This window comes from Plantactinospora sp. WMMC1484, from assembly GCF_049315195.1.
Lineage (GTDB): Bacteria > Actinomycetota > Actinomycetes > Mycobacteriales > Micromonosporaceae > Plantactinospora.
The window spans coordinates 1,950,589-2,065,931 of sequence record NZ_CP186055.1; the positions used below are offsets into that span (position 1 = coordinate 1,950,589).

Below are 115,343 nucleotides of genomic sequence, written 5' to 3' on the forward strand. Positions count from 1 at the left end.
TCGTCCTCTTCGCGCACGGCAGCGGCAGTTCCCGGCACAGCCCGCGCAACCGGATGGTGGCCGAGGCGCTGAACCGGAGCGCGCTGGCCACCCTCCTGGTCGACCTGCTGACCGGGGACGAGGAGGAGATCGACGACCGGACCGGTGAACTGCGCTTCGACATCGGCCTGCTCACCGGGCGCCTCGTCGGCATCGTCGACTGGCTGGCCACCGGCGAGCCGGCCGGCCGGCTGCCGATCGGACTCTTCGGGGCCAGCACCGGCGCCGCCGCGGCGCTCTCCGCCGCCGTGCAACGCCCCGACCAGGTGTACGCGGTCGTTTCCCGGGGCGGCCGCCCGGATCTGGCCGGCGCAGACCTGCGCCGGGTACGCGCCGAGACGCTGTTGCTGGTCGGCGGGCTCGACGACGAGGTGCTGCGGCTCAACAACCGGGCACTGGCCGACCTCGACGCCGGGGCCGAGCTGCGGGTGGTGCCGGGCGCCAGCCACCTCTTCGAGGAACCGGGCACCCTGGACCGGGTAGCCCGGGAGGCGGCGGACTGGTTCGTCACCCACCTGCCCGGCTGACCGGCGCCACCGGTGGTCGGCGGCGGCCTGCCCTGACGCCGATCCGCGGTCCGCGGTGGGCGGCGAGCCGACCCGGCCAGCCTGGCGGTCAGTTCAGCCGAGGCGCAGGCTGGTCGGTGATGCCGGAGTGGGTCGGTGCCGGCGGTCCCGATGCCGGGTCGAGGGGTAGCACCGGGAAGCCGTCCGTGCGGTAGCAGAGCTCGTCGGAGGTGATGATGCCGACCTCGTGCTCCGGAAGCTCGGCCAGCCAGCGCAGCCCGGACTGCCCCATCGCCACCCCGGCCGTCGCGTACGCGTCGGTGCGGCCGAGATCCGTGCCGACCACCGTGACCGAGGTGAGCGCGGTGGCCGGTGCACCCCGGTACGGGTCGATCACGTGAAAGCCCCTCTCGTACGTGCCGGAGGTGGCGATCGCGAAGTCGTTTCCGCCGAGCGTCCAGCAGATCCTGTCGTCCTGCCAGGGGTGCCGGATGCCGATCCGCCACGGTTCACCGGGGCGGGGTCCACCCCGGGCCCGGATGTCCCCACCCGCGTTGATCCAGTGCGACCGGCAGCCGGCGGCCAGGAGCCGGTCCGAGGCCACCTGCACCGACCAGCCCTTGACATAGCCGGACGGGTCGAACCGGCCGGTGGCGTACGCGTCGAAGTAGCCGTCGGTCTCCCGCCACAGGTCGGCGCAGGCCTCGACCACCAGCCGCAGGTCGGCGGAGCAGTCCCCGATGGCGAGTTCGCCCCGGTGGAAGCGGTTGACCTCGCTGTTCTCCTTGTAGGTGCTGAACCGTTCGTCCACCTCACGGAACCAGTCGAACGTCTGCTCGGCCAGCGCCGCCAGACGCCGGGGCGGCAGCGGATCGGTGAGCTGCACGCTGATCGGCGTACCCATGATCTGTTCGACCCTGCGCAGCCCGGCGGTACCCATCGGCCTCGACCTCTCAGGCCTTCGCCTTGTCGAGCGCCGACTGCAGCGACGCCTTGTACGCCGCACTGGTCAGACTCGCCCCGGAGACCGTGTTCACCTTGCTGGCGCTCGTCGCCGCCAGCGTCTGCTGCCGCAGCTTGGGGATCGCACCCTCGTTGATCCCGGCGCTGGTCGGGTCCTCGTCGGGATAGGTGGCGTCGGCCTTCGTGATCTTGCCGCCGGAGACGGTGATGGTCACCTTGATGGCGCCGTAGTCGTAGTTGGCGGTCGCCCCGGTGAAGGTGCCGTTCTTCAACCCGCTCGCCGGTGGCTTGGCGGCGGCGTTCTTCGCCGGTGGCGCGCTGGTCTTCTTCCCGGCCGGGGCCTTGGCCTCCGGTGTCGGGCTGGCGGCGTCACCGGTCTCCTCCTCCAGTGCCACCTGGGTGCCGGGATCGGCGGTCGAGGTGCCGAGCTTGGCACCGATCAGCAGGCTGGTGCCGATGGCGGTGCCGAGGACGGCGAAGGCGGCGCGGCGCACGAGGGTACCTCCGTTGCGGGGTGGTGGCGGGGTCCGGGCTCAGAATTCGAACGGGTCGAGGTGGAGTTGCCGGCGCGGGACGCGGAGCTTGCGCATCGTCCGCATCGAGACGTCGACCAGGCCGGGCGGCCCGCAGAGGTAGACGTCCCGGCGACGTACGTCGGGCACGAGTTCCCGCATGCCCTTGGCCGTGAAGAGGTGCCGGGGGGCCGGGTCGTCGCGCGAGCCGATGACGTACCAGACCTGGGCGTTGCGGGAGCGGGCCAGGAAGTCCAGCTCGTCGCGGAAGAGCAGCTCCTCCTCGCTCCGGGAGCGGTAGATCACCACGGTCTGTTCGGGCAGGTCCTCCAGCAGTGCCCGGATCGGTGCGATGCCGCTGCCACCGGCGATGAGCAGCGCACGGGGCCGGATCGCCCGGTCGGCGGTGAAGACCCCGGACGGCCCCTCGGCGAAGATCCGGGTGCCGGGCTCCAGGTACTGCAGCGCCTCGGTGTGGTCACCGACCACCTTGACGGTCAGCCGGAGCCACTGCTCGTTCGGCGCGGCCGAGAGCGAGAAGGGATGCGCCTGCCACCAGCAGCCCTTGGTGAGGAACCGCCACCGGAAGTACTGCCCGGCCCGGGCGTCCAGCTCGTCGAGGCGGTTGCCGGAGATGTAGATCGACACCATCTCGTACGCCTCCGGCACCACGTCCTCGACGCGCAGCCGGTGCCGCAGGTTGAAGGCGATCGGCGAGATGATCCGTCCCCAGAGGACGCAGACGATGACGAAGACGTAGAGACCGGCCCAGAAGTACTGCCCGAAACCGGGCTTCGACAGCTCCCGGCCGGTGGCGAACTGGTGACCGTAGCTGAGGAGCAGCACCAGGTAGGTGCTCAGGTGCAGGTAGTACCAGAGCTCGTAGTTCATCATCCGGCGGATCGCCCGGATGGCGAGCAGCGCGATGCCGACCAGGATGCCGGTGGCCACCGTCGCGCTGATCATGTCTTCGTACGTGCTCAGCAGCGTCCAGGTGCCCTCGACGATCGGGGTGTTGGTGAGTTTGCTGTAGCCGACCGCGATCAGTCCGGCGTGCGCCAGGATGGCGAGCAGCAGGAAGGCGCCGAGCTCCCGGTGCCAGATCAGCAGCGAGTGCGCTCCGATCCAGCGTTCCAGCCAGCGTACCCGGCTCATCAGCAGCACCTGGGCGAGCAGCAGGAAGCCGCCGACCATGCCGGTCAGCCGGCCACCGGCGATCAGGATGTCGGCGGTGGTCCGAATCGAACCGTCCGGGGTGTTCAGCCACCAGAGCTCGACGCTGGTGGCCAGCGCCGACCAGAAGACGATGTGGAAGAAGAGCCGGCCGCTGCGGTCGTAGGGCTCGACCTCGGCGGTCTCCCGGTGCCGGGCCGCCTCCGCCGCCCCGCTGATCGGGTTGGGCCGGTATGCGGGAGCCTCGTCGGCGTACGACCGCGACTCGCGGTCGCGCCCCGACTGGCGGCCGCGCCTGGCCTCCCGGTCGCGTCCCGACTCGCCGTCGCGTTCCGACTGGCGGTCACGTGCCGGAGTGGACCAGGAGTCGTTCGCCGGGGCCGACCACGCGTCGTCCGTACGTGTCGGCTCGGCCGGGCGGCGGTATCGGTCGTGGTCGTCGTAGGGTTCGCGGTCCCGTCCGCGGGGCGGCCGGTCGTAGAGGTCCTCCGACGGCACCCGGGGCAGCAGGCCGGTCACCCATTCGGTGAGCGGCTCGGCCGTTTCGACATCCCGACGACGAGTCACGAAGAATATGTACCGGTCCGCCGGGCCGGAAACCAAGCCCGGGCGGCCCGCTTAGTTCAGTCTTAAGAATCGCTTGGATGAGGGCTAAGAAAGCGACCCGCGCGGCGCCCTACCCGTCTGCGCGCCCCGCCCCCGCACGGGCCGCGAGGGGGCGGAGCGCCGGTGCCGACGCGCGTCGCACCCTCGGCCGCCACGTCGGTGACGGACTCGGTGCTGGACATGCAGAGTGGACGGTGCGGTGCTCGGCGTTCGGTCGGGTGCCAGAGGAACCCCTCTGGCACCCGAAGCCCCGAACGCCGACCCCCGCGACCGGCCCGCCCCCCGCAGGCCTCTAGCAGCTTGGGGATGCCCACCACACGATCGCCACACGATTTCCACACGCTGCGTCGCCCGATGCCCGATGCGCGGCCGTACGCTGGCCGGAGAGCGTAGTACGGTTCCATGTCCGTGATTGGCCTGCGCTTCATGGGAGACGGCGAGTGAGGTTCGGGGTTCTCGGGCCGCTGCGGGTCTGCACGGACTCCGGCACCGAGGTGCTGCTGCGCAGCCGGCACCAGCGCACCGTGCTGGGTGCGTTGCTGGTGAGCGCGGGAAAGGTGGTCACGGTCGACCGGCTGGTGGAGACGCTCTGGGCCGACCGCCCGCCGGCCTCGTACGCCTCCAACCTGCAGACCTACGTCTCCCGGCTGCGCGACCGGCTGCCCGGCCCGACCATCGAGCACCGCAGCGACGGCTACCTGCTGCGGGTGGAACCAGACGACCTCGACGTGCTGGTGTTCCGGCGGGAGATCGCCACCGGCCGCGCGGCGCTGGCCGCCGGCGACCCGGTGCTGGCGGCACAGCGGTTCCGGCGCGCGCTGCGGCAGTGGCGCGGCCGTCCCCTCGCCGACCTGACGCTGCCGGCGCTGGAGCCGGAACTCGCGCAGTGGGAACTCGAACGGGTCGGCGCCCAGGAAGACTGCGTGGACGCCGACCTCGCGGCGGACGGGGACCTCGGCACCGTACTCAGCGACCTGCATCGGCTGGTCACCGAGCACCCGCTGCGGGAGCGCCCGTACGGGCAGTTGATGGTGGCGCTGCACCGCGCGGGACGCCGGGCCGACGCGCTCGCCGCCTACCAGCGAGCCCGGGAGATCCTCGTCACGGAGCTGGGCGTCGAGCCCGGGCCCGAGCTGCGCCGGCTGCACCAGGCGATCCTGCGCGGCGAGGAGCCCTCGACCGGCGGGGCGGGTGACCAAAGGGTGCTCCCGGCCCGGTCGCCGTTCCCGGTCTGCCAGTTGCCGCCGGCCCTCTCCGGCTTCGTCGGCCGGGCCGGCAGCATCGACCGGATCGAGCGGATGCTGGAGCCGGAGGCGGGCGCCGTGCCGGTGGTGGCGGTCTCCGGACAGCCGGGCGTCGGCAAGAGCGCGCTTGCGGTCACGGTGGCACACCGGATCCGGGACCGGTTTCCGGACGGTCAGCTCTTCGTGCACCTGGCCGGCGCCTCGGCCGCGCCACGGGACCCGGCCGCGGTCCTGGCCGACCTGCTCCGGGCGCTCGGCGTACCGGGCTCGGCGCTGCCCCAGAACCTCTCCGCACTGGCCGCGGCGTACCGGGCCCGGCTCGCCGACCGGCGGGTGCTGGTCGTCCTCGACGACGCCGCGACCGCCGCGCAGGTCCGGCCGCTGCTTCCGGGTACGCCCGGCAGCGCCGTACTGGCCACGAGCCGGCGCCGGCTGACCGGGCTGATCGATGCCCGGCACCTGCCGGTACACCCGCTGACCGACGAGGACGCCCAGGCCCTGCTGGCCCACGTGGTGGGTCCGGAACGGGTGGCGGAGGAGCCGGGTCAGGCGGCCAGGATCGCGGCCGCCTGCGGCAACCTGCCGCTGGCCGTCCGGATCGCCGGCACCCGGCTCGCCACCCGCGCCTGGCCACTGGCGCTCCTCGCCGACCGGCTCGACGACGAGCGGCAGCGCCTCGACGAACTCGCCGCCGGCGACCAGCAGGTCCGGGCCACCCTGGCGCTCAGCGTGCAGGCGCTGCCGGCGGCGACCCGCGAGGCGTTCGGCCTGCTCGGCTCGCTCGGTCCGGTCAGCTTCGCGGCGTGGGCGGTCGCCGAGTTGCTGGACGGCGCCGATGCCGACCGGGTGCTCGACGAACTGGTCGAGGCGAGCCTGCTGGAGGTGACCCGCCCGGCCGACGGCGGTGAACCCCGCTACCGCCTGCACGACCTGCTCCGGGTCTACGCCGAGGAACTCGCCGCCGCCGAGCCTGCAGGAGACGGCCGTGGGCCCGGCGACCGTACCTCCGGCCGGGCGGGTGCCGGGCGTGGGCGGGAGGCTGCCCAGCGGCGGCTGGTGGGGGCCGCCGCCGCGCTGGCCGGATCCGCCGCCCGCCGGCTGCCCCGGACCCTGACCTGGGCCCGCCTGGAGCAGGCGGCTCCACCGGTACGCCCGTCCCGGGCCGCCGAGCGCGCCGCCGAGCGCGCGGCCGCCGATCCGTTGAGCTGGTTCAGCGCCGAACTCGACTTTCTCAGCGGCCTGCTCGGGCTGGCCGCGGAGTGCGGCGCCGAGCGGAGCGCGATCGACCTCGCCGAACGACTCGCCCCGTTCTGCTGGGTACACGGCCACTGGACGGAGCTTCAGGCGGTGCAGCGGCTGGCCCGGCAGGCGGCCGAGCGGCTCGGTGACGACCGGGCGGTCGCCCGGGCCGACTTCGTCAGCGGCGTACTGCAGTTGGCCCGGGGCGACCTGGCCGGTGCCGCCGAGCGGCTGCGGGACGGCCGCGACCGGTACGAGCGACTCGCCGACCGGCACGGCCTGGCGTGCCTGCTCAGCGACCAGGCGGTGCTCTACGACTACCAGAACCGGGCCGAGGAGGCCGCCAGCACGGCGGAACGGGCGGTCGCGCTGTTCCGGGCCGAGGACGACCCGCTCGGCGCCCTGCTGGCCGCGCCGGTGCTCTCCGCCGCCTATCGAGGACTGGGCCGGCTCGACGAGGCGCTCGCCGTGGACGAGGCGGCTGTGGCCGGGGCCGACGAGTTGGGAGCCGCCGAGATCGTCACCGCCCGGTGCCTGAACGCGCTGGCGGTGACCCGGCTGCTCCGCGACGAGCCGGCGCTGGCGTACGCCGCCGCCGAGCGCGCCGTGGCGCTGCTGCGTACGGTGAACGACCGGTACGTGCTCCTCGCGGCGCTGCGCCATCTGGCCTCGGCGGCGGTCTGCCTGGGCCGGCGCGCCGAGGCGGTGCACCGGCTCCAGCAGAGTCACGACCTGGCGGTGCAGTTGGGTGACCGGCCCTGGGCCACCGGGCTGGCCCGGGACATCGCGGTGAGCTGGATCGGCGACGGGCGGGCCGCGGCAGCGGTCGAGGTGCTGCACCGCGCTGCCGTGGCCTTCGAGGAGATGAGCATGCCGTCGGCCCAGGCGGCGACGTTACAGATGTTGGCCCGGGCGTACGACGAGACCGGCGACCGGGGCGCGGCCCGGGACGCGCGGTTCTGGGCGGGGATGATCGGCGATCCTCGGGACACCCGGACTCCGGCGCTGGCCGGCATCGTGCTGCGGCTTGCCGACTCTCCTGGACTGGTCAGCAGCGGCTCGTGACCGGGTCGGCCCTGGCCGGATCGACCGTCGGCGCGGCGTAGCTCGGATCGGAGGTCGGCGAGGGGGCGGAGCGGCGCGGAAACGTCGTACCGAATCGGTAGTTTTGGCAGGTGAACCGTACCGATCGGCTTTATGCCCTGGTGGAAGAGTTGCGTGCGGTCGCACCCCGACCGCGCAGTGCACGCTGGCTCGCCGACCGATTCGAGGTCGACGCGCGCACGATCAGGCGGGACATCGGCGCCCTACAGGAGTCGGGCGTCCCCATCTATCCCGAGCTGGGCCGGACCGGCGGCTACGTGCTCGACCGGGCCTACACGCTACCGCCGGTCAACATCACTCCGCGGGAGGCGATCGCCGCCGCCGTCGCCCTGGAGACGATGGCCGACACCCCGTTCCTCGACGCGGCGCGGTCCGTGCTCAACAAGATTCTCGCGGTCATGCCATCCTCCGATGTGGAGGCGGCGCGCGAGGTCGCCGGCCGGATCCGGTTGACGGCCCCGGCACCCGAACCGGTGGCGGCGCCCGCCCGGCAGGTGCTCCGGGCCGCCGGTGACGCGCTGCTGAGCCGCACGGTGCTCGCGATCGAGTACGTCGACCGGCACGGCGCCATCTCGCACCGGTCGATCGAGCCGGTGGAGCTGCTCGGCGCGGGCCGACTGTGGTATCTGGTCGGCTGGTGCCGGCTCCGCCAGGAGGTGCGCGGGTTCCGGCTGGATCGGATGCGCCGGGCGGCGGCGACCGACGAGACCGCGCCGCCCCGGTCGATCGAGCCCGCCTGGCGGGCCGGCCCCGACGTGCCGGCGACCCGGCTGCAACTCCCCGGACGAGCGGATTCCTCGAAAAAAGCGGACAGGATGCTGTCCTGACCGGAGTCCAGGATGGTGTGCGACGAGGCCGGCCCGGTGCCGAGACGAACGGGGGGACCGGGCCGGATCACCGCCCACGGGAGGACTCTCGCGATGACCATCAACACCAACCACAGCTCGGCCGTGGTCCCCGTCGACTTCCGGCCGATGCTCTGGCACAACTGGATGGCGCTGCGCAACGGCGACCGCTCGCTCGTCGAGGAGATCCTCGCGCCCACGGTCCTCGCCCACCTGCCGGTGCCCGGCGGCTCACCGGAGCAGGTCCGGGGCCGGCAGGCACTCGTCGCCTGGGTGTCGGACCGGCACGCCGGCTGTCCGGACGCGCGGCTCACCGTCGAGGTCGGCCCCATCATCGGGCCCGACCTCATCGCCGGCCGCTGGACGCTCACCCGGGCCGGCGACGACCCGGCCGCCGTCTGTCCACATCGGCTTCTTGTCGCCTGTTCCGGGGTCGACATCCTGCGCATCCAGGATGAGCACATCGTCGAATACTGGAGCCACGACGACAGCGTCCAGGTGGAGCGTTGCCTGACCTACAGCGTCGCGTGACGACCCGAAGCGGGGGTGTGGACCTCTTCCCGGGCCCACCCCCGCTCCCGTCCCTTTCCGGCCGACGATCAGCTCCGGCCGACGATCAGCTCCGGCCGACGATCAGCGTCGGCTACCGGGACGGGACGTTTGACCGGTGGCGGGACGGGTAGCCCGGCGCGGGCGACGAAGGGGGAGGCCGTGCGGATCGGCATCGTCGGTAGCGGGCACGTCGGCGGGACGCTGGCCCGGTTGTTCAGCGGGGCCGGACACGAGGTGGCGGTGGCCAATTCGCGCGGTCCCGACACCCTTCGCAGGTTCGCCAAGGAGGTGGGCGGTCAGGTGCGGCCGGCCACCGTCGAGGAGGCGGCCCGGTTCGGCGAGGTCGTCGTGGTGTCGGTCCCCGTCGGCCGGTACGGCGAACTGCCCGCCGCGCCGATGGCCGGCAAGACGGTGATCGACACCGGCAATTACTACCCGGAGCGGGACGGCAACGATCCGGATCTCGACCAGGACCGGACCACCTCCAGCGAACTCCTCCAGCACCACCTGCCGGAGGCGAGCGTGGTGAAGGCGTTCAACACGATGCGCTGGGAGCACCTGGGCGAGTACGGCCGGCAGTCCTCGGCGCAACGGCGCTACGGCATCCCGGTCTCGGGAGACGACGTCGCCGCGAAACGCCGGGTCTTCGACCTGATCGAGCAGGTGGGGTTCGAGCCGGTGGATGCCGGTCGGTTGGCCGAGGGGCGCCGGCACCAGCCGGGCACCCCGGTCTACCTCGCCGACCTGAGCGGCGCCGAGCTGCACAGCCGGCTCGGCGCGCCGTAGGTAGCCAGTAGCGCCGTAGGTAGCCAGCCGGGTAGGACTCGGCGCGCCGTAGCAGGCAGCAGGCGCTCAGAACTCCGGCGCGAGGTCCTGCCCGTCGTCGCGCCGGTTACGGTCGTCCGAGCCCTCGGCGGCCCGCCGGCCTGGCCCCGTGCTGCTGCCGGTCGCAGTGCCGCCGGTCGCAGTGCCGCCCGTAGCGGTTCTGGTGCCCGTAGTGGTGGTGCCGCTGGCGCCGTCGCCATCGCCGTCGCGGTCCCCGGTGCCGTCGTGATCTTCGGTGCCGGCACCGGATCGGCTGCTGCCGGCACCGGCCGGCGCGGCGGAGCGGATGCGGTCCGCCGCCACGGTGCTGACCACGTTGTAGAGGACCGCGGCGATCGGGACGGCGACGAAGGCGCCGACTATGCCACCGAGCAGTGTGCCGGCGGCGACCACCAGTAGCACCGCCACGGGATGCAGCCGGACCTGGCGCTTCATGATCAGCGGTTCGAGGAGATTGCCCTCGGTCTGCTGCACGGCGATCACCGCGGCCAGTACCAGCAGCGCGGTCGTCGGCCCCTTGGCGGCCAGCGCGACGAGTACCGCGACGCCCCCGGCGACCGTGGCACCGATGATCGGCACGAAGCCGCCGAGAAATGTGATCACCGCCAGTGGCAGCGCCAGTGGGACGCGGAGCACGACGAGCGCGATCCCGATCCCGATGGCGTCGATCGCGGCGATCATCATCGTGCCCCGGGTGTACGCCCCAAGCGTGTGCCAGCCGGCCTGACCGGCCGCCGCGACCCGGGCCCTGGAGCGCGCGGAGACCCAGCCCAACGCCCATCGCCACATCGGGCGGCCGTCCTTCAACAGGAAGAACAGCAGCACCAGGACCAGCAGGAGGCCGCCGACCGCCTCCGCCACGGTGGCCGCGCCGCTGACCGGGTCGGGCGCCGACTTCTGCACCCCGTTGACGGCCTGCTCGGTCCACCGGTCGAGTTGCTCGCGGCTGATCGGCAGCGTGTTGGTCACGAAGTCCCGGGCGTGCACCAGCCCCTGGTCGAGCTGCTGAGCCAGGTCGGAGAACTGGTCGGCGGTGAGCCGCCAGATCAGCACCACCACACCGCCGAGCAGGCCGAGCAGCAGCAGGATCGCGGTCAGCGCGGCCAGCGCCGGAGGAAACCGGAACCGGCGCAGCAGGCTGGCCACCGGATCGAGGAGTGCGGAGAGGAAGAGGGTGGCCGCGAGCGCGATGCTCAGCGGCCCGAGCCGGATGGCGATCTGCGCGAGGACGTACGCCCCGGCGGTGACGACGAGCAGGCAGAGGCTGGCCAGTACCACCCAACGCACCAGCCAGGGGAGGCGGTCCAGAAGCTGGCCGGGGCGCTCACCGCTCGACCGGTCGGCCACGTTGCCCATGATCAGCCTCCTGTCGACCTTGGCGTCACGGGTACCCGCCCGATGCCCGGGCGACACCTGCCGCTGTGGGTCGATGTAGGCGATTGCCGTCGGCGTCGGCCGCCGCCGGTGCTGGAGCGGGGCGCCGGTGTTGGAGCGGGGCGCCGGTGTTGGAGCGGGGCGCCGGTCAGGAGGCGGAGCCCGGCCGCCGCTCCGACCAGCGGGCCGCCGGGCCGGTGGGCATTCGGCCGGGTGCCGGCGAACTCCGGCCGGAGGGCGAAACGTTCCGGCCCGGGGTCGGCATGCCGGCGCCCGCCACCGGCGCGTTTCCGGTGGGCGGCGCCGAACTCCGATTCGATGCCGGCGCGTTCCTCCGGTGCAGCGAGCGGCGGTAGTAGTCGTCCCGGTGCGCGAACTCGACCGGCAGCGCTCCGGGCAGGTCGATGCCGCGTCGGGGGTCGGCGAGGGCGTCGGCGAAGAGCGCCGGCCCGGCGCGGGTGATCAGCGCGTCCCACTCGGGCGGGGCAAGCTCCATCATGGTCGGGTTGGCGAGCCGGAACCCGGCCACCGCCCGCCGGATCACGGTGGCCAGCCGTCGTACGCTCTGCGGCGAGTCGAGGGCGACGCCGGAGAGGGCCAGCGCCGGCCGGCCCGTGGCGCGGACCGCGTCGCAGACGACGAGCAGGCGCTCGGTGGGGACGCCGGTGCCGGCGTCCGGGCCGAGGACGCGTAGGCCGGCCGGCCACTGCCAGCGGATCTGCCCGGTCACCACCCGGCTGCCGACCGGGCCGCTCCGGCGCCGGTGCCGGGGATCGGTGCGCGGCGCGGGCGCGGGCCCGATGTGGCAGTCCGCGCAGATGTAGGTCAGCCGCCGGTCGGTGACGGTCACCTCCGCCTGCCGGGGCAGCGACCAGGCCAGCTCGTCCGGGCCACCGCCCGGGGTGAGCAGGTATCCGGTGACCTCGACCCGATCGCGCCACAGCACCCGCTCGTCCGCGTCCAGGATCAGCCGGCGGTGCCAGTCCAGCTGCGGAAAATAGGTGTCGTCCTGGTCCGGGTCGTCGAAACGGTAGGGCCGGATGAAGAACGGGGACGCGTTCTCGGTCATGGGCAGGGCCTCCCGGGTACGGGACGTCGTACTCAATAGGCTGGCGGACTTCCGATCCGCTGTCACGACGGTTGTTGGGGGGTCGGACGCTTGGCCGACTTGCGGACGGCCGTTGGGTCACGGCCGTCGCCCCTACCGCCCGGTGCCTTCCGCTCTGCCTGCCGTTCCTACCGTCCCGGGCCGGTGTCGCCGATTCGGCCGGTGTCGCCGGGGCGGCCGATCTCGTCGGCCCGGACGAGGCCGTCCTCGATGGCCCGGGCCAGCAGCGCCGCCTTGGTCGGGGCGGCGCGGCCGGCCCGGGCATACTTGATCCGGGCCCGGTCGATGTACTGCTTGACGGTGTGTTCGCTGATGCTCATCCGGCGCGCCACCGACGCCTTGGACATCGACTGGAACCAGAGCAGCAGCGCCTCCCGTTCCTTGTCCGACAGGACCGGCCTCCCCGTGCGCCGGTCACCGACGATCGCCCCGGCCAGCGCCGGTGGCACGTACGGCCGGTCGCTCGCCGCCGCCAGCACGGTGTCCACGCAGTGCTCCCGCCCCTCGTGCTTGGCCAGGAAGGCGACCGCGCCCGCGTCCAGGACCGCCAGGATCGTGTCGGAGTCGCTGTGTTCGGAGTAGACCACGACCCGCCGGCCCGAGCCGCTCAACTCGGCCACCTTGTCGATCACCATCCGGCCGTGCAGCCGCAGATCGAGCAGGATCACGTCGGCCGGTGGCTGTCCGGCGGCGAGTACCTCGTCGGGGTCCTCGCCGGTCGCCACGACCGCGAGACGTGGTTCGGTGGCCAGCCAGGAACGGATTCCCTCGATCACCACCGGATGGTCGTCGACGATCGCGACGGCGATCCGCGGCTCCTCGGGAATCATGCCGCCCGCCACCGGGTCTGCACCCATACCAGTTCCTCGTCCTTCTCGTAGACGTACTCGACCTCGCCGCCGCTGTTGCCGGAGGCGCCGTCGCCGGCCCAGTCGGCCGGGGCGCCGGCGGTGGTGGTGGCCGGCTCGGTGGTGATCGCGGACGTGCCAGGGGTGGTCAGGCTCACCACGACCTCGTCGGGCTGGCCCACCACGGTGAGCCGGGCCCACCGGGTCGCGGCGGCCAGGGTCGCGGTCAGCGGTTCGGCGAGCTGGCGGCGGATCTCGACCGGCAGCGGCGGTAGGGCGCCGACGGCCACGAAGTCCACCGGCAGGCCGTTGCGTTCCACGACGTCGACGCAGGCGCGCAGCTCGTGCAGGAGCGGGTCCGGCACGTCGTCGGACTCGGCGATCAACCGCCGCAGCCGGGACGCCTCCAGGGCGCAGCGGCGCTGCACCGCCGGATCCGCCGGATCGGCCCGCCCCTGTGCGAGTTCGGTGAGGATCGCTCCGGCGGTCCGGTCCAGTGCGGCGAGCCGGTCCCGGCGGGTCTGGTGCGTCCGGCCGGCGGCCGCCCGTTCGGTCTCGATCGCGGTCCGGGCCGCGACGGTCCGGGCGGTGCTGCCGGCGAGGGTGGTGAGCAGGTTGATCGCGATCATCATCGCGATCGGCAGGGTGGCGTTGCCGTAGACGGCCATCGCGTACCGGCTCAGCTCGGCGGCATCGGCGCCGCGTACCGCGACCACTCCTACCAGGGCGATGGCCGCGCCGACCGTCAGCACCGCGACCAGCGCCGGTATCCGACGCCCCCAGAGCAGGAGTACGACGAACCAGCCGAGTGTGGCCCAGCCGAAGTTGGCCGAGTCGAAGAGGAGTGGCCCCGGAGTGCAGGCGAAGACCGCCACGTCCACCAGGAGCAGTATCCCGACGAGTGGCCAGGTGGGCGACGGCCTTCCGCGCAGCAGGTTGACGGCGGCGACCGCCCCGACCGCGCCGAATACCAGCCAGCCCGCGGCGACGACCCACGGGAGCCGGTACTGCGACCAGGCGCCGAGCACCGCCGGCAGGTTGATGGCGACATGCCAGCCGAAGGCTATGAGCACCGCCGCGATCCGGGGTCCCCGCTCGACGGTGCTGCTGACGGTGCCCGCCGCGCCGCCGGCCAGGTCAGCGGACATCCGGCCACTCCAGCCGGATCCGGGTGCCCCGGCCGGGCGCGGAGTCGACCTCGGCCCGGCCGCCGACGGTGGCCATCCGGCCGTGCACGGACTCGCGCAGCCCGTACCGGTGCCGGGGAACCGCGGCCGGGTCGAAGCCGGGGCCGTCGTCGACCACCTCGACCGCGATGGTCCCGCCGGTCAGGCGCAGCCGCACCGACACGGCGGCCCCCGGCGCATGCCGGAGCACATTGGACAGTGCCTCGCCGGTGCTGTGCGTCACCGCCTCGGCGACCGGTGGTGGCACCCCGCACCGGTCAAGCTCCGAGCTGGCCCGCAGCTCCGGTAACCGACCGAGCAGTGCCCGCAGCCGCTCGTCGAGGGCGACGATCGGCGCCTCGTCCGCCGGCCCGCTCCCGGCCGGCGCATCGGGCGCCACCCGGGTCCCGGCCAGGTCGGCCAGGGTGCGCAGATCGGCGGCGGCCCGTTCGCGCAGCAGCGGCGACTGCCCGGCGAACGCCCCGAGGCCAACCACGGTGAGGGTGGAGAGCACCGTGTCGTGCAGGTCGCGGTTCTGCCGGCGCTCTGCGGCCCGCGCCGCCCGCGCCATCAGCGCCGCCCGGGCGGTCTCCTGGTAGCCGGCGAAGGCGGCGTCGGCGAGCCGGCTGCTGTGCCGGGCCACCCCGGCGAGCGCGGCTGCGGAGCCCGTCTGCACGGCGAGAGTGACCGCGTGCCCGACCGCCTCGGCGTCGTCGCCGGCCAGATGCGCGCCGAGCCCGTACGCGGCGGCGACCAGCAGCCCGGCCGGGACCGACCGGGTCATCGGCAGGACGAACTGGGCGACGATGACCGAGGTGCTGGACTGGATCGCCACCCAGCTGACCTCGCCGGGCAGTACCTCGGCGGCGACCAGGTGCCGGATCAGCAGGCAGGTGCCGACGGTGAGCAGGATGTCCAGGAGCATCGCGGACGACCGGCGGTGCCATCGGACCATCCAGACCGCGAAGAGCACGGACCAGGCGGTCAGCAGGCTCACCACGGCGATCAGCAGCGGGGTGGAGACCGGCGGCGTACGCACCGCGAGTGCCGCCACCGCGCAGGCGATCCCGCAGGTGAGCCGCAGCAGCGCCGGGAAGACGCTGTAGACCCAGCCCAGCGCGCTGGCCGCCGGCATCTCGGCGGTGCCCGAAGCCGGGCCGGACAAGCCGAACGGGCTGGCCGGGATGGCGGTGCCGGCCAGGTTGTCCGGCCCGACCGGGCTGTCAGGATCGACCGGGCTGTCAGGATCGACCGGGCTGTCAGGATCGACCGGGTTGGCCGAGATGGCCCTGCCGGCCGGGGTGGTCGGCATGGCCCGGGTGGTCCGCATGCCCCGGGTGATGGAGCGGAAGAGAGACATCCGGGCCCGCTCCTCCCGTCGTCTCCACCACCGTGCCGGCACGTCGGAACTCCGCCGCCCTGACGGCACGCCGGAACCGGACGGTATCCCTATATATCGAAGTCGAAGAATAGCAGAGGGATAACGGCTGGTTCCTGTCGGATCGCACCCGTTCGTCACCCGCCCTCCATCCGCCTCAACGCCGACGTGGCACCCGGCCGACCTGACCTCTGGACGGGGGTCACGGTGACCGCTGAACGGGGGTCAGTATGACCCCTGCACGGGGGTCGGCGTGACCCCGGCCGGCACCGGTTTCGATGGGTGTGCGGATCCCGGCCGGCTCGGGCGGAGAGCGGCGGCGGGATCAGGTGTGGTCGTTGGCGGGCGGGACGGCGTCGACCGGCATCCGGTAGATCCACACCGGGTAGTCGACGCTGGAGCTGCCGCCGGCCAGGCCCGGGGTCCGGTTGAGCTGGGCCGCCGGGATCCAGAGCTGGCCGGTGCCGTCGAGCCACAGCGCGTCGCCCCAGGCCAGCCGGGGATCGGCGACCAGGCTCCCGATCCGGCGGTCGGGGCCGATCGTCAGGATCCGGCGCCGGTCCACGTCGCTCAGGTAGATCACCCCGGCGGCGTCGATCGCGGTGCCGCCGGTCGTCGGGGTGTCCACCCAGGGCTCGACCTGCCGGGCGACGATCTCCGGCGGGATGCCCGGGTCGTCGAGGCAGCGGGTCTCGATCCGGTGCAGCGGCCCGCAGGCCGGCTGGTAGTAGAGGTACCGGCCGTCCGGCGACACCTCGAGCTGGTCGGCGTGAATGCGCAACTCCCGGCCGTGTGCGTCGCGGAGCAACTCGCCGTCGGCCCTCAGCGGCTGGCGTGCGACAGTGCTGGCGTGCCCGTCGAGCACCCGACGGCATGCCCCGGTCGCCAGGTCCAGCACGATCAGGCCGGGGGCGCCGGCATCGGTGAGGTACCCCGTGCGACCGTTGAAGCGGACGTCGTCGACGTAGCTCCGCGGCAACAGCGCCGGGCCGAGGTCGTAGCTGCGGAGCACCGCCGCCGAGTCCGGGTCGACGACGATCAGTCGCGGACCACCCGGTACGACCGGCAGCCCGATCCCGGGACTGCCGGCGTCGACGATCCACAGGTTGCCGTCGGGCCCGATCCGCAACCCGTTGACATGCACGAAGGTGCCGTCGGGGGCGAGATCGTCGCGTACCTCGTTCCAGGCGGCGTCCGGATAGGGGACGATCCGGCCGTCCGAGACCACCTCACCGACCTGGATCCCGGGCCCGTCCGCGGAGGGGAAGCTCACGAAGACCCGGCCGTCACCGGTGGTCGTCACGCCGGTCCAGACCCGGTCCGCCGCAGCCACCGGGCGCAGCCGGGGGTTCTCCTGGATGGTGGGGCGCACGCCGTCGAGCGTATCGCCGGGCAGGACCGGTAGGTCCGGTTTTGTCACAGGCAGTGCCGATGGTGGCCTGGCTCGCCTACGGTTGCCCACATGCCGATCCCGCCGTACGTCGCCCGGCTGCGTGCCGCAGTCGGGTCCGAACTGCTCCTGCTGCCCTCGGCCTCGGTGCTCCCCTTCGACGCGGCCGGCCGGCTGCTGCTGGTGCGGCACCGGGGGCACCACGACGGGTGGGGGCTGGTGGGTGGTGCGATCGAGCCCGGCGAGTCGCCCGCGGAGGCGGCCGTACGGGAGGCGAAGGAGGAGATCGGGGTCGAGATCCGGCTGGAGGGGCTGCTGGACGTACTGGGCGGGCCGGAGTTCGAGGTGACCTATCCGCACGGTGACCGGGCCGCGTACGTCACCGCGGTCTACCGGGCCGGGATCGTCGGCGGCACGCCCCGACCCGACGGGGACGAGGTCGTTGACTTCGGGTGGTTCGACAGGGCGGAACTCGCCGGTCTTCCGGTCAGCCGGTTCGCCCGCGCGGTGCTCCGGACCACCGGCCAGTACGACGGCCCGACGGTCTAGTCCCGGCGTCCCGGCCCGGCTGGTTCCCCCGTCCCGGCTGACTGGTTCCGGCCTTCCGGTTCCGGCCAGTCCCGGCATTTCCGGCGTTTCGGATCGGCGCCTCGGGCACGATGGCCGAGTGGAGCTCGCCCCGGCCGGTACGCCCGCGCGCCGCCGGCCCGGTGCCGGCTGACCGGGACGGCCGGCATGGACACGCTCATCGACACCCTCACCGCACTCTCCGGCTGGGCGGCCCTGCTGGTGGTCGGGGCGCTGGCCTTCGGTGAATCCGCCGCGTTCGTCGGGCTGTTCCTGCCCGGCGAGACCGCGCTGCTGCTGGGCGGAGCACTCGCCGCGACGGGCCGGGTCAGCCTGCCCGCGATGGTCGTCGTCTCGACCGTCGGTGCCATCGCCGGGGACAGCGTCGGATATGAGATCGGTCGCTGGAGCGGCCCGCCGTTACGGCGTAGCCGGCCGGGGCGGTGGGTGGGGGAACGGCGCTGGACCCGGGCCGAGCAGTTCGTGGCCCGGCACGGGCCGCTGGCGGTGCTGCTGGGGCGGTGGGTCGGCGTACTTCGGACGCTGGTGCCGGCCCTGGCCGGGATGAACCGGATGCCGTACCGCCGGTTCCTGCTCTTCAACGCCGTCGGCGGTGCGGCCTGGGCGACCACCGTGGTGCTGGTCGGCTACCTGGCCGGCGCCTCCTGGCGCCGCCTGGAGAACCACCTCGGCGAGGCCGGCGCGGGGATCGCCGCGCTGGTGCTGATCGGCCTGGCGGCGGCCTGGGTGATCCGGCGACGGCGACGGCGCCGCGCGGGGGCCGGCCGTGACCGGGGGCCGCGCGGCACCCGTTCGTGAACCCCCGTGGTCAGTCCGCATGTGGCCAGGGCGAGGAAGCCACCACGACGCCGTAGAGCAGATGATCGACGAGCAGGGCCGCCCGCTGCCGGACGCCCTCCCGGTGCTTGTCGATCCCGAGGGCGGGGGCCAGCGCCGCCTCGAAGACGGTCCAGAAGGCGAACCCGTAGAGCGGGCCGATCCAGCTCCGCCGGCGCAGCGGCCGGGGCAGCAGCCCGAAGAGCAGGCCACCGCCGGCACCGTAGCTCCAGTGGAGCAACTCGATGACAGCCCGTCGGCGCTCCACCGGCACCCGTTGGAAGAGGCGGGGTGCGGTATGCGCCAGTACCGACTCGGGCGGGGTCTGCCGAACCAGCCCGAGGCCGGTGGTCGCCTGGCGGAGGCCGGACATGGCCATCGCCGCGACCCCACCCCGGGCGGCGCCGCGCAGCACCGTCTTCGCCGTCACCGGTGGTCGCCGGAATCCGGTCATCTCGGCTCCCTTCCCGCAGCGCCTCCGCCGTTACCGCTGCTACCCCGGCTCGGCGCCGGGAAACTCACCCCGGGAAAGGGCCACCCGACCGCACCACCGCTCGACGGCCAATAGCAGGCGTTGGTCGACCGGCATGCCGTGATCGTCTCATCCCGCCGGTCACGGCGCGGTGCGGAGGACCGAGCTGGTCCTCCGCACCGGTTGCCGTCGTGGATCAGCTGGCACTACAGGTTGGTGACATGCCCGATCCGCTGCCGGTGCCCTGGAAGCCGAACTCGGTCGACCCTCCGGCGGGAATCCGGCCGTTGTAGCTGACGTTGGTGAAGGTCACCGCGCCGCTGTTGCCGCTGCGGTTGGCGTTCCAGGCGTTCGTGACGCTGGCGCCGGAGGGCAGGGTCATGCTCACCGACCAGCCGTTGGTGCCGGACGAGCCGGCGGTGATCCGTACCGTGGCGACGAAGCCGCCGTTCCAGGAGTTCAGCGAGACCGTGGCGGAGCAGCCACCCGGGCCCTGCGTCGGCGGGTTGGTCGGCGGGTTGGTCGGCGGGTTCGTCGGTGGGTTGGTCGGCGGATTGGTGGGCGGGTTGGTCGGCGGGTTGGTCGGCGAGACGCCGTTGTTCAGCGCGCTCAGGGTCGCGTCGTACGCCGGCTTCTTGTTGCCGTTGCACTCGAAGAGCAGCGGGGTGCCACCACTCCGCCACGAGTCGCAGTCCCGGACGCCCCAGACGGTGATGCCGAGGCAGCGCGACACGGCCAGGCAGTCGTTGACGACGTTGCGGTAGGTGTTGGCCTGGGTGGTGCCGGAACCCTCGATGTCCAGCTCGGTGATGTGGACGTCGACGCCGAGGGCGGCGAAGCTGCTCAGCGTGGTGCGGTAGTTGCTCGGGTACGGCGACCCGCTGTTGAAGTGCGACTGGAGGCCGACGCAGTCGATCGGTACGTTGCGGGACTTGAAGTCCTGCACCATCCGGTAGACGGCCTGGGTCTTGGCCCAGTTCCAGTTGTCGGTGTTGTAGTCGTTGTAGCAGAGCTTGGCCTCCGGGTCGGCGGCCCGGGCGGCCCGGAAGGCCGCCTCGATCCAGTCGTTGCCGGTGCGCTGGAGGTTGGAGTCGCGCCGGGCGCCGCTGTCGCCGTCGGCGTACGCCTCGTTCACCACGTCCCACGAGGCGATCTTGCCCCGGTAGTAGGTGGCGACCTGGGTGACGTGGTTGAGCATGGCCTGTCGCAGCGCGGTGCCGCTCATGTTCTGCATCCAGCCGGGCTGCTGCGAGTGCCAGGCCAGGGTGTGGCCACGGACCTTCATCCCCCGGCTGATCGCGTGGTTGACGATCCGATCCGCGTTGGCAAAGTTGAACTGGTTCTGCTGCGGCTCGGTCGCGTCGATCTTCATCTCGTTCTCGGGCGTCACCGAGTTGAACTCACGATTGAGGATCGTCGAGTAGGTGCTGTCGCTCAGCTTGTTCGCGGCCACGGCCGCGCCGAAGTAGCGGCCGCCCCGCTCCGCCGCCGACGCGCCGAGCGTCGTCGCGGCGTTGGCGGAGCCGGCGAAGGTGAGGGCCGCGCCGGCGGCGAGGACGCCGGCGGCGAGGACGCCGACGGCGAGGGAGACCAGCGCGGCACGGGGGCCGCCTCTCGCCATCAGGCGTCTGGTGTGGGGGACGGTGCCGTTGCTCATTGCCATGTGCCTCTCGGATCCGGGGTAGGGACGGTAGGGATGGTGGGGTGTGGCGTCGATGCACCCGTCCGGTGCCGGCTCGGCGGGCGGCCTTCGGGGGACGAGCAGCCCCGGTCGACCGGCGTCCCGGACGTCCTCGGTGAGCTCGGTGGGCACTCGGACCAAATATCTGCATCGACAGAACTCTATTTCAGGAGGCTAACGGAAAGATTCCGAAACTTCAATCTCGCCCACTCTAGCTCCATCGGCGTGGGTAAGGATATGTAAACTTCCGAACCCTCTCATGTCGCCGTTCGCCCGAGGAAAGCCACTGGTCGGGAGCGTTGGCCGTGCTGGGGGTCCTCGCCGGGCGTCGGGTCGCCAGGCGCCGAAACTTTCGAAGACGCGCCATTCGCCGGGATCGTCCGGCTCGAGTATTGTCGACGCTCCGGAATAGACTCGGCGACGGAGGTCGCGGGCGAGCCGCGTAGACGTACGCGCTGGCCGAGCGCCCGCCGTAGAAGTCGTTCTCGATCAGGTGTGCCTCGCGGCGCATGCCGAGGCGCTCGCAGACCCGGACGGACGCGGCGTTCTCACTGTCGAGCCGGGCGAACAGGCGGTGCACCCCCGAGAGCTGCCCTTGCGCGCCCACCGGGTGGCGTCGGCGAACTGGGAGATCGTCCGCGCGCACTGCTCCCGGTCCCGGGGCGGCCGGCACCACCCGTCCCGGCGGCCTCCGCGAGTCGCCTGCTCAGGAAGGCCCGTTCCGGCTCGTTGCCGACCAGGTCGAGTGCCCGACGGTACGCCGTCGCCGCCTCCGCACGCCGGCCGAGCCGCCGCCCGGGGCGGATGGTCAGCGCGCCACCCAGGACGAGCCGGCGACCCTCCTCGATCCGGTCCCGGTCCCAGAGCGTGCGGTCCTGGTCGTCGAGAAGCACGAGCTCACCCTCGGCGGTGCACCGGGCGGCCCGGCGCGCGTCCACCAGCAGGAGCAGGGCGAGCAGCCCGGCCACCTCCGGTTCCCGGGGCAGTAGGCGGCGCAGAAGCCGGGCCAGCCGGATCGCCTCGTCGGCGAGGTCGGCCCGGACGAGCCGCGGGCCGCTGCTCGCCGCGTACCCCTCGGTGAAAATCAGATAGATCACCCGGAGTACGCCCGGGAGCCGGGCCGGCAGTTCGGCGACGTCCGGCACCCGGAAAGGAATCCGGGCCTCCCGGATCTTCTTCTTCGCTCGCCCGATCCGCTGCGCCATCGTCGGCACCGGCACCAGAAACGCCCGGGCCACCTCGGCGGTGGTGAGTCCGGCGAGGCAGCGCAGTGTCAGTGCGACCTGCGCCGGGCCCGGCAGTGCCGGATGGCAGCAGGTGAAGAAGAGCCGCAGCCGCTCGTCAGGTACGTCGCCCTCGTGGCCTGGAACGGGTGCCGCCGTGTCGTCCCGAACCGCCTCGGCGCGGAGCACGGCCAGCCGCGCCGCCAGGGCACGGTCGCGGCGGAGCCGGTCGACGGCGCGGTGCCGGGCGGTGGTCAGCAGCCAGGCCGCCGGGCGGGTCGGCACGCCCTGCACGGGCCAGTGCCGCAGCGCCGCCTCGATCGCGTCCGAGGCGACCTCCTCGGCGAGGTCCAGGTCACCGAAGTGCCGGAGCAGGGTGGCGAGGAGCCGGCCGTGCTCCTCCCGGAACACCCGCTCGACGGTGTCGACGGTCGGCTGCCCGTCACCGGACACGGCTACCCACCACCTCCGTCACCCCTGGCCCGCCGCCCGGTGGGCTCACTCCGGATCGTAGATGCCGTCGTCGGCCGGTCACGGCTGCTCGAATTCCATGATGGGGCGGATCTCGATCGTGCCGCGCAACGCGCCTGGGCAGCGGGTGGCCCAGCCGATGGCGGCGTCGAGGTCGGGGAGGTCGACCAGGTAGTAGCCACCGAGGATCTCCCGCGTCTCCGCGAACGGCCCGTCGGTGACCGTATGCCCGCCGTCCCCGCCGACCCGCACCGACGTGGCCGTCTCGGTACCCTGCAACGCCTGGCTGTCGAGCAGGGCGCCGGCGTCGGTGAGCAGCTTGTCGTACGCCCAGTAGGCATCGATCTCCGCCTGGACCGCCTCCGGGCTGGTCGGGTCTCCGGTCGGATCGCCGTAGATCAGAAACATGTACTTCACGTCGATCGTCTCCTCCTTCTGCTCATGCTCCTCGTTGCGGGCGTCCCCCGCTGAGGGCTGCCGCACAGCATGACGACGAACGGGGTGGCGCGGGAACGACAACCGGCCGGAATTTCCCGGCGGTCGTGGCATCACCGACAGCAATTCCCGGCGGTCGAGGGCCGCGACACGGGCAGTACGGTGCTGCGGCTCGTGCAGAACGGCGTGCTCGGCGACGACTGGGAGACCGAGTACGAGGCGATGCAGGCCGGCTGGGACATGTACCTGAAGACCCTCGCCGCGTACGTTGCGCACTTTCCCGGCCGGTACGGCGTGCCGGTCGGCGGGTTCCGGCCGGGGGCCGGCGCCCCGGACCAGGTGTGGGCGGCCGTGGCGCGGGAGTTCGGCATCACCGGCGAGGTCGCCGAGGGCACCGCGGTCCGGTTCACCGTCGACGGCCTGCCGCCGATCGAGGGCGTCGTCGACCTGACCGGGCTACCCACCTGTCTCGGCGTACGCACCGCGGACGCGCTCTACCGCTTCCTGCACTCCGGCACCGACCGGGGCAACGCCCTCGTCGTCACGCACCACCTCTTCGGTGCCGAGGCGGACCCGGAGGACGCCGAGCGGGCCTGGCAGGACTGGCTCACCCGGTTGCCCGTCGACCCGTCCGACTGAGGTGTGCGCAGCCGTCGCTCATCCGCCTGAGGTAGGTCGCCGGCTGGCTACGGGGTGCGGGCGGCTCGTCAGCGGTGCCCGGCCGTCAACGGGTCAACCGCCTCGTCCTGGTCGGTGCCTCCGCTCGCGACGGGCGTCGGCGTGCCCAGAGGCCGTCCGCGGTGCCCTGCCGGACGGCCTCCTCGTAGGCGCCCCGGGCTACATCCTGACCCCGCTCCAGCGCCACCTGAGCCGGGCCGAGGTGGTCGCCGCCGGGTGGGTCGACGCCGATGGCAACCTGGTGGACGACGCGTTCAAGACGCCGGAGCAGGGTCCGGCGACGCAGGTCTGGGCCGCCAGCCCACCCGCGCTCGCGGGCACGGGCGGGCTGCACTGCGAGACTGCGCCGTCGCCCTGGGATACGAGGCGAGCAAGGTGGAGGCGGCGCGGCCGTGGGCACTCTCCGCCGAGCTGACCGGGATCGACCCGCCGGTGCGTGGCGCCACCTTCCGGTGAGCGTGCCGCCATTCGACGCCGTGCGACGACCGCCGGAGTTAGCCTCTTCCGGTCGGAACGGCGGACGGTGGGGGCGCATCGGTGGTGGGTACCGCAGATCCGGCGCTGCGTCGCTCCTCCGCGCCGCCCGCGGTCGCGGTGCCGCGTGCCTGTGGCGCGCGAGCCGGGTGACGGCTGGCGATGCGGTCAGGACCGCCTGGCAAGGGGGTGACCTGGGAAGAACTCTTCTTCGACCTCGCCTTCGTCTTCGCACTCACCCAGTTCTCCCGGTTGCTGCACGAGCACCAAGGCTGGATCGGGATCGCACACACCCTGATCGTCTTCGTCCCGGTCTACTGGGCCTGGGGCGGCGTGACCCTCTACATCAACCAGCGCGACGTCAACTCCGTGCTGGACCGGGTCGGCATCCTCACCCTGGGGCTCGGCAGCCTGCTGATGGCGCTCACGATCCCCCGGCGCGTACGGCGACCGCAGTCTGCCCTTCATCGTCATCTATCTCGCCAGCCGGGTTCTGCTGGCCCTCCTCGCCCTGCGCGGACGTGCGGTCTGGCGTACGCTCTTCGTCGGTCCCTACGGGGTCTTCCTGCTCACCGGGCCGCTGCTGCTGGCCGGCGCCGTGCTGCCGGGGACGACCCGGGTCGCCCTCTGGGGTGCTGCGGCCCTGGTCGACCTGCTGAGTCCCTGGGTCGCGCGCCACCTGGTCGCCCAGAGCCGGGTGCATCCGCTGCACTACACGCACCGCTACGGGCTGCTGATCATCCTGGTGCTCGGCGAGTCCGTGATCCAGGTCGGGGCGCGGGCCGTCGAGGATCCGCTGACCCCTGCCCGGGTCACCGCCGTCGGTGCCGCGTACGCCCTGGTCGGCGCCCTCTGGTGGGCGTACTTCCGCTATGGCGTGCCGGACTTCCGGCGCGCCATGGAGCGGGCCCCGGACCAGCCGGACCTGCGCCGTGCGGTCCTGGTCTACGGCCACCTGGCCTTCAGCTTCGGGATCATCACCCTCGCCGTGGGCCTGGCGGAGCTGGTGCCCTCGCCGCTCGACGAGATGCCCGAGCGGGAGATGTTGCTCCTCTTCGGCGGCAGCGCACTTTTCCTCTTCGCCTTCGCCTACACCCATTGGCGGATCCACCACATGATTGCCTGGGCCCGGGTCGCGGCGGCCGCGGCCTGCCTCGTCCTGGTGCCGGTCGCCACACTGGTGCCGGCTCTGGTGGCGCTCGCCGCCCTGGTTCTGGTGATCGTGCTGATGATCGCGGCGGAGGAGATGACCGCACGGCGGCACGGTGGCGACGCGGCCGGCGAAGGGGCCGAGGAGGAATCGCGCGGCAACGCGGCACGGGTGGACGAGGGGCCGGTGAGCGGCGACTGACCCTCCGGCCGGGCCGGTGAGGCTCGGCCACGCGTCCCCGGTCGGCGCCCGGCCGACGGGGGACGCGGCCTCCGCTCACTGCCGCACCCCCGCGACCACCAGGGCCGGCGTGGTCATGCCCGCGAAGCTCGGGCTCATGAAGGGGAGCTCGGCGGATTCAGCCTGGTGGCGTTCATGCCGGGGATGGTGGGTACCGGGACAACCCCGCTTGGTTCGTTGGTTTCGGTACAGAGCTGTGGAGGAAGCGTGTCAGCGCATGGCCGGCCGATTCAGGGCGATCGACTTCGGGTGCTTCAGCTGAACGTGTTCGGCCGCAGTGATCCATGGCCGGAGCGACGAGAGGCGCTCCGCAATGGTCTGCGGGAGCTGAACCCCGACCTTCTGGCGCTTGAGGAGACCATCGTCACGGACGACTACGACCAGGTTGAGGATCTACTGGGCCCAGGATACTCGGTGTGTCATCAGAGCGGCCGGGCTGACGATGGCACCGGCATATCGCTGGTCAGCCGCTGGCCATTGCAGGAGGTGCGGGAAATCAGTCTCAAGGTCACCGAAAGAGCCGCTGGCTTCCCGGGTGCGGCGTTGATTGCCCGTATAGAGGCTCCGGCGCCAATTGGGTCGTTACTGTTCGTCAATCAGAAGCCGACCTGGCAGCGCGGCTACGAACATGAGCGGGAGTTGCAGGCTGTAGCTACGGCGCAAGAGATCGAGAAGCTGGCACAGGACGACAATGTGCATGTAGTGGTGGCGGGAGACTTTGACGCAGTCCCAGATGCGGCGAGCGTGCGGTTCTGGACCGGTCGGCAGTCGTTGCGGCGGTGCAGCGTCATGTACCGAGACGCTTGGGAAGCGATCCACGGTACTGAGGAGGGGCACACCTTCAGCCCGAGCAACCCGCTGGTTACCGGCGGCGACATGCCACTGGAGCTGGGCCGGCGGATCGATTATGTCCTCGTCCGCGCCGTCGACCACGGTCCCACCCTGCGGATCGCCGACTGCCGGCTCGCGTTCGCTGAGCCGGTCGGGTCGGTGTGGGCTAGCGACCACTTCGGCGTGTTGGCTGACCTCGCGCCGCACCCGTGCCGGGACCGGGGCCGACCGGATCCGACGCGAGTGCGGCGCGGGCGCGGCAGGGTCACCTGCGGCCGCGGAGGATCCACGTTTGGTCAACGGCGGAGCGTGGGGATGCTGATGCCCGATCTCGATGTACTCCCGAAGGTAATACATCCGATCGCCGTCCGGCCTGCTCTCGACCACCGGGCGCAGGACGGTCGCATCCTTCGCCGCCGGGTCACGACGGTCGAAATGGAACTCCCCTCGTAACTCGGCGACCGCCCAATCCGGTAGGAGCCGGAGTACGTCGGAGACCCTGCGCAACACCGCCCAGGCACTCGTAGCTCAGGGGATAGAGCATCGGTTTCCCAACCGGACGCTCTGTCGGTGTCCACAGGCCGACGACCTGCGGCTTTCTGCCTTCTGCCGCTGCGTGCCGGCCGCTTCGCGGGCTCGCTGCGATCGCTTGCCGAAGATCAGCTGGAACGTTGTGGGGTCCTGCGTGTACAGGCTTACCCCGCCGGGAGCCGAGTCATCCTTCCTCGTCGTCGAGCAGTTCGCGGCGCCATTCGGCGAATCGGCTGCTGAGTTGTCCAGCGCTTGGCCGGTGACGTCGTACTGGGCGAAGTCGTCGGGATCGAGCTGGGCGGCTTGTCCGAGCAACGCTCGCGGCGTGGGCGGCAGAGCGACCCCGTGTGCTTGGCCCACACCGGTCGGCGGGGATGCACGTGGACCGTGTCGGCGTTGCGCACGGGTTCTGCCGGGCTCGCGTACGTCCTTCTTCCGACGCCGCTGGGCCTTCGCGCGGCTCGGCAGGTGCTGGACGTGGCTGGCGTCGCCACGGGTACGCAGGACCACCGGCTCCTCGCAGGTGCCGTGACACGAAGATCACATGGTGGCGCAACTGTGGTCGGGCATCGACGACCGTCGCGTGACGTGACCTCGCTGCCCTGCTGCTCGTGCCGGACGACCCGGTACGAGCAGCAGGGCGAGAGCGCACATGTGGACGTCGCAAACCCGACCTCGAACAACATCTACATCAGGATCAGGGCGAGGGTGCCCACCGTGGCCATGAGGAGGCACGTACCGGGGTGCATGCCGATCGACACCCGAAGATCCTGCTTGCGCCAGACGAGCCAGACCCCCGGGAACAAAAAGATGATCTTCGACAGTACGGTCCACGGCGCCCAAAAGTGGTACACGGAGAACAGGACAGTGTTCAGCACGGGCGCCCCCCAGCGCAGGTGGGCAATGCGGGGCAACAGAAACCCGCGGAAGTAGTACTCCTCGATCAACGGCAGGGTGAACCCGGTCAGTGGAAGGCAGATCAGCATCGTGGTGACCAGCATCGGCCGGGGGTACCCGTCGATGTAGGCGGTGGCGCTGCCGCCCGCGCCCTCGAAGGGGATCCAGGTGAAGAAGTTGTCGAAGATGAGATTGTCCAACGGGGTGAGCGACAGGGACACCACCGTCATCCAGACGATCAACCCGGCGACGAGGGCAATGATCTTCCCGCGGGAGATCGGCCTGTCCAGGTAGGCCAGGACTCCGCGCAGGGTCAGGCGGCCGGTGCGCTTTCGACCCAGCCACAAGAGGCCGAACTGGATCGGCACGAGCACGACGGTCAAAGCGATCGCCCAGGCCAGAAAGATCGGGTAGCCGATCGCCTTGACGAACGGTTCGGCCAGGAGCAGGTAAGCGCCGACGACCAGTGCTCCGGGCACGAGGTGCAACGCGATGGACAGCGGAAGCGAGTGACGGTCGGCGACCAGGAGTTCGACGAAGCGGTTCGGGCGGACACGTTCCGGCGCGGCGGTGAGGGTCGACATGCTCTGCATGGGTAGAGAATTGCCACACCTCCTGTCACCGCCCTGTCCTGCCGCTGACACGGCGACGCGACAATCCTGCCGGGTCACCCGGCGCAGGTGAGAGGCCGTGGATGGCGTGGCAGGATCTGCCAGGTGCAGATCAGGATGTTGGGACCGTTCGAGGTACGCGTGAACGGTGACGTCCCGGTCATCGTGACGGGCGCGCGGTTGCGTGGATTGTTGGTCGGGCTCGCGCTCAGCCCTGGTCGCGTGGTTTCCAAGGCGGCGCTCGTCGACTGGGTCTGGGGTGAGCAGCCACCCGCTGACGCGGCGAACGCCCTGCAACGTCTGGTTTCCCGGCTGCGGAAGGTGCTGCCGGAGGGGTTGATCGAGGGGCAGCCGGACGGCTACCGGTTGGCGGTTGAGCCGGACGCTGTCGACGCCGTACGGTTCGAACGCCTCCTCGGCCGGGCCCGCGACAGCGAGGAGCCGCAGTCGGTTGGGCGGCTGCGTGAGGCGCTCGCCCTGTGGCGCGGTGCGGCCATGCAGGACGTCGGGTTGACCGACAGCGCGGCGTTCGACGCGGCGGTTACCCGGCTCGACCGGCTACGCCTGGCGGCCTTGGAGGACCGGTTCGACCTGGAGGTCGGCCTCGGCCATGGCGCGGAGGTGGTTACCGAGCTGACCGACCTGGTGGCCGCGCACCCGGTGCGGGAACGCCTGGTCGCCGCGCTGATGCGTGCCCTCGCCGGAACGGGTCGTGACACCGAGGCGCTGCTGGTCTACGAGCGCGCGAGAGAGGCATTGGCGGACGCCCTGGGCGTCGATCCCTCACCGGAGCTCTCGACACTGCACGTCGCCCTGCTCCGGGGGGAGGTGGGTCGGCGGGAGGAACGGAAGACGAACCTACGGGCCGAGCTGAGCAGCTTCATCGGCCAGGACGAAGCCGTCGCGGCGGTCGGCGCACTTGCCGGCGAGCACCGGCTTGTCACCCTGATCGGGCCGGGCGGATCGGGAAAGACCAGGCTGGCCACGGAAACCGCGCGCCGGCTGCTGGACGACCTGCCGGACGGCGCGTGGCTGGTGGACCTCGCCGCCGTCGGCGCAGACGGTGAGGTGGCCCAGGCGACCCTCGCAGCGCTCGGCCTCCGGGACGCCCTGCTCGGCGAGGCGCCGAAAACGGAACTGACCGACCGGCTCGTCACGGCGATCCGGAGCCGGGCGATGTTGCTGATCCTCGACAACTGCGAGCACATGATCGAGTTGGCGGCGACGTTCGCCCACCGGCTGCTCGGGGAGTGCCGACGGTTGCGGATCCTGGCGACGAGCAGGGAACCGCTCGGCATCATCGGCGAGGCGCTGTGGCCGGTCACGCCGCTGGCCCTGCCGGCCCGGGAGGCCAGCCTCACCGAAATCGAGTCCTCTCCCGCCGTCCGGTTGCTGCGCGACCGGGCGAACGCGGTGCGCAGGGATCTCGCGGTCGACGCCCACACGTCGTCGATGTTGGCGCGCGTCTGCCGCGCGTTGGACGGGATGCCCCTGGCGATCGAACTGGCCGCGGCCAGGTTGCGCACCATGTCCGTCGACCAGCTCGCCAGCCGGCTCGACGACCGGTTCCGGCTGCTGACCGGCGGCAGCCGTACGGCGTTGCCCCGGCACCGAACGTTGCGGGCGATGGTCGACTGGAGCTGGGAACTGCTGACCGACGCCGAACGTACCGTCCTGCGCAGGCTGTCGGTGTTCGCCGGCGGGGCGAGCCTGGAAGCCGCCGAACGGGTCTGCGTGGACGACACGATCGAACAGGAGGAGGTGCTCGAGGTACTCACGGCATTGACCGAAAAGTCACTGCTGATCGCCGACGGTGAGGGCACGTTGCGCTACCGCATGCTCGCCACAATCAAGGAGTACGCCAGGCACCGGCTTGCCGAGGCGGGGGAATCGGATCTGGCGCGTCACGCGCATCTGGCCTACTTCACCGATCTCGCCGAGACCGCCGAGCCGCAGCTTCGCCGAGCCGACCAGCTGACATGGCTCGCCACGCTCGACGCCGAGCACGACAACATCGCCGCCGCGATGCGCGGTGCGCTCGCGGCGGGTGAAGCGCATGCGGCGATGCGACTGGCCGCTGGCGCCGGCTGGTACTGGTGGCTCGGCGGCTACCGGACCGAGGGCATGGAGCTGATCACGGCGGCCACCGAGACTCCCGGCGAGGTGCCCGACGACATCCGGGCCACGGTGTACGCGCTCGTGGTGCTGTTCGTGAACTCCGGACCGGGCGACGAACACCACGCCGCCGAGTGGATCCACAAGGCATACCGGTTCAGCCGGCACAGTCGGCGCGGCCACCCGGGCCAGTCGCTCGTCGTCCCGCTGGAGCGAATGTTGCGGGCGCCGGACGCGGTCCTGGCGGCATGGGAACCGCTGCTGGACGACGAGGACCCCTGGGTGCGCGCGTTGGCCCGGCTTCAGCTGGGCAAGATGCGGACCATGCTCGGCCAGGACGGGCCGGAGGCGGTCGGGTATCTCGAGCAGGCGCTCGCCGAGTTCCGGGCCCTCGGTGAACGGTTCGGCATCTCGTTCGCACTGACCGAGCTGGCGGAGCTACTCGCCGTGCGCGGCGATATCGCCGCCGCGTGCGCGTACTACGCACAGGCAGTCGCGGTCGTCACCGAGGTCGGCACCGCCGAGGAGATCATCCGGATCCGAGCCCGACAGGCTCGGCTCTACTGGTTGCTGGGTGATGAGGACTCCAGCGCGGCCGCGATGGCCGAGTCACAACAGCTCGCCCAGCGGGTCACCTGGCCGGGCGCGCTCGCCGAACTGGCCCTGTCGAAAGCGGAGCTGGCGCGCTGGGGCGGCCACGCCGAGGAGGCATACGAACAGCTCGGAGTCATGACGGCGCTGCTTGGCGACGAGGCACAGCAGGCAGGTATCCGGGCGGGAACCCACGACCTGCTGGGCTACCTGGCCGCCGACGTCGACCAGGCCCGTACGCATCGCGCGGCGGCGTGTCAGGCGGCGCTCGAGGCTGGCTACGCACCTCTGATCGCGCAGGTGCTCGTCGGGGTCGCGGATCTGGCGCTGCGTCGTGACAAGCCCGGGCAGGCCGCGCGGCTGCTCGGGGCGAGTGCCGCCGTGCGTGGTCGGCCGGATCGTTCCCACCCCGACGCGGCCCGGATCGAGCGGACGGTGCGGAGCCTCCTCGGCGAAGCGACGTTCGCCGAGGAGGCTCGAAAGGGCGCTGAGACGGACTGGAGCCAATTGGCCGCGGTCACGCTCGCTTCGTGAACGTGGACCGCGCCCACAGGTATCCGACAAGGGCGATGCCGACACACCAGGCGATGGCGGTGAGCGCCGTACCGGTGGACGGTGCGCCGTTGAGGAGGCCGCGCAGGGTTTCGATGATCGGAGTGAAGGGCTGGTACTCCGCGAACTGCCGGAGTCCGGCTCCCATCTTCTCCGCGGGAACGATCGCGCTGCTGAAGAACGGCAGCATGATCAGGGGTACGGCGGCCAGGCCCGCCGTCTCCGGAGATTTCGCCGACAGCCCGAGTGCGACGGTGAGCCAGCTCGCCGCGAAGCTGAGCAGCAGGATGACGCCGATCGCGCCGAGCCAGTCGAGGACACCCGCCGACGGGTCGAAGCCGAGCAGGAAGGCCACCCCGAGGAGGGCCGCGATGGCGACCATGTTGGTCAGCACAGTGGCGACGACATGGCCATTCAGCACGGCATCACGAGAGACCCGCATGACCTTGAACCGGTTGATGATGCCCTTCGTCATGTCGGAGTTCACCGCGGTCGCGGTCGTTCCCAGCCCATAGCAGACGGCCAGCAGCATGAGCCCCGGTGTCGCGTAGTCGATGTAGTCGACACCGACACTGAACGCGTTCCCGAACATGTAGACGAACATCAGCATGAGCACGATCGGCATCAGGACCGCGTTGAACACCGCCGCCGGGTTCCGGGCGATGTGTAGGAAGTTGCGACGCAACATGACCATCGAGTGGGATTTGCTGCTCATTTCGCGGCCACCTCCGTGGTGCGGCCCGTCAGGGCAAGGAAGACGTCATCAAGATCGGGGGTCTGTACGGAGAACTCCTCGGCGCTGATCGCGTACTCGTCGAGCCGGTCCAGCAGCGCCCGCAGCGACTTCGTCCCGCCGTCGCCGGGAACCCGCAGGGCCAGTGCCTCGTCGTCCCGCGTGGAGTCGCCGAGGACGCGCGCGGCCGCGTCGAGTTCGGCGACGGTGGCGAACCGGAGCCGCACGTGGGTCCCGGGGATCTGGCGCTTGAGGTCGTCGGGGCTGCCCTGGGCGACCAGTCGGCCCTGATCGAGTACCGCGATCCGGTCGGCGAGTTGGTCGGCTTCCTCGAGGTACTGCGTGGTGAGGAAGATGGTCACACCGTCCGCCACCAGGTCACGGATGATCGACCACATCGTGCGACGGCTGCGCGGGTCCAGCCCCGTCGTCGGCTCGTCGAGGAAGATGATCCGCGGGTCACCGACGAGCGTCATCGCCAGGTCGAGCTTCCGGCGCATGCCTCCCGAGTAGGTCGACGCCGGCTTGTCCGCCGACCCCGCCAGTTCGAACCGCTCCAGGAGTTGACCGATGACCTGTTTGCCGTCCTTGGTGCGCAGGCCATTGAGGTCCACCATCAGCTGTAGGTTCTCCCGCCCGGTCAGCAACTCGTCCACCGCCGCGAACTGACCGGTGACCCCGATCGCCGACCGCACCGCGTTCGCCTCGGTCGTGACGTCGTGCCCGGCGACGCGCACCGAGCCGCCGTCGGCCCGTACCAACGTGGTTAACACGTTCACCGTCGTCGTCTTGCCCGCCCCGTTCGGACCCAGCAGGGAGAAGATGGTGCCCGCGCGGACGTCCAGGTCGATGCCGTCGAGCACGACCTTGTCCTTGTACGCCTTCCGCAGCCCGGAGACCGCGATCGCTGAACTTGTCATGCGACCACCATGGGCGGCTCCCCTGACACTGCCCTGACACTGCCCTGACACGGCGCTTCACCGGCTCCCTGCGGCCGACCGCCGGTCGCGCACCGGGTCCGTGCGGTGGTCCTGGGCGGGGCGAACAGGGGTACGGCCGACGTGGGTGACGGCGGGACGTAGCACGTGGCTCTGCCGTCCCTGACCAGCGGTGAGCGAACGATGCCCGACCATGATCGCCGGTGTTGGTTCGCCCCGCCCGGGGCCGATCACGTGCGGTCGGTGCGCGTCGCCGGGCGGCGGTGCCAGCGCTGACCGCCGCCAGGGCTCCCTGCGGTACGCTGACAGCCGCCGCCAGCTAGCCTGGATCATGACGCCCTCGTAGCTCAGGGGATAGAGCATCGGTTTCCTAAACCGTGTGTCGCAGGTTCGAATCCTGCCGGGGGCACCAACACAAGGCCCTGGCCCGCAGCAATCCGGCCAGGGCCTTGGTGTTTATCTATGTGATATTGAATCGCCCCCGAAAACCCCTCAATAACACGCTGGTGGGCGACGGGTTCTGACGGGTCCGTACTGCGGCATGTCGGGGACGGGCCCCCTCCCTGTGTGTCTATCCGGTCCCGCCTGGGCCATGGGAGCGACGCTCCTGCCTGGTCGTGGCCTGGCCAGCGCCGAGCTGTTCGAGGATGTCTGAGCTGTCCGGGGCTAGAGCTGGCTTGACGATGTAGTGCCTTTTGGTGACCTGCTCGGTGGCGTACCCGAGCTGGGCTGCGGCGTGCTTGGCGTCAGCCTCCTTGTCTATCGGGGTGGCGACGGTTTTGCGGAAGGTGTGTGGCGTGACCCATTCGAGGCCAGCGTCGGCGCGGGCCTGACGCCACTGGCGGCGCACGTTCTGCGGAGACAGCCAGGTGCCGCGCCGGGAGGCGAAGATCGCATCGCGGGGTTGTCGGTGGCGTTGAGCTTTCGTTCCATCAGCATTCCGACTGCGAAACGAGGTAGGACAACGGTTCGGAAGCCGCGTCGGACTTCGTCCAGTCCTGCCGGAAGAAGCCCTTGCCCTTGAGGTAGACGATCGTGCCGCAGATGGTCAGTGTCGAGCCATCGGCGGCAAGGTCGAGGTATTCCCAGCGCGTTGGCAGGATCTCGCCGATGCGGGCGCCGGTGGCGAGCATGAGGTCGACGATGTCGCCCAGATCGCCGGTGTGCCGAGGCCCGGGTTTCCGGGTGTGGCCTGCTGCCACCACTGGATGGCCGCACGGACGCCCTCCAACTGCTCCGTCTTCAGGGCGACGATTTTGCGGCGTGGGTTGCGTAGCCGGCCGGTGTCGCGGACGGGGTTGGTCGTCAGCACGCCACGGCGTACGGCCAGGGCGAGCATTGCGTGAGGACGACCTTCGCGAGCCTGGCGGCTGTCGGGCGGTCCTCGGCGACCTTGCGCAGGAACTTGTCGATGCGGCCGACGCTGGCTCCCGGATACAAAGGTTGCCCAGGGCGGGCGCGACCGAGACGCGCTGGCCCGGATGGAGATGACTGCGCTGTTCGAGCTGCTGGCGGCCCGGTTCCCGGGGCTGGAACTCGCGGTGCCGGTCGAGTGGCTCCGGTTACGGGGCGACCTGGTCACCGGTGGGCTCCGGGAACTTCCGGTGTCGTGGTAGGGCGGTGGTCCTCCACCGAGGCTCCGCTCTGCTGACCTCTCCGGCGGCGCCATGCAGCTTGCCGCGGGCAAGGTCCAGGGCGGCGATCATGTGCCGAACGCCCTGGTCGCGGGTGTGACGTCTGTCCGTGATCGGGTCGACGAGCGCCCTGGGGGGAGGGCCGCAGGGCCAGGATCCCCGTGACGCCAAGTTCCCGCCAGTACCTCGGCGCGGGTAGCTGAACCTAAGGTCTTTAGGTTTTTGTCTACTAGGTGTAGGCTAGTGGGCGTGGGACGAGCGAACCTGACCTCAGCGGTCGTCGTCGCGGCGGCGGCGGAGCTGGCGGACCGAGAGGGATTCGACGCGATCACCCTGTCGGCGCTGGCCCGCCGCTTCGGGGTGCGGACCGCGAGTCTCTACTCGCACGTCCGCGATCGGTCGTCCCTGCTCGACAGCGTGCACGAACTGGCACTCGGCGAGCTTGCCGACCGGATCGCGCTGTCCATCGGCGGCCGCTCAGGGCGGGACGCGCTCGTCGCTCTCGCCGATGCGCACCGCGACTATGCCCGCCAGTTCCCCGGTCGCTGGAGCGCTCTGCAACGCCCGGCCGCGGCATCGACCGTTCACTCGGACGCGGCCGGTCACCTTGTCGCGCTCACCCTGGCGGTGCTCCGCGGCTACCGGTTGCCCGAGACCGAGCTCGTGCATGCCACCCGGCTGCTCGGCGCAACCATCAACGGCTTCCTGGCGCTTGAGGCGAACGGCAGTCTGGGGCACCGCGAGCCCGCGCCGGAGGTCTCCTGGCGACGAGCGCTGGATGCGCTCGACACGGTTTTCCGCTCCTGGCCGACCGAAGGAAATTCCTGATGCATGTCTCCACACGTTTCCCCGAGCTTCTCCGCGGCGTCGCCGAGGTCGAGGTCACCCCGCGCGGCGTCCGGCCACACCGGCTGCCCGCCTGGGTACGGGAGCAATTCCCGGACGGCCAGCTGCTGTCGATGGAGAGCCAGCCGTCCGGCGTACGCATCGTGTTCCACACGGCGGCAACCGCGGTCGAGCTGGTGACACACCCGACCCGGATCGCCTACGCGGACACCGAGCGACCGCGCGGACGCATCGACGTCTACGCCGATGGCGAGCTCGTCATGCGCGACGTGCTGGACGGTGGCGACCGGATCGAGGTCGACCTCAGCACCGGCCAGACTGCCTTCCAGCCCGGGGAGCCGCACACGACAACGGTTTCCGGCCTGCCCGCGGGCCGTCACCGACTCGAGATCTGGCTGCCGCACAACGAGGCCGTCGAACTGATCGAGCTGCGGGCCGACGCACCGATCGAGCCGGACGACGCCAGGCTGCCGCTGTGGGTGCACCACGGCAGTTCGATCAGTCAGGGCTCGAACGCGCTGGCGCCGAGCGAGATCTGGCCGGCCGTCGCCGCCCGTCATGCCGGTGTCGAGCTACGCAACCTCGGCCTCGGTGGCAGCGCGCTGGTCGATCCGTTCCTGGCCCGCGTGATCCGCGATGCCCCGGCCGACTACATCAGCATCAAGCTCGGCATCAACGTCGTGAATCTCGACGTGATGCGGCTACGTGCCTTCGTCCCCGCGGTCCATGGCTTCCTCGACACGATCCGTGACGGGCACCCGGAGGTTCCGCTGCTCCTGATCTCGCCGTTGTTCTGCGGAATCCACGAGGAGACTCCCGGCCCGGGCGCGATCGACCCCGTCTCGATCGGCACCGGCCAGGTGCGTTTCCTTGCGACCGGAACGCCCGGGGACGTCACGCTGGGACGCCTGACGCTTCAGGTCATCCGGCGCGAGTTGCGCTCGCTGACCGACCGGCGCGCAGCCGACAAGGACCTGCACTACCTTGACGGCACCTCGTTGTACGGTGCCGCCGACGCCGCCGAGCTTCCGTTACCGGATGGCTTGCATCCGAGCCCCGAGGCGCACCAGCAGATCGGTGCCCGGTTCGCCGAGTACGCCTTCACCGGTGCCGGCCCGTTCGTCCGGTGACCCCGCCCCGGCATCTCCCGCCGGACTGGCCACTGTAGCTACTCGTCGAGCCGCTAACCTTCCGATCCTTGGCGCCGTCGCGTCCGGGTCTCCGCCGAGCGCGGCCTCCCCCGGGTGACGACGCTGGCGTGGGCGCGGGCATCGGGGTCGCGGCGAACCTTGACCAGGCTGGCAATGGTGGTGACGGTGAGCACGCCGATGATGACGGCCAGGGAGACCGGGGTGGAGATCTCCGGCACGCTGGGGTCCAGGTCGACGTGTGCCCAGTGCAGGACGAGCTTGACCCCGATGAACACGAGGATCAACGCCAGCCCGACCGAAAGGTAGACCAGCCGGTCGAGCAACCCGGTGACCAGGAAGTACAGGGCTCGCAGCCCGAGCAGGGCGAACGCGTTGGCGACGAAGACGATGTAGGGCTCGTCGGTCACGCCGAACACTGCCGGGATGGAGTCCAGGGCGAACAGGATGTCGGTACCGCCGATGGCGATCAGCACGACGAACAGTGGAGTCACCACCCGACGTCCGTCCAGGCGGGTGATCAGTCGGCCGCCGTCGTACTCGTCGGTGACCGGCAGCAGTCGTCGGGTGGCGCGGACCAGGACGTTGTTCTCGACGTCGGGGTCCTGATTACGGTGCCGGAACAGCTGGATCGCGGTCCAGATCAACAGCAGACCGAAGATCAGGAACATGAACGAGAAGAACGCCAGCAGGGTCGCGCCGAGCGCAATGAAGATCACACGCAGGATCAGCGCGGCGATGATGCCGAAGGTGAGCACCTTGTGCTGGTGCTCCTGCGGAACGGCGAACGTCGACAGGATGATCACGAAGACGAACAGGTTGTCGACGGAGAGGCTCTTCTCGACGACATAGCCGGCGAAGTACTCGGTGCCGTAGCCCCAACCGACGATGCCGGCGAGAACCAGGCCGAAGATCACTGCCACCGCGATGTAGAACACCGACCACGCGATCGCCTCCCGGAAGCCGACCGCATGTGGCCGTACGACGCCGACGAACAGGTCCAACGCCAGCAGGGCCAGAATGACCGCGACCGTCAGGGTCCAGCCCAGCGCAGTGACCCCCATTGGTTCAACCTCCACTCGTGCAGAATGCCGCCGGTGCCGGGCCGCCGCAGACCTTCTCCGCCGATATGCGGTCCCGTTCGGCGGCCAACCGGGCACGCGACTCCGGGGTGCTGACCCTCGCATCGACGCATGGCAGCAGCTCGGCGATGGTCCGGCTGGGAAGCCCGGTCGCGTAGAGCATCTGGATCAACTGCACCCGTTCGACGGCCGGCTCCGGGTAGTGTCGCTGCCCACTGTCGCTGCGTATCGGCGTCAGCAGTCCCTGTTCTTCGTAATAGCGCAGCGACCGCACGCTCACGCCGGCCTTCGTGCCAGCTCGCCGATCCGCACAGTTACCTCCATCGCAGGCCCTACCTCTGACAGGAACGTCAGGTTGTGGCCTCTGACATAAACGTCAGGGTTTCTAGCGTAGCCGAGACGCAGATCAACGGGGCATGCGTACTGGTCGTCGGCGCGAACCGCGCCGGCCGCACCGTCGCCCGCCGAGACAGACAGAAGACGACGAGGTTCCAGAGCCGTGGTGTCGGTGACCGACCGGTCGGTCGGTCGACAACCACGCCGGCAGGCGTCCCGCAATCTCCTTGACGCCGATGCCGGGCCTGCCGAGACTGGCGGGACCGGGGTCGAGAGGCGCTGCGACGGGCTCTGCCCGCCACGCTCGATGCCCGCCACCAAGGGACGAAGGGCGCCTCCACGTGGAGGAGTCCGCTGGTGTCCGACCCGATCTCGGCTCACTTCGGCAACGGTGTCGTCGGCGAGCTGACCACCTATCCGATCAAGGGATGCGCCGGCCTCTCCCTCACCAGGGCGGTGGTGGCACCGGCCGGCCTCGCCCACGACCGCAGCTTCATGGTCGTGGACCCGGCCGGCGTCTTCCGCAGCCAGCGGAGCGATCCACGGCTCGCGCTGATCCGGCCGGCCATCAGTGCGGACGGCGGGCACCTGACGCTGTCCGCGCCACAGCGCGAACCGCTGCAGCTGACGGTGGACATCGACGCGGCACGGCGGGACGTGCTGCTGTTCGGTGCACCACTGCGTGGAATCGACCAGGGTGACATCGTCGCCGGCTGGCTGTCGCAGGTGCTGGGCGCGCCGAGCAGGCTGGTGCGGGTGCCGCCGGAGCACGGCCGGCGTACCGACGGGGAGACTCCGGGAACCTCCGGCTACGCCGACAGCTCGGCGATCCACCTGCTGTCCCGAGCCTCGGTGGAGCTGCTCAACGAGCGGCTTCGCGCCCGTGGCGCCAGGGCGCTGCCGATCAGCCGGTTCCGTCCCAACATCGTGGTGGACGGGTGGCCGGGAGCGCACACCGAGGACCACCTCCGGCGCCTGTCGGTGGGCACCGCCGAGTTGGGCTTCGCCAAGCGTGCCGCGCGCTGCGCGGTCACCACCGTCGACCAGGAGCGTGGAGCGCGGACCGGGCCCGAGCCGCTGCGTACCCTGGCCGCCTACCGCCGTTCTCCGGAGGGCGTGGTGCTCGGTGTCAAGTTCGCCGTGATACGCCCCGGCGAGATCGAGGTCGGTGCCGGACTGGTTGTCGACCGCTGGGCCCCGGGGGCCGGCGTCCGGGCCGATGGCCGTCGCCTGCACCGCGAACCGGTTCGTCCCGGTGTTGAGCCGGGACAGCCCCGTGGTCAACAGCGGGTTCCCGCCGAGCCTGCGTAGCACGGCGAAGAATCCGGCGGTGCGCAGCCCGAAGGCGACGGCGGTGACCGCCCGGGAGTCGAAGGAGGTCCTGGTCGCGACCGGGACGCCGAGCGTCGCGGTCAGGGCGGACTGGTCGGAGAAGGAAAGCGGACTGGTCGGAGAAGGAAACCAGTGCCTGGTACGGCGGCCGAAATCCGGTAGCGCGGCCACTGCCCGGGACGGCGCGCCGGGTGCGGGCCGGACCGGTTCGCCGAGACGCTCGACCGTCCACCTGACCGAGTCCGGGCCATGGTCGCCGGCCGTGCCCAGCAGGATGGCGAGGTCGGCGGCGCGCGCCGGCCGGTCAGCTCGCCGCCACGGTCGACCGGTGCGGGCGCATGACGAGGACGTAGAGCACGGCACCGATGATCGCGCCGATCACCCAGGCGAACCCGCTCAGTTCGGCCAGCCACGGGACCCAGACCGCGGCCACCGAGAAGACGGCGGCGAGCAGGAAAGCGCCGACGGCCCGCAGGTTCCAGCCGGCGGTGTAGTGGTAGCGGCCGGCCGGATCCATGCTGTACAGGTCCTGGACGCGCAGCGTACCGCGCTGGACGACGTAGTAGTCGGCGACGAGGATCCCGTAGAGCGGGGCGAGCACGGCGCCGAGCGTGTCGACGAACTTCGGCAGTCCGATCTGGTCGATCACCGCCACCCAGAGGGCGCCGATGACGAAGCCGAAGACTGCCGTCAGGTAGCCACCGCGCTTGAAGCTGATCCGCTGCGGCGCCAGATTCGACAGGTCGTACGCGGGCGGGATGAAGTTGGCGACCAGGTTGATGCCGATCGTCGCGACCAGGAACGTCAGCGCTGCCACCACGGTGAGTGCGGTGTTGCCGACCTGGCCGACGATGGCGGCCGGGTTCGTCTGGGGCTCACCCTGGCCGTCCTGGTAGACGACGTACGCCCCGGCGGTGATGAAGAGCGAGAGGAGGGTGAAGAATGCGAGGCTGACCGGCAGGCCGGTGAAGTTGCCGATCTTCATGCCGCGCACGTTCCTGGAGAACCGGGAGAAGTCGCCGAAGTTGATGATGACGGCGGAGAAGTACGCCACCATCGTGCCGACCACGCCGAGGAACGCGGTGACGGCGGCCCAGCCCTGGACGTCGGCACTGCTGAAGATGGTGCCGACGGCGGGCAGCAGTTCGTCGCCGGCCTGCACCCAGATCGCCACCAGCAGCAGCGTCATCACGACGTAGACGGCGGGGCCGGCGATGTTGAGGAACCGCTCGATCCAGGCGATGCCCCGGACGAAGAGCAGGATCTGGATCGTCGCCACGATCAGGTACGAGATCCAGTCGACCCCGGTCATCCCGAGCACCTCCGGACCGCCCGGGGTGCCGAGGAGTGCGTTCAACGCCAGGGCCACGGCGGTGGAGGCGAAGTAGGTCTGGGCGCCGTACCAGAAGATCGCGACGATTCCCCGGACCAGCGCGGGAAACATCGCGCCGCGTACCCCCATCCCGCTGCGGGCCATCACCGCGTACGGGATGCCGTACCGGACGCTGGGCACGCCGGTGAGGTTGACCAGGTAGTTCACGAAGAGGCCGGCGAGGACGATCGCCGCGAAGACCCACCAGCCGTTGATCCCGGCGGTGATGAACAGGCTCGCTGCCAGGGTGTAGCCGGCGAGGCTCTGCACGTCGTTGGTCCAGACGTTGAAGATCTCGAACCAACCCCATCGGCGTCGGCCTTCGGGCAGCGGCGCCAGGTCGGCGTTGTGCAGGTCGGGATGCGGGTCGGCGCCGACGGCGAGCGGATCGTGCGGCGCGACGGTTCGGGTCTCGGCGGACACGGCTCCTCCTGGCATGTCTACCTGCCGATCGGTCGCGCCGGCGGCGGCGCGCGGGGCGCGAGGCCAGCCCGGCGGGACGGGCATCGGGCAGTCGTCCTACGGAGCAGGTCCACCCTAGAACCCGATGGGGAGGGCGCCGAGTGTGACAAATGTAAATCGTTCGTTTCGGCCGCCCCGATCGCGCGCCGTCCCGGCCGTTGGCGTAGCAGTACGGCCCGCTGCCCACGTAACCGAGGTGTGCATCGGCGATCAGCCGGGCGCGTGGCAACTGGTCGGGGCTCCCCGAACTCACCGGCCCGCAGGTACTTCCGCTGCACGCCGACAGTGTGCGGCGCACCTCCCGGGGCGAGGTCAACCTGCCGCCGCGGTCAGCGGACCCGGACCCACTCGCTGGCGCCGTTGCCGAAGAACCGCATCCGATCGCCGGTGCAGATGTATTCGCTCGGCTCCAGCAGCAGCGACAGGTCACTGCTGGCGTTGCGGCTGCTTCCCCGGTAGAGCACCATCGTCCCGTTGGCCCGCACGTCGCTGACGTACTCCAGGCCGTTGCGGTGGTAGACGTTCGCCGACACGGTGCCCCGGATCCGGTGCCGCCACCGTACGCCGTTGACCGTCGCGGTCGAGTCCTTGCTCTTGTTGAAGTCCATCGTCACGCGCCCGTTCGCGGCGTACGTCTGCAGTACGCCGGTGCCGCCGGTGAACTGCACCTCGTTGCCGTCGATCCGGTTGATCGACTGGCTGCTGATGCTCCGCCAGACCCCGACCAGGCAACTGTCCACCCCGGCCGCCGTCACGCTCGGCGTCGCGGCGGGGGTGGGCGACGGGCTCGGGCTCGGCGACGCGGAGGAGCCGGATCCGGCCGCACCGGCCCGGTCGGCGCGTTTCTGCGGGGGACCGCCGGCAGCGAGTACGGCGGCGACGGTGACCGCGCCCACGACGCCGGCGACCGCCACGCCCGCGCCGGCGACCACGGCCCGCCGCGACCGCCGCGACCGCCGTAGCCTGACCCAGCGGCCGGACCATCCGGTCGGGAGGCCCGCGGTCGCGTCCGTGCCGCCAGGGCCGCTGTCCAGCAGCACGCCGGCGGCGGGCGTCCCACCGGCGGCGGGCGGCGTAGCGGCGTCCGGCCGCGTAGCGGCGTCCGGTGGCGTACCGGCGTTCGGTGGGGCGGTGGCGTTCGGTGGGGCGCCATCGGCGGCCGGCGGTGCGTCGGCGGCGGCCGGCGATGCGGCGGTCGCCGCCGTGGCCGGTCCGGCGGAGCCGGGCGGGATGCGCAGGCTTCCCTCCGCCACGACCAGTTCGGGCTGCTCCACCACGCTTGGGGCGATCTGCAGCGCCCGGTGCAGCGCGGTGGCGACCGCCGGCATCCGGCTGGAGCCGCCGGAGAGGAAGACCGCGGCGACGGAGTCCCCGCCCTCCACCCGGCCGAGCAGCGTACGGGTGGTCGCCACGGTACGGCTGATCACCGGGGCGGCCAGCTCCTCCAGCTCCTCCCGGCCCAGCGGCATCTCCACGTCGAAGAGCGGCACGTGGATCAGCGTGCTGGTGGCGCGGGTCAGCATCTCCTTGCCGGCCCGTGCGTTGACCCACAGTTGCTGGCTCGCCCGCCGGTCCGAGGTGGTGTCCGGGCTGGTCAGCCGGGTCCAGGTGGCCGCGTCTCGGCCGCCTATGGTGGCGCCGATCCGGTCCACGACGGCGGCGTCGATGTCGAGGCCGCCGCAGTCGGTGAGCCCCTCGGTCGCCAGCACCTCGAAGCCGTCCGCGCCGCGGCGTACCACGGTCACGTCGAAGGTGCCGGCACCGAAGTCGTAGACCACGGCGCACCGCCCGACCGGCAGGTCCCGGCCGGCCACCTCGACGAAGAAGTTGGCGGCGGCGACCGGCTCGGCGACCAGCCGCACGGTCGGCAGCACCCTGCCGGCCGCGGCCAGCAGGGTGCCCCGGCGGTGCGCGCCCCAGGCGGCCGGATAGGTCAGCACCGCCTCGGTGACCGGCTCGCTGGTGATCAGGCGCGCCTCGCTGGCGACCCTGCGCAGCGGCGCGGCGAAGAGGTCCTCGACCGACATCTCCCGGCCGCCGAGCAGCACGGTGCCCTCATCGACGCAGCGTTTCGGATAGGGCTCGTAGGAGTGCGGCAGGGAGAGCGCGGTGTGCAGCGCATCCTGGCCGACCAGCAGCCGTTCACCGGTGTCGGCGCAGACGGCCGAGCGCAGCAGCGGCGATCCGTCGAAGAGCAGCGGCCGGGGGTCCCGGCCCGGCTGAGCCAGCACCGCGACCGTGTTGTAGGTGCCGAAGTCGATGCCGAGTCTCGCGCCTGCCCCACGCACAGCACACACGGTACGGGAGCGTCGCTCCACCATGGTCGCCCGTTCGGCACCATGGTCGCCCGTTCGGCGCGTCCTGGCGGGGCGTGGTGACGGCGCGGGCCCGGCCGGAATCCGGCCGGGCCCACTGGTGAGAGAGGGCTGGTCTACGGGATCAGGCCGCCGGCTGCCCGTCGCCCGACCCGAGGGCCGGGGTGGCCGGGCTGCCGGGGGTGACGGCGATAGGGCCGGGTGATTCCGATTCGGATCTTACTTGTAGAGAAACGGGTCGCGTCGGCGCCGCCGCCGGCGGAGCCGAGTCAGGCGGCGTACGGCGGATAGCACGGACCTCCACGATCGCGGCCAAACCATTTTTCCCCCGTGGGTGTGTGGCGGGGACCGGTGGTGGGACCGCTAACATCCCTCGCCAAAATATCGCCTTCGATCGGCCGTCGGCAACACCCGTCCTGGACTCTCCTGATGACTTCTCTGGTCGGGGGCGCAACGCTCCAGGCTCGGCGGGGAGCGCGTGGGAGCGCGTCCATCTGATCATGGTTGCCCTCTTGACGATTCACCCTCCATCGTATTGAGTCAATATCGATCCGAACGGGCAATGCACCCGACGACGGGAAAGGCAGGGGGTGGCATGTCCGTGTCCCGGTTTACTTTGGCGTGCCCCGGAGGATTTCTCCGGACCAATGGCGATCAAATAGTTGACGGCGACGGTCGGCCGGTTATCTGGCGGGGCATTGGCCTCGCCGGTTGGCTCAACTTCGAGAACTGGATGACCGGTTTCCCCGCGTACGAGCAGGGCATGCGGGCGGCCGTGCGGGACGTGCTCGGCCCGGAACGCGCGGCGTTCTTCTTCGACCGCTTCCTGGAGCACTTCTTCACCGCCGACGACGCCCGGTTCATCGCCGGGCTGGGCTGCAACGTGGTCCGGATCCCGGTCAACTACCGCCACCTGGAGGACGACCGCCGGCCGTTCGAGATCGTGGAGAGCGGCTTCCACCACCTCGACCGGGCGATCGAACTGCTGGCCCGGCACGGCGTACGCACCATCATCGACCTGCACGCGCTGCCGGGCTGGCAGAACCAGGACTGGCACAGCGACAACCCCACCCACGTGGCCCAGTTCTGGCAGCATCCGCACTTCCAGGATCGCGTGGTGCATCTCTGGCAGGCGATCGCCGCCCGCTACCGGGACGAGCCGTGGGTCGCCGCGTACAACCCGGTGAACGAGCCGGCCGACCCGACCGGGGAGGTGGTCGGGCCGTACTCGCGCCGCCTGGTCGAGGCGATCCGCGCCGTCGACCCGGAGCACATCGTGATCCTGGAGGGCAACCGCTACTCCAACGACTTCGACGTGTACGGCGACCCGCTGCCGAACGTCGTCTACTCGCACCACGACTACGCGCCGCCCGGCTACGTCCCGGACGGTCGCTATCCGGGGACGGCGCACCTGACCCACGTCTGGGAGTCACCGGACGGGATCGGCTACGAGCACGGCATCCTGCTACCGGAGCAGTCCCGGGACCAGTACTTCGACGCGGCCGTCCTGGAGCGGACCTATCTCAAGCGCAGCGAGTACATGCTCCGCACCGGCACGCCGGTCTACGTCGGCGAGTTCAACGTGGTCTTCACCGGTGACGCCGAACGGGACCGGATGCGGCTCGACCTGCTCACCGACCAGTTCGACATCTACACCCGGCACCGGGCCAACTGGGCGTTCTGGCCCTACAAGGACATCGGCGTCGCGGCGCCGCTCACCGTCGACCCGGAGAGCCCGTGGATGCGCCGCCTCCGCCCGGTGCTGGAGAAGAAGGCCCGGCTCGGCGTCGACCTGTGGGGCGGCCGGCACGACCACATCCAGCAGATCATGCGGCCGCTGCACGAACTCTTCGCCCGGGAGTTCCCCGACTACCTGCCGTTCCCGTTCGGCAGCGAGTTCCTGATCGGCCGGCTGGTGCCGCAGATCCTCTTCGCCGAGGCCCTGCTGCCGGAGTTCGGTGAGCTGTTCCGGGGGATGGACGAGCCGGCGATCGACGAGATGATGGCCTCGTTCCGGTTCGACCGGTGCCGGCCGCGCCAGCCCCTGGTGGACCTGCTGCGCCACGCCTGCGCCCAGCGGGCATCGGTCTGAGGCGATGTCACCGACGACGGGGGCCCCGACGACGGGAGGCCCGGCGACGGGAGGCCCGGCGACGGGAGGGCCGGCCCGGATCCGCGACCTGCCCCGGCCGGCACCGGCACCGACGCACGGGCTGAAGGACACGCTCCGGACCGAGCTGATCGACACCTTCGAGCTGCGGATGCGGCCGGAGCTGTGGCGGCCCGGCGATCCCACCCTGCTGCGGGCACTCGGCGGCGCGCGCCGGATCCTCGCCCTCTGCGACCGGCCGGAGCAGGAGCACCGGCTCGACGCCTATCTCGGGCACTGTCGGGAACGCGGCGCGCTGGACCGGTACCGCACGGTCCGCCTCCCGGACCTCCGCAACTCCCACGACCTCCGCGCGGCGGGCGACCACGCGCCGGTACGCGCGGTGGTCCGGGCCGCCGTCGAGGCCGGGCTCGGCCGGCGGGACGCCTTCGTCTGTCTCGCCGGAGCATCGGGCACCGCCGTCACCGCGCTCGCCGCCGCCATGTACCGCCGGCACGTCCGCGCGGTCCGGGTGCACGACGACCTGCCGGCGCTGCTGGCCTCCCTGCACTGGAGCGCCCGGGTGCTGGCCGGTGCGCCGGCGCTCGCCGCCGAGGCGCGGGACCCGGTGCTCCTGGTCGACGTCGACACCCTGCTCGCCGACCCCGCCCCGGTCCGCCCCGACGAGCGGTCGGCAGTACGTCACCTGGCCGGCTTCGACCCCGTACTCGCCGACCAGCTCGACCGGGGTTCCGACCCGGCGCGGATCCGAAGGGCGGCACTGGACGCGGTGGCCCGACTGCTGCACCGGTACGGCCCCGGCGACCGGCGGATCTGGCGCCCGCCCCCGCGATCCCGCTCCGGAACCCGCCCGGCGCCGTCGACACCCGCCCGGCCACCCTCCTCGGGCGTGCCACCGGCTCCGTGCGTGCCGGCGGGCTCGGCCTTCCCACCGCCGCTGAACTTCGCCGTAGGGCTCGCCGCCGCGCGCGGGGCGCCGGCCGCGCGGGAGGCGCCGCGGGTGGCCTCCGCTCCGGTGCCGGCGCCGGTCCGGGCGCACCGGATCCGCGAACTCAGCTACCGGGTCACCTTCACCACCGGCATACTCGACCCCGACAACGCGGCGCTCTCCGCGCACCTGCCGGCCGGCGCCCGGGTGCTGGCGGTGGTGGACGACTACTCCCCGGCGGTCACCGCCGCCGTCCGGGACACGCTCGCCAGCCGGTGCCGCGGGGGCCGGCTCGCCGGCTACACCGTGCTGCCGTTGCGCAGCTCGCCCCGGGGCAAGACCTTCGACGCCGCCGGGCGGCTGCTGCGCCGGGTGCACCGGCTCGGGCTGGGGCCGGCCGACCGGATCCTCGCGGTCGGCGGGGGCACCGTGCTCGACCTGGTCGGCTACGTCGCGGCCTGCCATCCCGGCGGCACACCGTACCTGCGCGTCCCGACCACGCTCGTCGGGCTGGTCGACGCCGGGGTCGGGCTGAAGGTCGGCGTCGACTCCGACGGCCGGAAGAACCTGCTCGGCGCGTACCACCCGCCGCTGGCCTGCCTCTGCGACGCCGGGTTCCTGGAGACCCTGCCCGACGCCGAGTTCCGGTGCGGCCTGGCCGAGATCGTCAAGATCGCACTGGTCCGGGACGCCCGCCTCTACGCCCTGGTCGAGGAGCATCACGCCGCGCTCCGCGACCCCGCCGCCGCACCGGTGCTCGACGAGGTGCTGCGGCGGGCGGTCGCCGCGATGCTGGTCGAGCTGGAGGAGAACCCCTGGGAGCGGCGGCTGCGCCGGCTGGCCGACTTCGGCCACGAGTTCGGGCACCTGCTGGAGGAGCGCTCCGGCCACCGGCTCCGGCACGGTGAGGCGGTGGCGGTCGGAATGGCGCTCTCCTGCCGGCTGGGCGTGGCCGCGGGGCGGCTGCCGCAGGGCCTCGCCGACCGCGCCGAGACGCTGCTGCGCCGGATCGGGCTGCCGACGTACGACGGCTGCTGCGACGCCGACGAGCTGTGGCGGGCGCTGCACACCCACGTACTGCCGCAGAAGGGCGGCGAGCTGCACCTGGCCGTACCGGTCGGGATCGGGATCGGCGGCTTCGTCGACTCGATCGACGAGATCGACGCGACACAGCTACGCCGGGCCTGGTCGGCGCTGCGCCGCCGGGCCGACCCGGCACCCCGGCGGCAGCGGCCCCACAGCACCGCGCCGTCCGCCCCCGCCGCCCACACCTGGAGCGCTCCATGACCGCCGAGGCGGTGAGAAAGGCCCCCGCCCTTCCACTCGCCGCGGTGGAAGGGCCCCCGCTCGCCCCCGCCGGCGCGACCGGGCCCGACGTCGTGGTCGACGTGGGCGGCACCTCGACCCGGCTGATCCTGGCCGAGGCGGGACGACCGATCGGCGAGCTGGTCCGGTTCACCACCCCGAACCGGCGCGACCGCCCGGGCCTGCCGCTGGCCGGCGTACGCGAGCGGCTGCTGGACCGGATCGCCGAGGAGGCCGACCGGCTGCACCGGACCGCCGAGCCCGCCGGCCGCCGGGACCTCGGGGTCGCCGTCGGCGCGGTGGTCGGCACCGACGGGGTGGTCCGGGACGCCAGCGTGCTCTGGCAGGCCCAGTCGGCCGGCTACGACATCCGGGCCGCCCTCCGGACCCGGCTGCCGTGGGCTCGGGTGACCGTGCTCAACGACGTGGCCGCCGCCGCCTGGCACTACCGGCGGCTCGGCCGGTTCGCCCTGGTCACCGTGAGTACAGGCGTCGCGGTCAAGGTCTTCGACGACCGGCTCCCCGGCGCCGCGAAGCTGCTCTCCGACCCGGCCGGGCTGGGCGGCGAGATCGGGCACGTACCGGTGGAACCGACCCGGCTCGACGCGCTGCCCGGCGGCCCGACCGGAGCCGCCCGGCTCGGCCGGGCCGCCGCCGCCGGGGAGCGGGGTGCGCGCGAGTTGCTGGACGGGCTCGACCTGCCGTGGTGCGAATGCGGTGCCGTGGCCGACCTCTGCGCGTACAGCTCGGGACCGGCGGTGGTGCGCGCGGCGATCCGGCGGGCCCGGCGCGACCGCGCCGACTTCGCCGGCTCGGTACTGCACCGCATGGTCGGCGGCGACCCCGCCCGGATCGACGCGCGGGCGCTGGCCGACGCGGCCCGCACCGGTGACGCCTTCGTCGCCGACGTGCTGCGGGCGGCGACCCGGCACCTCGCGGTGGCGCTGTTGCAGGTCTGTGCCCAGTCCGGGCTGCGCACCGTGGTCGTGGTCGGCGGCTTCGCGCACGGCGTCGGCGCGCCCTGGTTCGCCGCGCTGCGCGAGTGGTTGGCGACGCTGCTCGTCGACGCCGGCTGGTTCCAGGGCTGGACCACCGCCGACCGGGACGCCCTGCTGCACGTGCCCGGGGACGCGGAACACGCCACCCTGGCCGGGATGGCCGGCTATCTCGCGGCACGCCGTACCGAGACCCGGGAGGTGGTCAAGCCGGTCGGCGAGTCGCGGCTGCTCCTCACCACCGGCAGCTGGCCGCGCTGCGGCCGGGAGCAACTGCTGCTCCGCCCCAGGTACGCCGGACTCTGCGGCACCGACCTGCAGATCCTGCGTGGCGAGCGCGGGCTGGAGCCCGGCGTACTCGGGCACGAGTGCGTGGCCGAGGTGGTGGAGGCAGGGGCGGCGGTCACCGGATTCCGCCCGGGTGACCTGGTCACGTTCAACCCCAACCACCCGACGGACGACTACCTCAAACTCGGCCACAACGTGCCGGGAGTGTTCCGGGACGTCCTCGTCGCCGACCTGGGCGCGCTGGCCCAGGGCCAGATCCTCGGGGTGCCGCCCGGCTGCGGCCCGGAGTGGGTGCTGCTGGAGCCGCTCGCCGCGGTGTTGCACGCACACCGGGTGCTCGCCGGGGACTGGTCCGGCCGGGATGTCCTCGTCGTCGGGGCCGGAGTACTGGGCCTGCTACACGCCGCTGTCGCCCGCGCCCGCGGCGCCCGTACGGTGACCGTGGCGAGCCGGACCGACCGGCGGCTCCGGGCCGCGGTGCGGCGCGGGCTGCCGGCCCCGGACGCGGTGTTGCCGCTCGGGCCGGGACTCGCCGCCGGAGTCCGCTCCGCCACCGGCGGACGGGGCGCCGAGCTGGCCGTGGTGGCGGTGGCCGGCGACGGCGGGCCGGCGGCGACCGAACTCGTCTGGCCGGCGCTGGCCGACGGCGCCCGCCTGCACCTCTTCGGCGGTTTCGGACCAGGCCGGCCGGTCCGGGCCGGCGGCGGCACGGTGCTGGACCCGGTGCCGCTGCGGACCGGGAGCGGGCGCCGGGTCGTCGACAATCCGGCCGGTGGCCGGTGCACCGTGCTCGGCACCCGGGGCGGTCGCGGTAGCGACTTCGCGGTCGCCCGCGAGCTGCTGACCGGCGGCGGGTCCCGGCAGGAACGTCCACCCGGGCCGGGCGTGCTCGACCTGGCGCCACTGGTCAGCCATCTCGTCTCGCTTCCCGCGCTGCCTCAGGTCGCGGCGGAGCTGCTCGACCACGGGACGGTGTCGGGCAACGCGGCGCTGCGGGTCGTGGTCGACTTCCGGCTCGACGGCACGGTGCTGGCCCCGGCACCGGCCCCCGCGGGCCCACCACCCGCACCGCGGGGTACGCCGTGACCGCGCGGCACTGGCCGGAGCCGAGCGGCGCCGAACTGTGGGCGTATGTGCGGGCCGCCGCCAGCGGCGAGCGGTACGGGCCGGCCGGCACCATCGCCGCGCTCGCCAGCCTCGCCGGAGCTCCCCGGCTCGGCTGGGTGCATCCGCCCTCCTGGCCCCGGGTGGCCCGGCTCACCGCCGCGCGGGGAGACGGCACGCTGCTGCGCGGTTGCCGCCGGGCGGTCTTCGTCGGCACGGGCGGCTGGGCCTTCGGGCTGCGGGCGATCTCGGAGGCGGTGCCGGGGCAGCGCGCGATCCGGGTCCTGGACTCGCTCGACCCGCAGGCGATGCACCGGACCCTGTGGGAGCTGCGCGGGTGCCCGGGGACGGCCTGGTTCGCGGTCAGCGCCTCCGGGCGTACCCGGGAGACCCGGCTGCTGGCCGCGACCCTCGCGGCGGCCCGGCACCGGATCTGCGGGGCGGTCCCGGCCTGGCTCTGCGAACGCGCCGGCACCCTCTCCCTGGCCGGCGGCTACGACCAGGTGGCGCTCTACCACGCCCCGCTCTCCGTGCCGGCGCTGCTCGCCGCCCGGATCCTGACCCCGGAGCACTTCGAGGACGCCTACCGGGCGTTCGCCGGCGCCGCCCGGGCGATCGGGGAGTGGGCCGGCGAGGAGTCCGCGCGGCTGCCGGCCGTCGGCCGGCCACGGGTGCTGTTCCGGCTGCCGCCGGGCGCCGGTCCGGGCCTGCGGCTCTGGACCCTCCAGGCCGCCCGGCAGGGTTGGGGCGGCAAGTCCGAGCGGTTCCGGCCCTGGCCGGACGTGGTCTGGGAGCAGAGTCCGGCGGTGTCCGCGCAGGATGCGGCGGCGTCCGCGCAGGATGCGGCGGTGTCCGCGCAGGGCGGGGCGGCTCCGTGTGACGCCCCGGCCGGTCGGGTCGCGGCTCTGGCGGCGGAGCCGGCGCCCGGAGCGGTGGTCGTCGATGTCGCGGCGGGGATCGCGGCGCTGCACCGGCCCGAGGGGCCGGCCGACGCGGTCGCCGCCGCGATGGCGGCCTGCTACGCGGTCGCCGCCCTGGTCACCTGCGTCGGGGTCCGGCACGGGCTGCGGTTCGCCACGCACGACGCGGTGGACCACTACAAGCGACTGCTGCCGGTGGCACCGACCGCCGACGACCGGCCCGCCGGAAGCCGCCCGGTGGGCAGCGCCGACGAACTGGCCACCGCCCTGGCGGGCTGGCTGGCGGAGCGACCGGACCTCACCGCCGTGCACGTCGTCGGATATGGAGCCGAACCGGTCACCGCCGTCGGCCCCGAGTGGCTGGCGCGGCGGCTCGGCCGCCCGGTGGAGGTGCACGAGGGCAGCGCCTGGAACCACCACTCGTACCACCTGGCCTGGCACACCCGCTCGGTCGGGGTGGCGGTGCTGCTCACTCCGGAGCGGCCGGCTGGCGCGGGTGACCGGGCCCTGGCCGGCGCGCTCGCGGCCCAGCGGCACACCCTGGACGCCATCGCCGGAGCCACCTACCGGTCACTCGCCCCGCGTAGCCTGCTCCTGCACTGGCACGGCGGCAGCGGCACGCCGGGACGGCCCCGGTGACCTTCCGGATCGGCATCGTGGGCGCCGGCTTCCTGGCCCGCCGGTCGCTGCTGCCGGCGATCGCCGCCGCCGACGACCTGAGCCTGGTCGCCGTGCTGGACCGGGACGAGGCGGCGCTGCGGGCGGTCGCCGCCGGGCAGCCGGGAGTCTGGTACGGCACCGACGTGCGGGAGTTCCTGCGTACGCCGCTGGACGGGGTGCACGTGGCCACCCCCAACCGGCGACACGCCGAGTTCGCCTGCCGGGCCCTGGCCCGGGGCATCCCGACCCTGGTGGAGAAGCCGCTCGCCGACACCGTGGCCGGCGGGCAGTGGATCCTGCGGGCGGCGACGGCGTCCGGGGCGCCGGCGATGGTCGGCTACATGTCGCGCTACAACGCGTACAACCGGGCGGTGGTCGAGGAGGTCCGGTCCGGGCGGCTCGGCGCACCCCGGTCGATCACCGCCTGCCACCTCGGGCACCGCGACGGGGACTGGCGCAACCGGCGGGCCGACAGCGGCCTCGGCTGCCTCGGCGACCTGGCCATCTATCCGCTGCTGACCGCGGCGGACATTTTCGACGCGGCGCCGACGGCGTGCCGGGCCACCGGCTATCCGGGCGGTGATCCGGAGCTGACCGAGATCTTCGTCGAGGCGACCGTCTGGTTCGGCGAGGAGCGGCTGCTCCAGATCGAGTCGTCCTTCACCGAGCCGCCGGCGACCGGCGTCTCGCGGTACACGGTCGTCTGCGAGCGGGGCCTGCTGGTGGTCCGGAACTCGTGGGCGATGGACTCCGGCGGCTCGGTACTGGTCTGCGACGAGCGTGGCCGGTACTGGCTGCGCCCCGAGCCGGTGGACCCGTACCTCGCCCAGTACCGGGCCTTCGCCGCCTGCGCGGCCGGGGCGTCGGTGCCGGTGGAGGTGGGCGTCGCGCGCGGACTGCGGGACCTGCGGGTGCTGCACGCACTCGAACGAAGCGTCGCCAACCGCGGGATGCGGCTGGCGTTGACCGGAGGGCAGAACTGATGAAGCTCGTCCTGCACAGCTACACCTTCCGCCGGTATCCGCTGCGGCACGTCTTCGCGGTCGCGGCGCGGCACGGCTGGGACGGCATCGAGCTGGTCCACTTCCACTTCGACCCGGCCCGGCTGGAGACCGAGGTCGCCGGCGCGGTGGCGCTCGGCCGGCGGTACGGGGTCGGCGTGCACTGCCTCGGCTACACCGGTGACTTCGTCGGCACCGACCCGGCGGACCGGGCCGCGTCGCTGCACCAGGTCGAGCGGACCATCGCCGCCGCCGCCCGGCACGGGATCGGGCTGGTCAACGGCTGGTCCGGCACGCTGGAGCGGGATCCGGACGACTGGCGGCGCAACGGCAGCGCCATCGCCGGGGAGGCGCACTACGAGCGGGCGGCCGAGGGCTACCGCCGGCTCGGCGAGTACGCCCACCGGCACGGCGTACGGGTCGGGGTGGAGGTCTATCCCGGCTCCGTACACGACACGGTCGCCGGCACGGCCAGGCTGCTGGCGATGGTCGACCATCCGGCGGTGGTCGCCACGGCCGACCCGGGCAACGCCTACGTGGTGAGCCCGGCGGACCGGGATCCGGCCGTGCTCGACCAACTCGCCGGCAGGCTCGGCTACTTCCACCTGAAGAACCTCCGACCGGACGGCGGACGGGCCGACTTCAACGTGGACACCGCCGAGGGGGTGCTGGACAACTACGCCTGGATCACCCGGGCGGAATCGCTCGGCGTACCGGCGATCTGCGTCGAGTACTGCGGGGACGGCGACCCGCATCCGCCGATCGCCCGCGCCGGCGACTACGTACGCGACTGCCTCGCTCTCCGCGCGGACCTGGCCCGCCGGCACGAGCAGGCCGAGGCGGCGGGGCCCGGTGCTGGCGGGGCGGTGCTGGCCGGCGCGGCCCGGTCCGGCCGGTGAACCCGGCAGCGGCACCCGGGCGGTGGGGCGGGGTCCCGGGTGGCCTGCCGGACGGCCGCTCGGGTGGCCTGCCGGACGGCCGCTCGGGTGGCCTGCCGGACGGCCGCTCGGGTGGCCTGCCGGACGGCCGCTCGGGTGGCCTGCCGGCGGGGCGGCCGGTCCGGTGGGGTGTGCTCGGCACCGGCTGGATCGCCGGCCGGTTCGTCGAGGACCTGCGGCGGCTGCCGGACGCCGAGGTGGTGGCGGTCGGCTCGCGCACGCCGGAGGCGGCCGAGTGCTTCGCGGCCCGACACGCGATCCCGTACGCCCACGGCGGCTGGTCGCGGTTTGCCGCCGACGACCGGGTCGACGTCGTCTACGTCGCCACCCCGCACGCGAGCCACCACGCCGCGACCGCACTCTGCCTCGACGCCGGCCGTCCGGTGCTCTGCGAGAAGCCGTTCACGCTCAACACCGGCCAGGCCCTCGACCTGATCGCCCGGGCCCGATCCGCCGGCCTCTTCCTGATGGAGGCGATGTGGATGCGCTGCGTGCCGGCGATCCTCCGGTTGGCCGAACTCGTCCGGGAGGGTGTCATCGGGGCACCCCGGCTGGTGCAGGCGGACTTCGGCCTGGTGGGGCCGGACGATCCCGGCCACCGGCTGCGGGACCCGGCGCTCGGCGGCGGCGCCCTGCTGGACCTCGGGGTCTATCCGGTGACCCTGGCCCAACTCCTGCTCGGGGTGCCCGGGTCGGTCACCGGAGTCGCCACCCTCGACCCGCACGGCATCGACGAGACCACCTCGCTGGTGCTGGGCTATCCGGACGGTGCGCTGGCGGCCCTCTCCTGTTCGATCGTCGCCGACACGCCGTGGACGGCGACGGTCTGCGGCACCACCGGCCGGATCGAGCTGGGCCGGGGCTTCTTCCGGCCCGCCAGGCTGACCCTGTGCCGGGGCGACGCCGAGCCCCGGATCATCGAGGCGCCGTACCAGGGGGAGGGGTTCGTCCACGAGGCGGTCGAGGTGATGCGCTGCCTGCGGGCCGGGCTCACCGAGAGCCCGCTGGCCACCCTGGCCGACACCGTGGCGGTGCTGCGGATCCTGGACGAGGTGCGGGCGCGCGTCGGGGTCAGGTATCCGGCCGACGGGATGTGGTCGGGCCGGTCGGGGAGAGACGAGGCGGTTGTGCGGTCAGGGCGAAACGAGGCGGTTGTGCGGTCAGGGGAAGACGACGCGGTTGCGCAGGCTTCCGGCGAGCCGGCCGCAGCGCATCGCGCACCTGGTCACCCAGACGGCCCGGTGCCTGCGGGAGCGGAGCAGGTCGGGCAGGTGCCGAAGGAGCCAGCGCCACTCCCGGGCGGCAGACCGGACCGAGCAGGGTAGGCCGGCGGCGGCGAAGTCCCGGTACAGCCGGGGATGGCTGAGGCCGTACGAGTAGTACTGCCGGGCCATCGCGGGCAAGCGGCGGCGCAGCCGGTAGTGCACGACGGCGTCCGGCAGCGCCCCGATCCGGTGCCCGGCCAGTTGGGCCCGCCAGAAGAAGCTGACCTCGTCCGAGCCGTACCGGTAGGCGGGGTCGAAGCCGCCCAGCTCCTCGAAGACGGCCCGGCGTACCCCGCAGTTGGCGCCGAGCGCGTACGGGAGGAAGTCGAATCCGCCCTGGAGCGAGCCGGCCGGTTTCTCGGGCCGGGTGGCCAGTGAGACGTCGTCGTTGAGCAGCCGGCGCTCGACGTGTCCACCGACGGCGGGAAACTCGGCGAGGCCGCGTACCATCGCCGCCACCCAGCCCGGCGCGACCACGTCGTCCTGGTCGCAGAAGAGCAGCAGCTCGCCCCGGCTCACCCGGCAGCCCTCGTTCCGGGCGTAGCTGGTGCCGGGGTATGCGCCCGCCCGGTGCAGGCGGAGGTTGGGCAGCCGGCCGGCGAAACCGGCGACGAGCGCGGGCGTACCGTCGGTGGAGCCGTTGTCGACGACGATCAGCTCCCAGCGGCCGGCGTAGGTCTGCCGGGCCAGCGCCGCGAGCTGTGCGCCGATGGTCGCGGCGCCGTTGCGGGCCGGCATGATCACCGACACCAGCCCGGACCCGACCTGCCCGACCTGCCCGACCTGCCCGACCTGCCCGACCTGCCCGACCTGCCCGACCTGCCCGACCTGCCCGACCTGCCCGACCTGCCCGACCTGCCCGACCTGCCCGACCTGCCCGACCTGCCCGACCTGCCCGACCTGCCCGACCTGCCCGACCTGCCCGACCTGCCCGACCGGGCACGGTTGTACGGTCATCGGCCGCTCCGTCCGGTCACGGGGAATCGCAGCCGTTCGTCGCCGCCGAGCCAGCGCAGCATCGCCTCGGCGAACTGCTGGTGCCCCTCCCGGAGCGGATGGTCCCAGTCGCCGAAGGGCACCCGGCCGAAGACCATCTCCCGGAAGGTGTCCTCGGGCCGGGGCGGCAGCTCGCCGAAGACGAGGTCGGCGCGGAGTGCCCGCATCACCGGCACCGCCTCGGCCGGGACGGGGTCGGGCAGGATCTCCCAGGCGAACGCGAACCGACTCGGCACGCCGCAGCCGGTGAGATGGTGCTCCAGCAGCAGCCAGTCCACGAAGAAGTTGACGGTCTCGCCGGTGGTGCTGAAGAGGTGCCGCAGGTACGCCTTTGACGGCTTGTCCCCCTCGGCGGCCTTCCAGTCCGCGACCCGCTGCCAGTGCAGTTCCCCCGGCAGGTCGGGGCGCACCCCGAGGTCGGGCCGGACCGGGCCGTCCTCGATGCCGCTGTCGTGGTATTCGTTGCGACTCAGCGCGGTCCACATGCCGACGAAGAGCATCTGGTCGTAGCCTACGCCGTGTGCCGCCCGGATCGACTCCAGGTGCTGCACCGTGCTCCGGACGGCCCGCCGGTTGGAGCCGCCGTCGCAGGCCAGGTTCACCACGTCGATGCCGAGGTTCCGGCCGAGTACGGCCGGCCAGGCGTCCTTCTCCGGCTCGGCCAGCTCGGCGCCCCGGGCGAAGCTGCAGCCGTTGACCACGAGCAGCCGGATCGTGCTCATGCGGCGGTCCTCACCTCTGTCCTATTCGTCGAGCCGAGTCATCGAGGCGTCCATGGGAACGCTCCCACGATAAGGCAGGAGTAAATATATCCAGCACCGGTGGGGTGGGCAACGGGCTCGGACGTCAGGCTCCCCGACCCGGGCCGGCCAGGTCGGTCGAGGCGGCGACACGGGTCGCGGGGGCGGCGCGGGCCGACACCAGTGCCTCGATACCGTCCAGGACGCGTTGCAGCCCGAACTCGAACGCGCGGGCCGGATCCGCCGGTGCGTCGTACTCGGCGCCGGCCACCCCGCCGACCCGGGCCGCCATGGGATAACGCTCGGCGTCGAAGACCTGCGCCAGCAGGGGCTCGTAGCTCCGCCACCACTGCTCGGCGGTCATCCCGGTGCGCTGCGGCATCTGGGCGGCCTCCACCGCACCGCGCACCGCACCGTGCACGTAGTCGGCGACCAGGGTGACCACGAGGTCCATCTCGACCTCGGTCAGGCCCAGCCCGGCGACGGCGGTCAGCTCGCGGTCATACCTGGCCAGCAGGTTCGGGCCGAGCACCGGGACGCTGGTCGCCACCTGGAGCAGCCAGGGGTGCCGGCGGTAGCGGTCGTAGTTCTCCCTGGCCAGTCCTGCGAGCCGGCTCCGCCAGTCGCTCCGGTCGCCGTCCGGCTCGGCGGTCGGGGCATGCACGGTGTCGAGCATGACGTCGATCAGTTCGGCCTTGCCCGGCACGTACGTGTACAGCGACATCGCGGTGACGCCGAGCCGCTCGGCGACCCGTCGCATGGAGAGCCCCGCCAGCCCCTCGGCGTCGGCGATCTCGATCGCCGCGCGGACGATCCGGTCCACCGTGAGCCTGGGCTTCGGGCCTCGTCGCGGTCGATCCGGTACGCCCCAGAGCAGTTCCATGCTCCGTTTCGGGTCCCCGCTGCCGCTGTATTCCGTCGTCACCTCCTCATTCTCTCCAACCGGATAACCCCGTACGCCGTATGCCGTATGTCGTCGGTTGACCCGGCGGTTCCTGACTGGACTTGACCCGATTCGACGGACAGGGTCGATAAGTTGATCTCACGCTAGCTTGCCGAGTGGTCTGCTGGTATAGGCGGTGGCCTCGTAGGCGGCGGGGCTGAGGTAGCCGAGGGTGGAGTGCCGGCGGCGGGTGTTGTACCAGCCCTCGATCCAGTCGAAGATCGCCGTGCGGGCGGCGGCCCGGGTGGGCCAGGCCCGCCGGTCGAGTAGCTCGGTTTTGATGGTGGCGAAGAACGATTCGGCGACGGCGTTGTCCCAGCACTGCCCCTTGCGTCCGGCTGAGAGTTGGACGTTGTGCCGCTTCGCGAGGTGGGCGTACTGGCCGCTCGTATATTGACAGCCGCGGTCGCTGTGGAAGATCACCGGCCCGGTCGGTCGTCGTGACGTGATGGCGTTGGACAGGGCTTGGGCGGGCAGGTCGGTGCGGAGGTGGTCGGCGGTGGCCCAGCCGATGACCCGGCGGGTAGCCAGGTCGATGACGGTGGCCAGGTACAGCCAGCCCTCCCAGGTGTTGATGTACGTGATGTCGCCGCACCATCGGGTGTCGACGTCGGCGGGGCTGGTGGTGAAGTCCCGGCCGACCAGGTCCGGGCGCGGGGTTGCCGCCGGGTCGGGCACGGTGGTGGTGCGCCACCGCTTCGGTGTCCGACCGCACAGACCCGCCGTGCGCATCAGCCGGGCGATCCGTTTGCGGGAGTGCCGCCGGCCCTGGGCGCGGAGTTCGGCGTGTATCCGTGGGGAGCCGTAGGTGCCGGCCGAAGCGTCATACACCTGCGCGACCCGTTCGGCCAGCTCGGTGTCGACCCGCTGGCGGGGCGACGGGCCGGCGGCGCGGTGCTGGTAGTAGGCGGACCGGGAGACCTTCAACAGCTCACAGGCACGCTTCACGTTGCCCTGCTGCGCCTTCTCCGCCTCGATGAACGGGTACACGTTCACCGGGTCTCCTTCGCGAAGAAAGCCGTGGCCCGTTTGAGGATGTCCACATCTTCACGCAGCCGACGGTTCTCCTGCCGCAACCGCGCCAACTCCTCGCGCTCCGCGCTGGTCAGCCCGTCGGTACGGGCGCCGGCGTCGAGGTCGGCCTGTTTGACCCAGTCCCGGACCGCCGTCTCGGTCAGGTCGAAGTCCTTCGCGACCTGACCGACCGTACGGTCACCCCGCCGACACACCTCCACGATCTCCGCCTTGAACTCCGGCGTGAACGCCCTGCGCGGCCGGCGTGGCTTCTTACCCATGCCTTCCATGATGAACATCCTCCCGAGGGCCCACAGCCCCCTGATCTCGGATGTCCGTCAAACCGGGTCAGGCCCAGACCGTCTACGGAGGGTGTGCCGGACCGGGTTGGCGCCATCGGACCTGGGTATCCGCACCAGCGGCAGAGCCAGCGCCCGATCGGCGGCGTACGTCCGTGCTATGGCGGCGTACGTCCGTGCTATGGCGGCGTACGTCCGTGCTATGGCGGCGTACGTCCGTGCTACGGCGGCGCACGCCGGGAGACGGCGATGCGCGTGCGCAGAGCGGTGACCCACGCCCGGAAGAGGACATCATGCCCCTCATGCCCGCCGAACCGAGACCCGACACCGTCGTGCTGATCCACGGTCTGTGGCTGACCGCCCGAAGTTGGGAACATTGGGCCGACCGTTACCGCGCTGCCGGGTTTCAGGTGCTGACTCCGGCCTGGCCGGGCATGGACGAGGACGTCGAGGCGCTGAACCGGGATCCCAGGTCGATCGCGGAGCTGACCGCAGGCCAGATCGTCGATCACTACGAGCGGGTCGTACGCGACCTACCCAACCCGCCGATCATCATGGGCCATTCGTTCGGCGGCGCGTTCACCCAGATGCTCCTGGACCGGGGACTGGGCGCGGCGGGGGTGGCGATCGACTCGGCTGCCGTCAAGGGAGTCAGCCGGCTGCCGCTGTCGACCCTGCGGGCCAGCCTGCCGGTCCTGCGCAACCCGGCGAACCGGCACCGTGCGGTGCCGCTGAGCCTGGACGAGTTCCACTACGCCTTCACCAACACGATGTCCCGGGCCGAGGCCGAGCAGGTCTACCGGCGCTACCACGTACCGGCAGCCGGGCATGTGCTCTTCGAGGTGGCGCTGGCGAACCTGAACCCACGGGCAGCGCTGCGCGTCGACTTCGGCAACGAACGGCGGGCACCGCTGCTGCTGATCGCCGGGGGCGCGGATCACGTGGTGCCACCCTCGGTGACCCGGGCGATCGCCGGTCGTTACCGGAAGTCGACCGCGGTCACCGGATACAAGGAGTTTCCGGGCCGGCCCCACTACACCGTCGGCCAGGCCGGCTGGGAAGAGGTGGCCGACTATGCGCTCAACTGGGCCGTCCAGGCGGCACAGGCCCGCCAGCCGCAGCCCCGCCGGTAGTCGCGGCCCGCCGCCAGCGCCGTCCCGGCGCCCGCCGCCAGCGCCGTCCCGGCGGTGGTTCACGGACCGCCGACGACCGGTCTCCAGTGCCGCAGGGCGACCACGCTGACTCCGGGGGTCCGCTGGTAGTAGGGATCGGCGTCCAGCGCCTCCCGCACCGTGGCCTCGTCCGCGTCGAAGAGCAGGAGCGCGCCCGAGTCGTCCTGCCAGGGTCCGGCCGCCACCAGCCGGCCCTCGGCGTGCAGCCGGACCAGCAGTTCCCGGTGGGCCGGCCGTGCCGCCAGCCGGGCGGCGGGGTCGCCGGTGAATCGGAGTTCCACAACGATCATGCCGCGACCCTACGACCGGCAGCCGGGCAGGCGCAGTATCTGCTGATACAGCCGGTGACCGCCGGCACGGCGGCCCGCGCACCGGGCCGGCGGCGTGGGCACGAGCCGGAGGGCGATCGTGACCGGTCGGGACCAATTCAGTGATGGTGGCCGGTCGGGAACAATTCAGGGATGGAAGCGACCGAGATGCGACGCCTGGCGGCCGTACCCGTCTTCGCCGGGCTCGGAGTGGCGGAGCTGCACCGGCTGCTCGACCGCTCGGTGGTCCGGACCGCCCGGCCGGGCGAGGTGCTGGCGGTACGCGGGCAGCCAGCCGAGCACGTGATCGTGGTGGAGGCGGGCATCCTGGCCGGGGTCCACGAGACCGCCGGTGGGCGGCGCCGGCGGCTCGGCGACTTCCCGGCGCCGTGCGCGGTGGACAAGAGCGCGGTGCTGGACGGCGGCGGCTACACCGCCACCTGGCTGGCCGCCACCGTGCTGCGCTGCCGGTGGGTGCCGGCCGGCGAGCTGCTCCGGCTGATCGACGACGTGCCGGCGGTCCGTCGGCACGTGCTGCGGCACCTGGCCGGGCGCCTGCGGGACCGCCAGGTGGAGCTGGTGCGCACCTCCTTCGCCGACGCCGGGGCCCGGGTGGCGGCCTGGCTGGTCGCGGCGGCCGGCCGGACGGGGCGCCGGGTGCCGTTGCCCGGTGCGCAGCAGGGGCTGGCGGAGTCGATCGGGATGACCCGGGTGTCGGTCAACCGGGCGTTGCGGGCCCTGGCCGACGCCGGCCTGGTCCGGGTCGAGCCGGGCGTGGTGGTGGTGCTGGCACCCGAACTCCTCGCCGCCCGCGCCACCGCAGCCGACTGAGCCACGGCGGCCGCCGGGGCGCCGCACCTGCCGCTCCGGGGTGTTGCCGCACCTGCCCCTCCGGGGCGTCGCCGCACCTGCCCCCGGGGCTCAGCCGCCGATCGAGATGGCGAGCTTGCCGACGTTGCCGCTGTTGCTGAAGTCGGCGAACGCCTGCGGTACCTCGTCCAGCAGGTAGGTACGGGCGATGGACGGGCGCAGCCGGTCGGCGGCGGTCTCGGTGGCGAGGTGGTCGAGCACGATCCGGTCCGGGATCGCCTCGATCGCCGTGACGGTCAACGACCGGTCGCCGAGCTGTGCGGAGTTCACGCCGAGCGTCGAGGAGAACCGCCCGCCAGGAGTGACCAGGTCGGCGATCAGCTCCGGATCACCGGCCAGGTGGATCACACTGTCCACCCCGTCCGGGGCCAGTTGCCGGACCTGCGCGGCGAGGTCGCCGCGGTGGTCCACGGTGTGTGCGGCGCCGAGCTGATGCATCAGGTCGACCTGCGGCCCGGTCTCGGCGGTGGCGATCACCGCGGCTCCGCGTGCCGCGGCCAGCTGGACGGCGTAGTGGCCGACCCCGCCTGTGGCCCCGGAGATCAACAGCGTCTCGCCGTGCACCGGCGCGACCGCGTCCACGCAGGCCAGCGCGGCGACACCGGCCAGCCCGAGCACCCCGGCGGCCCGGTAGGGGAGCCCGGCCGGCAGCGGCGCGAGCCCGATCTCCTCCGGTACGACCACGTACTCGCCGAACGAGCCGTCGCCGAGCCCGGGCTTGGCCACCACGCCGAAGACCTTCTCGCCCGGCATGAACCCGCTGACGCCGCGCCCGACCTCGGTCACGATGCCGGCGAAGTCGCGCCCGAGAATCACCGGGAACTGGTGCTCCACGTCGCCGTCGAGAAACCCCCGGGCCAGCTTGGCGTCGAAGCCGTTCAGGGACGACGCCTGTACCTCGATCTTCACCTCGCCGTCGCCGGGCTCCGGCTCCGGTATCTCCCGGATCTCCGGCATCGCCCCATACGACTCAGACATCACGGCACGCATCAGCCGGCCTCCCCCGAATGCTCTTCCGATCCGACACCGGTCCATTCCCGCCGCTCCCCGCTACATGCCTCCGGACTCCGCCCGGCAGCCCGCAGCCCGCAGTCGGCACAGTCCGCGGCCCGGCGGCCCGGCGGCCCGGCAGCCCGCAGTCGGCACAGTCCGCGGCCCGCAGCCCGGCAGCCCGCATCGGGCCGGATCCGATCTCACTCGAAGAACCGGGCCAGGTGGCTGGGTTCCGGCCCCGGCTCGTCGGCGCCGAGCGGGGTGAGGTCCGCGAAGATCGACGCTCCGTCGCAGCCGGCGTGCAGCGGATACCAGCGTGGTGCGCCGGGATGGCGGTCACACATGTGCTTGATGGTCTGTACGTCCAGCAGCCGTACGTGGGTCGGGTCGGCCACCGCGTTGACATGCCCCCACCAGGGACTCATCACGTGTAGCACGCCACCGGGCCGGAGTACCCGGTGGCACTCGTCGACCAGGGTCAGAAAGTCGATCAGGTGCTCCAGGATGTGCACCGTGAAGATGACGTCGATCGAGTCGCCGGCCAGCGGGAGCGGGCCGGAGAGGTCGGCCCGGGCGTCCACCCCGGGAGCGACCCGCAGATCGAGTCCGAGGTTTCCGGGATATTGCTTGGTGGCGCCGCAGCCCAGGTCCATCACCACCGGCTCCCGCCCGGCCACCCGTACCCTGGACCAGACGGCCAGCACCCCGTCGAGCCGGCCGATGAGCTTCCGGACGGTGGCCAGCTCGTCCCGGTCGGCCACCTCGCCGGTCAGGTGCGCGACGCCCCGGTCGAACCGCACCTCCACCGCCGACCCGCGCAGCCGGTCGTCGTGCTTGACCAGGTCGGCATAGGCCATGGCGAGGAAGTCGTCGATCGCCCGCAACCGGTCACCGGAGGGCGCCCTGTGCAGTTGCGCGACCATTGCCCACCTCCCGGCCGTGCCTACCCGGAATCGCCCGCGCTACGCATCGGCGCGGGGCGCCGCTGCCGGTGGCCCGTCAGCAGTCGGAGGCGCGCTCAGCCGCTGGGGGCGTGCCGACTCGGTCTCAGCCGGTGGGGGCGCGCCGGCCGGTCCGGCCCAGGCTGCGGAGCCGCGGTCGGGGGTTCACCGGCCGGATCACCCTCTTCAGGTGGTAGCGGTGCAGTTCCGCGCTGCCCTGCATGTTGGGGTCCTCGCTGACCGAGACCAGCTCCCAACCCTCGGCTCCGGCCCGGTTCAGATGGGCCAACGCGGTGTCGCCGTATGGCGAGACGTCGAGCACGGCGCCGTCCGGGCCGTACCAGGTGAAGACGAGTTCCCAGCCGGTGTCGTCCAGCCGGGGCTGGCGCCGGCGCACCAACAGGGCGTACTCCCATCTGAGCATGGAGTAGCTATTGCCCAGCGGCGCGGCGGCAGAAACAGGGGTCGATGAGGGCCGCGGGCCTCCGCCCGGCGGCGGCCGGGCGCGGGGACAGCGGCCGGTCAGGCCCCGGTGACCCGGCCGCCGTCGACCCGGACGTGCCGGGTGGTCCGGACCGTCTCCAGCATCCGGCGGTCGTGGGTGACCAGCAGGAGGGTTCCCGGGTACGACTCCAGCGCCGACTCCAGCTGCTCGATCGCCGGCAGGTCGAGGTGGTTCGTCGGCTCGTCCAGGACCAGCAGGTTCACGCCCCGGGCCTGGAGCAGGGCCAGTGCCGCCCGGGTCCGCTCGCCCGGCGACAGCGTGCCGGCGGGGCGCAGCACGTGCCCCGCCCGCAGTCCGAACTTGGCCAGCAGCGTCCGCACGTCCGCCGGTGCCAGATCGGGTACGGCGGCACCGAACGCGTCAAGCAGGGGCTGGTCGCCGACGAAGTGCCCCCGGGCCTGGTCGACCTCGCCGACCACCACCCCGGGGCCGAGTGCGGCATGCCCGGCGTCCAGCGGCAGCCGGCCCAGCAGGGCCGCGAGCAGCGTCGACTTCCCCGAGCCGTTGGCGCCGGTGACCACCATCCGGTCGGCCCAGTCCACCTGGAGGTCGACCGGGCCGAGCGTGAAGTCGCCCCGGCGGACGACCGCGCCGCGCAGCGCCGCCACCACCGCCCCGGCGCGGGGCGCGGCGGCGATCTCCATCTTGAGCTGCCACTCCTTGCGCGGCTCCTCGACCACCTCCAGCCGCTCGATCAGCCGCTCGGTCTGCCGCGCCTTGGCCGCCTGCTTCTCGGTCGACTCGGCCCGGAACTTGCGGCCGACCTTGTCGTTGTCGGGCGCCTTCCGCCGGGCGTTCTTGACGCCCTTCTCCATCCAGGCCCGCTGGGTCCGGGCCCGCGCCTCCAGCCCGGCGCGGGTCTCGGCGTACTCCTCGTAGTCGGCGCGGGCGTGCCGGCGCGCCACCTCGCGCTCCTCCAGGTAGGCCGCGTACCCGCCGCCGTAGTGCCGTACCTGCTGCTGGTGCAGGTCGAGTTCGAGGACCCGGGTCACCGTCCGGGTCAGGAACTCCCGGTCGTGGCTGACCAGCACCGTGCCGGCGCGCAGTCCGGTGACGAACCCCTCCAACCGGTCCAGTCCGGCCAGGTCGAGATCGTTTGTCGGCTCGTCGAGGAGGAAGACGTCGTAGCGGCTGAGCAGCAGCGACGCCAGTCCGGCGCGGGCCGCCTGGCCGCCGGAGAGCGCCGTCATGGGCTGCTCCAGGTCGACCGTCAGCCCGAGTTCGGCGGCGATCTGGTCGGCCCGCTCCGCCAGGTCGGCGCCGCCGAGCGCGAGCCAGCGTTCGAGCGCGGCCGCGTACCGGTCGTCGGCTCCGGCGGCCCCCTCGGTCAGCGCCCCGGTGGCCGCGTCGAGTTCCGCCTGCGCGGCGGTCACCCCGGTCCGCCGGCCGAGGAACGCCCGTACGGTCTCGCCGGGCCGCCGCTCGGGCTCCTGCGGCAGGTGGCCGACGGTCGCCGACGGCGGGTTGAGGGCCAGGGTGCCCTGCTCGACCGGCTGCAGCCCGGCGAGGGTGCGCAGCAGCGTCGACTTGCCGGCGCCGTTGACCCCGACGACACCGATCACGTCGCCGGGGGCGACGACGAGTTCGAGGTCGGCGAAGAGGACCCGGTCGCCGTGGCCGGCGGCGAGGTCCTTGGCGACCAGGGTGGCGCTCATGAGACCCGAATGCTATCCGGTCGCCCGGCTGCGGAGCGGCGGTGGAGGCGCAGACTGATCCGGCGGTGGAGGCGCAGACTGATCCTGTGATGACCACGTTGGCGATCGACTGCGGCGGCGGCGGGATCAAGGCGTCCGTACTCGACGACGCCGGCACGATGCGGACCCGGCCGCTGCGGGTGCCGACCCCGTACCCGTTGCCGACCGGGCTCTTCGTCAAGACCCTGCTCGATCTCGGCGGCCGGCTGCCGGCGGCGGACCGGATCACCGTGGGGATGCCGGGGATGCTCCGGCACGGCGTGGTGGTGGCCACCCCGCACTACGTCACCCGGGCCGGGCCGCGCACCAGGCCCGTTCCCGAGCTGGTCGCCGAGTGGTCCGGTTTCGACGCGCAGAGCGCGCTCAGCGAGGCGTTCGGCCTGCCGGCGCTGGTGCTCAACGACGCCGAGGTGCACGGCGCCGGGGTGGTCGCCGGGACCGGGCTGGAGCTGGTGCTCACCCTCGGCACCGGGCTGGGCTGCGCCTTCTTCGACGGCGGGGTGCTCGCTCCGCACCTGGAACTGTCGCAGGCGCCGGTGCGGTGGGGGATGAGCTACGACACCTACATCGGTGAGCACGAGCGGCGCCGGCTCGGCGACGGGTTCTGGTCGCGCCGGGTCCGGGGGGTGGTGGAGGGGCTGCGCCCGGTCTTCCTCTGGGACCGGCTCTATCTTGGTGGCGGCAACTCCCGACTGCTCCGCCCGGAGCAGGTGGCCCGGATGGGCGACGACGTGGTGGTGGTGCCGAACAGCGCCGGCATCCTCGGCGGGGTACGCGCCTGGGAGGTGCGCCGTCGGCGTGCCTGACCTCAGGGACACCGACATGTCGTCCGTCGGAACAGTCGCGGTACCGGCGGTGTTGTGCCAGCGTCGGGGGGACGTAGTCGCGACACGAGGAGGTGGGTCTAGTGGATCTTCTGGCCGAGTACCGGCGGGCGACCATGTACTTCGAGACCGGGGACCCGTCCGGAGCCGCCCGGTTGCTGGAGCCCATCGTCGAGGCCGAGCCCGACAACGCCTCCGTGCGGCAGTTGCTCGCCCGCGCGTACTTCCAGTCGGCCCAGCTCGCCCGCGCCGAGGAGCAGTTGCGCACCCTGGTGCAGCGCGACCCCAGCGACCACTACGCGCACCACGTGCTGGGCCGGACCCTGGAGCGGGTCGGCCGCCCCGAGGAGGCGCTGCGGCACCTCCGGATCGCCGCCGCGATGTATGCCGAGAACGACGACTACCGGATCGCGCTGGAGCGCGTCGAGACCCGGGTCGGCGGTCGGCGATGAAGCTCAAGCTCGACCTGCACGACATCTTCAACCGTGGCCACGACATCGACCGGGCGCTGCGCGGGATCATGGACGAGGCGGTCGCCAAGAAGGCCACCATGGTGGAGATCATCCCGGGCAAGGGGTCCGGGCAGCTCAAGAAGCGGGTGCTGCGCTTCCTCGACCAGAAGGAGATCAAGCAGCTCTACCACCGGGTCGAGAAGGATTCGAAGAACTTCGGCCGGCTGTTCGTCCATTTCCGTTGGAAATAGTAGGCCGGCGGTGCCGTCCCATCGTCACCGGTCGACCGACATTCCCGGGTGATTCCCGGTCGGCACCGGCCCCCGGCGGATGCGGGGGAAGGGGCCGGTACCGACGTCTCAAGGGTGCCGGAATGGTGCTAGCGGCGCCGGGGGACCCAATAGAGAATCTGCCCGACAATCAGTGCGGGGTGCCGGTCGGGTAGCGCTTCCAGGGCGCGGGCGAGGTGCGCGGCGAGGTACATCATCAGCCCTACCCGATCGCCGTCGAAGCCGATCAGCAGGGACAGCCGGGCCGGCGGGCAGGGCCAGTCGTGTTCGCACTCTCGGCAGGCGTACGTCTTGGTGGGGACGTGCTGTCCGGCCGCCTGGCGCTCACGCGCCCGCCGCCGGGCGATGTGTCGCTCCCATCGCACCCACGGCCCGACCACCGTTCACACCCGCTCGGCGTGCCGGGCGCGGTGCTCCTGGGCGGGTGTCAGGTTGCCCGCGCGGCCGTTCGCCAGCCGGGGCACCACCCCGGCGGGTCGGTTCCACCCGGGACGGCGATTGGTCCACCGGGCGCGGGCCGGCCGGGACGGAGTGTCCGAGACCGGCGGGGTGTCCGGGACCGGCGGGGTGTCCGGGACCGGCGGAGTGTCCGGGACCGCTGGCGGGTCGGGCAGCGGGGGCGGGTCGGGGACAGGGACCACGGGCGCCGGAGGGCGGAGTGCGGCACGGTGGCGCCGGCCGGTCAACGGCGGCACGGGCGCCGGCTGGTAGGGCATCGGCACCAGCTCGATCGAGTCCGGGCAGCGCCAGCGGAATCCGCAGCGGCAGTATCGCCAGAGGCGCCACCACGCGCGACGGTGGTGCGGCTTGACTTTTCGGATGCGTCTCAATGGAAGCCTCCCGTAGGCGTTATGGGACGGGGACGGCACCTGGATTGCTCGCCGCGGCGCCGCCCCCGTTGGGCGCCCGCCCGGCCGCGAGGGCGTCGTGAGGAGAGCGGTCGGAAAAGCGCCTGAATTCCACCCTGGACTATCGGCCCGGATCGGCGAAAGATAACGGCGTGGACCGCTGAGCATTCAGCGGCAGACGGCTCACCGGAAAGGCCAGGAATTGTGAATAACAGCGATCTTCCGCTGATCCTGAAGTTCCTCCGCGGATCTCGGGGCATGACGCAGGAGCAGCTCGCGGGGCGCCTGAGCGTCAGTACCTCGTTGATCGCCAAATTCGAAACGGGCCGGCTGGCGCCGATGCCGGACACCGCCCCACGGCTGGACGAGGCGCTTGAGTCGGGCGACCTGATCCAGAAGCTGGCCGCCAGGGCGCGGAAGGAAGGGGCGCCGGACTGGTTCCAGCAGTGGCCGGACATCGAGCGGGAAGCCGCGTCACTGCGGTGGCATGAGCCCAACTTCGTGCCCGGCCTGCTCCAGACCGAGGCGTACGCGCGGGCCGTCCTGCGGGCCGGGCTGCTCAGCGACGACGAGGCGGAGAAACAACTGGCGCTCCGGCTGGAACGGGCGGCGGCCGTCTTCCACCGCGAGCGTCCCCCGGTCTGCACCTTCACGGTGGACGAGCTGACTCTGATGCGCGGCCCGGCCGACCTGATGAAAGACCAGTTGGAGCACCTGGCCGACCTCTCCACGCAACAACTGATCTTCGTGCATGTCGTGCCGCGATCGGCCGGGCTCTACGTCGGACAGACCGGGCCGCTGATCCTGGCGTCGCTGCCGGGCGGCGGCGACGTGGCGTTTCTCGAGGACCAGGCAGAGGGCCGCGTGATCAGCGATCCGGACCGGGTTGCCGGGTTGGTGCGGGCCTGGGACGCGATACGCTCGGTAGCACTACCCCGGGACATGTCCCGGGACCTGATAACGAGGATGGCGAACGAGCTATGAGCCCCATGTGGCGGAAGTCGACCCGCAGCAACACGAACGGCGGCGCGTGCGTGGAGGTCGCCGACAACGTCCCGGGCCGGGTGCTGGTCCGGGACACCAAGGACCGGGACGGCGGGACCCTGGCGTTCCCCCCGGCCGCGTGGCAGGCGTTCGTCAACCTGGCGAAGACGCACGGCTAGCCCCGGGGGCGGAGCACGTGATTCGAGAGATCGTTACCGACGTCCGGACCACCGCTTGCGTCCTCCTGCGCAGCGCCGCCTGAGTTCCACCTGGACAAGCACACGACCAACCGATCAGCGATCTCTCACGATCTTGGTAATTTGTGGTGCGCAGCGAGCCATAAGTTACCGAGAATCTTGCGGGTTGTTCCAGATTGTGGGCGCTGCGGAGTGGCCAGGGGCCGGCGGAGGCTTCGGTGGACGTTTCAGCGTCGGGCAGCGGCGGCATGCCCGGTCAGGTTCGACGATGCGTCCCAGGCCCGCCGGCCTCCACGCCGTCCATGGCACGCACCAGATAGCCCAAGTCGGGCTAGACTCGCCGGCCATGGGGCTCCTCACCTTCAGTATCAACGTCACTCTCGACGGTTGCGTCGACCACCAGGAGGGGATCGCCGACGACGAGACCCACGCCTTCTTCACCCGTCTCCTGGACGAGGGCGGGGCAATGCTGTGGGGGCGCGTCACCTACGAGATGATGGAGAGCTACTGGCCGGCCGTCGCCCGCGGCGACGAGGAGGCGCCGCCGGCCATCCGCGAGTGGGCGGTCAAGCTGGAGGCCAAACCCAAGTACGTGGTGTCGTCGACGCGCACGAACTTTACGTGGACCAACAGCCACCACCTCGCCGGCGATCTGCGCGAGGGCGTGCGGAAGCTCAAGGACGCCACCCCGGCCGGGGTCCTTCTCGGAAGCGGCACGCTCGCGACCGAGCTCGACCGGCTGGACCTGATCGACGAGTACAAGCTGCTCGTCCATCCCAGGATCGCCGGCCACGGCCCGACGCTGTACCAGGGCGGGCTGCCCGGCACGCGCCAGCTCGAGCTGCTCTCGACGGCGCCGCTCCGCAACGGTGCGGTGGCCATGCACTACCGCCGCGCGCGCTGAATCACCGGACGAGACACCCTGGGGGTTAACACGCCGGGGCCGGCCCTGCGAACTCCAGGGCCGGCCGGTTCGGCGGAGACGTCAGGAGGAGCAGGTGTTCAGCATCGTCTGCAGCGCGCTCTTCTCCGAGGACTGGAGGTGCAGGCCCCAGTTGTACTTGGTGCGGATCCACATCTTGGCGTAGGTGCAGTGGTAGGCGCTGCGGCTCGGCTTCCAGGTGGACGGGTCCTGGTCGCCCTTTGACTGGTTGACGTTGTCGGTGACCGCGATGAGCTGCGGCCCGTTGAGGTCGTTGGCGAAGGACTGCCGGCGACTGGTCGCCCATGAACTGGCCCCGGAACGCCACGCCTCGGCCAGCGGCACGATGTGGTCGATGTCGACGTCGGCCGGGTTGCTCCAGGTCGCGCCGTCGTACGGGCTGTACCAGCTCCCCGAGGTCGGATAGCAGGAGCCGTCCACACTCACCCCGCTGCCGTCGCGCCGCAGCACCGTCTCCCGGGTGTTGCAGGAGCCGCTGATGGTGATCCAGTGCGGGAAGAGGTCGCGGCTGTAGCCGCTCATCGAACCCTGGGCGGCGACCGTCAGCGCGTTCAGGTTCGACTGGGCGGTCGCCTTGGAGGGGATGCCGGGTGGTGCGGCGCCGGCCGGGGCGGCGACGAGCAGGGAACCGGCGATCGCCGCGGTGGCGGCGGTGGCGAGAAGCGTCAGCCGGATTCGGCGACGTCGGACGTGCAGCACGGATGCCTCCCGAGGCTCTGGGGGTGCGGGAGGCATCAACGTAGCTGTGCATCGTGGCCGGTCCGCCACGTCGACGTAACGAGCCATCGACGTGCGCCGGTCGCCGGAGTGGCCCGCAGGGTGTCTCCGCTCCGGGTGACCCGCCCCTACATTCTCCTCACTGCCGGGCGGGCTGCCTCGTGTCGGGGGTGGGTTGGCGTGGAGCCTGGTTGCCGGTGCCGTTGCTGGAGACCGCCGGAGCCGCGCCAACGCCCAGCACGGTGAGCGCGGCGAGCAGCAGCGCGATCCACTCGTTGGAGTCGAGTCCACCGAGGATCACCGTGGCCAGCACCTGGAGCACGCTCAGCACCACCGCGACAGCGGTCTTGGCCCAGCGGTACTCCGGCGTCAGCGGCACCAGATAGACGCCGACGGCGGTGGCGGCGGCGATCGCGATCTGCACCGCCTCGTCGGACTCGATGCGTTGGTCGCCGGAGAGTGCGCCGTACGCGACGGTGAGCGCCGCCCCGGCCACCGCGGCGAGGGCCTTGCCGTACTTGCGGATGAAGCTCATCTTCGTGTGCCTTCCCCGTAACCGGTCAGCCGGACATAGATACAACCGTCCGCCCGGACCCGGATACAACCGTCCGTTCTGTCGAGATGCTGCATCAACGGTTCGGCACCCGTCAGTCGGAGATCCGCCGTTCTGCGGTCGGATCTCCGGCTGGCACCGCCGGAGCCTGGCGGAGGGTCGTACCGCGCGGCGGAGGGTCGTACGCCTCGCGGAGGAGTGGTACGGGCGATCAGGTGGGCTCGCTCAACGACAGGACCTCGTCGGCACATCCCCAGGAGAGGGCGAGCCCCGACCCGCCGTGACCGTAGTTGTGGATCAGGACGTTTCCGTCCACGAGTTCGCGTTCGATGCGTACGCTCGGCCGGCTCGGCCGCAGCCCGACCAGGATCCGCCGGACCCGGGCGTGCCGCAGCGCGGGCTCGACCGCCGCGCACCGCTCGACGATCGCCGCCGCCCTGGCGGGATCCGGGGTCAGGCTCTCCGAGCCGGGTGTCGCGCTGCCGCCGAGGACGACGACGTCGCCGTGCGGCAGGATGTAGGTCATGTCCTCGTGCGCGGCCCAGTCCTGGAAGAATGTGTCTATTCCCGGATTGTCCACGACCACGAGCTGACCCCGGGTGGGATAGACCTGGTCGTCGGGGACCAGATATCGGGCGCCCAGTCCGGTGCAATTCACCAGCACCCGGGCGGCACCGGTGAGTTCCTTGAATGAGTTCACCGCGCCAATGTCGATTTCGACGCCGTTGCCGAGCAGTCGACGGGTCAGGTATTCGAGGTAGCGCGGCATGTTGACCAAGGGGCTGGTGTATCGCCAGCCGCTGACGTATCCCGGCGGAAGCTCCTCGGTGGGGCAGATCGCGAAGTCGCTGAGGTCGCGGACCCAGGCGGGCGGGTCGAGCGGGAATGGCGCCACCTCCAGGCCGCGGACGAGCCGGACGCCCGACGACCCGTCCTCGGCGATCTTCTCCAGGGTCAGCCGGGTCTGCTCGCTCCAGTGCAGGACGCGCTCGTCGGTCAACTCGTAGGGCCCCCAGCTCGCGCCGGCCGAGGCGGAGGTGGTCTCCTGCGGGGGGCGCGCCGCGCGGACCCGGACGGCGAGCCCCGCCTCGGCCAACCGGACCGCGGTGGAGAGTCCGATGACGCCCGCGCCGATCACCAGAGCGTCGGGCTGTCGGGATTGCGCCATCAGGCCATATTAACGGAGGTCTTACCCGTCCAACGGCCACGCGCTGCCGGATACCTGCTTGCGCGACCTGCGCCGAACACTTCGCCCCGTCAATATATATTCGGTGCCGATGTCGCCGGATGGAAATTGCGGGTCATGAATTACCGTGAGTGGTGGACGGCCCGATCGCCCGCCCGGCCGAATTCGTGGAGACCAGGGAATCCTTTCGGCCGGTTCTGCATTCAACTACACACGGTGAGCGAGAGGATGCGGCTGGTTGTGGCCGCGGGCGGGTGGCGCCGGAGAGAGGGCTCGGGCCTCCCGTCGGCCGAGTGCCGATGCGGGGTGGTTGACAGTTCGGAAACTCGATGTCAATCTCCCGGTATTCTCGGACTGGGAGCGCTTCCATAGATCTTGGTCCACGTCGTGCCACCCTGCCCCACGGTGCCCGGCCCTCGACCGGTCACCGCACGCTCCACCGGAAGGAATGACGTGCGCAGACCCCGCTCACCACATACCGTCCCACTCGCCGCGGCGACCGTCGTGGCACTCGCCGCCGCGACGCTGAGCGCATCGACATCTGCCGCCGCCGGGTACGCCCCGGCGGCCGCAGCCGACGCTCCGGAGCAGATCGTCAACGGCACCTTCGACGACGGCCACGCCCCCTGGTGGGGCACTGCCAACCTCACCCTCGACTCCAGCACCGGCCAGCTCTGCGCCGACGTCCCCGGCGGCACCGCCAACCCCTGGGACGTGATCATCGGCCAGAACGACATCGCGCTGGTCGCCGGCGAGTCGTACGAGTTCCGCTTCTTCGGTCAGGCCACCCCGAACAGGGTCGGCCGGGCGCTGGTGCAGTTGCCGGTCGACCCGTACACCCAGTATCTGTCGGCCAGTCCCGAGCTGAGCGTCTCCGGCAACGACTACCGCTACACCTTCACCTCACCGGTCGACCTGCCCGACGCGCAGGTCGTCTTCCAGCTCGGCGGCAGCACCGAGCCGTGGCGGATCTGCCTGGACAACATCTCGCTCACCGGCGGCGCCGAGCCGGACGTCTACGTCCCGGACACCGGCCCGAGGGTCCGGGTCAACCAGGTCGGCTACCTGCCGAAGGGGCCGAAGAACGCCACGGTGGTCACCGAGGCGACCACCGCGCTGCCCTACCAGCTGCGCGACGGCGCCGGCCGGGTCGTGAAGTACGGCCGCAGCACGCCGCGCGGGCTCGACCCCTCCTCCGGGCAGAACGTGCACACCATCGACTTCGGACACTTCACCCGACCCGGCACCGGCTACACGCTGACCGCCGACGGTGAGACCAGCCGGCCCTTCGACATCGGCACCAACTTCTACGAGCAACTCCGCATCGACGCGCTGAAGTTCTACTACACCCAGCGCAGCGGCATCGAGATCTCCGACGCGCTCCGCCCCGGCTACGGCCGCCCCGCCGGGCACGTCGGGGTGGCACCGAACCAGGGTGACACGGCGGTGCCCTGTCAGCCGGGCGTCTGCGACTACACCCTGGACGTCTCCGGCGGCTGGTACGACGCCGGTGACCACGGCAAGTACGTGGTCAACGGCGGCATCTCGGTGCACCAGCTGATGAGCGAGTACGAGCGCTCGCTGCGGGCCCGTACCGGCGAGCCGTGGCGGCTCGGTGACCGGACCCTGGCCCTGCCGGAGAGCGGCAACCGGGTGCCGGACATCCTCGACGAGGCGCGCTGGGAACAGGAGTTCCTGCTCAGCATGCAGGTGCCGGCCGGCCGGCCGCTGGCCGGAATGGCGCACCACAAGATCCACGACGACTCCTGGACCGGGCTGCCGCTGCTGCCGCACCTGGACGACAAGCGGCGCGAGCTGCACCCGCCGTCGACCGCCGCCACCCTCAACCTGGCCGCCACCGCCGCGCAGGCGGCCCGGGTCTTCCGGCCGTACGACCGGAAGTTCGCCGACCGCAACCTGGCGGCCGCGAAGACGGCCTGGGCCGCCGCGCGGGCCAACCCCGAGCGGTACGCCGACCCGGCCGACGCCAACGGCGGCGGCGCGTACAGCGACCCGGACGTCAGCGACGAGTTCTACTGGGCCGCCGCCGAGCTGTACCTGACCACCGGGGCGAAGGAGTACCGGGACTTCGTGCTCCGCTCGCCGCACCACACCGGCGACATCTGGCGGGAGCGCGGGATGGACTGGGGCAACACCGCAGCGCTCGGCCGGCTGCAACTGGCGACCATCCCAAACGGGCTGCCGGACCGGCACCGGGTACGCGCCTCGGTCGCCGAGGGCGCCGACCGCTACCTCGGCACCCTGAAGGCACACCCGTACGGGATCCCGTACAACCCGTCGGACAACGTCTTCGACTGGGGTTCCAACAACCTCATCGTCAACAACGCCATCGTGATGGCCACCGCCTTCGACCTGACCGGCAAGGACCGCTACCGGGACGGCGTACTGGAGACGATGGACTACATCTTCGGCCGTAACGCTCTCAACCAGTCGTACGTGACCGGCTACGGCGAGGTGGCCTCCCGCAACCAGCACAGCCGCTGGTACGCCCGCCAGCTCAACCCCGAGCTGCCCAACCCGCCCCGGGGCACCCTCTCCGGCGGGCCGAACTCGGCCATCCAGGACCCGGTCGCCCAGCAGAAGCTGCGGGGCTGCGCGCCGCAGTTCTGCTACATCGATGACATCGAGTCCTGGGCGACGAACGAGTTGACCATCAACTGGAACGCGCCGCTGGCCTGGATCGCCGCCTTCGTCGCCGACCAGGACAGCGGCAACGCCCGCGCCCGCTGAGCCGAGAGCCGTTAGGCGGGGGCCCTTCTACAACAGAAAACGATAAGAAGGGCCCCCGCCTTACAGCAAATAGCTGCGGGCGACCGCGACCAGTTCGGAGCTGTGCGAGCCGGCGATCCCGACGCCGGGCGGGCGCGGGCGGAAGCCGGGCAGCCCGGTGAGGCCGTCGCTGGCGTCCATGGCGCGGAGCCGGACGGGGAAGGTGCCGGTCGGCGCGGTGCCGGGTGGGGCGGTCGGGCGTAGTCGCAGCTCGATCTCGATTCCCTCGGGGGGTGGTGCGTGGAAGACCACTCCGAATGGCGGCGGCTCGGCGGCCCCGTCCGGCTCGGGGTCGCCGGTGGTCTCGACCGGGCGGTCCGCGACCCGGGCCCCGAGCACGGTGGCGGTGGCCGGGTCGACGTGCAGCGCGGCGAGGCGTACCGGGCGTTGCGGAACGAGCCGGACGCGCAGCGTACGCACGCCGGACTCGGTGACGTCGGCGAGCGGGTCGAGCCGGGGAGCGGGAAGTGCGGCCGGTTCGGCGGGTCCGGCGAGCAGTTCGTGGTCGCCCAGAAGCGGGAAGGTGTCCCCGATCCGGGTTCGGCCGTCGACGTACCGGTCGGTCCAGGGCTGTGGATCGGTCTCCTGGCTGAGCCAGCGGGCGGTGCCGGTGTCGGCGTCCAGTGCGTACATCAGGTGGGTCGGCACCGGGTGCGCGGCGTCGAACCGGTCGACCGCCAGGCCGGTGCCGGCGAAGACGACCGCGCCGAGCGCCGCCGCGAGTGCCGGCAGGGCGCCGCGCCGCCGGGCCCGCAGCGCGGCCATGCCGCGCTGCCCGCCGGCTTCCGGATGCAGCAGGTCGACGACAGGGAGCGCGGCGAGCCCGAGCAGGACGGCGAAGAGCGCCGCGACGCCGCCCATCGCCATGCCGAGCGCGGGGAAGAGCAGCACCACGGTGGGGAGCAGCACGAGTACGCCGACCGCCGCACCGGCGGACACCGCGACCACCGGCCACGGGCCGTCCCGGGGCACGGCCAGTGCCACCAGCCCGGCGAGCATGCCGGCCAGCGCCGGCAGGACCGTCAGGTACGATCCGCCGGGCGCCACCACGGCGAGCAACACCCCGAGTACGGCGAGCCAGCCCAGCCCGCCGACGGCGAGTGCCGCCGGGCCGGTGCGGCGGCGGGTCAGCGCGTACCAGCCGAGCAGCACCGCGGCGGCGAGCGCCACCACCGCCAATCGATACCACAGTGGACGGTACGGGTCGAGCAGCGTGGCGTAACCCGGCCTGATGGCGGTGACCGCCGCCCAGAGCAGTTGTGCCCCGAGCGGGGCCAGCACGACCGGCAGCAGCGCCAGGCCGAAGCCGGCGGCGAGCCGGGGCCAGGAGGCCCGCCCCCGACGCCGGACGGCCCAGGCCAGCCCGGCGACACCGGCCAGCGCCAGCAGCGCGAGCGGCAGGGTGAGCCAGCCGGGATAGCGGACCAGCCCGCCGGGGAGCGGGAAGTAGGTGGCGTCCCCGCCGGCCGGCAGCCGGGTCAGGTCGACGGTACCGAACTCCCGGGCCAGTGCGAGCGTGTTGGCGCCGTGCTGTTGCAGGCTGCCCCGGTCGACGCTCTCCGGCGTGTCCAGCGGGGTGTGGTAGATCGCGGCACCGTCGATGTAGGCGGCGTTCAGCCCGGTGAAGCCGTGGTCGAGGAAGGCGGTGAAGTCGGTGTCGTTGGGAAGCAGCCGGTAGACCTCGACCGCGAACGAGGTGCCGATCGGGTACGGCGCGGCCCGGCCGAAGACCTCCACCAGACCGGCGTTGCGCAGCGACGTCTCGAACATGATCACCGGACCGGTGCTGCCCCGCGCCTCCAGGTTGAGCACCACCCCGCCGTCGGCGGCCAGCGGATGGTCCGCGGCGAAGGCCGAGGCGCCGCAGAGGCAGGACTCCTCGGCGTCGGTGAAGACGAGCACGACGTCGTTGCGCGGGCGCGGGCCGGAGGTGAGGGCGCGGGCCACCTCCAGCAGCGCCGACGTGCCGGCCCCGTCGTCGTTGCCGCCCGGGCCGACCTGGACCGAGTCGTAGTGCGCGACCAGGAAGACCCGGCCGGTGGGATCGGTCCCGGGTATCCGGGCGACCACGTTGCGTACCCGGGCCAGCGTCGCGCCACCGGAGCCGCCGCTGAGCTGCCCGGCCTCCCCGGCGACGGTGTCCTGCAGCTCCGGGGTGAGCCCGAGATCGCTCAGCGTGTTCTCCAGGTGGCTCCTGACCCGGTCGTTGGCCGGACTGCCCGCCGGGTGGGTCTGCGCGGCGACCGTCCGCAGGTGCTGGTACGCCCGCTCGGCGCTGAACTCGTCGGCGGGCGTGTCGAGACCGGCGGGGCCCGGTGGGCGGAGGCCGAGCACGGTCGCGGTGCCGACCGCCAGCAGCGCGGCCAGGGCCGCCAGCGCGGCCAGCGACCGGCGTGCGGGTCGGGCCAGCGCCCGGTCGGCGGCGGGCATGCGCCCGGAAGCGGCGGGCATGCGCCCGGAAGGTGGCGGGCTGGACGGTGGAGGCGGTGGGTCGACGGATTCGGGACTCGCGGGGGTGGGCACGAGGGCCTCCAGGGGTCGGTAGCGACTGCCATCATCGCGGGTGGTTCCATCTTCGGCCGGCCGGGTCACCCTGCTGGCGAGCGGTCGCATAGCGTGATACGCATGTCCACGTACCGAGCGCCCGATCTCCTCGCCGTACTGCGCGATTTCGCCGCGCGGGTGGCGCCGTACGACCCCGAGCCGGAAGCCGGGGCGGCCGGCAGCCTCGATGTCCGGTTCGACGGGAAGGCGGTGACGGTCCCGCTCACCCCGTACCTGGCCGGGGCCATGGCCGAGGCGCTGGCCGGCCATCGGGACCGCTCCGATCGGGGCAGCTGCGCGGGTTGCGGGGGTCGGCGGCTGGACGAGAACCTGCACTGCCTCGACTGCGGCCGGTTGCACGGGGTGCTCGGCCAGGTGCTCGCCCACCAGGCCGAGCGGATCCGCCGGGCCGAGCGGGAGTACGAGGCCGAGCGGGAGTACGAGGCGGAGTGGGGGCACCGGGCGGAGTGGGGGCACGAGGCGGAGTGGGGGCACCGGGCAGAGTGGGGGCACCGGGCCGACTCGGGCGGCCGGGGCGGGTCGGAGGGCGCGGCCGGGTCGGAGCGTCGCCCGGCCATCGCGGACGCGTCGGCAAGCACCCCGTGACGTCGGGACGGGACACGCGCCGTGACATCGCGGCAGGGCGTCGGCGCTACCTGTGTTGTGTGGCAGCGTTGGGTGGGACAGGATCGGCGCGTCGAGCGCAGCGAGGAGGCGTGGTGACCGAGCGGAGGGGGACGACCCGGTGACCGGGTCCTCCGTCGTGCCCGCGCCGGCGTACCCGCACGGCGGGCTCGGGCGGCACGCCAAGCTGCCGCCCCGGGAGCGGCTGCGGGTACTCCTGATCGAGGACGACGACGCGGACGCCTTCCTCGTCGGCGAACTGCTCTCCGAGACCGACGCCGGTATCGACCTGCTCGTCGCGACCAGCCTGAACGCCGCCCGGCCTCAGGTCCCCGGGGTCGACTGCGTCCTGCTCGACCTGGGGCTGCCGGACGCCCAGGGCATGGACGGGCTCCGCCAGGTGCTCGCCATCTCCAGCGGTGCTGCGGTCTGCGTGCTCACCGGGCGCTCCGACGAGCACCTCGGCATCGGCGCGGTCGCCGAGGGTGCCCAGGACTACCTGGTGAAGGGGCAGGTCGACGGCGTCCTGCTGGCCCGGTCGCTGCGCTACGCGGTCGAGCGCAAGCGCGCCGACGAGAACGCCCGGCGGCTGCGCGAGGTGGAGCTGCGCCAGGCGGAGTCGGCGCGGTTGGAGCGCGGCCTGCTGCCGCAGCCGCTCATCGACACGGATCTGGTGCAGGTGCACCCCTTCTACCGCCCCGGCCGGCACGAGGCGCTGATCGGCGGCGACTTCTACGACGTGGTGCAGACCTCCCCGGACCGGATCGACCTGATCGTCGGCGACGTCTGCGGGCACGGGGTGGACGAGGCGGCCCTCGGCGTCGAGCTCCGGGTCGCCTGGCGGGCCCTGGTCCTCGCCGGGGTGCCGGACGAGCAGGTGCTGCCGGCGCTGGAACAGGTGCTGATGAGCGAGCGGTCGGCGCGGGAGATCTTCGCCACCGTCGCCGCCGTCCGGCTCGACCTGGCCGGCAACCGGGCCACGGTCCGGCTCGCCGGGCATCCGCCGCCGCTGCTGCTCGCCGGGGAGCGGGTGGTGCCGGTGCCGGCGCCGCACGGTCTGCTGCTCGGGGTACGGCCGCGGCCGCCGGTCGCGTACGAACTGCGTTTCGAGGCCGAGGACTGGTCACTGCTGATGTACACGGACGGGCTCATCGAGGGGCGGACCGGCGAGGGCGACGACCGGCTGGACGTACCCGGGCTGGGTGAACTGGTGGCCGATCACCGTACCCGCGGGGTGACGCTGCCGGACCTGCCCGGCTGGCTGGTGGAGCGGGCCGAGGAACGCAACGGCGGCCCGCTCGCCGACGACGTGGCGATGTTGCTGGTGAGCCGGGGGGTGGGTCGGTGAGTTCACGCATTCCATGGACGCTGCGTCGACGGGTCACCACGCTGTGTGTGATCGTCGGCGTGGTGCTCGGGCTCCTGGCGGTCGGCGCCGCCGTCGTCGCCACCAACAACCGGCAACACCTGGACACCCTGCTCACCAAGACCGGGCCGTTGCGCACCGACGGACTGGCGCTGCTCGGCGCCCTGGTCGACCAGCAGGCCGGGGTCCGCGGCTACGCCGTCACCGCGAACGAGGCGGACCTGGCACCGTACCGGGACGGGCAGGAACGGGAGGCGGCGCTGATCGCCTCGATGGAGACGCGGCTCGGCGACCAGCCCGAGATCCGCCGCGAACTGCACGTTGTCCGGGACCACGCCCGGCAGTGGCGGGAGACGGTGGCCGAGCCGGCGATCGAACTGACCGCCCGGAGCGGGCCGGACGCCGGGCAGGCGTTCCTGACCGCCCAGACCGGCAGCCGCTTCACGGAGCTGCGCGGCGAGGTGCAGGCCCTGCAGCAATCCATCCTCGCGCTGCGCAACACCGTCGCCGACGACGCCAGGCGTACCGGCAACACCCTGGTGCTGCTCCTGGTGCTGGCGGCGATCGTCGTGGTGCTCGCCGGCCTGGCCCTGGTCACCTCGCTGAACCGGCTGGTCATCGGGCCGGTCACCACGCTCGCCGCCCAGGTGCGCGAGGTCGCCGGCGGCCACTACCACCGCGACATCGAACAGGTCGGGCCGCCGGAGCTGGCCCGGCTGGCCGGCGACGTCGACGCGATGCGCCGGCGGATCGCGGCCGACCTCGCCGAGGTCCGGCAGGCCCGGGAGCGGATCGAGTGGGTCAACAGCCAACTGGAGAAGCAGGCCGAGGAACTGGTCCGGTCGAACCGGGACCTTGAGCAGTTCGCCTACGTCGCCTCGCACGACCTCCAGGAACCGCTGCGCAAGGTGGCCAGCTTCTGCCAGCTACTGCAACGCCGGTACGCGGGCAAGCTCGACGAGCGGGCCGACCAGTACATCTCGTTCGCGGTCGACGGTGCGCAGCGGATGCAGCGGCTCATCAACGACCTGCTGGCCTTCTCCCGGATCGGCCGGCTCACCACCGGCTTCACGGACGTGGACATGGACGCCGTGATGACCGAGGTCGCCGCGCAGACCGAGGCCACCCGGCGGTACGTCGGCGGCGAACTCACCTGGTCCGACCTGCCGGTGATCAGGGGCGAGGAGGCGCTGCTGATCAACCTGCTGGCCAACCTGGTGGGCAACTCGCTCAAGTTCCGCCGCCCGGACGTGGCGCCGAAGGTGCACGTCTCCGCCCGGCGGGTCGGTGATGAGTGGGAGATCAGCTGCCAGGACAACGGGATCGGCATCGAACCCGAGTTCGCCGACAAGATCTTCGTGATCTTCCAGCGGCTGCATGCCAAGGACGCCTACCCGGGCACCGGAATCGGCCTGGCCATCGTGAAGAAAATCGTCGAATATCACGGCGGCCGGGTCTGGGTGGAAACCGATGCCGTGCGGGATGGCACGATGATCCGGTTCACCCTTCCCGTACCGCCGGAGCTGCGCAGCTCGGCCGAGCCTGCCGAGGTGCGGCCTGCCGAGGTGCGGCCTGCCGAGGTCGAGCCCGCCGAGGTCGAGCCTTCGGAGGTCGGGCCCGCCGAGGTCGAGCCCTCGAAGGTCACCGGGCCGGCAGCGGCCCCGGCCGGGGCCGACGGTGGCGGCTCGGGGGAGTCGGCCCGCCCGGACGGCGGCATGAAGGAAACTGTGTAGCGAGGACTGGATCAACGAGGAGGGGTCGATGACGGCACCGGCGGACGGTAAGAGCCCGATCGAGGTGCTGCTGGTCGAGGACGACCCGGGCGACGTGCTGATGACGCAGGAGGCGTTCGACGAGCACAAGTTGCGCAACCGGCTGACCGTCGTCTCCGACGGTGCGGCGGCCCTGGACTACCTCCGCCAGCAGGGCGAGTACGCCGACGCGGTGCCGCCGGACCTGATCCTGCTCGACCTCAACCTGCCCCGCCGGGACGGCCGGGAGGTGCTGGCCGAGATCAAGCGGGACGAGCAGCTCTGCCGGATCCCGGTGGTGGTGTTGACCACGTCGCAGGCGGACGAGGACATCCTCCGCAGCTACCAGTTGCACGCGAACGCCTACGTCACGAAACCGGTCGACTTCGAGCGGTTCATCTCCGTGGTGCGGCAGATCGACGAGTTCTTCGTCAGCGTCGTGAAGCTCCCGCCGCGTGGCTGACCCCGAGGCGCGGCTCGTCGACGAGGTCGGCGCGCTGCTGCGCCGGGCCGCCACGGACGCCATCCTGCCGATGTTCCGGCACCTGGCCGACTCCGACGTGGTGGAGAAGGCGCCGGGCGAGGTGGTCACGGTGGCCGACCGCCGGGCCGAAGAGATCATCACTGCCGGACTGCACCGGCTCAGGCCGGATTCCGAGGTGGTCGGCGAGGAGGGGGTGGCCGCCGATCCGGCGGTGCTGGACCGGCTCGCCGGGGCGGCCGAGGTGTGGCTGGTCGACCCGCTGGACGGCACGGCGAACTTCGCGGCCGGTCGGCAGCCGTTCGCGGTGATGGCGGCGCGGCGCCGGGCCGGACGTACCGACGGCGCCTGGATTCTCGACCCGATGGCGGACCGCCTGCTGGTGGCGCGGGCCGGTGCGGGGGCGTACCGGGACGGGGATCCGGTCCGGACCACCGCCGAGGCGTTGCCGGCGCGGTCGCTGCGCGGCGTGGTGGCGACGCGGTTCCTCCCGGTCGAACTGCGGGAACGGGTGGTGGCCGGTGCCGGGCGGATCGACGCGGTGCTGCCCGGACAGCACTGCGCAGGTCAGGAATATGCTGATATTGTGGACAATAGGCAGCACTTCGCGATCTTCTGGCGCACCCTGCCCTGGGACCACGCGCCCGGAGCGCTGCTGACGGAGGCGGCCGGTGGCGTGGTCCGGCGCCTCGACGGCAGCGCCTACGACCCGACCGACGGGCGGTCCGGGCTGCTGGTCGCCGCCAACGAGTCGATCTGGGACACAGTGCACGCCACGCTCCTGGCCAGCGGCTGACAAAGCACGCCACGCTCCTGACCAAGGGCTGACAAAGGCGGCAGTTCCCTCCTCTTTGGCCCAACCTGGGGCGTTTATCCCCGTCGTACCGGGGGCCGACAGCGCGGCCGTCGTCCGGTAGGCTGGCCGGCGGTCTCCGCCAGGGGGCGCTGTGGAGGGCGCCGGCGGGGCCGCCGCCGAATGGGCACTGTGGATCCTCCGGGGTCGGCGGCCTATGGAAGGAACGGCTCTCGTGCGCAGAACGGCCAACCCCCGGCCGCGCGGCCCGCGCCGGTTCACGGCGTTGCTCCTCGCCGCCGCGGTCCTCGCCGTCATCCCCGCGGCCCTGCCGGGCGCGGCCGCCGCTCCGGCGGCCGCCGCACCCAGCTCGCCGGGTGACGAGGGCGGCACCAAGAAGCTCCGGGACGCCCTGGAGTCCGCCTCCAAGGGGCACGTCGAGGCGACCACCAAGCTCACCAACTCCAAGAAGCGGCAGCGCGAGCTCGGCACGCAGCTCAAGCAGGTCGAGTCGCGGATCGCCACCCTCACCCGGGAGGTGGGGGTGATTGCCGCCGAGTCGTACCGCCGGGGCCGGCTCACCCCGATCTCGGCGCTGCTCAACAGCGCCTCGCCGCAGTCGTTCCTGGAGCGGGCCGCCGGGCTCGAGATGATGGCCCAGCGCAACGACAAGCAGCTCCGCGAGCTCGCCGAGTCGCTGGACCAGGCGACCCGGGCGAAGAACGCGATCGACGCCGAGGTCCGCGAGCAGCAGCGGCAGGTCGAGGTGATCGCCCGCAAGAAGAGGGACGCCGAACGGGCCCTGGCCGCCGTGGGTGGCAACCCGTCGGGCGGGCTGATCAGCGCCAACTCGCCGCTGGCCAAACCGGCCCCGCGCAACTCCGACGGCTCCTGGCCCAGGGAGTCGTGCAGCATCGACGACCCGACCACCAACGGCTGCATCACCCCGCGCACCCTGCACGCGCTCAACCAGGCAAAGGCCAACGGCTTCAAGCGGCACGCCTCCTGCCACCGCAGCGGCGGCGGCGGGGAGCATCCCAAGGGACGGGCCTGCGACTTCTCCGCCGCCACCGGCGGCTTCGAGAACGTCGACGCGAGCGGCGGTGACCGCAGCTACGGCAACAGCCTCGCCGCGTTCTACGTCAAGAACGCCAGCCGGCTCGGCGTGCTCTACGTGATCTGGTACAGACAGATCTGGATGCCCGGCACCGGGTGGCGGGGCTACAACGGCAACGGCGACCCCGCCTCCGACCACACGAACCACGTTCATCTGTCGATGTTGTAGCCCGGAACGGCCGGGGACCTGCGTACCATCGCTGCGATGGACTCTTCACCACCTGAGGTGGCGGCCACCGCCACCGTCGCGGACCAGCCGGTCGCACCCGAGGTCCGGGCTCTGCCGCCGGGCCTGGCCGCCGCCTTGGTCTTCGTCTCCAGCGGGGCGGTGCTCGTGCTGGAGACCGCGTCGCTGCGGCTGGTCGGCCCGTACGTCGGCGTCACTCTCCAGGTCACCAGCTCGGTGATCGGGGTGGCGCTCGCCGCGATCGCGTACGGCGCCTGGACCGGTGGTTGGCTCGCCGACCGTCGCGACCCGCGCCGGCTGCTCGCCCCGGCCCTGGTTCTCGCCGGCATCTGCACCGCGCTGACCCTGCCGATCGTCCGGTACGCCGGCGAGGTGCTGCGCGGCGGCGCCGCCGTCGGCATCCTGCTGCTCACCGCACTGGCGATCTTCCTGCCGGCGGCCCTGCTCGCCGCGGTCACCCCGCTGGTGGTGAAGCTGCAGCTCGGTGACCTGCGCCAGACCGGGCAGGTGGTCGGGCGGCTCTCCAGCATCGGCACCCTCGGCGCGATCACCGCGACCCTGGGCACCGGTTTCGTGCTGGTCGCCGCCCTGCCGAGCACCGCCATCATCCTCGGCCTGGCCATCCTGCTCGGGGTGAGCGGGCTGGCGCTCGCCGGCTACCTGCACCGGCAGGCCGGTGGCACGCGGCCGAAGCCGTCCCGGCTCACCGCCGCCGCGGCGGTGCTCGGGCTCACCGGTGCCGCGCTCACCGCCGTTGCGCCGACCCCGTGCGACGTGGAGACGGCGTACCACTGCGCCTCGGTCGAGCAGGACCCGGACAACTCCACAGGCCGACTGCTGGTGCTCAACTCGGCCTGGCACTCGTACGTCGACCTCGCCGACCCCGGCCACCTCGAATTCGAGTACACCAAGTGGATCGGGGCGGTCGCCGACGTGATGGCACCGGCCCGGGCGCCGCTGGACGCCCTGCACCTCGGTGGCGGCGGCTTCACGATGCCCCGCTACCTGACCGAGACCCGGCCCGGCAGCCGCAACGAGGTTTACGAGATCGACGGCGAGCTGGTCGAATTGGGTCGCCGCGAGCTGGACGTCCGGACCGGGCCGGAACTCCGCGCCCGGGTCGGTGACGCGCGGATGCTGATCGGGGAGCGTCCCCGGCACAGCGCCGACCTGGTGGTCGGGGACGCCTTCGGGCACCTGGTGGTGCCCTGGCACCTGGCGACCCGGGAGATGGCCGCCGAGGTCCACCGGGTGGTCCGGCCCGGCGGGATCTACGCGCAGAACGTGATCGACTATCCGCCGCTGCGCTTCATCCGGGCGGAGGTGGCCACCGTGGCGGCCGAGTTCGCCCACGTCGCCCTGGTGGCGCCGCCGGCCGCGCTCTCCGGCGCGCAGGGCGCGAACTTCGTGATCCTCGCCTCCGACCAGCCGCTGCCGCTGGATCCGGTACGGGAACGGCTGATCGCCTCGGCGGGTGCCCCGGTCACCGTTCTCTCCGGTGCCGCGCTCGACGACTTCATCGATGACGCGATGGTGCTGACCGACGAGTACGCCCCGGTCGACCAACTGCTGGCCACCGCCTGAATCCCCGCCCCACGGGACCAATTTCGGGTTACCGGGGACCAATCGGCTCCGACAGGTGTAGCCGGACGTGATCAGGGCAAGAAAGTCTCGCATGACCGGGTGGGGCAGGTGGGGCGGAGCCGAGCGGCATGCCGCGGAACTGGTCGGTGACCGTTACCGGCTGATCGAGGAACTCGGCGAAGGCGGCATGTCGGTGGTCTGGCGGGGCCACGACGAGGTGCTCGGCCGGCCGGTGGCGGTGAAGATGCTCGCACCCAGGCTGACCGCCGACCGATCGTTCCGGCACCGGCTCCGGGCCGAAGCGCGGGCCGCCGCCCGGCTGTGCCATCCGCACATCACCGGCGTCTACGACTACGGCGAGTCGGTCCGGTACGGCCGGACCGTGCCGTACGTCGTGATGGAACTGGTCGACGGCGAGTCGCTGGCCAACCGGCTCGACCGGGACGGCCCACTGCCCTGGTGGGACGCCGTGGTGCTCGGTGCCCAGGTCGCGGCCGCGCTGGCCACCGCACACGCCCGGGGAGTGGTGCACCGCGACATCACCCCGGGCAACGTCATGCTGACCCCGATCGGCGCCAAGGTCGTCGACTTCGGCATCTCGGCACTGGTCGGCGAGCGGGACGGCGACGTCGAGGGCGGGCTCTTCGGCACGCCCGCGTACGTGGCTCCGGAGCGGCTCAACCGGGGCGAGGTCTGCCCCGCCACCGACGTGTACGCGCTCGGCCTGCTGCTCTACCGGGCGCTGAGTGGCAGGATGCCGTGGCGGGTGTCGACGCGTAGCCAGGTTCTCCGCGCGCACCTGCACGCCGAGCCGGCGCCACTCCCGCCGGTGCCGGGATTGCCGGGCGAGGTGGTCGAGGTCATCGACCGCTGTTTGGCAAAGGCGCCGCAGGACCGGCCGGAGAGCGCGGAACTGGCCCAGATGCTGGCCAGCTCGGCCGGGGTGGTGCTGCCGGTGGCGGCCGGATCGGGACCGGTTCCGCGGCCCGGACGGCCCGACCTCCACGCCGGAGGATCGGATGACACCTCGCCGGGTGGCCGCCCCGCCCCGCCGCTGCGTTCGGAGACCGCGATCCTGCCCCGGTCGATGGTGGCGACCGACCCAGCGCTGCCCGGGAGGCGTCGCTGGTCGGACAGCCGGTTGCGCAACCCGGTCCGGGTCGCGGCGGTCGGGATCGGCCTGATTGCGATGGGCGGTGCGGTCTGGGCGGGTAGCGGCGACGGTTCGCCACCGGCCGGCGGCGCCACGACGACGACCATGGCGATGGGCGGCTCCGCCCCCTGCCGGGTCGACTACGTGCTGCGCGCCGACGACGGCCGGTCCTTCCAGGCCGATCTCACGATCACCAACCTCGGCGCCCGAGCGGTGCCGGACTGGACACTGCGCTTCGAGTTCCCCGGCGAGCAGGTGCTGACCCGCGACGAGAAGGTGCTGACCCGCGACGAGAAGGTGCTGCCCCGCCAGCCGTCGCCGGAGTCCCGCCAGCCGTCGCCGGAGTCCCGCCAGCCGTCGCCGGAGTCCCGGCAGCAGGGCCGGGACGTGCTGATCCGACCCGCCGACGGCGCCGAGACGGCGCTGCCGGCCGGCAGCGCCGTTCAGCTCACGCTGATCGGCAACCATCCGGGCAGCAATCCGCTGCCCGTCGACTTCACGCTCGGCGACACCGCCTGCGCCGTCCGGGTCTCCGGGGTCCCCGGCGACAGCGGCGGGACGGCGGCCGGTGCCACGACCGGTAGCCTGCCGCCCGCGAAGAGCGGGAACCCGCCGCCGGCGAACTCGTCCGCGGATCACTCCGGGACCGCCCCCCGCCCGGGGCCGAAGGGGAAGGGCTCGCACCCGGAGAAGGAGGAGACCCAGCGGTCGGCCCCGGACAGGTCGCACCCGGAGAAGCGGAAGGGCGACGGGCGGAAGCCCGACGACCGCTGACCGCCTCTCCCAGACCTCCGCCCCGGCCCGCCCGCCCCGGCCCGGCCCGCCCGCTCACCCGTTCCTCCACCCGGCCCGCCCGGTCCCTCCCCGTGCCTCCACCCGGCCGCCGGCACGGCCCGCTCGGGCCATCGGCACGCTCCACGACCGCTGGCCGGCCGCCTGTCTGTGGCGACCATCCCCCTGCCGTTACTTGTGGGTTTCGGCCACATAGCACGTGCATGACGTCACTTCTACCGTGGGCCGACGATGCTTTCCCCAACGGCACCCCCAGGTGGAGCGATTATGACGGTCCGGACGACGCGGCGCGTAGTGGTCGCCGCAGCCACGCTGCTGGCAGGGGCGCTCGCCGCGACCGCCTGCGGCAGCCCGCAGGACACCGCCGACGGCGGCGGCGACAGCGCCGCCCCGGTCAAGGTCGGTCTGGTCTACTCGCAGTCGGGCGCGCTGGCCAGCTATGGCAAGCAGTACATCGAAGGCTTCCGGGCCGGCCTCGCGTACGCGACCGACGGCACCAACAAGATCGGTGACCGTACCGTCGAGGTGACCGAGGTCGACGACGCGGGCGATCCCGCCAAGGCGGTCTCGGCGGCAAAGGACCTGATCGGCAAGGGCCACAAGATCCTCGCCGGCTCCACGGCCTCCGGGGTCGCCCTCCAGGTCGCGCCGATCGCCGCGCAGAACAAGGTGCTCTTCATCTCCGGGCCGGCCGCGACCGACGGGGTGACCGGGGTGAACAGGTACACCTTCCGGTCCGGGCGACAGTCGTACCAGGACGTGATGACCGCGAAGTCCTTCATCGGTGACGCCGCCGGCAAGAAGGTCGTGGTCTTCGCCCAGGACAGCGCGTTCGGCAAGAGCAACGAGGCGGCGGTCAAGGCGGTCATCGGCGGTGCCGGCGCCACGGTGAGCAGCGTGCTCGCCCCGGCCAGCGCCACCGACTTCACTCCGTTCGCCAGCCAGTTGAGCGCGGCCAAGCCGGACCTGCTCTTCGTGGCCTGGGCCGGCACCACCGCTCCGGCGATGTGGCAGACCCTGGACCAGCAGGGCGTACTCGGCTCCACCACCGTGGTCACCGGGCTGGACATCCGGGCCTCCTGGCCGACCTTCGGAGCGGCCGGCACCAAGATCTCCTTCCTGTCGCACTTCTTCGACGGCGCCGCCGACAACCCGGCCGCGCAGGCGGCCAAGGCCGCCGTACCCGGTGGCGTGCTCGACCTGTTCCACCCGGACGGGTTCGCCGCCGCCCAGATGATCGTGCGCGCGGTCCAGGAGGGCGGCGACGACGTCGACAAGATGGTCGCCGGGCTGGAGGGCTGGAGCTTCGACGGGATCAAGGGCAAGATGACGGTCCGTGCCGAGGATCATGCCCTGCTCCAGCCGATGTTCCAGGCCACGCTCAGCGGCACCGGTGACGCGATGACGGCGCAGGCGCAGAAGACGCTGACCCCGGACGAGACGGCGCCGCCGGCCGCGGCGATGCAGGGCTGAGGTGTGCTCGCCACCCGCGACCTGACCTGGCGGATCGGCGAGGTTGCCATCGTCGACGGCGTCGACCTGGAGCTGGCACCGGGGGAGTTCCTCGGCGTGATCGGGCCGAACGGTGCCGGCAAGACCTCACTGTTCAACCTGGTCTCCGGGCTGCGCCGGCCGAGCGCCGGCCAGGTGCTGCTGGACGGTATTGACATCAGCGCGCTGCCGCCGCACCGCCGGGCCCGGCTCGGGTTGGGCCGGACGTTCCAGGCATCCTCGGTCTTCGGCTCGCTGAGCGTGCGGGAGAACGTCCGGCTGGCGGTGCAGGCGCACCGGGGTGGCTCGATGAAGCTGTGGCGCAGGGCGGCGGCCGACCGGGAGGTGGTCGCCGCCGCCGACGCGGCACTGGACCGGGTCGGCCTGGCGCACCGGGCCGGGGCGCTGGCCGGCACCCTCGCACACGGCGAGAAGCGGAAGCTGGAGATCGCGCTGCTGCTGGCCGGCGAGCCGAGGGTGATGCTGCTCGACGAGCCGATGGCCGGAGTGAGCGCCGAGGACGTACCGGAGCTGGTCGCGGTGATCCGGTCGTTGACCGGCGACAGCGGCCGGGCCGTACTCATGGTGGAGCACCACATGGACGTGATCCTCGGGCTGGCCGACCGGATCGCGGTGATGCACCACGGCGCGCTGCTCGCCTGCGACGTGCCGGAGACCGTGATGGCCAACCCCGTGGTGCAGGAGGCGTACCTAGGTGAGCAGCTATGACTGAGGCGCCCGTCCTCGCCGTCTCCGACCTGTCGGTGCGGATCGCCGGGCTGCACATCCTGCAGGGCGTCACCTTCACGGTCGCGCCACGCGGGGTGACCGTGCTGCTCGGCCGCAACGGCGTCGGCAAGACCACCACGCTGCGGGCGATCCTCGGCCTGACCCCGCGCGGCGGCGAGGTACGCGGCACGGTGCGCCTCGGCGACCGGTCGGTGGCCGGGGAGCGGACCCACCGGCTGGTCCGGGACGGCCTCGGCTACGTCCCCGAGGACCGGTGCGTCTTCGCCGGTCTCACCGTCGCGGAGAACCTGCGGCTCGCCGAGCGACGCGGTGGCAGCCCGGCGTACGACCGGGTCTTCGACCTCTTCCCGGAGCTGAGGCGGCGGTCCCGGCAGCGCGCCGGCTCGCTCTCCGGCGGGCAGCAGCAGATGCTGGCGATCGGCCGGGTGCTGCTCAACGACAACCGCCTGCTGCTGGTCGACGAGCCGACCAAGGGGCTGGCCCCGAAGGTGGTCACCGAGGTGACCGAGGTGCTGGAGCGGGTCGCGGGCGCCGTGCCGGTGCTGCTTGTCGAACAGAACCTCGCGGTGGTACGCCGGCTGGCCGCCGACGCGGTGGTGCTCGCCGCCGGTCGGGTCGCCTGGTCCGGCGCCGCCGACGAACTGCTGCGGGAGGCGGAGTTGACCAGATCCCTGCTCGGCGTCGGCGTGGCCGGCGAGCCGCACCCGGCGGTCGAGCCGGTCCGGGAGGTGCCGGCCGGATGAGCACCATCGTGCTGCTGACGCTGACCGGGCTGGGCCTGGCCGCGCTCTACTTCCTGGTCGCATCCGGACTCTCCCTGGTGTTCGGGCTGGCCGACGTGCTCAACTTCGCGCACGGGCTCTTCCTCTCCGTCGGCGCGTACGCCACCTGGTGGGCCGCGGGCAACCTGCCCGGCGCCGGCCCGGACGGCCTCGGCTTCGTGCTCGCGGTCGCCTTCGGGGTCGTCGCCGGTGCGGTGGTCGGGATCGCCGTCGAACTGGTGATGATCCGCCCGCTCTACTCCCGCACCATCGAGCAGGTGCTGGTCACCGTCGGGCTCTCTCTGGCCGGGGTGGCACTGCTCCAGGCGACCTGGGGCGCGGACCCACGCCCCTTCCCCCGCCCGGAATGGACCCAGCGGGTCACCTCCGTGCTCGGTGCGAAGGTGCCGAACTCCGGCCTCCTGCTGATCCTCGCCGCCGCGTTGGTGCTGGCGGCCCTGCTCGGCTTCCTCCGCTACACCCGGTACGGCCTGGTGATCCGGGCCGGGGTGGAGAACCGGGAGATGGTCACTGCGCTCGGCATCGACGTCCGGAAGGCGTTCACCCTGGTCTTCGCGATCGGCGGGGCCGCGGCGGCGCTGGCCGGGGCGCTCGGTGGCGTCTACTTCGGCTCGGTTTCGCCGAGCCAGGGCGGTTCCCTGCTGATCTTCGCCTTCATCGTGGTGGTGATCGGCGGGATGGGCTCGGTCGTCGGCTCCGCGTACGCCGCGGTCGCGGTCGGTCTGCTGCAGCAGTTCGTCAACTACTACGGCACCTCCGGGGCTGGAGACGTCTGCGTGGTCGCGCTGCTGGCGATCGTGCTGCTGCTCCGCCCCCAGGGCATCGCCGGAAGGGCGGCGACCACGTGACCGACCGCAGCGAGAGAACGGGCGAACTCGGCCGTGGCAGCGAGCTTGGCCGTGGCAGCGAGCTCGGCCGTGGCAGCGAGCTTGGCCGTGGCAGCGAGTTCGACGAGCGTGGGGAATCCGGCGTCGACGAGCGGAGCGAGGGGGCCGGCATGACGACCGGACTGAAGACGGCGGCGGCGAACCCGCCCGTCGCACCGCCGACCGCCGGTTCCGCGCCGGCACCCCGCCGGAACTGGCGGTCGGCCCTGCACACCTGGTCACCGCTGCTGGTGCTCCTGGTCTTCGCGGTGCTGCCGTACTCGACGCTGACCGTGCCCGGGGTCTTCGACGGGCCGATCAACGGGCCGGGAACCCTGCAACTGCTCGCCATCTGCCTGGTCTTCGGCGGTCTGGCCGCCGGCTACGACCTGCTCTTCGGCCGGACCGGCATGCTCTCCTTCGGGCACGCGCTCTATTTCGCCGCCGGTGTCTACGGCACCGACATCCTGGTCACCAGGGCCGGCGTGCCGCTGTGGCAGGCGGCGCTGCTGACCCTGGCCGGTGGGACCACCCTGGCCGCACTGCTCGGCGCGGTCGCGCTGCGTACCGCCGGAATCGCCTTCGCGATGGTGACCCTGGCCTTCGCCCAGGTCGGCGCGATCCTGGTTGCCCGGGACTTCGGCGGTCTCACCGGCGGCGAGGAGGGGCTCTCGCTGGACGTCTCGGGGCTGCCGGCGATGCTGGTCGGGGTGGGCAACACCGTCAACCTGTACTGGTTGGCGCTGGCCTACCTGGCCCTGGTCGTCTTCGTGGTGCACCGGGTGGCGGGTTCGCCGACCGGCCGGGTGCTCGCCGGGCTTCGCGACGACGAGCGGCGGGTCGGGGTGCTCGGGCTGGACCCGTACCGGTTCAAGCTGCTCGCGTTCACCCTGGCGGGCGGACTCGCCACCGCTGGCGGGACGGTCTACTGCCTGCTGGTCGGGGGCGCGTCGCCGCACGTGACCTCGTCGGAGCTGACCCTGTCACTGCTGGTGATGGTGGTGCTGGGTGGGCCGGGCACCCGGTGGGGTCCGGTGCTGGGCGGGATGCTCTACATGTACCTCGACCACCGGCTCACCGCTTTCGGCACCTCGTCGGCGGTCGAGTCGCTGCCCGGAGTGCTGAGCGGGCCGCTGTCACAGCCGCTCTTCGTGCTCGGCACCGTCTTCATCCTGGCGGTCTACTTCTTCCCCGGCGGCCTGGCCAGCCTCTCCACCCGGCTCGGCCCACTCCGCACCCTGCTACCCCCCACCCGCCGCCGCTCCCCCTGACCCCCTGCCCCCCTGACCCCCGCTCACTCCCCGCCTCAGAGCTTTCGTGATCGGGTAGCGTCCGGCCCATCCCAGCAGGCCGTCCGCCACCTGATCACTCGGAACTCACCGGCGCGGGAGGCGGACGGCGAGCAGGGCACCGGCGGCGACCACGGCCGCGCCGGCGAGGACAGCCGGACGGACGCCGTCCACATAGGATCCAGGATTGGAGTAGTCGCCGTTGGCGGCGAAGATCGAGGCGAGCGCAGCTACCCCGACGGCCACGCCGAGCTCCCGGACGGTGTTGTAGGTGCCGGAAGCCAGGCCGCGCGACTCCCTGGGCACGGTGGCCATGGTGGCCGTGCTCATCGGCGCGAACGTCAGGCCCATGCCGACGCCGGCCAGCGCCAGCGGGACGGCGAGCGCGGCGTAGGCGACCTCGGCGGTGCTGACCAGGGCGAGCCAGCCGAGCGCGAGGGCCAGCATCGCCTGTCCGGCGACGACCAGCGTACGGATGCCGAGCCGGCTCACCAGCAGCCCCGCGAGCGGGGCCACCACCATCGGCGCCATCGTCCACGGCATCGTCCGGATCCCGGCGTGCAGCGGGCTGTGCCCCTGTGCCACCTGGAAAAACTGGGCGAGCAGGAAGACCGAGCCGAAGACGCCGACGGAGAAGGTGAAGGCGACAGTGTTCACCACGCCGAAGCCCGGGGAGCGGAACAGCCGCAGCGGCAGCATCGGTACCGGCGTGCGGCTCTCCCAGCCGAGAAACGCGGCGAGCAGCAGGGTGCCGCCGACCAGGGCGATGAGGATTCGAGCAGAGGTCCAGCCGTGCTCCTGTCCGTGCACGACTCCCCAGACCAGGGCGAGTACGGCGGCCGTGGAGAGGACCAGCCCGACCGGATCCAGTCGGGACGCGGGCCCGGTGGACTCCCGCAGGACGGTGGCGGAAAGCCCGAGGGCGAGCAGGCCGATCGGCACGTTCAGCCAGAAGATCCAGGTCCAGTCGAGCCCTTCGACGACCGCACCGCCGACCACCGGGCCGACGGCGACACCGAGGCCGCTGATCCCACCCCAGACGCCGATGGCGGCGTTGCGGAGCCGGTCGGGGACGGCGGTGACGAGCAGGGTCAGCGACAGTGGCATCACGGCGGCGCCGGCCACGCCCTGGACCGCACGGGCGGCGGTCAGCATCCACGGCTCGGTGGCCAGTGCGCAGGCCGCCGAGGCGAGGGTGAAGAGCGCGATGCCGGCGAGGAAGAGTCGCCGCCGACCGACCCGGTCGCCGAGCGCGGCGGCGCTGAGCAGCAGGGCGGCAAAGGGCAGCGTGTAGGCGTTGACGAACCACTGCAGGTCGGTGACGGAGGCGCCGAGTTGGGTCCTGATCACCGGCAGTGCCGTGGTCACCACCAGGTTGTCGAGGGTGACCATGAACATCGGCACCCCGACCGCCGCGAGCACGGCGGCCAGGTGCCGACCCGCCCTGCCTCCGTCCGCCCCGGCCTCGTCGGCCGTGCTTCCGTCGGCGCTGGCCTCGTCGGCCGGGGCTTCGGTTGCCTTCGCCGGCGGAGTGACGCCGCCGAGAAGAGGTGGGCTGCTCATGAGGACTCCAAGTTGTTATTCGATGATAACTAAGCCTCTCCGACGGTAATTATCGACTGATAACATGTCAACGTCCAGGCGCTTGGTGACGGAGGAGGACGGCGATGACCAGGACCAGGTTGACCGCCGCCGAGCGGGGTGAGCAGCTCGCCGACGCCGCCGTCAAGGCGTTCGCCGTCTCCGGGTACGCCGGCACCTCCACCGACGACGTGGCCCGGCTGGCCGGTGTCTCGCAGCCATACGTCATCCGGCTCTTCGGCTCCAAGCAACGGCTGTTCATCGCGGCGGTCGAGCACGCCGCCATCCGGATCGAGCAGGCGTTCCGGGACGCCGCCGGGCGCTCGGCAGACCTGGAGACCCTTGCGGACGCGTACGAGGAACTGCTGGCCGAGCGGGACCTGCTCGCCGTACTCCTGCACGGCTTCGCGGCCAGTTCCGATCCGGTGATCGGTGGCGTCGTACGCAACTGCTTCGGCCGGATCTACCGCCTCGTCCAAGAGCTGACCGGGGCGGGTGCCGAGGAGACCGCGGAGTTCCTGGGCAGCGGGATGCTGCTCACCGTACTCGCCTCGATGCAGGTGCTCGGGCCCGGCGCGGTGCCGCCCGAACCCTGGATGTCGGAGATCGCCGCGGGGATCCACAAGTCGGGTGCGGCGCTGTGCAGCCCGGGTGCGGAGCCCCGGCCGGCGGGTAACGTGGCTCGCCGACCGGGGCGATCTCCGGGCGGCGCAGGCGTCCGGGCGCCGCTGGGATGAACCATGACCCGTCCCGGTGCCGGCGCGGCGGGAAACGACGGAACCAGGAAACGAGGCACGGGGAGGACGTATGCCGGATCGACGACTGGCAGTGGTCAGCGGCGGCGCGACCGGGATCGGCGCGGCCGTCGCCGAGGGCCTGGGCGAGGACGGGTACGACGTCATCGTGATCGGCCGCCGCGCCGACCTGCTGGACAAGGCCGCCGCCCGCATCGGGGCGGACCTCGGCCGACCGGGCTCGGTCGAGGCGGTGCCGGCCGATCTGACCGACCCGGCGCAGCTGGGCAGGGTCGTCGATGCGGTGGGCGGGCGCACCGTCGACATCGTGGTCAACAATGCGGGCGGCTATCTCAGCGGCGACTCGTCGAGTTTGGACGGTGTCGCCGCACTCTGGCGGGCCAGCCTCGACAGCAACGTGCTCACCGCCGTACTCCTGACGGAAGCCCTCCGGCCGGCGTTGCGCCGGCCCGGCGGGCGGGTGGTGCTGATCAGCTCGATCGCCGCGCAGCGCGGCGGCGGTGGTCCCTACTCTGCGGCGAAGGCGGCGCTGCACGGCTGGGCGTACCACCTGGCGCAGGAACTCGGGCCGGAGGAGATCACGGTCAACGTCGTGAGCCCGGGATATGTCGTTGACACCGAGTTCTTCGCGGGCCGGATGACGCCGGAGGGACACCAGCGACGGGTCGACGCGACCCTGGTGAAGCGGGCGGGCCAGCCGAGCGAGATCGCTTCGGCGATTCGCTACCTGGCCAGTCCGGCCGCCGGATACGTGACGGGTCAGGTGCTGGGCGTGAACGGCGGCTCGGTGTTCGGCCGCTGAGGGCGGGCCGCGTGGTGCTGCCCGGTGTGACGACGCGCGCCGGGCCGGGTGGCGATCCCCCGTGGCCACCACCCGGCCCCCGCCGCCCGGCAGGCTCGGCCTGCCAGCGGGCTGACGCAGATCGGCTCGTCAGCTGCTGGTGCGCACCCGCTCGGCTGTTGCGCAACCCGCTCGGCTGTTGAGCGACTCAGCTGTTGAGCGACTCAGCTGTTGAGTAACTCAGCTGTTGAGTAACTCGTACGCCTGCTCCGGTGCGTTCTGGACCTGCGCGTCCGCCGGTGCGGCGAGCTTCGGCGTACTGCCGTAGTCCCGGTAGCTGACGACGTACTGGAAGGGCTTGGCACTGCCGTTCGCCGGGACGTCGAGGGTGAGCGAGGTCAGCCGCTTCTCGGCGTCGACGACCGCCGTGAACGGCACCTGCTTCGCCGCCTCGCCGAGTCCACTCATCTGCTCCGCGTCCAGCACCTTCGCCGCCTCACCGGAGGTGAGGTCGACGGTGCCGGAGTAGGTGCCGGCGCCATCCTCGGTGACCGACGTGGCGGCCTGCACCAGCGGCCCGGCGTTGCCCGGGTCGGTTCCCTCCTCATACCTCGGCACGCTGTCGGCGTCCACCAGCTTCGTGGTGTCCAGCTTGAGCCACTTGTTCGGCAGTTTGGGCAGCCCGGTCAAGCCTTCGGTCCCGGTGAAGGAGATCTTCGTCCAGATGTCCTCACCGACGTTCCTGAACACGACGGTGGTGGTGAAGCCGTGCTCGGGATCCTTGATCGAGCTGCTCACCTCCAGACCCTTCGCCCCGGGGTCGACCGAGCCGGCGAAGGCCGTCGTACCGTCGTCGCCGCTGAACCGGAACGGTTCCCCGGTGCTGTCCGGCACGGCGTCCAGCAGCGTCTGCTTGGCCGTGACGGTCGCCACCTGCTCCTTCAGCTTTCCGCAGCCGCTCAGCATGACCGCCACGCCGACCAGCGCGGCCACCGGACCGGCTGCGTACCGGGCCCATCGTGCGGTGCGGGTGTCTCTTCTCATTGCTGTCCCTTCTCGGGGGTACCGCTGTCCGGGTACCGCTTTCCGACAGGGGGAAATGGTGCCGACGGGCACTGCCGTCGCACTGACCGTTCACTGCGTACGGGGTTCGACCACTGCCGTTATGCTGCCGTGGGACTGCCGTGAGCTGGTCCACGAGCAGTCGGGGGGTGGTGGGCGCATGGCGGAGGCGGTGCGCTTCGAGATCCTCGGGCCGCTGCGCGCCTGGGACGGCGACCGGGAGCTCGATCTCGGCCCCGGTAAACAGCGGGCGGTGCTGACCGTCCTACTGCTCCAGGCGGGCCGGCCGGTGCGGACGGGCCGGATCGTCGACGCGGTCTGGGCCGAGGAGCCCCCGGCGAACGGGCCGAATGTCGTGCAGAAGTACGTCGCCGGGCTCCGCCGGGTGCTGGAGCCGGAGCGTTCTCCGCGTACCCCGGGACACGTGTTGAGCCTGACCGACGCCGGTTACCTGTTGCGGGTCGGTCGCGACGACGTCGACGCCCTCCGGTTCGAGTGGTCGATCAGGCAGGCGTCGGCGGCCCGGGACGCCGGCCGGCGGCAGGAGGCGGTGGCCGGACTGCGCGCCGCCCTCGACCTCTGGCAGGGCGAGCCGTTTCCCGGCCTGACCGGCCCCTTCTTCGACTCGGCGCGGGACCGGCTGGTGGAGATGCGCACCGCCGCCCTCGAGGTCTGCGCCGAGCTCGAACTGCAACTCGGCCGCCACCATGAGCTGGTCGGGGAGCTGGCCCGGCTGGTCGCGGAGTTTCCGGTACGGGAGCGGCTGCGCGGCCTGCTGATGCTGGCGCTGTACCACGACGGGCGGCAGGCGGAGGCGCTCGACACGTTCCGCGAGGCACGGGTGCTGCTGCGCGAGGAGCATGGGCTGGAGCCCGGCGAGCAGCTTCAGGAGCTGCACCGCCGGATCCTGCGCTCCGATCCGACCCTGGTGTCCGTGTCCGTGACGTCCCATCCCGACGAGGCCGGTCGCCCCGAGCCACCGGGGGAGGGCGGGCCGGTCGCCGCTGTTCGGGGTGGGCCGGTAGGTGCTGTTCGAGGTGGGCCGGTAGGTGCTGTTCGGGGTGGGCCGGTAGGTGCCGCCGAGGGTGGGCCGGTCGATGCCGGCCGGAACGCGGCGTGGCTTCCGGTACCGGTGATTCCGTCGGCGCAGCTTCCACCGCCACCGCTGCCGATCCCGGCGCCCCGGCCGTTCGGTCTGTCGGGCGGCGCCGGTCCGGGCTGGATCAGCATTCTCGGCACCGTGTTCGGGGCGGTCGTGGTCCTGCTCTCGTTCGGCTTCCTCACCCCGCTGGTCGTCATCGTCTACGCCTGGCGGCGGCACAGTTGGCGACTGCTGGCTGCCGGGCTCGGCTACCTGGCGATAACGGTCGGGTTCGGCATCGGGATGGAGACCGGCGATCCGGACCCGCAGGCTCCGGTGTCCGTCGGGGAGGGGCTCGCGATACTCGGCCTCTTCGTGGTGAACTGGCTGGGCGGCATCCTGCACGTGATCGTGCTCAATCGCAGCGTGCAACGGATCCTCGCCCTCGGCCGGCGCCGGCCGACGACGCCGGCCGTTTCGCGTGCGGACGCCGAGCAGCGGGTACGCCGAGAGCATGCTCGCTACCTGCTCTACCAGAACCCGTCGGCCCGTACCGAGCTGCGGATCGGCCGGCCGGATCTGCCGCGCACATTCGACGACGGCGGCCTGATCGACATCAACGCCGTTGCCGAACATGTCGTGCTGGGGCTGCCCGGGTCGTCGCCGGAGCAGAACCGGCACATCCTGCTGGACCGGTGGCAACGCGGCCCGTACGCGTCAATGGAGGAACTGGTCGCGCGCTGCCTGCTGCCGATGGAGGTGGCCGACGCACTGCGGGAGGTGCTCCTGTTCCTGCCGCCGCCCGGCCAGCCTGTGCCGCCCGGCCAGCCTGTGCCGCCCGGCCAGCCTGCGGCGCCGGTGCGGCCACCGGCCCGGCCGGCCTGACTGTGGCCGGACCAACACCGGCCGGCGCGGGTTCAGGGCTGGCGGCAGCCCCGGTCGGCCGGTCCGTCCGCCGAGCCGCAGTGGAAGACCTCGACGGCTTCGGTGTCCACGTCGGTCACCCGGTCGACCCTGAGCAGCGAGAGCCGCTTCGCCACCGGCTCGCCCGAGTCGGGCGCGAACGTGATCAGGCCGCTCACCCCCGGATAGCCGCCCTCGGCGTTCTGCCGTAGCACCTCGGTGTGCACGCCGGCCGGGTTGACCGCCCGGGGGTTCCACGCCTCGCGCGGGCTGCCGTGCCGCAGCCGGGCGGCCAGGCTCTCCACCGCGCGTACGACCATCATGGCGGCGTCGTAGGCGAGGCTGACCCGCTCGCCGACCGGCACCCTCGGCCCCTCCTCCCGGCATCGGGGCGGATCGAGCAGGTTGTCGGCCTGGACCCAGGAGAGGAAGCTGCCGCGTACGTCGTCGCGCCGGTCCCGGGCCGCGCGCAGCGAGGCGCAGGTGGCCAGGGCGGCCTTCGAGACGTACGTGACCGGGAGGTTCCCGGGGGCGCTGGCCCGGAGCACCGGGTTGGCCATGTACCGGTTGACCGAGTCGTCCCCGACCAGGTGCCGGGGCGGGTTGGGGCCGCATTCCTTGAGGGCCCGGAGGAAACCGTCGAACTCGGACCAGCGACCGGCGAAGATCAGCATTCCCTGGTAGCCGCACTCCTGCGTCATCCGCTGACCGGTACGGAACTCCTCGACCCGGGTCAGCCGGTCCCCGAAGCGCTGGCGCAGGCCCTCCACCAGGGTGCCGACGTAGAGGTCCCGTTCCAGGGAACTGTTCTCGCCCGTGGTGTAGTAAACGTGCGCCCCGTCGACCCGCAGTACCTGGCGGGCGTACTCGTCGAGCAGCGCGACCTGGTCACGGTTGGGCGCGGAGATCTGCAGATAGAGCCGGGAGTTCTGGTACAGGCCGTCGGCCGACAGGGTGGGCGCGAGCGCCGGCAGGCCGATCCGGTTGAGTTCCCGCAGCGCGTTCGCGGTGCTCTGTCGGCTCTCCACCAGACCGACCACGCCGAGCACCGTCGGGTCGTCCCGGACCAGCCCCTCCAGCATCGCCACCGCACGGCCGGCGTACCGCATCTGGTGGCCGGCGTTGGCGACGACCACCCGGAGCAGCGCGGCGCCGTCGGCGCCGGCCGACTCCCGCAGCAGCGCGTACTGGGCGGTCGCCATGCCCTCCAGTTCCTCGCGCTCGGAGACGTAGGACTCCTCGTCGGCCCGGGTCCGGTTGCCGGTCAGGGTGCCGAGGTAGACCAGCGTGACCAGCGGCCGGCGCCGGGCGCTGCGCTGCCAGACCTGCTCGGCGTCGGCATTCTGCTGGAAGATCCGCCGCTGCACCGCCCGGAGCCGGTCCTGGCCGGGATCGCGGTTGAAGACGTGCCCGGCGGTGTCGCTGTAGCCGATGCACTCGCCGCCGACCAGTTCCACCGAGACGGTGCCGCCGAACGGCCGGGGATGGCAGTCCGGGCTCCACCGCGAGGTCACCCAGAGGCCGGCGCCGACCAGGAGCAGCAGCACCACCGCGGTGGGGAGGAGCCGCCGGCTCCACCACGGCGGGGCGGGCGGGGTGAAGTTGAGCAGGCCGCCCCTTGGCTCCGAGCCCGCGCTCGGGTCGCCGAGCAGCAGGGCGATGAGCCAGGCGGCCGGCCGGCGCAGCCGCCGGGTCTCCGGCAGGACGTCGACCCATTCGTCGTACGCCTCCTCGGCGTCGACAAGCGCGTACGGCTCGGGCAGTTCCGGTGGTGGTGCGGCGCCGGCCGCGACCACCAGGAGTGGATCGTTGCGCCCGGTCTCGTTGCGGACGTCGTTGACCAGGCGGACCAGGGTGTGCCCGGCGTCGCCGGAGGTGACGTTCCCGAGCAGCAGCACCGGATAGGCGGTGCGCCGCCAGCTCGACGGCCGCCAGAGTCGTCTTCGGTAGCCCTGCCGGAGATCCTCCAGGAAGGCGTGCACGAGCAGCTTGTTCACCTGGTCCGGTTGCTCGCCGTCCCGCCAGCCGGCGGTGAGTCGCTCGGCGAAGCCGAGGAAGGTGATCGACTGCCGGGGCGCGAGGTACTGCTGCCGCATGAACCACCGGTAGTGCGGCCCCAGCAGCGGCACCCGACCGGAGACCGCGATCCGGAAGACGGCGCTCGGGATCGCCCGCCGGACCAGCCAGAACGCGAGCTGGTAGGCGGTGGCGAAGAGGTCGTCGCCGCCGGAGGGGTCGCCGCCGGGGCGGGCGCCGCGCCGGTCCCGGAGCTGGCGGGCCAGGGCCGGCCGGCGGTCCTCGCCCGCGTCTCCCGGCACCGCGACGGGCCGGTGCAGCAGCCAGTCGGCCAGCGGGTAGTGCCGGAAGCGCAGCCGTTCGCCCCCGAACGCCTCCAGCGAGAGCTGCCGGTGTATCTCCCGTAGCTCGCCCGCGATGTCGAGGCCGGGAGCCTCGGCCAGGTCGAGGACGACATGCGGGATGCGACGCCGCTGGCCCCGCGCCAGCGCCCGGCGGAGCAGGGCGATCACGTCCGGTGCTCCCACGGAGCGGACCAGCCAGATCAGCGGGAGTCTCCGGTCTCCGCGTCGCGGCCGGCGCAGCAGCCGGGCCAGCAGGGCGAGAAACTCCGAACCTCCGGACGGGAGGCGTTCCCGTCCGGAGGTCGACTGCCCCTGGGACGCCATCGAGCGCATGCACACCTCCTCCGACCGTCGCCAGGCGTGGTCCACAGATCACCACAGTGTCGCGGATGGGGACAAGGGTGGCTGGGCACGTGTCCCGCCGGCCCGGCGGTGCCCTGGTAGAAAGGCCGGATGGACGGTGACCGGAGGACGGACGGCGATCGGCTCCCGGCACGGGAGGACCGACTGTCGGTACGCGAGCGGGCGGAGGCGGTACTGCGCCGGCTGGCGGGCGAGCACGCCCGGCTCCGGGACGACCAGTGGCGGGCGATCGAGGCGCTGGTGGTCGACCGGCGCCGGGTGCTCTGCGTGCAGCGGACCGGCTGGGGCAAGTCGGCCGTCTACTTCGTCGCGACCGCACTGCTGCGGCAGCCGGTCCACCCCGGACCAGAGGCTGCCGAGGGCGGCGCCGGGGCGGCGCCCGCCGGCCCGACCGTCATCGTCTCGCCGCTGCTGGCGCTGATGCGCAACCAGGTCGAGGCGGCGGCCCGGGCCGGCATCCGGGCCCGCACCATCAACTCCGCCAACCTCGACGAGTGGGACGAGATCGTCGCGGAGATCGGGGCCGGCACGGTCGACGTCCTGCTGATCAGCCCCGAGCGGCTGAACAACCCCGACTTCCGGGACACCGTCCTGCCCCGGCTCGCCGCCACCACCGGACTGCTGGTGGTGGACGAGGCGCACTGCGTCTCCGACTGGGGGCACGACTTCCGCCCCGACTACCGCCGGCTGCGCACCTTCCTGGCCGGGCTGCCCGCCGGGACGCCGGTGCTGGCCACCACCGCCACCGCCAACAGCCGGGTCACCGACGACGTGGCAGAGCAACTCGGCGACGCACTGGTGCTGCGCGGGCCGCTGGACCGGGAGTCGCTGCGGCTGGCCGTACTCGACCTGCCGAGCCCGGCGCACCGGCTCGGCTGGCTCGCCGACCAGCTCGACCGGCTGTCCGGCTCCGGGATCGTCTACACCCTCACGGTGGCGGCGGCCGGCGAGACCGCCGAGTTCCTCCGCGGCCGGGGGTACGCGGTCGCGGCGTACACCGGCCAGGCCGAGGACGCCGACCGGCGAGCCGCCGAGCGGGATCTCCTGGACAACAAGATCAAGGCATTGGTGGCGACCTCGGCGCTGGGCATGGGGTTCGACAAGCCGGACCTCGGCTTCGTGGTGCATCTCGGTGCACCGCCGTCGCCGATCGCGTACTACCAGCAGGTCGGCCGGGCCGGCCGGGCCGTCGGCGCGGCCGAGGTGCTGCTGCTGCCCGGCACCGAGGACCGGGCGATCTGGCGGTACTTCGCCTCGCTGGCCTTCCCGCCGGAGGAACAGGTCCGCTCGGTGCTCGCCGCCCTGCACCCCGACCGGCCCCTCTCCACGCAGGCGCTGGAGCCGATCGTCGACCTGCGCCGGACCCGGCTGGAGCTGATGCTCAAGGTCCTCGACGTCGACGGCGCGGTACGCCGGGTCCGGGGTGGCTGGCTGGCCACCGGCGAGCCGTGGCACTACGACGCGGCCCGGTTGCGCCGGGTGGCGCAGGCCCGCTCCGCCGAGCAGCAGGCCATGCTGGAGTACGCCTCCACCGGCAGCTGTCGGATGGAGTTCCTCCGCCGCTGCCTGGACGATCCGGCGGCCGCCCCCTGCGGGCGCTGCGACCGGTGCGCGGGCGCGCGGTTCGACGCGCAGGTGTCGGCGCCCGCGCTCGCCGCCGCACAGGCGTTCCTCGGCCGCCCCGGCGTGGAGATCCCGGCGAAGAAGCTCTGGCCGACCGGGCTGGAGGCGGTCGGCGTACCGTTGCGTGGCCGGATCGGGGCGGACGAGCAGGCGTATCCGGGGCGGGCCGTCGGGCGGCTCTCCGATCTCGGCTGGGGGGCCGGGCTGCGCGCACTGACCGGGCCGGACGCGCCGGACGCGGAGGTGCCGGAGGAGGTGGCGACCGCCGTGGTCGAGGTGCTGAAGGCGTGGGCGCACGGCGACGACCCCTGGCCCGCCCGGCCGGTTGCCGTGCTCGCGGTCGGCTCGCGGCGCCGACCCCGGCTGGTCCGGGGGCTGGCGGAGCGGATCGCCCGGGTCGGCCGGCTGCCGCTGCTGGGCGAGGTGCCGCCCCGGGAGGGCACCGCCGCGGATGCCCGGGGCAACAGCGCCCAGCGGGTACGTGCGCTGCACGACGCCTTCGATGTGCCCGCCCCGCTGGCCGCCGAGCTGTCCGGGCTGGCCGGTCCGGTGCTACTGGTCGACGATCTCGTCGACTCGGGCTGGACGATGACGATCGTGGCCCGCCTGCTGCGCCGGGCCGGTGCGCCCGGGGTGCTCCCGTTCGCGCTCGCCGTCGCCGGCTGAGCCCGCGCGGCCCGTCGCCCCCTGCGGGGGTCGCGCGGGCTCAGCCGGGCCGGCCGTAGCCGACGATCGGCTGGTAGTCGACCCGATCGATCCGGATGCGCGTGCCGGTGCGCGGGGCGTGGATGATTTTCCCGTCCCCGACGTAGATCGCGACGTGGTGCAGGTCGCGGTAGTAGAAGACGAGGTCACCGGCCTGCCGGGCGGCCCGGCTGATTCGGGTCACCGCCCGCCACTGCCGGGCGGCGTTGTGCGGCAGCCGTATGCCGGCAGCCGCCCAGGCGGCCGAGGTCAGCCCCGAGCAGTCGTACCCGTCGGGGCCCTCGCCGCCCCACCGGTACGGCTTGCCGAGCTGGGCGTACGCGAACCGGACGGCCCTGCCGGCAGCCCCGGCGACCGGTCCGGGTAGCCGTGGGGCGGCCTCGGCGCGCGGCTCGACGTCCCCGGGTAGCCGGGCGAGCCGGGCCAGTTCGGTCTCGATCGCCAGCTTCCGGGCGGCGAGCTGCCGCTCCTGTCCGCGCTGCCGGGCGGCGAGCGCCTCGACGCCCCGGCGGGCGGCGGCCAGCCGGTCGTATGCCTCGGTCAGCGCGGCGACCGCCCGATGCTGCTCCCGGGTCACCCGGTCGAGCAGGATCAGCGGATCCACCAGGTTCTCCGGGTCGGCGGCGCGGAGCAGGGTGCCGAGCATCCCGACGGCGTGGATGTCGCCGGTCCGGTACGCGCGGGCGGCGATCAGACTGATCTCCGTGCGGTGCGCCTCGATCTCGCGTTCGAGCGGCATCATCTCGGCGTGTAGTGCCGTGCTGCGCGCCCGGGTCTCCCGCAACTCCTCGCGCAGGTCGTTGTACTGCTCGACGACGATCTCCAGCTGCTCCGCCGCCCTGGCGACCCGCTCCTCGGGATCGCCGGCCGGTGCTGCCCGGCCGGGCGCGGGGGCGAGCGCCAACGCCACGGTCATCCCGGCGGCGAGGGCGGCGGCACGACGGGGCAATGCGGTGGTCGGCACGACCGGTCTAACGATCGATGTCCCGGTTAGGCGACGCATCGAAGCCACTCAGATGCGTACGGTGATCGGTGTCGTTGGTTCCGGGGGTCGGCGGGCGGCCCTCCGCGGGTGCCGGCGGCGGGCGTCGCGGTGCCGCCGGGCCGGGACGGTAACCTGCGGATCGTGACGCGTGAACAGCCGGAGGCGCCGCAGACCGCTGGGGACCGGGCTGCGCCGGCAACTGCTCCGGGCGGTGCGCCGGCAACTGCTCCGGGCGGTGCGCCGGCAACTGCTCCGGGCGGTGCGCCGGCAACTGCTCCGGGCGCTGCTCGGGCCACGGCGACCGCTCCCGGCGGGCGGCGCCGGCCGGCCGCCGATCCGGCCGCGTCCGCCGTCGTGGACCGGGGAACCTTGCGCCTCGCGCTCACCGTGGGCGCGCTGGTCCTCAGCCTGCTCGCCGGCTTCGCACTCGGCAGGGTGAACGCCGGTGGCGATCCGGCGCCCGGTCCCGGCGCGGCACCGACGAGCGGCGTCGGGGCCCACACCCACCCGCCGGGGACCGGGCCGCACGAGCATCCGACCGGCGCGGCGGCCGGGCCGGCCGGAGCGGAGACAGGTGGGCTGAGCGTGAGCGCCGGCGGCTACACGCTGGTGCCGGCCGCCACCACCTTCACCGCCGGGCGGGGCCGGGACTTCCGGTTCCAGGTGCGCGGGCCGGACCGCCGGGCGGTGACCGGGTACGCCGTGGTGCACGAGAAGCCGATGCACATGATCGTGGTGCGTCGCGATCTCAGCGGCTACCAGCACCTGCACCCGACGATGGCGCCCGACGGCACCTGGAGCGTGCCGCTCACCCTGCCGTCGCCGGGGGTCTGGCGGGCGTACGCCGACTTCAGCGCGGTGGACGCCACGGGCGGGCAGCACCCGTCGACCCTCGGGGTCGACCTCGTCGTCGCTGGCAGCTACCAGCCCCGACCGCTGCCCGCGCCGGCCCGGGAGGCCACGGTCGGCGGGTTCACCGTCACCTACGAGGGGACACCGCAGGTGGGGACGAGCCAGCCGATGCTGTTCCGGGTCTTCACCGGTGGCAACCCGGTCACCACCCTGGAGCCCTACCTCGGCGCGTACGGGCACCTGGTGGTGGTCCGGGAGGGTGACCTCGGCTACGTGCACGTCCATCCGGAGCCCGAGCCGGCGGGCGGGGCGGTCAAGTTCTGGCTGGCCGCACCGAGCCCGGGGAGCTACCGCATGTACTTCGACTTCCAGGTGTCCGGCGCGGTGCGGACCGCCGAGTTCACCCTGACGATGCCCTGAGCCGGACCCTCGTCACGACCTGCCGGCCCGGTCAACCTGCGCGGCGGACCTGCCGGTGGGCGAGGTAGCGGAGCATGTCCCGGATCAGCTTCTTCTCCTCCGGCGGCACGCCGGAGTCGGCCAACCGGGCCATGATCACCCGGAGGTCGGCCTCCACCGGCGACTCGATCCGGTCCCGCCGGTGCGCGCCGGGCTGCTCGCCGTCGGGCAGGCCGAGGGCCCGGAAGGCTGTGCCGACCGGCACGTCCAGGGCAGAGCAGAAGCCGCGAACCTTGGCCAGCTCCGGATAGTCCTGCCAGTCTCCGGCGAGCCAGCGGAACAGGGTGGAGCGACCCACTCCGGTGTGCGCGGCGACCTCGCTGACCGTCCAGCCGCGCTCGCTCTTGGCGTCGTCGATGGCACGCCGTACGAAGCGGGCGAATGCCGCCTGTGGCGAGTCCTGTGCGGCACCGATACTCAGCGGAAAGCCCTTTCGCCCAGCGTCCGAATGACGTTTCGAGAGTAATCCGGAAGAGCGGGCCGGAAAGCCGACTGATCGAACCCACCCGGCCCGTACCATCGGCCGACCGGCATCGCCCCCGGCCATCCGATCATCCCGACTGTTCCGCCGATACGGCCGAAAGGGTCCGGGTCAGTGCGGTGGGCCAGGATGGGGGAAGGCGGTAATCCGGGTGGGAGACGCGATGACCCGGGTGCGGATTGCGGCGGCCCGGAGTGGGATCAGGGCGAGTCGAGCAGGGTCTGCAGGCGCGGCGTGATCTGCCAGTCACCGAGCAGCGTCCGGTAGTCGTCGCGCTGCCGCCCGGTCGGTGCGGTGCCGGTGTGCCGGGCCCGGAGCAGCAGGTTGCGCGGGGTGTGCTCGGAGTCGACGAACTCCACCACCTCGACCCGGTAGCCGTGCAGCCGGAGCAGCGCCGCCCGCAGCGCGTCGGTGAGCACGTCGGCGAAGCGCTCCCGGAGGATGCCCTGCCGCACCACCATGTCGTACGGGCCGGGTGCCGGGGTGGTCCGCAGTTGTGCGGCGAGGTCGTGGTGGCAGCACGGGGCGGCCAGTACCCAGCGCGCACCCCAGCGCACCGCCCGGGCCAGCGCCTCGTCGGTCGCGGTGTCGCAGGCGTGCAGTGCCAGCACCAGGTCGGGGGCGGGCTCCACCGCCGCCTCCAGGATGGTGCCGGCGACGAACCGGACCCGGTCGGCGTAGCCGAGCCGCTCGGCGAGCGCGGTGTTACGGCGCCGCTGGTCCTCGCGTACGTCCACGCCGACCAGCTCCACGTCGACGCCTCGCCCGGTCAGGTAGCGGTAGGCGGCGAAGGTCAGGTACGCGTTCCCGCAACCGAGGTCGACCACGCGCAGCGGACCGGTCAGCTCCGCCGGCAGCGTCGCGGCGAGGGCCCGCAGGAAGGCGTCGACCTGCCGCCGCTTCGCCGCGCTGCCGCCGATCGCGGCGAAGAGCGGGTCACCGGGATCGAGCAGGTGCTCCCGGAGCCGGTCGTGCGTGCCCACGGCCGTCGCCTCCCGCTGCGCGGCGACCCGGTGCAGCTGCGCCTCGCCCCGCTTGGTCACCCGCAGTTGCAGGGTGGTGCTCGCCGTCTCGACGTGCCAGTTGCCGAACGGCTCGGCCAGCAGCGCGTCGACCGCCGCGTCCGCCTCCGGCCCCGGGGCCACGTTACGGGTGTACGGCCGGGCACCGTCGTCGGTGACGATCTGCAGCCGGGCGCCCGACCTGAGCGCGATCGGGCGCAGCTCGGCGCGTACCACGGCGGGGAGTTGTCCGCGCCGCCGCCCGGCGGCGACGGCGCGGGTCAACCCGGGATCGAGCAGCAGCGCCCGCACCTCGGCGAGCGCGGCGTCGAGCTGCTGCGGCATCAGTCGCCGGCAGCGGCATCGCCACCCGCGCCGGAACCGCGGCGGCGGCGACGGCGGCGCGGCTTGGCGGAGCTGCCGGTGTCGGTCGAGACGCCGGCACCGCTCTCGGCCGAGGCGCCGGCCGAGGCCGCGGTGCCGCCGCCCGTCTCGCCCGCCTCCGCCGTGCCCGTGACGACCTCGCCCGCACGGCGCCGCCGGCGCTGCCGGCGGCGTGGCTCGTCCTGGCTCGCCGACTCGCCCTCGGGACCGGCCTGGTCGGCGGGACCGCCACTGCGGCTGCTGCCGCCGCGCCGGTCGCGGGACCTCCGCGCGCCGTCGCCGCGCCCGGGGGCGCGCCGGCCGCCGGTGCCCCGGGAGCGCCCGCCGAGGTCCTCCTCGACCTCGGCGGAGAGTCCGGCGCGGGTCCGCTCGGCCGACGGCAGGGTGCCGGCGACGTCGGTCGGGATCTCCAGGTCGGTGTAGAGGTGGCCGGAGGTGTGGTATGTCTCCGGTGGCTCCGGCATTTCCAGCCCGAGCGTCTTGTCGATGATCCGCCACCGGGGCATGTCGTCCCAGTCGACGAAGGTCACCGCGACTCCGGTCGCGCCGGCCCGGCCGGTGCGACCGATCCGGTGCGTGTAGGTGTCCTGGTCTTCCGGACAGTCGTAGTTGATCACGTGCGTGACCCCGGTGACGTCGAGCCCTCGGGCCGCGACGTCGGTGGCGACCAGAATATCGATCTTGCCGGACCGGAACGCCCGCAACGCCCGCTCCCGGGCGCCCTGGCCCAGGTCACCGTGGACGGCCGCGACCGCGAACCCGCGGAAGTCGAGATCCTCGGCGATCCGGTCGGCGGCCCGCTTGGTCCGGGTGAAGAGCATCGTGAGACCGCGTCCGCGCGCCTGGAGGATCCGGGCGACGATCTCGATCTTGTTGAGTGAGTGGGTGCGGTAGACCAGCTGCCGGGTCAGCGGCGACGGTCCGGTCTCGGCGGTGTGCCCGGCGTGGATGGTCACCGGATGCCGCAGGAACCGGCGGGAGAGCGTGACGATCGGCTCCGGCATGGTGGCCGAGAAGAGCATGGTCTGCCGGTCCTCCGGCAGCATCGCCAGGATCTTCTCGACGTCGTCCAGGAAGCCCAGGTCGAGCATCCGGTCCGCCTCGTCCAGGACGAGCGCGTGCACCCGGTCGAGCCGGAGCTGCTTCTGCTTGGCCAGGTCGAGCAGCCGACCGGGCGTGCCGACCAGGATCTCGACGCCCTTGCGCAGCGCCTCGACCTGCGGCTCGTACGCCACGCCGCCGTAGATCGGCAGCACCCGTACGCCCCGGGTCCGGCCCGCCGCGGCGATGTCCTTGGCGACCTGGAGTCCCAACTCCCGGGTCGGCACGACGACCAGCGCCTGCGGCAGCCCGTCGCCGCCCTCGGCCGGCGAGAAGACCCGCTCCAGCAGGGGTACGCCGAAGCCGAGCGTCTTGCCGGTGCCGGTCGGCGCCTGGCCGATCAGGTCGGTGCCGCGCAATGCGATCGGCAGGGCGTACTCCTGGATGGCGAAGGCTCGGGTGATGCCCGCCTCGGCGAGCGCGGTCACGGTCTCCGCGCGGGCGCCGAGTTCGGCGAAGGTGGGTGCCTCCGGGCGGAGTGGCGCGTCGGCCACCAGTGCGTCGCCGGCAGCGATGGCTTCCTCGCCGGTCAGAACCTGACCGGCTGTGATGTCTTCGATGTGCTCGCTCATGTGGTTGTGGGGGTGCCCTCTCGTGGTGCGCCCCGTTCGTCCGTAGGGCGCGGTGTCTTCTGTGGCGCGGGCCACACGGTCGACGGCTGAACGCCGAGTGGAAGACCGGGCCGCACGCGCGCGCCGGAGGGCAGATTTTCCGGAGACGATCAAGGTCTCCCGGACCCTGCCTCCTTCGGCAACTGATCCATGCTACCTGAGCCCGGCAAACGGCGTCTCCGGTACGGGTACACCTCCGGCGACCGGGGTCCGTCGATGTGACATCCGTTACAGATCACGTTCGCCACATTACCGACGGGTACGCAGGTGACGGGAATGAGACCGCCGAGACGTGTCGCGCGGAGGGTCCTGTTCCGGACGGCACCCCGGGCCGGTCCACCGGGCGGTAACCTGCGGGCGTGTCCGCCCCCGCAGAACCCGCCCCGGTTCCCTCCGCCGCCCCCGGCTCCACCCCTGCCTCCGGCCCCGTTCCCACCTCCGCCCCCCTGGGGTGGGAACCGTCCACCGCGGTCGTGGACCTGCTCGGCCTGGTCGCGTACGGCGAACTGATGGCCTTCGACCGGATGGCCGCCGACGCGCGGCTCGCGCCCGACCTGGCGCGGCGCGCCGTGCTGAGCGAGATGGCCGCCATCGAGATCGGCAACTACCGGCGGCTCGCCGACCGGCTGACGGCACTCGGCGTCGCACCCGGCGACGCGATGGCCCCGTTCGTGCCGGCCCTGCAGTCGTACCACGACTCGACCGAGCCGAAGGACTGGCTGGAGGCGCTGACCAAGGCATACGTCGGTGACGCCATCGCCGACGACTTCTTCCGGGAGATGGCGGCGCTTCTCGCCGAGCCCGACCGGCAGCTCGTGCTGGACGTGTTGCACGACTCCCGGTACGACGAGTTCGCCGGCAGGGAGATCCGGCTGGCCATCGAGGCGGACCCGAAGGTGGCGAACCGGCTCTCGATGTGGGCCCGGAGACTGGTCGGGGAGGGGCTGTCCCAGGCGGGCCGGACGGCCGGCGAGCGGGTGGCGCTGACCGCGCTGATCGCGACCGGCTTCGACGACCGGTCCGGCGTGCAGACACTGTTCAGGCGACTGACCGCCGCGCACACCACGCGGATGGCGGCGGTCGGACTGAACAACTGATCCCGGCCGCACGACCGGTCGACAGCCGGCAGCCGCTGGTCCGGTTGGCCGGAGTCAGCGGGTTTGGCCGGAGTCAGCGGGAGATCAGCGGGCCACGAAACCGACAGCGCGGGGAGATGCCTCGGCGATCTCCACGTAGGCCACCTTGCCGACCGGCACGATCACCCGGCGGCCCTTCTCATCCGTCAGCGACAGGGTGCCTTCGCTGTTGCCGAGGGCGTCGGTCACGATCTGCTCGATCTCGGCCGGCGTCTGCGCGCTCTCCAGGACCAGCTCGCGCGGCGCGTACTGCACGCCGATCTTGACCTCCACGTGGCCTCCTTGTTCGGGGCGAAAGATCCGCCGTCGGAAAGGCTATCCGATCGGCGCGGCTTACGTTGAGGCCGACTCGCCCTGCAGGGGAAAGCTCGCGATCCCTCGCCAGGTCAGGCCGGTGAGCAGCGCCTCGGCCTCGGCCTTCGGCACCTTCCGCCCGCCGGCCAGCCAGAACTGGGCCGCGGTCTCGGCGGCGCCGACCAGCCCGGAGGCGAGCAGTTCGGCCCGGGACCGGCTCACCCCCGTGTCGGAGATGATGGTGTCGGTGATGGCGGCGATGCAGCCCTGCTCCACCCGTTCGACCCGTTCGCGTACGGCTGGCTCGTTGCGCAGGTCGGACTCGAAGACCAGGCGGAACGCGCCACTCTCGTGATCGACGAAGTCGAAGTAGGCCCGGACCGCCCCGCTGACCCGCTCCTTGTTGTCGGTGGTCGCGGCCATCGCGTCCCGGACCTTGGCCACGATCGCGTCACAGTGCGTGTCGAGCAGCGCCAGATACAGCTCCAGCTTTCCCGGGAAGTGCTGGTAGAGGACGGGCTTGGAGACGCCGGCCCGCTCGGCGATGTCGTCCATCGCGGCCGAGTGGTATCCCTGGGCGACGAACACCTCCTGGGCTGCCGCCAGCAGCTGCTTACGTCGTGCCGAGCGCGGTAGGCGCGTTGGCCGCCCAGCCGTCTGCGCGCCGTTTCCCACCTGGGTCATGGTCACCTCCGCTTCACCTCGCACGCCGTCAATCTTCTTTCCGGCAGAGCGCTGGGTAGATCACTCGACTGCCGAATTAGCCCGCCGCTGTAACTTATCGGCACTGCCACCACACGGTAGCCTCAGCGGGGGCGACCAAGGAGCGCACGGTGGACGAAACAGGGCAACCCGGAGCCCCCACACCGGGAGAGCACGGTAACGGGGCAGGTCCGCAGGGTGACCCGGCCCGTCCGGCCAATGGCTGGGCGGGCGACGTGGGCTGGTCCGGTGCGGAGAACGGCGTCGATGCGTCGGGGCGGCAGTGGCACCCGGTCGTCGAGCCGGCGGTGACCCGCGGCTGGGGCGACCGTGCCGCCTACACTCCCCGGCCGATTCCGGCCACGCCCGGCATCCCGATCCGTGAACTCCGGCAACCGGTCAACGGCGTGCACCTGGGTGAGGTGGCCGAGCCCGCCCAGGGCTGGTCCGGCGGTCGGAGGCTGCCCGGCGAGCCGGGCCATGCGTACGACGCGGAGGTCGTCGAGCCCGCCGACCGGTGGGGTGCCGGTCCGGACCTGCCCGCCGGTGCCGCCGTGGACTATCCGGGGCAGCCGTCGGGACCGGCGGGTGAGCCGGATGCCGCCGGCACGGCGCGGCACGCCTTCGGCGAGCGCGGCTACATCGAACGCGGCTATGGCGAGCCGGAACGCGTCGGCATCGGGCCGGCAGGCCAACCACCGCGTTGGCGAGAGCCTGCTCAGCCGGTGCACCCGCAGCCGACCTCGGCACCGCCCGCCGCGGTCTCGGGACCGCCCAGCGCCATGCCCAGCACGCCGGCCGTGACGTCGGGGCCGCCGGCCGCGGTCTCCGGGCCGCCGGCGATGACCTCCGGCCCGCCGGCCGGCCAGGGGGGTGCCGGTGGGGTAGCGGAGCCGGCCGGTGCGGCGGAGGCCGAACGCGCCCGGAACTTCCGGTCCCCCTCCGACCACGATCACCCGCCGGTGACCGGACTGACCGCGCTCATGCCGGCCGTTCCCCGGCAACCGGACCGCTCGTCGTCACAGGCGACCGGTCCGGAACAGACCGGACCGGCAGGAGCTGGCTGGCGCCAGGTCGAGCCCGACGAGCGGGCGCCGACGCCGGTCGCCCCGACCGACTACCCGGCCCAGGAGTCGGCGAGCTATTCAGGCCAGGAGTCGGCGAGCTACCCGGCCCAGGAGTCGGCGAGCTATTCAGGCCAGGAGTCGGCGGGCTATCCCGTCCAGGAGTCGGCGGGCTATCCGGGCCAGGAGGGGGCGAACTGGTCCTCCGGTTGGGCGCCGCCCTGGGCCACCTCCGGCGCGCAACCGGAGCAGGAGGGCGTCCGGCACGCCGAGGGTCAGCACCCCGCCGAGCCGGCCCCGCAGACCGGGCCGACCCGCGAGGCGGAGACCTCCGGCGGGCCCGAGCAGCGCTGGTCGCCGAGTTGGTCCGACCCGCAGCCGCCGAGCTGGGCCGACCCGCATCCACAGCGCGTACCCGGCTCGCAGTCGCAGCGTGTAGGCGAACCGCCGCCCGCCGGGCCGGCGCACCGGGAGGGGCACCCCGCGCCGCCGCCGGCGCCGGCCGGCTACCCGGCCGCCGCGCACAGCCAGCCGGCGGCGCCGGAGGGCGCCGGTCGGCGGGTCGCGCCGGAGACCCCTGGCGGCTATCCAGGGCCGGTCGCCCCCGAGCCCGAGCCGCCGGGCTACCTGTCGGGGCTCGGCGGGGTGGCCGCATCGGCGCCCGGTGCGGAACCGGCGGGCTATCCCTCCGGGCCCGGCACCGAGCCGTCGGGGCCGGGTGGGCACTCCCCGGGCTATTCCCCAGGTGCGGTGCCCGGTGGAGAGCGGGCCGGTTATCCGGCGGCGCAGCAGGCACCGCCGGCCGGCTATCCGCCGGCAGCGGGCGGTTCACCGCCGGGCACCGAACCGCCGGGCCAGCCGCCGACCGGGCAGGCGCCCGGTTACCCGTACCGCCGGGAGGCGCTGGCCCTGCCGACGGCGCCGAGCTATCCCGGTTCGCCGTACCACTATCCGGAGGCGGCGGCGGATCCGGAGGCGGCACCTGTGCAATCCGGTGCCGTCCGGCCCGCGGAATCCGGTGACGTGCTGCCGCAGCGCGTACCCGCCGAGCCGGACGTGCCCACCGTGCCGGAACCGCTCGCCCCGGAGCCGCACGCCGAAACGCCCGAACTGGCCCGGATCGCCACCCATCTGCGTCGGGAGGACGGAACGGCAGAGCCGCGCGAGCGACCGGACGGCTTCGACGTCAACGCGATCCTGGACGCGGTCCGGGGAGTCGCCGGGGTACGCGACGCGTCGCTGCGTACCACTCCGGCCGGCGCACACAGCCTGCGCCTCGACCTGGCCGACGGGGCCGATCCGGCGGAGGTGAGCCGGCACGTGGCGCGGCTGCTCCAGGAGCGGATGGGCCTGGCCGCCGCCCCGCAGAACCTGCCCGCCCAGCCGGGTGGCGACCCGACCTTCGCCGCCGGCCCGGCCCGGCCCGGCGCGGCCCGACCCCGGCACGCGCCGCCGGCCGAGTCCGCTCCCCGGGCCGAGTCCGCTCCCCGGGCCGAGTCCGCCCCCCGGGCCGAGCCGGCGACCGACGAGCCGCGCCGGCGGCGCCAGGCGCCGGGGCACCGGGGCCGGGCAACGGTCGGGCAGCAGCCGGGGGAGGGCGGCCGGAGCGGGTCGCCGATCAGCGGCAACGCCAGCACGGTCGGCAGCTCCTACTCCGGTAGCCCGGTGACCACCACCGAGACGGCGCCGTCCCGGCCGCTGAACCCGGGTGCGCCGCCCGGCCCACGGGTGATCATCGACCACGTGCAGGTGAGCACCTTCGGCCTGGACGCCACCGTCGAGGTACGGCTCGCCGCCGGCAAGCAGCCGGCGACCGGGCTGGCCACCGGTCCCGCTGTCGACGGGTACGTGCTGCGGCTCTGCGCCGTGGCGGCGGCGGCAGCCATCGACGAGCTGCTCAGCGCCTCCACCCGGGTCACCGAGCGGGGCCGGTGCTTCGTCGAGCACGCGGCGGTGGTGCCGTTCGGCAGATGCGAGGTGGCCACCGTGGTGGTGCTGCTGGTCTGCGACGGCTGGGTCGAGCAGCTCGCCGGCTCGGCGCTGGTCTCCGGTGATCCCCGTCAGGCGGTGGTCCGGGCCACGCTGGCCGCCGTCAACCGCCGGCTTGAGGCATTGCTCACCTGAACCGGTCGGCAGGGTCCTCCGGGTGGCGGTGCGAATCCGTACGAACCAGAGTGGAAGGGTGCAGACGGCCAATCCGTCGAGCCGGCCGCCGTCCCGGCTTCACCGGCTCGGCGGCGTGATCACCGCGCTGCCGGCACACTTGGTTCATGAGGCGTGCGCTGCTGGCG

93 protein-coding genes, 1 tRNA gene and 5 pseudogenes (2 of these 99 only partly in view) are annotated in these 115,343 nt (G+C 72.5%); 53 read left to right on the forward strand and 46 right to left on the reverse strand.

The features are described 5' to 3' along the window. Positions 1 to 566, forward strand: the 3' portion of a protein-coding gene (locus ACN28C_RS08550) for a dienelactone hydrolase family protein (protein WP_422772989.1). 88 nt of this gene lie to the left of the window's left edge; only the last 566 of its 654 coding nucleotides appear in the window; the start codon falls outside the window, past its left edge; its stop codon occupies positions 564 to 566. A gap of 88 nt (positions 567 to 654) precedes the next feature. Here the strand turns inward: ACN28C_RS08550 and ACN28C_RS08555 are convergent, their stop codons facing one another. Genes ACN28C_RS08555 through ACN28C_RS08565 form a run of 3 tightly spaced genes read right to left on the reverse strand, consistent with a single transcriptional unit; the run spans position 655 to position 3,760 of the window. After that, entirely contained in the window at positions 655 to 1,485 is an 831-nt protein-coding gene (locus tag ACN28C_RS08555) for an FAD:protein FMN transferase (RefSeq protein ID WP_422772990.1), read from the reverse strand. Between the two features lie 13 nt (positions 1,486 to 1,498). After that, the gene (locus ACN28C_RS08560) at positions 1,499 to 2,002 is read right to left on the reverse strand and encodes an FMN-binding protein (protein WP_422772991.1); all 504 of its coding nucleotides are present in this window, start codon (positions 2,000 to 2,002) and stop codon (positions 1,499 to 1,501) included. A gap of 39 nt (positions 2,003 to 2,041) precedes the next feature. Beyond that, positions 2,042 to 3,760, reverse strand: coding sequence for a ferric reductase-like transmembrane domain-containing protein (locus tag ACN28C_RS08565; protein WP_422772992.1), 1,719 nt, complete (start codon positions 3,758 to 3,760; stop codon positions 2,042 to 2,044). A 479-nt stretch (positions 3,761 to 4,239) separates the two neighbouring features. Between ACN28C_RS08565 and ACN28C_RS08570 the strand changes: the two genes are divergently transcribed. The 4 genes from ACN28C_RS08570 (at position 4,240) to ACN28C_RS08585 (ending at position 9,569) form a co-directional block, all read left to right on the forward strand. Then, on the forward strand, positions 4,240 to 7,347 hold the full coding sequence (locus ACN28C_RS08570) for a BTAD domain-containing putative transcriptional regulator (RefSeq protein WP_422772993.1): 3,108 nt from the start codon (positions 4,240 to 4,242) through the stop codon (positions 7,345 to 7,347). A 110-nt stretch (positions 7,348 to 7,457) separates the two neighbouring features. Beyond that, positions 7,458 to 8,213, forward strand: a complete 756-nt coding sequence (locus ACN28C_RS08575; protein ID WP_422772994.1) for a helix-turn-helix transcriptional regulator — start codon at positions 7,458 to 7,460, stop codon at positions 8,211 to 8,213. 93 nt (positions 8,214 to 8,306) lie between these two features. Next, positions 8,307 to 8,762 (forward strand): nuclear transport factor 2 family protein, encoded by a 456-nt coding sequence (locus ACN28C_RS08580; RefSeq protein ID WP_422772995.1) that lies wholly within the window; start codon positions 8,307 to 8,309, stop codon positions 8,760 to 8,762. A gap of 180 nt (positions 8,763 to 8,942) precedes the next feature. Beyond that, entirely contained in the window at positions 8,943 to 9,569 is a 627-nt protein-coding gene (locus ACN28C_RS08585; protein WP_422772996.1) for an NADPH-dependent F420 reductase, read from the forward strand. Between the two features lie 66 nt (positions 9,570 to 9,635). Here the strand turns inward: ACN28C_RS08585 and ACN28C_RS08590 are convergent, their stop codons facing one another. The 6 genes from ACN28C_RS08590 to ACN28C_RS08615 form a co-directional block, all read right to left on the reverse strand. After that, on the reverse strand, positions 9,636 to 10,964 hold the full coding sequence (locus ACN28C_RS08590; protein WP_422772997.1) for an AI-2E family transporter: 1,329 nt from the start codon (positions 10,962 to 10,964) through the stop codon (positions 9,636 to 9,638). A gap of 166 nt (positions 10,965 to 11,130) precedes the next feature. After that, positions 11,131 to 12,051, reverse strand: coding sequence for a hypothetical protein (locus ACN28C_RS08595; RefSeq protein WP_422772998.1), 921 nt, complete (start codon positions 12,049 to 12,051; stop codon positions 11,131 to 11,133). A 167-nt stretch (positions 12,052 to 12,218) separates the two neighbouring features. Beyond that, a complete protein-coding gene (locus ACN28C_RS08600; protein ID WP_422772999.1) occupies positions 12,219 to 12,947 on the reverse strand; it encodes a response regulator in 729 nt (242 codons plus the stop codon). After that, complete coding sequence (locus tag ACN28C_RS08605) at positions 12,917 to 14,086, reverse strand: hypothetical protein (protein ID WP_422773000.1); 1,170 nt, start codon at positions 14,084 to 14,086, stop codon at positions 12,917 to 12,919. Before ACN28C_RS08605 ends, ACN28C_RS08600 begins: the two co-directional genes overlap by 31 nt. Next, entirely contained in the window at positions 14,076 to 15,239 is a 1,164-nt protein-coding gene (locus tag ACN28C_RS08610; RefSeq protein ID WP_422774589.1) for a sensor histidine kinase, read from the reverse strand. Before ACN28C_RS08610 ends, ACN28C_RS08605 begins: the two co-directional genes overlap by 11 nt. A gap of 568 nt (positions 15,240 to 15,807) precedes the next feature. Next, complete coding sequence (locus ACN28C_RS08615; protein ID WP_422773001.1) at positions 15,808 to 16,854, reverse strand: L-dopachrome tautomerase-related protein; 1,047 nt, start codon at positions 16,852 to 16,854, stop codon at positions 15,808 to 15,810. Positions 16,855 to 16,944: 90 nt separating this feature from the next. Here ACN28C_RS08615 and ACN28C_RS08620 point away from each other — a divergent pair, with 90 nt between their 5' ends. Then, on the forward strand, positions 16,945 to 17,421 hold the full coding sequence (locus ACN28C_RS08620) for an NUDIX domain-containing protein (RefSeq protein ID WP_422773002.1): 477 nt from the start codon (positions 16,945 to 16,947) through the stop codon (positions 17,419 to 17,421). A 186-nt stretch (positions 17,422 to 17,607) separates the two neighbouring features. After that, positions 17,608 to 18,258: a DedA family protein gene (locus tag ACN28C_RS08625; RefSeq protein WP_422773003.1), complete on the forward strand. Its 651-nt coding sequence runs from the start codon at positions 17,608 to 17,610 to the stop codon at positions 18,256 to 18,258. A gap of 10 nt (positions 18,259 to 18,268) precedes the next feature. Here the strand turns inward: ACN28C_RS08625 and ACN28C_RS08630 are convergent, their stop codons facing one another. The 4 genes from ACN28C_RS08630 to ACN28C_RS08645 form a co-directional block, all read right to left on the reverse strand. Next, a complete protein-coding gene (locus ACN28C_RS08630) occupies positions 18,269 to 18,730 on the reverse strand; it encodes a hypothetical protein (protein WP_422773004.1) in 462 nt (153 codons plus the stop codon). 214 nt (positions 18,731 to 18,944) lie between these two features. Then, positions 18,945 to 20,369, reverse strand: a complete 1,425-nt coding sequence (locus tag ACN28C_RS08635; RefSeq protein ID WP_422773005.1) for an endo-1,4-beta-xylanase — start codon at positions 20,367 to 20,369, stop codon at positions 18,945 to 18,947. 608 nt (positions 20,370 to 20,977) lie between these two features. After that, positions 20,978 to 22,105 carry an RNA polymerase sigma factor gene (locus ACN28C_RS08640; RefSeq protein ID WP_422773006.1) on the reverse strand — a complete coding sequence of 376 codons (1,128 nt, stop codon included), beginning with the start codon at positions 22,103 to 22,105 and terminating at the stop codon, positions 20,978 to 20,980. A 78-nt stretch (positions 22,106 to 22,183) separates the two neighbouring features. After that, the gene (locus ACN28C_RS08645; RefSeq protein WP_422773007.1) at positions 22,184 to 22,606 is read right to left on the reverse strand and encodes a YciI family protein; all 423 of its coding nucleotides are present in this window, start codon (positions 22,604 to 22,606) and stop codon (positions 22,184 to 22,186) included. A gap of 126 nt (positions 22,607 to 22,732) precedes the next feature. Here ACN28C_RS08645 and ACN28C_RS08650 point away from each other — a divergent pair, with 126 nt between their 5' ends. The 3 genes and pseudogenes from ACN28C_RS08650 (at position 22,733) to ACN28C_RS08660 (ending at position 26,384) form a co-directional block, all read left to right on the forward strand. Then, positions 22,733 to 23,197 carry a hypothetical protein gene (locus tag ACN28C_RS08650; protein ID WP_422773008.1) on the forward strand — a complete coding sequence of 155 codons (465 nt, stop codon included), beginning with the start codon at positions 22,733 to 22,735 and terminating at the stop codon, positions 23,195 to 23,197. A gap of 675 nt (positions 23,198 to 23,872) precedes the next feature. Continuing rightward, positions 23,873 to 25,061, forward strand: a pseudogene (locus tag ACN28C_RS08655) (low temperature requirement protein A). A 246-nt stretch (positions 25,062 to 25,307) separates the two neighbouring features. Then, positions 25,308 to 26,384, forward strand: coding sequence for an endonuclease/exonuclease/phosphatase family protein (locus ACN28C_RS08660; protein ID WP_422773009.1), 1,077 nt, complete (start codon positions 25,308 to 25,310; stop codon positions 26,382 to 26,384). Positions 26,385 to 27,148: 764 nt separating this feature from the next. On the opposite strand, the gene ACN28C_RS08665 is transcribed toward ACN28C_RS08660, so the two are convergent. Beyond that, complete coding sequence (locus tag ACN28C_RS08665) at positions 27,149 to 27,952, reverse strand: lysostaphin resistance A-like protein (RefSeq protein ID WP_422773010.1); 804 nt, start codon at positions 27,950 to 27,952, stop codon at positions 27,149 to 27,151. A 123-nt stretch (positions 27,953 to 28,075) separates the two neighbouring features. Between ACN28C_RS08665 and ACN28C_RS08670 the strand changes: the two genes are divergently transcribed. Further along, complete coding sequence (locus ACN28C_RS08670; protein ID WP_422773011.1) at positions 28,076 to 31,210, forward strand: BTAD domain-containing putative transcriptional regulator; 3,135 nt, start codon at positions 28,076 to 28,078, stop codon at positions 31,208 to 31,210. Here the strand turns inward: ACN28C_RS08670 and ACN28C_RS08675 are convergent. Together ACN28C_RS08675 and ACN28C_RS08680 are read right to left on the reverse strand one after the other, a co-directional pair. Continuing rightward, positions 31,194 to 31,943, reverse strand: a complete 750-nt coding sequence (locus ACN28C_RS08675; protein WP_422773012.1) for an ABC transporter permease — start codon at positions 31,941 to 31,943, stop codon at positions 31,194 to 31,196. The genes ACN28C_RS08670 and ACN28C_RS08675 overlap by 17 nt on opposite strands. Beyond that, complete coding sequence (locus ACN28C_RS08680; RefSeq protein ID WP_422773013.1) at positions 31,940 to 32,881, reverse strand: ATP-binding cassette domain-containing protein; 942 nt, start codon at positions 32,879 to 32,881, stop codon at positions 31,940 to 31,942. The genes ACN28C_RS08675 and ACN28C_RS08680 overlap by 4 nt, the downstream gene beginning before the upstream one ends. 354 nt (positions 32,882 to 33,235) lie before the next feature. On the opposite strand from ACN28C_RS08680, the gene ACN28C_RS08685 reads away from it, so the two are divergent. Beyond that, positions 33,236 to 33,311, forward strand: a tRNA-Arg gene (locus ACN28C_RS08685). A gap of 159 nt (positions 33,312 to 33,470) precedes the next feature. Here ACN28C_RS08685 and ACN28C_RS08690 read toward each other — a convergent pair. Further along, a pseudogene (locus ACN28C_RS08690) lies at positions 33,471 to 34,371 on the reverse strand (tyrosine-type recombinase/integrase); the annotation flags it as partial. Positions 34,372 to 34,386: 15 nt separating this feature from the next. Between ACN28C_RS08690 and ACN28C_RS08695 the strand changes: the two are divergent. From ACN28C_RS08695 to ACN28C_RS08705, 3 genes are all read left to right on the forward strand, one after another. After that, positions 34,387 to 34,515, forward strand: coding sequence for a hypothetical protein (locus ACN28C_RS08695; RefSeq protein WP_422773014.1), 129 nt, complete (start codon positions 34,387 to 34,389; stop codon positions 34,513 to 34,515). Between the two features lie 267 nt (positions 34,516 to 34,782). Then, positions 34,783 to 35,361, forward strand: coding sequence for a WHG domain-containing protein (locus tag ACN28C_RS08700; RefSeq protein ID WP_422773015.1), 579 nt, complete (start codon positions 34,783 to 34,785; stop codon positions 35,359 to 35,361). Next, positions 35,361 to 36,509 (forward strand): GDSL-type esterase/lipase family protein, encoded by a 1,149-nt coding sequence (locus ACN28C_RS08705; RefSeq protein WP_422773016.1) that lies wholly within the window; start codon positions 35,361 to 35,363, stop codon positions 36,507 to 36,509. The genes ACN28C_RS08700 and ACN28C_RS08705 overlap by 1 nt, the downstream gene beginning before the upstream one ends. Before the next feature lie 53 nt (positions 36,510 to 36,562). On the opposite strand, the gene ACN28C_RS08710 is transcribed toward ACN28C_RS08705, so the two are convergent. Both ACN28C_RS08710 and ACN28C_RS08715 read right to left on the reverse strand, forming a co-directional pair. Next, positions 36,563 to 37,591, reverse strand: a complete 1,029-nt coding sequence (locus tag ACN28C_RS08710) for a TerC family protein (RefSeq protein WP_422773017.1) — start codon at positions 37,589 to 37,591, stop codon at positions 36,563 to 36,565. Between the two features lie 4 nt (positions 37,592 to 37,595). After that, positions 37,596 to 37,889 (reverse strand): MerR family transcriptional regulator, encoded by a 294-nt coding sequence (locus tag ACN28C_RS08715; protein WP_422773018.1) that lies wholly within the window; start codon positions 37,887 to 37,889, stop codon positions 37,596 to 37,598. A 413-nt stretch (positions 37,890 to 38,302) separates the two neighbouring features. Between ACN28C_RS08715 and ACN28C_RS08720 the strand changes: the two genes are divergently transcribed. Beyond that, positions 38,303 to 39,256: an MOSC domain-containing protein gene (locus tag ACN28C_RS08720; protein WP_422773019.1), complete on the forward strand. Its 954-nt coding sequence runs from the start codon at positions 38,303 to 38,305 to the stop codon at positions 39,254 to 39,256. Positions 39,257 to 39,581: 325 nt separating this feature from the next. Here ACN28C_RS08720 and ACN28C_RS08725 read toward each other — a convergent pair whose 3' ends face one another. Both ACN28C_RS08725 and ACN28C_RS08730 read right to left on the reverse strand, forming a co-directional pair. Beyond that, positions 39,582 to 41,072, reverse strand: coding sequence for an NCS1 family nucleobase:cation symporter-1 (locus tag ACN28C_RS08725; RefSeq protein WP_422773020.1), 1,491 nt, complete (start codon positions 41,070 to 41,072; stop codon positions 39,582 to 39,584). Between the two features lie 368 nt (positions 41,073 to 41,440). Further along, positions 41,441 to 43,399, reverse strand: a complete 1,959-nt coding sequence (locus tag ACN28C_RS08730; protein WP_422773021.1) for an Hsp70 family protein — start codon at positions 43,397 to 43,399, stop codon at positions 41,441 to 41,443. A gap of 760 nt (positions 43,400 to 44,159) precedes the next feature. Between ACN28C_RS08730 and ACN28C_RS08735 the strand changes: the two genes are divergently transcribed. The 7 genes and pseudogenes from ACN28C_RS08735 to ACN28C_RS08765 form a co-directional block, all read left to right on the forward strand. Beyond that, complete coding sequence (locus ACN28C_RS08735; RefSeq protein WP_422773022.1) at positions 44,160 to 45,518, forward strand: glycoside hydrolase family 5 protein; 1,359 nt, start codon at positions 44,160 to 44,162, stop codon at positions 45,516 to 45,518. Between the two features lie 4 nt (positions 45,519 to 45,522). Continuing rightward, a complete protein-coding gene (locus tag ACN28C_RS08740; RefSeq protein ID WP_422773023.1) occupies positions 45,523 to 47,751 on the forward strand; it encodes a 3-dehydroquinate synthase family protein in 2,229 nt (742 codons plus the stop codon). Positions 47,752 to 47,795: 44 nt separating this feature from the next. Further along, positions 47,796 to 50,138 carry an ROK family protein gene (locus ACN28C_RS08745; protein WP_422773024.1) on the forward strand — a complete coding sequence of 781 codons (2,343 nt, stop codon included), beginning with the start codon at positions 47,796 to 47,798 and terminating at the stop codon, positions 50,136 to 50,138. After that, the gene (locus ACN28C_RS08750; protein WP_422773025.1) at positions 50,135 to 51,715 is read left to right on the forward strand and encodes a hypothetical protein; all 1,581 of its coding nucleotides are present in this window, start codon (positions 50,135 to 50,137) and stop codon (positions 51,713 to 51,715) included. The genes ACN28C_RS08745 and ACN28C_RS08750 overlap by 4 nt, the downstream gene beginning before the upstream one ends. Further along, on the forward strand, positions 51,712 to 52,719 hold the full coding sequence (locus ACN28C_RS08755) for a Gfo/Idh/MocA family protein (RefSeq protein WP_422773026.1): 1,008 nt from the start codon (positions 51,712 to 51,714) through the stop codon (positions 52,717 to 52,719). Before ACN28C_RS08750 ends, ACN28C_RS08755 begins: the two co-directional genes overlap by 4 nt. Further along, positions 52,719 to 53,636: a sugar phosphate isomerase/epimerase family protein gene (locus tag ACN28C_RS08760; RefSeq protein ID WP_422773027.1), complete on the forward strand. Its 918-nt coding sequence runs from the start codon at positions 52,719 to 52,721 to the stop codon at positions 53,634 to 53,636. The genes ACN28C_RS08755 and ACN28C_RS08760 overlap by 1 nt, the downstream gene beginning before the upstream one ends. Positions 53,637 to 53,776: 140 nt before the next feature. Continuing rightward, positions 53,777 to 54,754, forward strand: a pseudogene (locus ACN28C_RS08765) (Gfo/Idh/MocA family protein); the annotation flags it as partial. Positions 54,755 to 54,835: 81 nt separating this feature from the next. On the opposite strand, the gene ACN28C_RS08770 reads toward ACN28C_RS08765, so the two are convergent. From ACN28C_RS08770 to ACN28C_RS08790, 5 genes are all read right to left on the reverse strand, one after another. Beyond that, positions 54,836 to 55,897, reverse strand: a complete 1,062-nt coding sequence (locus ACN28C_RS08770; protein ID WP_422773028.1) for a glycosyltransferase family 2 protein — start codon at positions 55,895 to 55,897, stop codon at positions 54,836 to 54,838. Continuing rightward, entirely contained in the window at positions 55,894 to 56,658 is a 765-nt protein-coding gene (locus ACN28C_RS08775) for a DUF6071 family protein (protein ID WP_422773029.1), read from the reverse strand. Before ACN28C_RS08775 ends, ACN28C_RS08770 begins: the two co-directional genes overlap by 4 nt. A gap of 124 nt (positions 56,659 to 56,782) precedes the next feature. After that, positions 56,783 to 57,601 (reverse strand): TetR/AcrR family transcriptional regulator, encoded by an 819-nt coding sequence (locus ACN28C_RS08780; RefSeq protein ID WP_422773030.1) that lies wholly within the window; start codon positions 57,599 to 57,601, stop codon positions 56,783 to 56,785. Positions 57,602 to 57,718: 117 nt separating this feature from the next. After that, on the reverse strand, positions 57,719 to 58,615 hold the full coding sequence (locus tag ACN28C_RS08785) for an IS3 family transposase (RefSeq protein WP_422768992.1): 897 nt from the start codon (positions 58,613 to 58,615) through the stop codon (positions 57,719 to 57,721). Further along, positions 58,612 to 58,914, reverse strand: a complete 303-nt coding sequence (locus ACN28C_RS08790) for a transposase (protein WP_422768991.1) — start codon at positions 58,912 to 58,914, stop codon at positions 58,612 to 58,614. The genes ACN28C_RS08785 and ACN28C_RS08790 overlap by 4 nt, the downstream gene beginning before the upstream one ends. Before the next feature lie 320 nt (positions 58,915 to 59,234). Here ACN28C_RS08790 and ACN28C_RS08795 point away from each other — a divergent pair, with 320 nt between their 5' ends. Further along, positions 59,235 to 60,065, forward strand: a complete 831-nt coding sequence (locus ACN28C_RS08795; RefSeq protein WP_422773031.1) for an alpha/beta hydrolase — start codon at positions 59,235 to 59,237, stop codon at positions 60,063 to 60,065. Between the two features lie 59 nt (positions 60,066 to 60,124). On the opposite strand, the gene ACN28C_RS08800 is transcribed toward ACN28C_RS08795, so the two are convergent. After that, on the reverse strand, positions 60,125 to 60,394 hold the full coding sequence (locus ACN28C_RS08800) for a YciI family protein (RefSeq protein ID WP_422773032.1): 270 nt from the start codon (positions 60,392 to 60,394) through the stop codon (positions 60,125 to 60,127). Positions 60,395 to 60,565: 171 nt separating this feature from the next. Between ACN28C_RS08800 and ACN28C_RS08805 the strand changes: the two genes are divergently transcribed. Further along, positions 60,566 to 61,243: a Crp/Fnr family transcriptional regulator gene (locus tag ACN28C_RS08805; protein WP_422773033.1), complete on the forward strand. Its 678-nt coding sequence runs from the start codon at positions 60,566 to 60,568 to the stop codon at positions 61,241 to 61,243. Between the two features lie 90 nt (positions 61,244 to 61,333). On the opposite strand, the gene ACN28C_RS08810 is transcribed toward ACN28C_RS08805, so the two are convergent. From ACN28C_RS08810 to ACN28C_RS08825, 4 genes and pseudogenes are all read right to left on the reverse strand, one after another. After that, positions 61,334 to 62,260, reverse strand: coding sequence for a quinone oxidoreductase family protein (locus tag ACN28C_RS08810; protein ID WP_422773034.1), 927 nt, complete (start codon positions 62,258 to 62,260; stop codon positions 61,334 to 61,336). A gap of 215 nt (positions 62,261 to 62,475) precedes the next feature. Next, entirely contained in the window at positions 62,476 to 63,198 is a 723-nt protein-coding gene (locus tag ACN28C_RS08815; protein WP_422773035.1) for a methyltransferase domain-containing protein, read from the reverse strand. A gap of 199 nt (positions 63,199 to 63,397) precedes the next feature. After that, a pseudogene (locus ACN28C_RS08820) lies at positions 63,398 to 63,640 on the reverse strand (hypothetical protein); the annotation flags it as partial. A gap of 98 nt (positions 63,641 to 63,738) precedes the next feature. Further along, positions 63,739 to 65,376, reverse strand: coding sequence for an ABC-F family ATP-binding cassette domain-containing protein (locus tag ACN28C_RS08825; RefSeq protein WP_422773036.1), 1,638 nt, complete (start codon positions 65,374 to 65,376; stop codon positions 63,739 to 63,741). An 86-nt stretch (positions 65,377 to 65,462) separates the two neighbouring features. Between ACN28C_RS08825 and ACN28C_RS08830 the strand changes: the two genes are divergently transcribed. From ACN28C_RS08830 to ACN28C_RS08840, 3 genes are all read left to right on the forward strand, one after another. After that, complete coding sequence (locus ACN28C_RS08830; protein ID WP_422774590.1) at positions 65,463 to 66,221, forward strand: ROK family protein; 759 nt, start codon at positions 65,463 to 65,465, stop codon at positions 66,219 to 66,221. Positions 66,222 to 66,322: 101 nt separating this feature from the next. Further along, positions 66,323 to 66,691: a tetratricopeptide repeat protein gene (locus tag ACN28C_RS08835; RefSeq protein ID WP_422773037.1), complete on the forward strand. Its 369-nt coding sequence runs from the start codon at positions 66,323 to 66,325 to the stop codon at positions 66,689 to 66,691. Next, entirely contained in the window at positions 66,688 to 66,942 is a 255-nt protein-coding gene (locus tag ACN28C_RS08840) for a Smr/MutS family protein (RefSeq protein ID WP_130461848.1), read from the forward strand. The genes ACN28C_RS08835 and ACN28C_RS08840 overlap by 4 nt, the downstream gene beginning before the upstream one ends. A 128-nt stretch (positions 66,943 to 67,070) precedes the next feature. On the opposite strand, the gene ACN28C_RS08845 is transcribed toward ACN28C_RS08840, so the two are convergent. Next, positions 67,071 to 67,346 (reverse strand): flavin reductase, encoded by a 276-nt coding sequence (locus tag ACN28C_RS08845; protein WP_422773038.1) that lies wholly within the window; start codon positions 67,344 to 67,346, stop codon positions 67,071 to 67,073. A gap of 18 nt (positions 67,347 to 67,364) precedes the next feature. Then, on the reverse strand, positions 67,365 to 67,811 hold the full coding sequence (locus ACN28C_RS08850; protein ID WP_422773039.1) for a hypothetical protein: 447 nt from the start codon (positions 67,809 to 67,811) through the stop codon (positions 67,365 to 67,367). 222 nt (positions 67,812 to 68,033) lie between these two features. On the opposite strand from ACN28C_RS08850, the gene ACN28C_RS08855 reads away from it, so the two are divergent. From ACN28C_RS08855 to ACN28C_RS08865, 3 genes are all read left to right on the forward strand, one after another. After that, positions 68,034 to 68,813, forward strand: coding sequence for a helix-turn-helix domain-containing protein (locus ACN28C_RS08855; RefSeq protein WP_422773040.1), 780 nt, complete (start codon positions 68,034 to 68,036; stop codon positions 68,811 to 68,813). After that, a complete protein-coding gene (locus ACN28C_RS08860) occupies positions 68,810 to 68,992 on the forward strand; it encodes a DUF397 domain-containing protein (protein ID WP_422773041.1) in 183 nt (60 codons plus the stop codon). Before ACN28C_RS08855 ends, ACN28C_RS08860 begins: the two co-directional genes overlap by 4 nt. Before the next feature lie 364 nt (positions 68,993 to 69,356). Further along, positions 69,357 to 69,914, forward strand: a complete 558-nt coding sequence (locus tag ACN28C_RS08865) for a dihydrofolate reductase family protein (RefSeq protein WP_422773042.1) — start codon at positions 69,357 to 69,359, stop codon at positions 69,912 to 69,914. Between the two features lie 81 nt (positions 69,915 to 69,995). Here ACN28C_RS08865 and ACN28C_RS08870 read toward each other — a convergent pair whose 3' ends face one another. From ACN28C_RS08870 to ACN28C_RS08880, 3 genes are all read right to left on the reverse strand, one after another. Continuing rightward, positions 69,996 to 70,688, reverse strand: a complete 693-nt coding sequence (locus ACN28C_RS08870; protein ID WP_422773043.1) for an HNH endonuclease family protein — start codon at positions 70,686 to 70,688, stop codon at positions 69,996 to 69,998. A gap of 121 nt (positions 70,689 to 70,809) precedes the next feature. Then, the gene (locus ACN28C_RS08875) at positions 70,810 to 71,205 is read right to left on the reverse strand and encodes a hypothetical protein (RefSeq protein WP_422773044.1); all 396 of its coding nucleotides are present in this window, start codon (positions 71,203 to 71,205) and stop codon (positions 70,810 to 70,812) included. Between the two features lie 229 nt (positions 71,206 to 71,434). Further along, a complete protein-coding gene (locus tag ACN28C_RS08880; protein ID WP_422773045.1) occupies positions 71,435 to 72,391 on the reverse strand; it encodes an FAD-dependent oxidoreductase in 957 nt (318 codons plus the stop codon). A 471-nt stretch (positions 72,392 to 72,862) separates the two neighbouring features. Here ACN28C_RS08880 and ACN28C_RS08885 point away from each other — a divergent pair, with 471 nt between their 5' ends. Next, positions 72,863 to 75,160: a glycoside hydrolase family 9 protein gene (locus tag ACN28C_RS08885; RefSeq protein WP_422773046.1), complete on the forward strand. Its 2,298-nt coding sequence runs from the start codon at positions 72,863 to 72,865 to the stop codon at positions 75,158 to 75,160. 60 nt (positions 75,161 to 75,220) lie between these two features. On the opposite strand, the gene ACN28C_RS08890 is transcribed toward ACN28C_RS08885, so the two are convergent. Then, positions 75,221 to 77,650, reverse strand: coding sequence for a M28 family peptidase (locus ACN28C_RS08890; RefSeq protein ID WP_422773047.1), 2,430 nt, complete (start codon positions 77,648 to 77,650; stop codon positions 75,221 to 75,223). 174 nt (positions 77,651 to 77,824) lie between these two features. On the opposite strand from ACN28C_RS08890, the gene ACN28C_RS08895 reads away from it, so the two are divergent. The 13 genes from ACN28C_RS08895 to ACN28C_RS08955 all read left to right on the forward strand — a co-directional run bounded on the left by ACN28C_RS08895 (position 77,825) and on the right by ACN28C_RS08955 (position 92,750). Continuing rightward, positions 77,825 to 78,349, forward strand: coding sequence for a hypothetical protein (locus ACN28C_RS08895; RefSeq protein WP_422773048.1), 525 nt, complete (start codon positions 77,825 to 77,827; stop codon positions 78,347 to 78,349). Between the two features lie 139 nt (positions 78,350 to 78,488). Further along, on the forward strand, positions 78,489 to 79,715 hold the full coding sequence (locus ACN28C_RS08900; RefSeq protein ID WP_422773049.1) for a PP2C family protein-serine/threonine phosphatase: 1,227 nt from the start codon (positions 78,489 to 78,491) through the stop codon (positions 79,713 to 79,715). Next, on the forward strand, positions 79,712 to 81,466 hold the full coding sequence (locus ACN28C_RS08905; RefSeq protein WP_422773050.1) for a sensor histidine kinase: 1,755 nt from the start codon (positions 79,712 to 79,714) through the stop codon (positions 81,464 to 81,466). Before ACN28C_RS08900 ends, ACN28C_RS08905 begins: the two co-directional genes overlap by 4 nt. Positions 81,467 to 81,494: 28 nt before the next feature. Beyond that, positions 81,495 to 81,947, forward strand: a complete 453-nt coding sequence (locus tag ACN28C_RS08910) for a response regulator (protein ID WP_422773051.1) — start codon at positions 81,495 to 81,497, stop codon at positions 81,945 to 81,947. Beyond that, positions 81,940 to 82,761, forward strand: coding sequence for an inositol monophosphatase family protein (locus ACN28C_RS08915; RefSeq protein ID WP_422773052.1), 822 nt, complete (start codon positions 81,940 to 81,942; stop codon positions 82,759 to 82,761). Before ACN28C_RS08910 ends, ACN28C_RS08915 begins: the two co-directional genes overlap by 8 nt. 214 nt (positions 82,762 to 82,975) lie before the next feature. Beyond that, on the forward strand, positions 82,976 to 84,043 hold the full coding sequence (locus ACN28C_RS08920) for a coiled-coil domain-containing protein (RefSeq protein ID WP_422773053.1): 1,068 nt from the start codon (positions 82,976 to 82,978) through the stop codon (positions 84,041 to 84,043). Between the two features lie 36 nt (positions 84,044 to 84,079). Continuing rightward, positions 84,080 to 85,645, forward strand: a complete 1,566-nt coding sequence (locus tag ACN28C_RS08925; protein WP_422773054.1) for a fused MFS/spermidine synthase — start codon at positions 84,080 to 84,082, stop codon at positions 85,643 to 85,645. Positions 85,646 to 85,736: 91 nt separating this feature from the next. Next, on the forward strand, positions 85,737 to 87,572 hold the full coding sequence (locus tag ACN28C_RS08930; RefSeq protein ID WP_422773055.1) for a protein kinase domain-containing protein: 1,836 nt from the start codon (positions 85,737 to 85,739) through the stop codon (positions 87,570 to 87,572). Positions 87,573 to 87,857: 285 nt separating this feature from the next. Beyond that, positions 87,858 to 89,063, forward strand: coding sequence for a substrate-binding domain-containing protein (locus ACN28C_RS08935; protein WP_422773056.1), 1,206 nt, complete (start codon positions 87,858 to 87,860; stop codon positions 89,061 to 89,063). A gap of 3 nt (positions 89,064 to 89,066) precedes the next feature. Further along, on the forward strand, positions 89,067 to 89,810 hold the full coding sequence (locus tag ACN28C_RS08940) for an ABC transporter ATP-binding protein (protein WP_422773057.1): 744 nt from the start codon (positions 89,067 to 89,069) through the stop codon (positions 89,808 to 89,810). Next, positions 89,807 to 90,574 carry an ABC transporter ATP-binding protein gene (locus tag ACN28C_RS08945; protein ID WP_422773058.1) on the forward strand — a complete coding sequence of 256 codons (768 nt, stop codon included), beginning with the start codon at positions 89,807 to 89,809 and terminating at the stop codon, positions 90,572 to 90,574. Before ACN28C_RS08940 ends, ACN28C_RS08945 begins: the two co-directional genes overlap by 4 nt. Beyond that, positions 90,571 to 91,461: a branched-chain amino acid ABC transporter permease gene (locus tag ACN28C_RS08950; RefSeq protein ID WP_422773059.1), complete on the forward strand. Its 891-nt coding sequence runs from the start codon at positions 90,571 to 90,573 to the stop codon at positions 91,459 to 91,461. Before ACN28C_RS08945 ends, ACN28C_RS08950 begins: the two co-directional genes overlap by 4 nt. Beyond that, positions 91,458 to 92,750 carry a branched-chain amino acid ABC transporter permease gene (locus tag ACN28C_RS08955; RefSeq protein WP_422773060.1) on the forward strand — a complete coding sequence of 431 codons (1,293 nt, stop codon included), beginning with the start codon at positions 91,458 to 91,460 and terminating at the stop codon, positions 92,748 to 92,750. Before ACN28C_RS08950 ends, ACN28C_RS08955 begins: the two co-directional genes overlap by 4 nt. 105 nt (positions 92,751 to 92,855) lie before the next feature. Here ACN28C_RS08955 and ACN28C_RS08960 read toward each other — a convergent pair whose 3' ends face one another. Continuing rightward, a complete protein-coding gene (locus ACN28C_RS08960) occupies positions 92,856 to 94,331 on the reverse strand; it encodes a DHA2 family efflux MFS transporter permease subunit (RefSeq protein WP_422773061.1) in 1,476 nt (491 codons plus the stop codon). Between the two features lie 104 nt (positions 94,332 to 94,435). Here ACN28C_RS08960 and ACN28C_RS08965 point away from each other — a divergent pair, with 104 nt between their 5' ends. Continuing rightward, a complete protein-coding gene (locus ACN28C_RS08965; RefSeq protein ID WP_422773062.1) occupies positions 94,436 to 95,086 on the forward strand; it encodes a TetR/AcrR family transcriptional regulator in 651 nt (216 codons plus the stop codon). Positions 95,087 to 95,156: 70 nt separating this feature from the next. Continuing rightward, positions 95,157 to 95,906: an SDR family NAD(P)-dependent oxidoreductase gene (locus tag ACN28C_RS08970; protein WP_422773063.1), complete on the forward strand. Its 750-nt coding sequence runs from the start codon at positions 95,157 to 95,159 to the stop codon at positions 95,904 to 95,906. Between the two features lie 219 nt (positions 95,907 to 96,125). Here the strand turns inward: ACN28C_RS08970 and ACN28C_RS08975 are convergent, their stop codons facing one another. Continuing rightward, positions 96,126 to 96,929, reverse strand: coding sequence for a hypothetical protein (locus ACN28C_RS08975; RefSeq protein WP_422773064.1), 804 nt, complete (start codon positions 96,927 to 96,929; stop codon positions 96,126 to 96,128). A gap of 178 nt (positions 96,930 to 97,107) precedes the next feature. On the opposite strand from ACN28C_RS08975, the gene ACN28C_RS08980 reads away from it, so the two are divergent. Next, on the forward strand, positions 97,108 to 98,913 hold the full coding sequence (locus ACN28C_RS08980; protein ID WP_422773065.1) for a BTAD domain-containing putative transcriptional regulator: 1,806 nt from the start codon (positions 97,108 to 97,110) through the stop codon (positions 98,911 to 98,913). A gap of 32 nt (positions 98,914 to 98,945) precedes the next feature. Here the strand turns inward: ACN28C_RS08980 and ACN28C_RS08985 are convergent, their stop codons facing one another. Beyond that, positions 98,946 to 101,624 carry a hypothetical protein gene (locus ACN28C_RS08985; protein WP_422773066.1) on the reverse strand — a complete coding sequence of 893 codons (2,679 nt, stop codon included), beginning with the start codon at positions 101,622 to 101,624 and terminating at the stop codon, positions 98,946 to 98,948. Between the two features lie 120 nt (positions 101,625 to 101,744). Here ACN28C_RS08985 and ACN28C_RS08990 point away from each other — a divergent pair, with 120 nt between their 5' ends. Beyond that, positions 101,745 to 103,943 (forward strand): DEAD/DEAH box helicase, encoded by a 2,199-nt coding sequence (locus ACN28C_RS08990; RefSeq protein WP_422773067.1) that lies wholly within the window; start codon positions 101,745 to 101,747, stop codon positions 103,941 to 103,943. A gap of 40 nt (positions 103,944 to 103,983) precedes the next feature. On the opposite strand, the gene ACN28C_RS08995 is transcribed toward ACN28C_RS08990, so the two are convergent. Continuing rightward, positions 103,984 to 104,946 (reverse strand): C40 family peptidase, encoded by a 963-nt coding sequence (locus tag ACN28C_RS08995; RefSeq protein WP_422773068.1) that lies wholly within the window; start codon positions 104,944 to 104,946, stop codon positions 103,984 to 103,986. A gap of 375 nt (positions 104,947 to 105,321) precedes the next feature. Here ACN28C_RS08995 and ACN28C_RS09000 point away from each other — a divergent pair, with 375 nt between their 5' ends. Further along, a complete protein-coding gene (locus ACN28C_RS09000) occupies positions 105,322 to 106,239 on the forward strand; it encodes a hypothetical protein (RefSeq protein ID WP_422773069.1) in 918 nt (305 codons plus the stop codon). 31 nt (positions 106,240 to 106,270) lie between these two features. On the opposite strand, the gene ACN28C_RS09005 is transcribed toward ACN28C_RS09000, so the two are convergent. The 3 genes from ACN28C_RS09005 to ACN28C_RS09015 all read right to left on the reverse strand — a co-directional run bounded on the left by ACN28C_RS09005 (position 106,271) and on the right by ACN28C_RS09015 (position 109,817). Further along, positions 106,271 to 106,693 carry a helix-turn-helix domain-containing protein gene (locus ACN28C_RS09005; protein WP_422774591.1) on the reverse strand — a complete coding sequence of 141 codons (423 nt, stop codon included), beginning with the start codon at positions 106,691 to 106,693 and terminating at the stop codon, positions 106,271 to 106,273. A 266-nt stretch (positions 106,694 to 106,959) separates the two neighbouring features. Then, complete coding sequence (locus ACN28C_RS09010; protein ID WP_422773070.1) at positions 106,960 to 108,105, reverse strand: class I SAM-dependent methyltransferase; 1,146 nt, start codon at positions 108,103 to 108,105, stop codon at positions 106,960 to 106,962. Then, positions 108,105 to 109,817 (reverse strand): DEAD/DEAH box helicase, encoded by a 1,713-nt coding sequence (locus ACN28C_RS09015; protein WP_422773071.1) that lies wholly within the window; start codon positions 109,815 to 109,817, stop codon positions 108,105 to 108,107. Before ACN28C_RS09015 ends, ACN28C_RS09010 begins: the two co-directional genes overlap by 1 nt. A gap of 398 nt (positions 109,818 to 110,215) precedes the next feature. On the opposite strand from ACN28C_RS09015, the gene ACN28C_RS09020 reads away from it, so the two are divergent. Beyond that, entirely contained in the window at positions 110,216 to 110,953 is a 738-nt protein-coding gene (locus tag ACN28C_RS09020; RefSeq protein ID WP_422773072.1) for a ferritin-like fold-containing protein, read from the forward strand. A gap of 84 nt (positions 110,954 to 111,037) precedes the next feature. Here ACN28C_RS09020 and ACN28C_RS09025 read toward each other — a convergent pair whose 3' ends face one another. Then, positions 111,038 to 111,265: a DUF3107 domain-containing protein gene (locus tag ACN28C_RS09025; protein ID WP_421495393.1), complete on the reverse strand. Its 228-nt coding sequence runs from the start codon at positions 111,263 to 111,265 to the stop codon at positions 111,038 to 111,040. A 60-nt stretch (positions 111,266 to 111,325) separates the two neighbouring features. Then, positions 111,326 to 111,970 carry a TetR/AcrR family transcriptional regulator gene (locus ACN28C_RS09030; protein WP_422773073.1) on the reverse strand — a complete coding sequence of 215 codons (645 nt, stop codon included), beginning with the start codon at positions 111,968 to 111,970 and terminating at the stop codon, positions 111,326 to 111,328. Between the two features lie 1,895 nt (positions 111,971 to 113,865). Here ACN28C_RS09030 and ACN28C_RS09035 point away from each other — a divergent pair. Both ACN28C_RS09035 and ACN28C_RS09040 read left to right on the forward strand, forming a co-directional pair. Then, positions 113,866 to 115,176: pseudogene (locus ACN28C_RS09035) on the forward strand (hypothetical protein); the annotation flags it as partial. A 146-nt stretch (positions 115,177 to 115,322) separates the two neighbouring features. Further along, a protein-coding gene (locus tag ACN28C_RS09040; RefSeq protein WP_422773074.1) for an alpha/beta fold hydrolase crosses the window boundary here: on the forward strand, positions 115,323 to 115,343 show its beginning. The gene runs 942 nt beyond the window's last position; only the first 21 of its 963 coding nucleotides appear in the window; its start codon is at positions 115,323 to 115,325; its stop codon lies off the right edge, out of view.

Excerpts from the sequence above, each read along its gene's own strand:
- ACN28C_RS08555 (WP_422772990.1), bottom strand. The coding sequence starts at position 1,485 with ATGGGTACCGCCGGGCTGCGCAGGGTCGAACAGATCATGGGTACGCCG.
- ACN28C_RS08580 (WP_422772995.1), top strand. The coding sequence starts at position 8,307 with ATGACCATCAACACCAACCACAGCTCGGCCGTGGTCCCCGTCGACTTC.
- ACN28C_RS08590 (WP_422772997.1), bottom strand. The coding sequence starts at position 10,964 with ATGGGCAACGTGGCCGACCGGTCGAGCGGTGAGCGCCCCGGCCAGCTT.
- ACN28C_RS08595 (WP_422772998.1), bottom strand. The coding sequence starts at position 12,051 with ATGACCGAGAACGCGTCCCCGTTCTTCATCCGGCCCTACCGTTTCGAC.
- ACN28C_RS08600 (WP_422772999.1), bottom strand. The coding sequence starts at position 12,947 with ATGGGTGCAGACCCGGTGGCGGGCGGCATGATTCCCGAGGAGCCGCGG.
- ACN28C_RS08605 (WP_422773000.1), bottom strand. The coding sequence starts at position 14,086 with ATGTCCGCTGACCTGGCCGGCGGCGCGGCGGGCACCGTCAGCAGCACC.
- ACN28C_RS08610 (WP_422774589.1), bottom strand. The coding sequence starts at position 15,239 with ATGCCGGCGGCCAGCGCGCTGGGCTGGGTCTACAGCGTCTTCCCGGCG.
- ACN28C_RS08620 (WP_422773002.1), top strand. The coding sequence starts at position 16,945 with ATGCCGATCCCGCCGTACGTCGCCCGGCTGCGTGCCGCAGTCGGGTCC.
- ACN28C_RS08625 (WP_422773003.1), top strand. The coding sequence starts at position 17,608 with ATGGACACGCTCATCGACACCCTCACCGCACTCTCCGGCTGGGCGGCC.
- ACN28C_RS08630 (WP_422773004.1), bottom strand. The coding sequence starts at position 18,730 with ATGACCGGATTCCGGCGACCACCGGTGACGGCGAAGACGGTGCTGCGC.
- ACN28C_RS08635 (WP_422773005.1), bottom strand. The coding sequence starts at position 20,369 with ATGGCGAGAGGCGGCCCCCGTGCCGCGCTGGTCTCCCTCGCCGTCGGC.
- ACN28C_RS08665 (WP_422773010.1), bottom strand. The coding sequence starts at position 27,952 with ATGCAGAGCATGTCGACCCTCACCGCCGCGCCGGAACGTGTCCGCCCG.
- ACN28C_RS08675 (WP_422773012.1), bottom strand. The coding sequence starts at position 31,943 with ATGAGCAGCAAATCCCACTCGATGGTCATGTTGCGTCGCAACTTCCTA.
- ACN28C_RS08680 (WP_422773013.1), bottom strand. The coding sequence starts at position 32,881 with ATGACAAGTTCAGCGATCGCGGTCTCCGGGCTGCGGAAGGCGTACAAG.
- ACN28C_RS08695 (WP_422773014.1), top strand. The coding sequence starts at position 34,387 with ATGACTGCGCTGTTCGAGCTGCTGGCGGCCCGGTTCCCGGGGCTGGAA.
- ACN28C_RS08705 (WP_422773016.1), top strand. The coding sequence starts at position 35,361 with ATGCATGTCTCCACACGTTTCCCCGAGCTTCTCCGCGGCGTCGCCGAG.
- ACN28C_RS08710 (WP_422773017.1), bottom strand. The coding sequence starts at position 37,591 with ATGGGGGTCACTGCGCTGGGCTGGACCCTGACGGTCGCGGTCATTCTG.
- ACN28C_RS08735 (WP_422773022.1), top strand. The coding sequence starts at position 44,160 with ATGACCGGTTTCCCCGCGTACGAGCAGGGCATGCGGGCGGCCGTGCGG.
- ACN28C_RS08740 (WP_422773023.1), top strand. The coding sequence starts at position 45,523 with ATGTCACCGACGACGGGGGCCCCGACGACGGGAGGCCCGGCGACGGGA.
- ACN28C_RS08760 (WP_422773027.1), top strand. The coding sequence starts at position 52,719 with ATGAAGCTCGTCCTGCACAGCTACACCTTCCGCCGGTATCCGCTGCGG.
- ACN28C_RS08770 (WP_422773028.1), bottom strand. The coding sequence starts at position 55,897 with ATGACCGTACAACCGTGCCCGGTCGGGCAGGTCGGGCAGGTCGGGCAG.
- ACN28C_RS08775 (WP_422773029.1), bottom strand. The coding sequence starts at position 56,658 with ATGAGCACGATCCGGCTGCTCGTGGTCAACGGCTGCAGCTTCGCCCGG.
- ACN28C_RS08790 (WP_422768991.1), bottom strand. The coding sequence starts at position 58,914 with ATGGGTAAGAAGCCACGCCGGCCGCGCAGGGCGTTCACGCCGGAGTTC.
- ACN28C_RS08795 (WP_422773031.1), top strand. The coding sequence starts at position 59,235 with ATGCCCGCCGAACCGAGACCCGACACCGTCGTGCTGATCCACGGTCTG.
- ACN28C_RS08800 (WP_422773032.1), bottom strand. The coding sequence starts at position 60,394 with ATGATCGTTGTGGAACTCCGATTCACCGGCGACCCCGCCGCCCGGCTG.
- ACN28C_RS08805 (WP_422773033.1), top strand. The coding sequence starts at position 60,566 with ATGGAAGCGACCGAGATGCGACGCCTGGCGGCCGTACCCGTCTTCGCC.
- ACN28C_RS08810 (WP_422773034.1), bottom strand. The coding sequence starts at position 62,260 with ATGTCTGAGTCGTATGGGGCGATGCCGGAGATCCGGGAGATACCGGAG.
- ACN28C_RS08815 (WP_422773035.1), bottom strand. The coding sequence starts at position 63,198 with ATGGTCGCGCAACTGCACAGGGCGCCCTCCGGTGACCGGTTGCGGGCG.
- ACN28C_RS08825 (WP_422773036.1), bottom strand. The coding sequence starts at position 65,376 with ATGAGCGCCACCCTGGTCGCCAAGGACCTCGCCGCCGGCCACGGCGAC.
- ACN28C_RS08840 (WP_130461848.1), top strand. The coding sequence starts at position 66,688 with ATGAAGCTCAAGCTCGACCTGCACGACATCTTCAACCGTGGCCACGAC.
- ACN28C_RS08860 (WP_422773041.1), top strand. The coding sequence starts at position 68,810 with ATGAGCCCCATGTGGCGGAAGTCGACCCGCAGCAACACGAACGGCGGC.
- ACN28C_RS08865 (WP_422773042.1), top strand. The coding sequence starts at position 69,357 with ATGGGGCTCCTCACCTTCAGTATCAACGTCACTCTCGACGGTTGCGTC.
- ACN28C_RS08870 (WP_422773043.1), bottom strand. The coding sequence starts at position 70,688 with ATGCCTCCCGCACCCCCAGAGCCTCGGGAGGCATCCGTGCTGCACGTC.
- ACN28C_RS08875 (WP_422773044.1), bottom strand. The coding sequence starts at position 71,205 with ATGAGCTTCATCCGCAAGTACGGCAAGGCCCTCGCCGCGGTGGCCGGG.
- ACN28C_RS08880 (WP_422773045.1), bottom strand. The coding sequence starts at position 72,391 with ATGGCGCAATCCCGACAGCCCGACGCTCTGGTGATCGGCGCGGGCGTC.
- ACN28C_RS08890 (WP_422773047.1), bottom strand. The coding sequence starts at position 77,650 with ATGCCCGCCGCTTCCGGGCGCATGCCCGCCGCCGACCGGGCGCTGGCC.
- ACN28C_RS08895 (WP_422773048.1), top strand. The coding sequence starts at position 77,825 with ATGTCCACGTACCGAGCGCCCGATCTCCTCGCCGTACTGCGCGATTTC.
- ACN28C_RS08910 (WP_422773051.1), top strand. The coding sequence starts at position 81,495 with ATGACGGCACCGGCGGACGGTAAGAGCCCGATCGAGGTGCTGCTGGTC.
- ACN28C_RS08920 (WP_422773053.1), top strand. The coding sequence starts at position 82,976 with ATGGAAGGAACGGCTCTCGTGCGCAGAACGGCCAACCCCCGGCCGCGC.
- ACN28C_RS08925 (WP_422773054.1), top strand. The coding sequence starts at position 84,080 with ATGGACTCTTCACCACCTGAGGTGGCGGCCACCGCCACCGTCGCGGAC.
- ACN28C_RS08930 (WP_422773055.1), top strand. The coding sequence starts at position 85,737 with ATGACCGGGTGGGGCAGGTGGGGCGGAGCCGAGCGGCATGCCGCGGAA.
- ACN28C_RS08935 (WP_422773056.1), top strand. The coding sequence starts at position 87,858 with ATGACGGTCCGGACGACGCGGCGCGTAGTGGTCGCCGCAGCCACGCTG.
- ACN28C_RS08945 (WP_422773058.1), top strand. The coding sequence starts at position 89,807 with ATGACTGAGGCGCCCGTCCTCGCCGTCTCCGACCTGTCGGTGCGGATC.
- ACN28C_RS08950 (WP_422773059.1), top strand. The coding sequence starts at position 90,571 with ATGAGCACCATCGTGCTGCTGACGCTGACCGGGCTGGGCCTGGCCGCG.
- ACN28C_RS08960 (WP_422773061.1), bottom strand. The coding sequence starts at position 94,331 with ATGAGCAGCCCACCTCTTCTCGGCGGCGTCACTCCGCCGGCGAAGGCA.
- ACN28C_RS08965 (WP_422773062.1), top strand. The coding sequence starts at position 94,436 with ATGACCAGGACCAGGTTGACCGCCGCCGAGCGGGGTGAGCAGCTCGCC.
- ACN28C_RS08970 (WP_422773063.1), top strand. The coding sequence starts at position 95,157 with ATGCCGGATCGACGACTGGCAGTGGTCAGCGGCGGCGCGACCGGGATC.
- ACN28C_RS08975 (WP_422773064.1), bottom strand. The coding sequence starts at position 96,929 with ATGAGAAGAGACACCCGCACCGCACGATGGGCCCGGTACGCAGCCGGT.
- ACN28C_RS08980 (WP_422773065.1), top strand. The coding sequence starts at position 97,108 with ATGGCGGAGGCGGTGCGCTTCGAGATCCTCGGGCCGCTGCGCGCCTGG.
- ACN28C_RS08985 (WP_422773066.1), bottom strand. The coding sequence starts at position 101,624 with ATGCGCTCGATGGCGTCCCAGGGGCAGTCGACCTCCGGACGGGAACGC.
- ACN28C_RS08990 (WP_422773067.1), top strand. The coding sequence starts at position 101,745 with ATGGACGGTGACCGGAGGACGGACGGCGATCGGCTCCCGGCACGGGAG.
- ACN28C_RS09010 (WP_422773070.1), bottom strand. The coding sequence starts at position 108,105 with ATGCCGCAGCAGCTCGACGCCGCGCTCGCCGAGGTGCGGGCGCTGCTG.
- ACN28C_RS09015 (WP_422773071.1), bottom strand. The coding sequence starts at position 109,817 with ATGAGCGAGCACATCGAAGACATCACAGCCGGTCAGGTTCTGACCGGC.
- ACN28C_RS09030 (WP_422773073.1), bottom strand. The coding sequence starts at position 111,970 with ATGACCCAGGTGGGAAACGGCGCGCAGACGGCTGGGCGGCCAACGCGC.